This is a genomic window from Nocardia sp. PE-7, assembly GCF_030486425.1.
GTDB classification, from domain to species: Bacteria; Actinomycetota; Actinomycetes; order Mycobacteriales; family Mycobacteriaceae; genus Nocardia; species Nocardia salmonicida_A.
The window spans coordinates 5,904,537-6,019,879 of sequence record NZ_CP129614.1 but is presented as its reverse complement, the minus strand read 5'-3'; the positions used below and the strand labels follow the sequence as shown (position 1 = coordinate 6,019,879).

The following is a 115,343-nucleotide window of genomic DNA, read 5'->3' as shown; positions in this document are numbered from 1 at the left end:
GAACGTCGTCCCCACACGCGTGGGGGGTGAGCCCGCGGGCCTGTATGGCCTGGCGGGCCGGTGATGTTGTCCCCACAGGTACGCGCGTGAGCCCAGGACTGACTGGTCGAAGTCGCGTTCACTCCGTCGTACTTGCAGACAAGGGGGAGTCTTACAATCGCAGGGCATTGGCGACACCAAGCCGTCGTCCCCAGGTTGTGTGGCCGACACGTTTGCTCTACCTGCTCTCGATGAGTGACCGGCCGGTCGTAGCCGTACTCGGTCACTCATCGAGAGCAGCCCGCCTAGTCGCCGATGGCCCGGTCGAGGATGGCGGCGGCTACCCGATGCGGGCGACCTCGTGCCATGTAGTGCTTCTGGGTCATCGAGGGATCAGTGTGGCCGAGGACATCGGCGGTCACACGGGCCGAGAGTCCGGCGTCATCGAGGATCGTTGCTACGGCGTGGCGGAAGCTGTGCGGGGTGATGTCCTCGTCGAATCCGAGGGCTTCCCGGACACGTTGCCACGCATGGCCGACGTTCTGCGGGTCGCGCAATGTCCATACCGCCGACGGGAACACCAGATCCAGATCCTCGGACCCAGACTCCGGCGGTGAGGCCAGGCGCCGCGCAGCCATCGCGGCCTTGCGACGCTTGAGCATCACCACGGCGAAATCTGGCAACGCCATGGTGCCGGTGTGGTTCTTCGGATCGTTGTCGTCGGTGACACGGACCAGTCCGACGCCCGCGAGACGGATTACCTTGCCGGTGGGGCGAAGTGTGCACTCGTCGAAATCGATGTCAGACCACACCAGTCCGAGCATCTGGGAGCGACGTAGGCCGGTCGCGGCGTAGAGGGTGATCACGTCGGCGATGTCGGCGCCCTCGCAGTACGCAGCTACCGTCGGTGGGGTGTATGCCTTGACCGGTTTGCCCCGCTCACGTTCGGCCTTGGCCAGTTTGCGCGGGCACGGGGTGGTGGAGACTCGCACCGAGGACAGGATGAAGCGCAACTGGTCGACGGTCAGATCGCCTGCGCCGCCGGTGCGTCCCTTGGCTTCGACGTTCTCGGCCATCTTGGCCTCTCGAACCGGGTTGACCTCGAGGGGAGTTCGGCTGCACGCGAACCGGAACATTCCCGAGAGCACGTTGCGGGCGGTTCGCATGTTCGACGGTCCTCGGGCGTGGCCGACCTCTTGGAGGAAGGCTTCTACGGTTGAGGTCGTGACTTCGAACAGCCTTCGACCGCCGAAGGCGGTGTCGAAGGTCTTGGCGGCCTCGTCGTAGCGGTCGATGGTCGAGCCGGCGCGGTTGAGGGAGATGAGGTGATCGCGATAGTGCTTCCACAGCTCCCGCACGGTGATCGAATCCGACAGTGCGTCATCGAGATCGACACGGATGTCGGCAGCTGCACTGAGAACGGCGTCGAGGGCACGTTGGCCGGTGCGGTCGGGAAGCGCGCGGCCTTGGGTGTTGAGTTTGATCGGGGAGAAGCGGGTGACGTCTCGGCGCCGACCGGAGCTGTCGCGCACATAGATGCGTGCTTTCCAGTGTCCGGGGGCGATCTCGGTGAGCATCGGTTTGCCGGGAACCCCGAGAGGCCGTGGCGGTCTACCCCGTCTCATCGTCGTGCTCCTGTGGTTTGTCGTCGGGGTTCGTCAGGGCTGTTTCGAGTGCGTCGATGTCCCAACGGAATTCCTTTCCGACTCGGATGGGCTTGGGTAGCCATGTGTGCTTGCCTGGTTGGCGGGCCCACCGGCGCAGCACTTCGGGATGGATGCCGATGTGGGCGGCCGCAGACCTGGTGTTGACCCACCGGCGAAGCGATGGTGGAGGCGGGGTCGAGGCTTCATCGCTCACCGACGTGCCTCCAGTCGCGGTCGACGTGGATCACGGATTCGCAGTGCTGTACGCGCCGCGTCTGAGGAGGGCGGCAATCGCCGAGAGAATCGCGACTATTCGTGCGGTGTCGGCGGAGGCCACCACGCACAGAATTGTCACCAGGTGGCGGGGCAGCGCTCAAGACACGGCAACTGTCAGAGCCGGTGCGGCACCGGAAATGCCACAGCAGATGAGCGAAGAAAGCTCGCGACGGCAGCGCCGAAGAATCCTCGCGCCTCGGGAGCGGGATGGCAGTCGTATGAAATTGCATCGGGCACCTTTCGGCCCGATCAGTGGCTCTTCCCGTATACAGGAAAACACAAATTCAGCGATGTTCGCCACCACTTTTCTGCTGGCACCGAGAAATTGGTGACAATTCATTCACAGGGCGACAAGCTATCGCCCTGTGAATGATCACAAAGCTCCGACCGGCGCGAGCAGATCTGTTGCCGCTGCGTCGGACGGATGTCGTTGGTGGCTAGTCGATTTCGGGGCCGGAGTATTCCTCCGGTGTGGCCGTGAGGAGCTGGACGTGGTGAGCGAGTATGCCGTCGGTCAGCGCCAGCTGGTAGGAGACCGGTCTGTGGTTGGCGTCGTAGGCGTGCAACGGGCACTGCGAGTCACGCCCACGGGTGACGTTCACGCTGGCTGCCCATAGTCGCCGAGCATCGCTGATCGGCGCCAAGGCGGAAACGAGCTCTCTTGCCTGCGCTGAACTCCGGTGCCTGCCCAGGGCTGATTTCAGCATCGCGACCGTCAACGAACCCTCCCCTTCGGGGTCGACGATCACGGCTTTGCTGTGATCGCTGAACATCCATATCGACGTTGAGCCGATGTCTTGGATGCCGGGAAAGGCTGTGGTGAGCAAGGCGTTGTGCGCCAACAGGTTCCCAAAGGGATCGACGAAGGCTGCTGGGATGGCGCGGGCTTGGAGCCGCTCGAGGTTGAGCCTCAGGGACTTCTCGGCCCGGACATAGCTGCGCAAAGCGTCGGGTGGTGCGAGCATGATCGCTGGCCCTGCGAGCTCACGCAGGTGGGAGGCCATCGCCTTGTCCAGGCGCCATCCGCTGATGATCCCTTCGAGAGTGTCAGGGGGCGGCTTGGACTCTCCGCGCTCGAAACGTCCCAGATGGACGGCGCTGAAGTTGACCGCTGCGGCGGCTTGGTTCTGGGTGAGTCCGAGATCGTCTCGAATCCACGCGATGGTGGTGCCGAGGTCTGGGATCGAGACCTGTGGTCGCTTGGGGGCACGTCGGCGTTGGCGTCCCTTGTGGGGCCGTGCAATTCGTTCGTTCAATTGTCTCCCCCCCGGGAGTTTGTGGTGGACGTCACAGATTGCGTGGTTTGAACGCAATATTGCGATTTCGTGACGAGATCCGTTCTACCAGAGGTCTATTCATGCGGCAAGTTAGCCAGCCCTGTCCGCGCCGCGTACGGGCGTGTTCATTGATAGGGCACGGGCGCGCGTATCCGGTGATATTCGGGTCACGTCGGGACGGGTCTCTCGCTGGGCGGTAAAAAACATTCTTTGATAGGTCAACGCAAGTTTGCTGCGCAGACCGTATTTCCTTAACTGATCATTTTTTGATGTATCAAAACTTGATCAGTTAAGGCACTAGCGGCCCATGGACTTTCGTGGCTTGGATGGAGGACGCAAGCCAATCTTTGCATTCGAGAAAGGAAATCCCGTGGATCCCATTGTGATCGTCAGCTACATCAACGCCGGGCTGGCGCTGCTGTCCAACGGCCTGGCACTGGCCGGCAACGTGCTGAACCTGGCCCTGCATCTGCTCTGACGCCCTGTAGGGGCACCGTCCGGTCGGGCGGCAGCCCGTCCGACCGGGCACCCGGGGCCCTCGGCCCGAAATCTTCTGCCGCGCAACGCTCGCGGATCCCGTTCATTTCCACCCTTCATCGAGAAAGGGTCTCCCCGTCATGCCCGTAAATGGCTCGACCACCCACAAAAGCGCTACGCGCCGTCACTCTGGAATCGGTTTGGCTCGCCGTAGCAGCACCCTGCTGCTGGCAGCCGCCATCCCTGTCGCGATCGCGGTATCTACCACGGCCACCGCCCACGCAAGCTCACCAGTCTCCACCGTGGCCGACCAAGGAGGGGTCACCAGCCCAGCGCAACCCGGCACCGAAATACCTACTCCACCACCGCCTCCCGAGCCGGTTCCCGAACCGGACCCAGAGCCGACTCCGCCGGTGTACTACGAACAACCCCAGCAAGTGCGCACCGCACCGACCCGCCCTGCCCCCGAGGTGGACGAACCGGTAGAGCCGGTACGAATCGAAGAACTCCACCTTCCTGTTCCGGTGGAGCCGGTCGCGCCGATTACCCCGCCGGAGAACACGATCCGGATAGGGGAGTGGCAGACACCGAGCCCCGACTGGGTTCCGGTGGAAGTGCGCGACACCATCAACAACACCGCAGCAGGCGCCGAAGCGCAGATTGCAACCGCCCTTGACTCCGTCGGTATCCCAGCTGGGCGCTCCGATCGCGTCAGCGGCGCCGTCCTGGCAGGCACGGGACTGGGCGGCGCGGCCGGTGCGACCGTGCTCGGCGCACCCGCGGCGGCGGTCGGCGCGACGGTGGGCGGGCTGATCGGCGGCACCGTCGGCGGGATCGCCGGTGCCGCACTAGGAATCGTGATCCCTGTCCCCATCATCGGACAAGCCACCAGCGGAGTCGCGGGCACCGCCCTCGGTGCTGCGGCCGGAGCCGCGGCAGGTGCGGCGATCCTCGGCGTACCCGCCGGTGCTGTCGGCGCGGCGGTCGGCGGGACGATCGGCGCCGGGTTCGGCGCGGGCGTCGGTGTCGGTCAATGACCACGAGCGCCGCAGGTCATGTCGCCGCTGTCGTCGCCGCGATGGTGGGGGCGGCGGTACTCACCGCCTCCTCACCTGCGGCCCCTGCGGTCGCGGTGCCGATCAATGGGTGCCCGGCCTTGTTCATCCTCGGTGTCCAGGGCACCGGCCAGTCGTCGCCGACCGCGGATCCGCTCGCTGACACCGGTGTCGTCGGATCGCTGATCGGGCCCGTCGCCAATGCGGTGCCAGCCCTCGTGCAGCGGGCTTATATCGGCTACGACGCCGGATTCGGTGGCATCGTCCCCGGTGGCGGCTCTGACCCGTATGTGTCCTCGGTGTCGGGCGCGCGGGCCAATCTCGACTCCGCTGCACGCCACGTCGCGCAGGTGTGCCCGGACACGATGCTCGCCGGGATCGGCTACAGCCAGGGCGCCCAAGCGATGGCGAGCTTCGCACGTGATGTCGGCGCCGGAAACGGGCCCGTTGCGGCGGAGCGTGTCGCGGGGATCGCGTTGTATGCCAACCCCGATCGCGGCGAGCTCGAACCGGTCTTTCCTGGGAGGCCGGGCCAGATCGTGCCCGACCCCGCACCCGGCACGTCGGGGACGGCGGTTTCGACCGTGCAGGTCCTCGCGGCCCCCGCGGGGGGTGCGGGCATCGCCACCACCGACGACGGATACGGAGCACTGGTCGGGAGGGTCGCCGATATTTGCAGCGACGGCGACCTCGCCTGCTCCGCTCCAGGTCAGGCCGCGGTCCTGCGTTTGGGCGCGCAGGTCTTCGCCCAAGCGGACCTGACCAACCCCCTCGCAGCGCTGAACACGCTCGGTGCTGCGCTCTCCGAGGCGCTCGGTGAGGCCTGGAACACCGTGATCCTCAAGGACTTCCAGGTCGGCGCGGGCAGTATCGACTATGCGCCACAGGCGGATTTGGGGCAGCGGCTAGTCGATGCTGGTGACCCCCGCACGTCGGTCACGGATCCCGGTGCGGCAGCTTCGCGATGGAATGAGATCACCGCGACGGTCATGGCGAATCCGCTAGTGCTGTTGCCGAGATTGCTCGCCCAGCTCGGTGGCGCGTGGGGCCAGCTCGCGGCCGAGAACGCCGAGCTGGTCAACCCCGCGACGTGGCTGCGGTTCGCCGACACGGTCGGGCGCCACAACGGCTATGCCTTGACCGGGCAGTTGAACTCGGGCATCGCCTGGATGATCGCCCTCGCCCACGACATCGCGGGATCCCGCTCATGACCAGCACCGGGGCGGACGAGTTCCGCGCGAACACCACGATCGGGTTCGACACCTCAGGGGAGATCCTGCGCACCCGCGAGGTCATGGTGCCCCACATCGCCGGTCTCCGGCGCGCCTGGCAGGTGATCTACACGACCAAAACCACCTTCGGTATCCCCGTGGCCGCCTCGGGCATCGTGCTGGAACCGGTCGCGGCGACCGGTGGCGCGATCGTGGACACCCCGGTGGTGGTGTACTGCCCCACCTTTCACGGTCTGGGTGGTCGATGCGCTCCCTCTGAGCTGCTGGTCGACGGGAACGAACCCGACACGAGCAGTATCGCCGCCGCGCTTGTGCAGGGATGGACGGTCGCGTTGCCCGATGGCGTCGGGCTGGGCATCGACGGTGCTGGTCCACACCATTTCCTGGCCAAGAAGGCAGGCGCCCGGGCGGTGCTGGATCTGGCTCGCGCGGTCGTGTCCCAGCCTGCCGAGGGGAGGATCGAGGCACCGGTAGCGGTGTGGGGCTACGCAGACGGCGGCCGTGTCGCCGCCGCTGCCGCCGAATACCAGCCCGCCTACGCTCCCGAGCTCGATCTGCGGGCCGTCGCGGCGGGTGCGGTGATCCGCGATCCCGGCGCGTTGATCAACAACCTCGATGGTGGGCCGTGGTCGGGGTTTGCCTTCGCGGGCATGGTCGGCTTGGCGCGGGCCTACTCGCACCTTCCGGTCGATCACCTACTCACCGACGCCGGCATGCGTGCAGTCCAGAGGGCCTCCGAGGCTGACCTGGCCACTTTGCTGGTGGAGTTCTTGCCTCCGCTGGCGGCATGGTGTGAGCGCCCCGACCCCTGGAACGACCCGGTCTGGAACTACATCCTCACCCGCGAAAATCTCGGTAGGAAGACACCGTTGGTGCCGGTGCATCTTTACCACGGGCTGCTCGACGGGCTGGTGCCGATCGAGTCCGGACGCGAACTGTTCGCCGAATACACCTCCCGCGACGTCGCGGTGTCCTGGTCGGAATTCGACGTAACCCACCTCGGCGCAGCCGACCTCGGAGTCCCCGACGTGTTGACCACCTTCAGGGCGGGATTCGCCCGACCACCACGCCATCAAGGCCCCAACCCGACCAACTGACGCGCCTGCCCGCGCCACCCCCTCCGGCGCGGGCAGGCCGAGCCCGCTGTCTCGACACCGAAAGGAAGCCGAATCCGATGAACCACAACACAACTCAGCGCAGAGCCTGCGCGATCGCGGCCGCATGGCTGACAGTGACGGTCATCGGCGCGGCACCAGCCCTGGCCGAGCCCACCACCAGCGCACCTCGCCCGTCGACGACATCGGGCGAACCTGCAACCTCGGCCTGTCCTGCCCTGTACGTGCTGGGCGTGCAGAGCGGTGAGGAGGGCGCCGCCACCACCGTCGAGACCGGCGACACCGGGGTGCTGGGCCAGGCCTTCGGGCGGATGGCCACCAAATCAGGCACGGCGGTCGAGCGGTCCTACATCGTCGTCGGAGACGACGTGAACACGGCGAACTACCCCGCGGCGGTGACCGCAGCGGCCGATCAGATCGAACAACGCGCCGGTGAGGTGATCGACCGGTGTCCATCGACCCAGATCGCGGTCGCCGGCTACGCCCAAGGCGCCGCTGCGGCAGCAGTTTTCGCCGAGAAGTCTGGGGCGGGTCGGTCACGCGTCCCCGCGGAGAAGGTCGCGGGGATCGCGTTGCTGGCCAACCCTTCACGACGAGCCGCAACTGGTTCTCTGCCCGGCACCGACACAGCGGAAGTTCCGTCCGCTCCAATCGGTACGGACGGCACCGCGGTGTCGAAGGTCAAGCTGACCAACATCGGATTGTCTGGCGCCGGGATCGCCGCCAGCCCTACACCGACCAGCTACGGCTCGCTGGTCGGCCGCGTAGCTGATCTGTGTGTGGCCGGTGATGCGACCTGCGATGTCCAGTCGGGCAGCCCGCTACTGACCGCTGTTACCAACATCGCCGGGCAGGCCGAAGGCAAGGACCCGGTTGCCGCGATCGCCACCGTTGCCCAAGCGCTGGCCTCCACCGCGTTCACCACCGCGGTCGGCGTCGTCAACGACGACATCACCGGCACCAGCCTGGACCAGCTCTCCTACACACCGAACCAAACTCTCGGCCAACGCATCGCGGCCGCATCCTCACCGACTGCCACCACAACCACCGAATCCGACGCCCTGTCAGCGCTGTTCAAGATCGGCACGATCGGCTTCAACGCCGTGGTGTCGGTGGCACAGAAGGTCTTCACCGCCACAACCATCGCCGAACTCGCCGCAGTCGGGCTGTCCAACCCTGCCGCCGCGGTCGCGGTGCTCGGCACGAAAGTTGCCGAGGCCGTAGTGGATCTGGTGCCACCCCAGTCGATCAGTACCTGGGTCAACGATGCATTCGAGGCGATCACCTCCACGATCACCGACCCCCAAGACCTGTACACAACCTCAGCGACCGCCCAATACAGCAACTCCACCGGGCGACGCAGCAGCTACAGCACCGTCTCGGTGACGACCAGCGGCGACACCCCACTGGCCGCGACCACCGCGTGGTTCACCGCGATCGCCCATGACCTCGCCTCCACCCAGACGCCGTCGACGAAGCACCCGACGACGTCGAACAGCGCGACGGGTTCCATTCCACACCCGGCCCCCTCGCGCACCACAGCGAAAACCCCTGCCACGCACACCGGTCCGCCTTCGGACACGACCAGCCAACCGGAGGCACACCCCTAGACCCCTTCGGAGTACGACGGGGGCACTCGTCAATCCCCCGACCAGTGGCTCTTTCCAGCGGCGTGCTCCGAAGGGCCCGACCGCAACCCAACCAATCGAGGAGGTGAACAACATGCCCACCGACGACCTGAGCCCCCACCATGGTGCCGCCTGGCTACACAAACCCGACAGCCCAGAACCACATTCAGACGACCCCCACCGAGTCGACCCACACGTCGACAGCCAAGCAGGACAGCACAACCGGGGGCCTGCGCACCGCTTCCGCATCGTCGCGATCAGCGCGGCTGTCTTGAGCGTTGTCACCGGATTGGCTGCGGCTCTCGCGGTGAGCATGTCGGGCGAAAGCCGGGACCGTGCCGCCACCTCCCTGACCACCTCGGCCCCGCCGACGGGCACCTCCACCTCTGTCGTAGTTGCCACAGAGCGGGCCTGTGCAGGGTTGACCGCTCAGACCGTGACGGCCGGTGCCGGTGATACCGCGACCGTCGCGGGCGTGATCGCGGCGTTCGAACACGCCTACTACGTGACCCGCAGTGCTGAACAAGTCCTGCGGTTGACGAGTCCGCAGGCTGGGCTCGCACACGAACCGCTGGCCGCCGCGATCACCGCGCTGCCGATCGGCACCACCCATTGTGTCGGCGTCACCTCGATCGCGGAGAACACCGCCGAGGTCCATCTGGTGGAACTGCATCCAGACGGCCGCCGCTTCGACTACCTGCAGGTGATCAACGTATCCGCCGTCGCCTCCGCCGGATTGGTCATCACCAACATTCAGAAGCGAGGCAGCTGATGCATGCCTTGACCTTGCGCCAGCACCCCCTCGCTGGGATCGGTGGTCGCCGTTTGGATCCGGCCACTGTGAGCGCTCCAGATCGCGTCGCCAGTATCCGGACCGAGCCCCTGCCGACGACCCGAGCGCATCCACCGGTGGTCGCGATTGTCGGCGCGCACGGCGGAGCCGGAACCTCGACGCTCGCTCGGTGGTGGGCGCCAGCGGCGGACTGTGGGCAGTCCTGGCCTGGGTCGGTGCAGACGACGCAGCGGGTCGTCGTGGCGGCGCGGCTGTGTCTGCCGGGGTTGGTCGCGTGTGCAGATCGACTACGTGAATGGCATGTCGGTACCGCTCCTGGCGGCGTCGAGGTCGTCGGTGTCGTGCTCAGTGCTGCCCGGCCGGGGCGAGTACCGGCGCCGGTACGCCGTTATCGCGCCGTGGTCGAGGGCCTGGCCGAACAGGTGTGGGACATCGGCTGGCATGACGAGCTCATCGAACGCGAACTTGCCGAGCTCGCCGAGTTCAGCCCGTTCGACCCAGTCCCGCAACGGCGCGCCCGCCTGACTCAAGCGGTGCCCCTCGATGTTCATCACGTCGGCAGCGAGCTCATCGACGCTCTCGCGCGCGCCGCGAAAAACCCTATCGAACAACAGGATTCGGAGAGATAGCCATGTCCGTTCTATCCGTGGTGGGTGACAGCGTGTCTGTGCTGGCCCAAGAGATCAAGGTCAACCCGACCATCCCGCCGGGCGGAGACAAACTGACCAATCTGGTGGGGTACTTGTCGTGGCTGGTCATCTTGGCCGGGGTCGCAGCGCTGATCTATGCCGGTGGCAAGTTCGGGTGGGAGCGCTGGCACGGCGGCGCGGTCGAATCACCCAAGATCGTGTTCGCGGCCATGGTCGGCGGCATCATCGCGACCTCCGCCGGCGCCATCATGAACGCCGCCGTCACCGGAGGTTCCTGACATGCAGGCACCTCAGTTCAGCCACGAATCCCCCAGCAGCGCAACAGATCCGCGCACCGTGACTATCACCGCGGCCGACGGCACAGCGTTGACGGCGACCCGCTTCGGGAAACCGGACGCCGTTTTGACCGTCGTCTACCTGCCCGCACCGCTGGCCAGCGCAGCGCACTTCTCGCCCATGATCGCGCTGATCGCCAGACATTTCAGCGCAGACATCGCGCAGTTGGTCTACGACCAGCGGGGCCACGGCAACGACCTGCCGCTGCGTCCGGGCCGGGCGGGGATGGCCCAACTGGTCGAGGACCTGAACACGGTGATCTCCCACATCGATGGTCGTGTGGTGTTGGTGGTGCATTCGCTGGCAGCGATTGTGCTGCAGGAGTGGCTCTACCGCCATCGACGAGACGAGACCCGCATCGTGGCGATCGTGGCGATCGCACCGGTCACCGAACTTCCAGACCACGCTGGGACGCTGACGGCACGCTCGACGGGGGCTGCCCGCCGAGACGGCACCCGTCTCATCCACGAACTTTCCGCGGCGCTGGGTGAGCACCGCCTTCGTACCGAGGCCGAGATCGAATCCGCCCGCCGCATCTTGCGTGCGTATCGGCGATGCAGGGCCGACCTGTCAGCAGTCGAAGACCTCCTGCGCGCAACGCCGACCTGGATCGTGGCCGGGCGAGCGGACCCGGTGGCTGTTTACGAGCGGGTCAAGGTGCAGGCCGAGACTGTGTGGGCCGAGATGAGCAGCGTGCGCGACGGCAGGCATGACCTCGCCCGTGCCTTTCCTTGGCTGCCAGCTGCGGCGGTGTCATCCGCGATCCAGGTGGCCCGCGACGCCGACAGGTTCGGGGGCGGCTGGTGATCGCCGAACCGCTGCCCGCGCAGGTGTTGGCGCCGCTGACACAGCTGGTGAATTGGCTGGCCTGGTTCGTGCTGCTGCTGTGCGTGGGACGCGCGACCTTCGTCGGCGGCCAACTCGCCCTCCGGATCTACCGAGAAGAAGCGATCGAAGGCTTCATCGGATCCCTCGCCGCCGCCGCACTCCTCGGCTCGGCCAGTGCCCTGGCAATCGCCATCCTTCCCACCTGAAAACACAGGACATCCCTATGTCACAGAAACTTTCGGCACGCGCCCACCGGACGGTCACCGTGTGGATCGTGCTCGCCATGGCGGCTATCGCCGCCACGGGCTGTGGTGACACCGACTCCGACGAGGACTCGCGCGCACTTGCCACCACCGACGCTGCACAGCTGATCCCGAGTGGGCTGAGCTGGCGGACCTACCAAGGCATCGACCTGCCGATCGCAGTGCAAGGTCCCCGCGTGATCGATGGTGTGGTCGCCACGGACTGTGACCGGTCCCCGGTCGGAGCCGCTCTGGCCGCGATCCACGCGACCGTGCGCATGTCGGTCGCACCGGACGGTCAGTGGGCCTCGGTCGGGCAACGAATGATCGCCCCTGGCCGAGGACGCGACACCTGGGCGACAGCTCGCGCCCAGATCTCGATCACCACCCCGGCCACCGACATGGTGCCCAGGATCCTCGGCTACCTCGTCACGGCCTACGCCGACACCGAAGCGCAGGTCCAGACCTACTCGACCTATCCGGACCGCTCGATCACCCGCAACACCGCCACCGTCATCTGGGCCACCGACGGGTGGCGACTGCGACTGCCCGACACCGTCACCGAAAGCCCGGTCACCGCAGTGGATTCGGTGCCCAACGACATGGTCGCCCTGCCGAAACCGTGAGGACCAACTCTGATGCGTTCGACTCGAACCCTGCTCTTTGTGCTCAGCATCATCGCCGCTGTGGTGATCGTCGTGTTCGTCCTGACCGTCACCGGCGACGACCAGCCTGACACCGCCCAACCCTCAGTGCAGAGCGGACAGCCCACGACGACCGCCACGCCGCCGCCGACACCGTCATCAGCGCGTCCGCCAACAGTCGACATGTTCGGCAACCGTCTCGAAGTCCCAGTTGAGGAAGCCGGTGCGGCGCTGCCGCAGATCGCCGAGGATCGGATCGAAGCGACGCGATCGGATTTCCTGACCGCGGCACCGGCTCGACTGCAGTGGCAGCGAATCTGGGACGGCGCGGCCGTGCCGGTCTCAGGCAGCGACGGCCCCGCACGCATCGACGCCGGTGTGGCGGAAGGATTCGCCCACACACCCCAAGGTGCTGCATTGGCGGCGATGGACGCGATCGGGCGGGTCTACGCCGCACCGGAACCGATCTGGCGAAATGTAGTTCGGGACCGCTTTTACGGTGGCGGCGATACGTTGATCGACCAGTTCGCCCGTTCCCGGGTCAGCGCCCCGGATATGGCTCGCTACGTCACCGTCCCCGAAGGGGTGCGGGTACAGCCCGGCTACCGCGATGACCTAGCCGTGGTTCAGCTCGCGGTCCGTTCCACGAGCGGGTACGCGATCGCGACCTGGCCCATGGTCTGGGTCGAGGGCGATTGGCGCATCCGCACTCCCGACGACATTGAAACTCTCTGGCGCCCAGCCACACCCACCGCCTCAGCCGCTGGATTCGGCCGCTGGAGGCAGTCGTGACCAGCATCCTCGCCGCGCCGGTCGCACCGGGAGATGGTGTCCACGCCCAACTCCCCGATCTCGCCTGTGTCGCGGTGCCCGGGATAAAGGAAGCGTGCCAACTCGCAGATGCGGCAGGGGGCGTGGCTGAGATGGCGAGCGACTCGGTGATCGGCGGCATCGCAGCCGATCTCATCGACAGCCTCGTGACGGCGCTGCGGTTGGTGATGGCCTGGTGGACGACCTTTCCGTCGCCGGAACTAACCACCTCCCAGGGCCAGCCCGCCCCGGTACTCGCCCAGATCCGCGAATACACCAGCGGCCTGCAGGTGGTGCTGTTGACGGCCGGGATCATATTCGCGGCCGCACGTCTGGCATTGGCCAAGCGGGGTGCCGCGGCGGGGGAAGCTCAGGAGAGCTTTCTGATGTTGGCGCGGGCAACGTTCGGCGCGATGACGTTCGGTGTGTTGATCACCGTCGCGACTACGGCTGGCGACGAGTTCGCATCATGGGTTGTCTTCGACGCAGCCCGCGGTGACCTCGATACCGCCGTCGGTCGCATCGCCGATCCGCGGATCACGGGCAACCTCGGCTCCGGAATCCTGCTCGTTCTCAGCGTGCTCGGCTTGATCAGCTTGTTGGTTCAGCTGGTCATGCTGGTGGTTCGACAGGCCCTGCTGGTTGTGGTTGTCGCGGTGATTCCGATGGCGGCAGCAGCGTCGGGGACCGGCCCCGGTTCGCAAGCCTACAAGCGCCTGGTGGCGTGGTCGCTGGCGTTCGTGCTGTGGAAGCCGGTCGGAGCGTTGGTCTATGCGATCGCGTTCACCGTCACCGGCAGTGGTGACGAACCAGATCCCCAGATGATCTTGCTGGGGGTGATCTTGATGGTGATGAGCGTGATCGTGCTACCAGCGCTGATCCGCTTGATCGCACCAGCGGTATCCACGCTCGGCGGCGGAGGCGGAGCGGCATCAGCGCTGGCCGGCGCTGGCGCGGGTATCGCCATGTCGGCTGTCGGCAGCGGCGGATCGCAGGCCAGAAAGATGTCTGAGGCTCAAAACTCTGGTCCATCGGCCGGATCATCGAGCCGGGCAGGCTCACCGCCTTCTGGGCCGAGTGGTGCTGGTGGGGCGCGGCCGATGGCAGCGAGTTCGGGATCGCCGTCTGGCGGGACAGGCTCGGCGCCGGGTGGCGGCGGGTCTGTGTCAGCAGGTCCGGTTGGGGGTGGTTCGCGTGCTGGCGGGGCTTCTGCCGCGGGTGCCGGTGGTTCGGGCAATGCGGCCGCTGCCGGTGCGATGGGCGCGGGCCCTGCGGGGGCGGCGATGTTAGGCGCCCAACTCGCAGGCGGCGCGCTGCGAGGCACTGCTTCGGCCGCTCAAAGCTCTATTCCGGAGTCGTCGCCACAGATGGATCCCGATGCACTCGGTCCCGGGGAGGTTCGGCGATGAGCACACGGATGTATGGGCGCTGGGAGCAGCCTCGCTCAGCCGGGTTCTTCGGTCTGACTTGGGGCGTGTCGCTGCTCGGTCTCGGCTTGATCATCACGGTGATGGTGTCGTTCATGATCACCCGCTCGCTGGAATTCGCAGGCGCTGTCCTGCTCGGTGCGGCAGTGGTGTTCGTCCCGCTGGCGGTGACGCGCAACGGGCGCACCGGTTGGGAACTGTTGCTGCTTCGGGTTCAGTTCGCCCGCGCTCGATCTCGCGGCGAGCTGACCTACCGGTCCGGGCGGTTCTCCCGGCTACCGGGTTTGGCGAAACTGCCTGGGTTGCTGGCTGATTCACGCCTGACCGAGTACGAGACGCCGGGTGGGAAGCGGTTCGCGATGCTGCATATCCGGCGTAGCGATCACTACACGGTGATCGTGCGGGTGATCCCGCGCGGCAAGGAACTCGTTGACCAGGCCCAAATCGATTCCTGGGTTGATGGATTCGGTCAGTTCCTGGCCTCGCAAAGCCGTGGTGGTGAAGTCGTCGCGGTGACTGCGGTGTTGGACAACACCGTCGAGACCCGGTTGAAGCAAACCCGCGAAGTCGCCCGGCTGATCCGCCCGAACGCCCCTGACTTCGCCAAGGCGGTGATGAAGGAAGCCGCCGCTGACAGTGGCGGGGTCGGGGTGCGGATCGAAGCTCGTATCGCGATTACCTACCGGGCGATCGGCAAGGGCCGTATTCGCCGTGACCAGGCCGAGCAGGCCCGCGAGATCGGGCAACGCCTGCAATCGGTGCTGTCGCAGCTCGCTCGCGCCGGCCTGCCCGCCACACCCCTGCACGCGTGGGAAGTGCTGGGTCTGGTGCGCAGTCGATTCGACCTCGCTTCGCAGCGCGATGTCGAGGCGGCCGGGGCGCAGATCGTGGAGTCGCAGTCGTGGGATTCGGTCGGACCGCTCGCCCATCATGATCGGTGGGATCACTACGTCCACGACGGTGCCCGCTCGATCACGTGGGAGATGGACGGTGCACCACGCGGGGCGGTGATGGAAACCGTCCTCGAAGAGCTGTTGCGTCCGCGCCCGGACATGCCTCGCAAACGGGTCGCGATCGTCTACCGCCTGCATTCAGCCGCTGAAGCGACGTCGTTGGTGGACTCGGACTTCCGCGACGCGGTCGCCGCCGAACAAACCGAACGAGGGATCTCATCGGCGGCGGCGCGGATCCGGGTCGGGAACACCTCGGCCGCGCGGGAGGAGCAAGCGCGCGGGGCGGGGTTGACCCGGTTCGGGGTGTTGGTGACGGTGACCGATCACCTCGACGCCGACCTGCCCGGAATCGAGGCCTCGGTCAAAGGAATGGCGGCGGCGTCGCGGTTGACGGTGCGCCGCTGCTACGGCTACCAGGCCGCGGGGTTCGCTGCCTCGCTCGGGATCGGGCTGATCTTGCCCGAACACGCTTCCATCTCCGATCGGGTGTCGGGATGAACGCGCGCGCCGGGAGCTTCCGTCGCCGAGGCAAACCCGCGAAAACCGAGATCGTCGAGGGCATCAGGGTCCTGACTACCCTCCATCGTGGTCAGGTCGAGATGACGGCCCTGACCAGGGGTGGCCTGCGCGGTTGGCGGGCTCGAATGCTGCTCTCGAGCGATGACCATCGACGTGCGACCGCAGCGCGCCGCCGCGACGGCACCGCCGGTGACGGGTTCGACCTCACCGCCCCGGCGTTCACCGATCGCGGCTATGCCGGTGCGGGCGGTGGTCGTGCGTCGGTGGTGCCGCGTACCCCGGAGTGGCGTGCGACGACCGTGCAGGTGGCTGGGTTGTGGCCGTTCTGCGTCGGTGCGAGCGCCCCGACCGCGGGGGTGCCGGTGGGCAGTCACTACATCACCGGCGCCCCGGTGCATTTCGACCCGATGTCGTGGTTTCTGCGGGGATTCATCACCGCCCCGATCGCGTTCGTGTTGGCGCTCAACGGCTTCGGCAAGTCCTCGCTGATCCGACGCATCGTCGCGGGTGCGGTCGCGGCGGGGGAGACCGTGCTGTGCATGGGCGACACCAAAGGCGAATACCGCGACCTGGTCGAGCGCCTCGGTGGGCAGGTCGTCGATGTCGGCTACGGCCACGGAACCATCAACCCCCTCGATGTCGGCGCCCTGGGCGCCACCATCGACCGGCTCCCCGATGCCGATCAGCGCCGCCAGGTTATGGCGCGGGTCGAAGCGGGCCAGATCAACATCGTCGCCGGGCTGATCGAGCTCGTGCGCGGAGCCCGGGTCGAGGACTACGAGGAAGTGCTACTCGCCGCCGGTCTGCGCGAGCTCTACAGCCCGGCAGGTGGTTTCAGCCACCAGAACCCGCCACTGCTGGAGAACCTGCTCGCGGTGATCTCCGCCGGTGGCGAGCGGCTACGCGCGTTCGCCGAAGAAGACGACGAAATCTCCTACCGGGCCGCGACGAAAACCTTGCGTCGGTCGATGCGCGCCCTGGTCGAAGGACCGTTCGGGGCGATCTTCAACGGACCCACCTCGACCCGGCTGGATCTGTCGAGTCCCGCGATCTGCATCGACATCTCCCGTATCCCCGAAGGCGACACCAAACTGCTGGCAGCCGTTCTGATGACCTGTTGGTCGGACGGGTTCGGCGCGGTCGCCGCCGCCCACGCCCTCGCCGACGCGGGCCTGGCCCCGGCACGGACGTTCGAAGTCGTCATGGACGAGATCTGGCGTGTGCTCGGCGTCGGTGAATTCATGGTCGACCGCGTCGACGCGCTGACCCGACTCAACCGGCCCTTGGCCACCGGGCTGATCATGTGTTCCCACACCATCAAAGACCTCGCCGCCTTCGACTCCCCAGCCGCACAAGCCAAAGCGCTCGGATTCTTCGAACGCGCCCGCGCGAAGATCATCGGCCCGGTCGGGCCCGAAGAAGCCAACCGCATCGCCGCGGTGGCCGGGATGACCGACACCGAGAAATTGTTGGTCACCTCCTGGGCGGCGCCGCGCCCACCCAGCGACGACGACCTCGACACCTCCCGACGCGAAATACCGCCGGGCACAGGGTGCTACCTACTCAAGACCGGTGAAGCCGAAGAGCCCGGCATCCCGTTCCGGATGGTGTTCACCCCCACCGAACGCGACTCCGATATCCACAACACCAACCGCCGCTTCGACAACATCGGCCACACCTCCGGTGGGTCGGTGAATCAGCGATGAGCACCGTCGAACCCGGTCGTCAGCGAAACCACATCCCGAGCTCGCACACCCACGAGACCCACAGTCACCCGGTGGTGTCGCGATGAGTAGTGCCGCTCGGGTAACGGTCGCGGTCGTGGGCGCGGTCCTGATGCTGCTTGGGCTGCTGCTGTTCGCGGGCGTTGTCGAGGAGGGGGGCTGCGCGCCGTCGGCGGTGCCGAGCGGGGCGGCCTCGGCGACCGGTGACGCGAGGACGATGCCGATGGCCGAGGGCAGCTACACCCTGACCTCGGGTTTCGGAATGCGTTGGGGCACAAACCATCAGGGCCAAGACTTCGCCGCCGCGTCCAAGACTCCCATCTACGCGGTCGCCGACGGACTCGTCGTGCGGGTGGGAGCTGCCAGCGGGTTCGGGATCTGGGTGGTCATCGACCACAACATCGACGGCGAAACCGTGTCCTCGGTCTACGGTCACATGTTCGCCGACGACGTCCGTGTCGAACAAGGCCAGAACGTGCGTATCGGTCAACTGATCGCCGGCGTCGGCTACAACGGTCAAACCGTCCCCCCAGGCCCCGACGGGGCGCACCTGCATCTCGAAATCTGGACCGAAGGAGGACGATTCGGCGGCGGTACGGCCATCGACCCGATGCCGTGGCTGCTCCATGGAAATGCAGACCAGTCGACCAGTGTCGCGACATCGAGCGCGGTGTCGCCGCCGACGACATCAGTCAGCGATGCTCCCGTAGCTGGCGCCGGTGCGGCGGCAGGCTCCGAGCTGCCCGAAATGCCTGCGTCGATCGGCTTGGAGCGTGGGTTGCAGGTCGACTCGATCCGTCTGGCACGCACGATCGTTCAACGGTTCCCTCAGGTGCAGAAGATCTATGGGCAGCGTGAGGATGATCTGCCCGATCACCCCAGTGGCCGGGCGATCGACATCATGATCCCTGACCCGACATCCGGGGACGGCAAAGCCCTCGGTGACCAGATCGCCGGCTTCGTTCTCACCAACTCCGTTGCACTGCGGATCGACTATTTGATCTGGCGCCAGACCTACCGTGCGGCCAGCGGCGAGTCCAACCTGATGGAAGACCGGGGCGGGGCCACCGCCAATCACATGGACCATGTCCACGTGACCACCCCGGGCGGGGGATACCCAGACGGCTCACCGATCGGCTCCGTCGCGACCAACCCACCCGGCACCAGCACAGCATCGACGTGCGGATCCAGTGGCGGAGAGGCCGATCTCGCGCCAAACACCGTCCCCGCCGACTTGGAACCGTGGTATCGGCTGGGTGGCACCGTATGCCCGCAAATCAGCGCGTCGCTGCTCGCTGCCCAGGGCAAACAAGAATCCGGGTACCGGCGCGGGCTGACATCGTCGGCTGGTGCGCAAGGTCTGGCGCAGTTTCTGCCCGGCACCGCGACCGCTCTCGCCTCCGACGGGCAGCCATATGTGATCGACGCCGACAGCAGCGGCGTCGCCAGCGTGTGGGACGACGGCGACGCGATCATCGGCCAAGCCCGCTACCTGTGCGACATCGCCGACCACGTCGATGCCTGGATCGAGCAGGGCAAAGTCATCGCCCCCAACGGTGCCGTCGAGCTCTACCTCGCCGGCTACAACGCGGGCGAATACGCCGTGCTGCGCTCGGGTGGATTCCCCAAGGGTTCAACGGATTACGAAGTTCAGACCCGCCCGTATGTGGCCAGCATTCTCGCGATGGCCACCCAGATGTCGACGACGATGAGCTGAGGACACCATGGTGAACCGTCTACCTCTGTGGGCTGTGACCCTCGGTGTCGCGGCCGTCCTGATCGTGCTCGCCACGGTGCTGGTGGTCGGCGCGCAGGACAGCGCGCCCGTGCCCGGTACGCACACACCGGGTACCGCCCACGTGGAGGGGCCGGATCCCGCGGCTGCCGACGCCCGGACCGCCACCCACATGGGTTTGGCGGCCATGTTCTCCTGGCAACCACGCACCGACCCCGGCCCCGGCACCGGGTTGACCCGCGCCGCACCGTGGCTGACCGGCGAACTGGCTGCCGCAGCGAACAGTGGTGTCGCGAGCGGATTGGCACCGCTGCCGGAATGGGCGCGATGGCGCGACAGCAACGACATCGTCACCGCCTTGGTCGACGCCGAGCAGACGAAAACCGACATCGCCGGGGCGACGGTCGCGGCGTCGGTGACTCAGCAGGTACTCCACCGGGACGGCTCCACCACCCTCTACCGGCGGATGCACGTCACCGCCACGGTGACAGAGACGTCGCAGGGGTGGCGGATGTCGAGCTATCGCATCAACTCGGTGACCGGCCATGGCTGACACCACCCAACCACTCGAGCCCGCCAGCCCGGTGCTGGCCGCGTCGCCGGAGAACAACCCCGGCAGTAGTACACCTCCGATGCTCGTGCATCGACGGATGGCGGCGGCGATCCAGAACGTCACCGTCGATCTGATGCTGCTGGCGCGGGAACCACACAGCCGAATCCAGACTTTCCGGGATCTCTCGATCGCTGGGCGGGTCCTCAACGAACAGGCTGCGGCGATCGGGGTGCCCGCCAACTGGATCGACTTTGCACGACAAGCTGGTCAGGAAGGTCGAAAAGCGACCGGGACTTCCTCGTTGCCTCCTCGCCGTCCGGTCTCGCGGTCGCTGCTGATCGCTCAGCTACACCACCAGGCCGACGCACTGTGGACCATGGCCGCCGTGGGCCCGGTCCGGCGCGACCGCGGCCCGGTGAGCGCACCGGCAGCGCAGAAGCTGGGTGAGCATCTGCGGTTGCAGTGGTTGCGAGTGGCGATGGTCGCCACCGCCATCAACGTCACCGAAGCCGAAACCCGTGGCTGGTGGGCCACCGATCCGACCCACTGGCACTCACGCCAGGCCCAGATTCAGCAACAGTCGGCACCCGATCAGGGGCGCCAATGGCGTGAGCTCACCCACTTTGCGAGCGTGCGCGAAGCACGGGTCCGGGTCGCGGCGATGCGGATGGTCGGCATCGAGCTCACAGCCAGTGCCCCCCATCAACTACCACCTGCCCCGCACGTGCTCGAGGCAACCGCCGAGAACGCCTGGCACACCGCATCTCTGGAATCCGAAGGCGTGGGAGGTGCACGCATCGGCGCCGCGATCGCCGCCACCGGTATCGACGACGCCCACAGCATCGCAGACGGCGACACCCACGACCTGCCGCCTCCGACCAGGTCAGCGCAACACCACGTCGAACCGAATTTCTGACCCGATTGCTTCGAGGAGAGCTCCATGACAACCCATCCCACTACCCCTGGCCCGTCAGCGCCGATCACACCCGAAGACATGGTCCGCGACCGGTTGACCGACCTGTGGACCTTTGCGACTACAGAGGAATTCGACAGCCTCGCCACCGAATACGGGTTCACGACCGAAGAAATGTCGCTGCGCTACGTCGTGGCATTGTTGGATGTCGCAGGTATCGACTACCAGGGTCTGCGACAGACCGAAATCCTGTGGGCAAACTCAGGTGCCAACCTCGTGCGCAAGGCCGCGACGGGCCCGGCACTGACAGTGTGGTCGGCGGCGACCCTGCAGGCGTTCACCGTCTGCGCCCCGTCCGGTCGCATGATCTGGCACGAACGCTTCGGCACCGCCATGGTCGATGGTGTCGACGCGGCGACGGTGTCGGCAGAGAAGGCGATCGAGTTGGCCGCTCACGCTTTGCGTGAGTGGGGCGCCGAAGCCGGTGTCTTGCGGTTGAACCTGGCCCGCAGTCGCGGCCTGGACTTCGAACGGCTGCGCCGCATCGCCGCCACCGAGGGCCTGGTCCTCGATATCGCGACCGTCGCGGTCCGCAACCCGGCCGCCGAACAATGCATCGCGCCCGAACGGGTCGTTTGGCGGACGGTCGACCTGCGCGAGCTCTGGCAGAGCGCGTCATGAAACCCGCTGTGTTCGCGACTACCGCCGCAGTGGTCTTGGCGGTAACGGCGGCGAGTGGGTGCTCGACCGCGGATACGCCGGTGGTCGAACCGGTCTGCAGCGCGGAGGCCTTTCCGCCACCACACTCCGAGGTCTGGCCCTGCTCGGCATCGGATGTTCTGCGGGCCGCGGTGACCACGTTGTATCAACTGGACCCGGTGGTCGGGCTGGATGCGCGGTCGATGTTCGAGGCCACACGACCGCTGATGCGGGCCGCGTACTCGACCGACACTCGCGTGGGGACATCGCTCTGGTCGCCGATCACCGTCGCCTCGTGGCAGGACTGGGTCGAGCACCACGTGCCATTGCGGACCGAGGTTCGTCTCACCGGTGACGACCACCCGCCCGATACCGCGACCTCGTCGAGCCGGGTCCTGACAGTCACCCTGACCCCGGCCGAGCGCACACCGATCGCGTTCTCGGTGTACGCGAGATCGACGCGCCAAGGCCCGGAACGCGCGTGGCTGCTCGCCGAAATGCTGGTGCTGTGATGAACGGCGATCCGGTCGAAGAAGGTGGCCAAGCTGTCCGTCAAGGATTCCTGCAAGCGCTGCAGACCGCCCACACCACCAACGCACTGTTCCGCAGCAGAGGAGGGGAATCGCGCTCACGCGCCGAATCCGAGCAGCGATCCGCGATCGAAGCGGCCAAGAACCAACGGTCGTGGATCGAGCACCAGGCCAGGCTCGGAAATCTGGGGTCGGAGCGAGCGCTGAGCATGGCCAAGATCGACGAGGTCCGCGCACGCATCGCCAACGCAGCACAGATCACCGAGGTCGACCTCCGCCACAAAGAAGGCCAAATCACCCGCGCCGAAACAGATCTCGCACGACGCGAACACGATGGTGCGCTCTCTCGAAGACAGAGCAAGGAGCTACATACCGAACGCATCGCCGGCTACACCAACCGAGAAACCCGCGACGTGGAGCTGCACAAACTCGATGTCGAGCTCAAGAAACTGATGATCGACATCCGGCGTCGTGCCGCCGGATTCACCGACACCTTGCATCACTCGGATGCACGAACCGGGGCAGGACAGGCAGCGGCGGCCCAATTCGCCGCCGCAGACGCCACCCGCGACCTTTCCTCGGACGCCGAAGCCGCCGCCCAAGCCTACGAAGAACGGTTCATCGACGACACCGGCCTGGACCTCGAAGGCGTCTTGTCCGACAACGGTGCGGATCTGTCCGATCGCGGGCCTGAAGGCTTCGCTGACATGGCCGGGCTTGCTGCGGATCTCACGATCACCACGCACTTGAACGACGAATTCAACTACCTCGCAGATCATCTCGACCGCACCGCCGACCCGGCCGCTGACCCGATCATCGACGCGGAGATCGTCGAGGCCGGTGAATGGATCGAGGCTGCCGTATCGGCCGCAGCGGTCCACGACATCGACCCCACCGCCCCCGACCCTGACTTGACCAGCGGGGGAGCAGAACCCTCGCTCGCACGCGTGACGGGTAAGGAGATCGAGGTATGGCGCGATTCCGATGTGGGACGGGGCCGGTGAGATGTTTGACCCGAACCCGATCCAGGCCAAGCTACTCACGGCCGTGCAGAACCTGGCCAGCGACAGCCAGCGCCTGATCGATCAATCCCGCACGAGGAACAACGAGCGCCTGTCACCGATGGCGTTGGCTCATCTCGATATCGGGCGCCGTACCCGGGAAAACCTGGAAGCGATCGCGACCGCTGTCGGGGTGCCGAAATCGGTGATCGACTACACCCGAGCTTCCGGTGAACGTGGACACCGCTGGCAACCTGGCCAGCCCCTACTGAGTACCGAAGCCATCGACCGCGACACCCTGCTTCGCGGACACCTGCGGGCAGTCGCTGAATTGCAGACGATGGCTGGAGTCGGGGCCGCGTTCTCCCGACAGGGAACTCTGCCGCGCGAGGGATTCGCCGCGTTCCGGCGGGTGATGGGTCTGAACTGGCAACGCGTCGGCGCCGTCGGCCACGCCCTGGGCCTGACCACCGTTGAACAACAACGTGCGTGGCAACCGACCACCAACCCCTGGACCGACCACGTCACCCAGACCATGGCAACGCTGGACCGGACAGCGCTGATGGCGCGGTGGCGGGCCGTCGTCGAGACCAACTTCGCCACGGTGTCGATGCCGGTAATGGTGCTCCAAGCCGCCGGAATCACCCCCGACGATATCAACCGCCAACTCCCCGTCCTGCCCGACCGGATGGTCGAGCTTGCCGCAGCCGCCCTCGAACCTCTTGTAGTGCGTGAGATGGGTGGTGCTGGCATCGACGCCGCGATCGAGGCCACCGGCGCCGACTCCCAGACCGAATTCGAGCCCACCGATCACCGGCCTGCTTCGCACCCGGATCGATACCGCGGGCCCGACATAGGCCCGGGACCGTGACCCTTCCGATGTCACAGCCATCGCCCGTCACAGCCCGCCATCACAGAAAGCCCAGTGGTTCAACAGGATTGGAGAAACCCGGTGAGTCATCCGCTCTCAGGTGCCGAGGATCTGCCGTCGTGGCAGCTTCGGCTGCTCGAACGAATTCAGAACTCGAGCTATGAGCACTACCGCACGCTGTTTCACGGTTACCCGCAATACTCGAGCGCCGCCAGTGGCCCGAGCATCCAGCTCGAAAATTGGCGGACCAACCTGCGGGCACTCGAAGCCGAGCGCGGCGAGATCGAGCTCCACGCCCACGGACTCGACATCCCACAACGAATGATCGACTACGCCAACGAGACCGGAGCCCGGGGAGCACGCTGGGGCGATACCCCCGAAACCGCGCTGTTGCCGATGTCCCCGCCCGGGGCGAGCACCACGCGCCTGCACCTGCTCGACCAGATCGCCGACGATGTGTGGCGCCTGGAACACACGGCCCTGGTCCGCGCGGAGTACCTGCATCGCGTCCACACCGGTGGGTTGGCCGACAACGAGCCAGGAGAACGCCAACTCCACGACAACATGGCCGCGCTGTGGCGCCATGCCGCCGGCACCGCGGCGCTGATCGACCTCGACCCGGGTGAGGCCCACCAGTTGTGGGGCCGTGGACCCGACTCATGGCAACAGTTAGCGGAGCTGACCGCAGCCTCCTACACCGATACCGAGCTGCAGCAACGGTTCGCCGAAATGTCGTGGAAAGGAATCGAAGCCGAAGCCTCGCGCAGCTTTGACAACCTGGCGGCCAGTGCCTCCACAGATCTCGCACCGCCGACCCCGTGGGAGGTCGCCGAGCGCGCCGAACAGGCGCTAGCCGCAGCCAGCTTCGCTGACGAACTGGCCCCACGCCTTGGTCATGGCATCGGCACGGCGGTAGAAGCGACCAGCGCCGGGCTCGGCACCGACTGGGAGCCCGACCCCGATCCACAACAACACCCGCCCGGACGCGGACAGGGAGTGGGCGTCGATCAGGGGGCGGGGTCATGACCAGCGGGCGCGATCTGCACCAGGAGCCCGCACAGTGGAGCGACTGGATGCACAGGATCCAGAACCTCGCCGCTGATGTGAGCCGATTTCACGAATCGGGAACGATGTTGATCGGCGAGGCCGACCCCGCGGATCCCCCACGGCAGGTGCGGCAGCAGGCTGACCGGCTCGACGCCGCCCTCGACGACGCCGAGCAGCAGGCACGGGCCGCAGGCTTGGATCTCACGTGGATCCATGACGCGCGCACGGTGGGCTCGCAGCAAGGCGCGAGCCCGCACCCCAGCGCGGTGCGGCGGGTTCCCCTGCGCGAGCTGGGAATCGAGCGGTTCTTCCTCGACCTGCTCGACCTGGATCTGTGGCAACTCGAGCGGATGGCAGCCCTCGACTCCGCAGTCCACCTTCGAGTCGCGGCCCGCCACGGCGGTATCGCGGTCGAGTCCGCGCGCACATCCGCCCTGCTCGAGCACATGCACGTGCGGTTTTCGCGGGCCTCATCCCTAGTGGTCGGCGCGCAGATCACCTCAGAGGAAGGCGAACGGATGTGGGGCGCCGGCGCTGATGCCATGCGGCGCATGCACGCCACCGCTACCGACCAGATGAGCGACGCGCAACTACTCGAACAGTGGCAGGAGTATGCCGATGCCGACGCGAGACTGCGGATGCCCCTCTACCGGCGCCAGGACCCTGACACCGGAAAGTTCGTGGAGGACAGTCTCACTGACCTGCCGAGCCCACAACGGATGATCTCGCGAGCCGTCCTGATACGCGAAACCCGTCCACCCGAGGGCACCGAACACCCTGCCACGGAACAGGCACTCGGTGCGGCGATCGGTCAACGGCCCCAAGACGCGGATGCGATCGATGCCGGAGTGGAAGCTGCCAGCACCGACACCCACGCCGACTGGGCGCCGGATCCACGAACCGACCCTGATCCGACCATCCCCGGCTACCAGCCGGGCCACGAACTGGGGGAATGGCGATGACCAGCGCACACGAACCCTCCATGAGTCAGCGCCACGGCGAGCTCCTGCGTCGGGTCCAGAACACGGCTGCCCAGCTGCGCGAGGTGACCGACGCCGGACCCGCCATGTTCGACGACGGCATCTCCGCAGACAGCCAACTGGTGTGGACCGAGCGACTCGAAACACTCCGCATCGAAAGCGAGCATGCCGAGTTCGAGGCGATGCTGGAAGGTGTCGATCCGGGCTGGGTCCTCGATGCCCGCGAACTCGGCAAGCGCGGCGCGAGCTCACCCTCGCCTCACGTGGTGCGCTCCCACCCCGCACGCGCTAACGAAGCGCAGGAGTTCTACCTCGACATGCTCGAGGTCGACCTGTGGAATCTGGAACGCATGGCCGGCCTGGAAGCAGCACGGGTGAACCGGATCGCTACTGGGCGATGGGGTTTCGACCACGACCCGATCGCGGTGGCCCAGTTCGCCGACAACATGGCTGCCCTGCACAACCGGGTGGCGGTGCTCGCGGCCGCGGCGCAACTGACACCGGCCGAAGGTGACAGTCTGTGGGGTTCGAGCGTGGAAGGGATCCGCCGCGTGCACGCGGTCACCTTTGCCGCCTACGACGAGCAAGCCCTGGCCCAGGAGTGGAACGGCTATGCCCGCGCGGATCCGGCGTTGGCGGTGCCACCGTATGTTCCGCGAGATCCCGAGACCGGCACGCCCACCGATCCCGCCACGGTGGGCCCGCCGACACCGCGTCAGATGCTCGCCGACGCGACGAGTGCGTTGCGGGTCCAGTTCGTCGACACCGCCATCCGCGGCTCCGAATCAACCGATCTCGCCGCCGAGAGCACTGCGATCACCGCCGTGGTCGACGCGGCCCTGGGCGAGGACCGGGAGTGGATCTGGGAGCCCGACCACGACCCGGCAGCTGGGCGCGGCCGAGAGATCAGCACCGACCGCGGACCAGAACTGTAGGGCCGCAACCGCAAATCTGTGCCTTGTCGGCGCATCGGCTAGGGGGATCTGGACCGAGGCGACCGAACCTGAACCGCTGGGACTTCACACACCCGACAAGGGTGTGACGTTTTCTCGATCCGAGGAAGCACGATGCCCATCCATACCCGTGAAAACCCACCTTCTGCCTCGAACCCCGCACCGCTGTACCGCAATTACTCCCACGGGAGCTTGCGATGAGCTGGGAGACCCGAGGAACGAGCTTCACCGACCCCGGCTACTACCGCGAAGCCGCAGACCACGTCGAAGCCGAACTACGCGCCGACTTCGCCACCTACCACCAACTACGCGAGATCGCCGCCTACGGAGAAACCCCGGCCCAGGTCGTTGAACTCAATGCGCGCGCCTACGCCATCGCTCGCCCATGGCAACAGGGTGGCACGCCCGAGCATCAGCAGCTGTGGCAACAACTCGACATCGCAGTGCGCGCCTGGACTGCCGACCCTGAAGCGGCCCGCGTCGAATTCGGCCGACTTCAGCAATCGTTCATCGAGGGCGGCTCGGGTATCGACCCGAACACCGTCCGCACCCAACGACAAGCCGCGGAACTGACCGGGCACCTCGAGCCGGTCAACGACCACTCGGCCCAAGACGGAGCCCGGTGGCGGCCCCGCCATTTGAGCGTGGTTCCCGACCTCGGTGGTGAGGGGGCGCGCTCGGGTAGTGCGGTTGATCGCGCGCTGGGTGGACGATCCGGCGAGGAACTAAGCCTGGCCGAGATCGAGGCGATCATCAACAGCGCTGACGAGCTGCTGTCCGCCGAGGAAGCTCTCGGTGATCTCGACACCGGCGAGGAAGAGATCACCGCGCTGTTGCCCGCCGAGCAACGCAACGCACCCCTCGCGGACAACGTCGCCGCGACCCTCGACCAGGTCCCGGCCCAGATCGCTGCGGTGCGCCGACTCCAAGACCTGACCGCTCAACACATCCGGCTGGCCGCCGAATTCGATGGAACACCCGAGGGTGGGCAGGTCCTGATCGGTCAGATGGAGCGGCTGATGGACGGTGCGCGCGAGGCCAACCGCGCCGCTCTATCCGCAGGCGCTGACCCCGACGAGATCACCGGCGCCTACCAAGCGGGGCTGTCGGGGCAGTTCTGGTCACAACAGCCCGGGGCGCCTCGGCTGGCTCAGCTCGACCACGTTCTGTCCGAACGCGGCAGCGCGCTGGCCGAAATGGATGGGTTGCGTGCCCAGCTCGGCCTTGCACCCGACCAGCCTCCGGCGCTCGCGCTGGCCGCAGGTGCAGAGACCACTTACCGCCTGAGCTCGACGGCCAGCTCCGCCTCGCCGGAGCCGGGTGGGGCGGTGATCTCCGGCGCGGTCGAGGCTGCCCTGCCCCATGCCGACTTCGCCGCCGAGTGGACGACCCCTGAACTCACCGGCGTCATCGACGCACCCCCGCGCGAACACGTCGTCGACCCCCAACTTTGAAAGGTCCAGGTAATCATGTTCTCTCCCCGTGAAACCCGCCGTCGCACCAAATCCGGGATGGGTGAGGAAGCCAGCATGCTCCTCATTCTGTTGGCGCTGCTCGCTGTCGTGTTCGTGCTCTGGGCGGCGTTGAAACTGGGCAGCTGGTGGGCCGGGCAGCCGATGTCGTGGAACCCGTTCATCGCCTTGCTGTCGGTCGTTGCCGCAGACAAGCGGTGGCCGTGGCAGTCGACGCCGGTCGCCGTGGTGCTGCTGTGCGCGATCGTCGCCCTGGCGGTGCGCGGGGTTCAGATGTTCAACACCGGCCGCGAGGTCGATGTTGCCGCGCGAACGATGCAACGGCCAGGCAAGATCCGCATCGCGCGCGTCGCCGACAACCTCGCCGACAACCAACGATTGCTCGCCGACGCGCCACCAGCAGTCCAAGCGAATCCGGGACCGCTATTGGGGCGCACGGTCATCGGCGACATCGCCCTGCACGTACCCGCCGAACTCGGTGTCACAGTGACGGCCGGTCAGCGCACCGGCAAGACCGTCGCGTGGGCGATCCCGGCAGTGCTCTCAGCATGGGGGCCGTGCCTGGCCACCTCGAACAAACCGGACCTATACCGGCACACCGTGTACGGGCGCGAGCAAGTCGGCCGAGTGTGGGTGTGTGACCTGCAAGCAGTGACCGGGCAAATCGTGTGCGGGTTCTGGGTGAATCTGTTCAACCAAGTTACCGGGTTACCCGCGGCACGAAAGCTGGCCGGGTTCTTCGTGTCCGGTTCGGCCGGTTCGGCCAATGAGATCACTAACGCGAAAACCGATGCCTATTTCGACGGCGGCGCGCAAGAGTTGTTCGCGCTGTGTGTCTTCGCCGCCGCGTGCGCGGGCGGGGACCTCCACCATGTCGCGGAATGGCTCGGCCGCGATCAGGATCCGACCCCGGCATTGATTTTGCGCCACTACGGCCATGATCGGCCCGCCGCCCGAATCCTGGAATGCCAAGGCCTCTACGCCAGACAACGTGACGGCCTCTACGACATGGCGCGAAGGTTTCTTAACGTGCTCTCCGATTCCGGGTACGCCCAGATGGTCACGCCCCCGGTTCGGAAACTGTTCCAGGTCAGCGAAACCACCGCCAAGCCCACGACCACGGCACCGAGCAGGGGCGGGAAAGTGTCCTCGATTCGCAACGGCGTGGTGATCGAGTCCACCGAACAGGCGCGGACCCACCTGTTGCCGGAATTCGATCCCGTCTCGTTCGTCACCTCCAACGACACCCTGTACCCGCTGTCGATGACCGGACCTGATGGTGCCACGCCCTTGACCGCCGCACTGGTCGGCCAAGTCCTCGAAGCCGCTCTCACCGCGGCCCGAGCCCGCCCGGACGGGCGACTGGCGACACCACTGCTGTGTGTGCTCGACGAAGCCGCCAACTGCGCCCGAATCAGCGAACTGCCCTCCTACTACACCTATTCGGCAGGCTGCGGGATCATCCTGATGACCATCCTCCAGGTCCTCGAACAAGGCGAAAACCTTTGGGGTGCCAATGGTTTGAAGACCATGATGGCCCAGTCGATCGAGGTCTACGGCGGCTCCATCGCCTCCCGGGACTATTTGGAGCATTGGTCGGCGATGGCCGGGCAACACGACGTCTCCGACCGCTCCCGCACCTACACACCCGGCGGGATCCAACGCAGCCTGTCCTGGCGCGCGGAACCCATTCTCGATGTCGCAATGCTCGCCGCCCTGCCGAAAGACCGTGCCCTGGTCCGGCTTCCCGGCCACGGCCCGGTCGTGGTCCGCAAAATTCCCTGGTTCGACAGCGAGTACGCGCCGCTGGTGCGCAAGTCGATGCAACGGTTGGAAGGTGGGCGGGTCTCACTGGTCAAGTCGAGCCCTTCGACAGCAGGGGGCCAGTCGTGACGGGCCCCAACGCTGCACCGACTGCCACTGCGCAGACACCGATGCCGCCGCAATTCGGTCATTTCACCGATTTCGCGCAGGCGTGGATGTTGCCCACGATCAGCGTCCGGTTGGCGGAAGCGAACCGAGAGAACACCTTCACCTGGTGCACGCGGTGGTGGTCGCATCGCCCGGTCGCGGTGCGGGTCGCCCATCTGCACACCGCGTTTGAGGCGATGCGCCGCTCCAAGGCCGGATCGAGCCTGAGCACCTTCCTGCTGAGCCACTTCGACCCCCACGTCAACCTCATCCTCGACGCCGCGAACGGCCCCCTGCACCGGTGCACTCGCACCCACCACCAGGCCACACCATCGTTGCCCTTCGACCCAGTCCCGGCGGGTTGGTTCGGCACCAAGCCCCCCGTTGCCGACGACGACAAACCACCGAAGAAGTTCGACCATTACAGCGCGTTCGCCGAACGATGGCTGTTGCCGGTGACGTCAGTCAAGATCGCCGCCAACAACCGCGAGGGCCAGTACACGTGGTGTCGGCAGTGGTGGCGCCACCAAAGCGTCGCCATCCGCTTCGCCGGCCTACACGCGTGCTTCGAGGCCGCGGTCAACGCCGACGACAAAATGGCGATGTCAGCCTTGTTCGTCCGCCACATCGACCCACAGTTGCGCTACATCCTCGACGCCGCCAACGGCCCCCTGCACCGGTGCACACCCGACCAACACATCGATAGCCCTGGGCTCACAAGCGAGCGGGTTCCGGCGAATTGGTTCGGCGCCCCCGGATCGGCCATCCCGATCGAAGTTCTCGGCTTCGCTCCGGACTTCCGGGCCTTGGCTGAGGGCGGTGAGCCGCAGTGAGCATGGCGAACGCGACCGCAGTCCAGAAACGGGTCCTCAAAGCACTGCAGAATCAAGCCGCTGACTCACAGAAGCTGCTGACCACCCAGCGCGCCAGCGGTATTGAGCCAACCCAAGACGGGACGCGGAATTTCCACGCGCGGGCGACGGTGCACACCGAACTCGCCGCAGCGGCCCTCGCGGGTGGGGTGCCGGCCGAGTGGGTCGATCAGGCGCGCGAACGGGGCACCAAGGCAATCCGCTGGAACACCAACCTGTTCCTACGCCGTGCCGCCCCGATCGACCGCGACGCGTTGGTCGACAACCTCCGCGCCGATATCGACCGACTAGCCCGGTTCACCGGCATCCACGCCGCCTACACCCACGGCACCGGGCGACACGACGACACCACCGCGACCGTGGAGCAGACCCTCACCACGCTCTGGCGCCGATCCGCTCAGATCGGTGTCCTACTCGGCGTCGACACCGACCAAGCCCGACAGCACTGGCCCCACCAGCAATGGATGAAGCAAGCCTCGACATCGGCGGCCGGGCAGACCCAAGCCCAACTCACCCAACACTGGCACGCGATCGCGAACACCGACATGACCAGCTACACCGCCCAATCGATCGCCTTGACCGGAGCGGGGATCACACCGAACCCGACGACCGCCCCACCCGAGCCGATCGCCATACTCCACGCCCTTACCGAACGCGATGTCGGTGCGGGTGGCCTGTTCTCCGACGCGCCAGGCGCACACATCGGTGTCGCTGTCGAGGCCACACGATCGCCGTCGGCTCACACCGACTATGACGCCGACATCACCCCGCCGGTGTTCAGCGACCCGGAAATCAACTATCCCGGGATCGATCCATGAGCAGCCCCTCGGCTGGTCCGCGTCTGGTCTCCGACCTGCCCGCCGCACAGGCCGAGTCGCTCACGCTGATCCATGACCTGGCTCGCCGCGCCGGTGTCGTCCGTGGACGCCAGCAGCATGCCCCCGAACTCGTTCGCCTCGACCATGACCGCAGCATCGCCGAGATCACCGCCGCCAGCAGGGGAGTGCCCGCGGTGTGGATCAACCAGGCTCGCGAATACGGCACCGCGAACAGGGTGTGGCGACCGACGACGGTGTTGCGCGATCCACCCAAAAATAACGTGATCCGTCGTGGGTTCGGCCGAGTCGTCGCCGACACGAACCGGCTCGTCGACATGGCCACGGTCTCGGTCCTGCGCCACCAACATCTGCAACGCGCCTGGATCGAGTCAGAACCAGAACCTGCGGTGGCGCACCAGCTTCGACGGAATATGGACGCGATCCGCACGCGCATCATCCACACCGCCGCCGCGATCGGAATGAGCCCCGCCCAACGCAGCCGCGCTGTGACAGTGACCGATGCCCACCTCGCTGATCGTCTCGCCACCCACAGCCGTCTCGCCGTCGATGATATGAGCGCGCTCTGGCGTGACCTCGCCACCCCGGCGGTCGCGGCGAGTGTTCGTTCGTCGCTGGCCAGCCTGCGCCGGACCACCACCCCGCCGACCGCTGCGGAACCGGGGCTGGTGATGCCGCCGACGACACAAGAACTGCTCACCCGCGCTCACCAGCAACTCATCGACCCCACCACAGCAGATGATCCCTCGACCACCGGGCACCGGATCGAAAACGCCGTCCACCTCGCGCTACCGGCCACGGCAACAGAACCCGACAACGAAGCCGCCGAGCACCACCGACCGACCAGCCAACCAACAGAGCGCTCCCTCACGCCGGGCACTGAACTGTGACGACACCCCGGCTCGGGCCCAGCATCCGAAGTAGGCCATCGCTGATCCCCACGTGGCCGGTACCGCGCCCCACGCCTGGCCGCCGGACCCCGTCGAAGACGCCGCGTGGACCGCCGACAAGGGACACAGAGCAATGCAGTCGATAAGGACCACTCTGCTCCCGCACAAGAGCTGGGTCGCACCTTTTCCGCAGGCGCGCACTTTCCCAGATATCGGATCGGTTGTCTCCGCACCAGCATGCGGAGCCACCCAAACCAGACCTCAGTGCCGCGGTCGCCACCGCCCACAGAGCAGATACCCACAGAGCAGATACAGACACTTGGAGAACCTTGCGATGACCACCATTGATGGACTGCCAATTCTCGCCCACCCCCACGGGCCCCGCCCACCGATCCCCTCCGACCCGACCGTCGAAGCGTTGCGAACAGCGATTCTCGGTACCGAAATCTCCCTGCATCACCAAGTGCGCGCCGTGATCGCCGGACTTGGTGACCGACCCAGCACAGGTCTGACCTACCCGACCGAAGCCAACCTGGCCCCGGAGCTGCTCCGCGCAACGATCGCAGCACTAGGCGGGTCGGCCGTCGCGATCGCCAACGATCCCCGGCTGCACGGGATCGTGTGTGAATGGGCGGCGGTCTACGCTCCACATTTGCTGCCGGTCTTGACCGGCCATTTCGACTTGTCGATCGGGGCGATCACCGCGCTAGGCAACGGCTCTGCCTACCAGCGTGAACTGCTCACCGAACTCGATACGGGCGAGTCGGTGGGAGTGCTGTTGTTGACCGAGCTCGGTGGGACCAACGGTGCCGACCAGCAGACCACCGCCACTTGGGACAGCGCCCGGGGTGGGTTCTGGCTCGACTCGCCTGACCCGGCGAGCTGGAAGTTCATGCCCAACATCGCCGACACCACCACCCCCAAGATCGGTGTGATCACCGCACGCGTCATCGTCGACGGTCGAGACGAAGGTGTTCTGCCGCTCCTGACCAGGGTGCGCACCCAACACGGTCTCGAGGCAGGGCTGAGTGTGCTTGCGTTGCCTGACAAGGGTTGGGCGCCAATGGATCACGCGCTCATCCTGTTCGACCAGTTGTTCGTACCCGCTGATGGGTTGCTCGGTGGGACATGGGCTCAGATAGGCGCTGACGGGTTCGAGTCGACGGTGCCGGTGCCGGTGCGCGCACGGTTCCACCGGGCGATCGCGACATTGGGGCAGGGTCGACTGGATTTGGCAGGCGCGGCCGCCGCCGGTGCGCGAGCTGGGTTGGCCGTGACGGTCAACTACGCGCTACAGCGCCGCCCTGGTGGACGAACGCTGATGGCTGATCGGGGCACGGTCCGCCGCGACTTGGTCTCCGCGCTCGCGGCGACCTACGCCACCAGCGTGCTCGGGCGCCGCGTGCAAGACATCGCAGCGACCGCACCGACCGGAGATCCGGTCGTGGGTGTGTGGTCGATGCTGGTCAAACCGCTGCTGGCCTACACCGCGCACGAGGTGCTCTTGACCTGTCGGCAACGTAGCGGTGCGCAAGGGTCGTTGCGTACCAACTGGATTCAGGACTGGATCGGCAACACCGAGGGAACAATCACCGCCGAGGGTGAGTCGCAGCTGCTGTGGAAACAAGCCGGACAACTCACCTTCCGTGATTTCGCTGCCTTGGCGCTGCCTCGCACGCCCCGGATTTTGCCTTGGTACGTGCGGATGCTGGGCGATCGGGAAAAGGGCATAGCAGCCGGGTGGCGCCGTGATGACATCGCCGTCGCGGGGATCACGATCGATCGCGACGCCGCCGCCGTCGAACTCGCCGCGGCGACCAGTGAACGACTCGCGGCGACCGCGTTGTGGCAGGCATCGACGACGGCCGAAGACGATATAGCCCGTGGCCTACTCGAATCCGCTACCGCTGTTTACGCGCTGGAACGAATCCTGTGCCGTGGTACCTGGTTCGCCGCGAATGGTCGGATGCCACCCCGAGTAGCACAACGCGTTCACCGCGATCTGCACCACCACCGTGAGCACCTGGGAGCACACCTGAGCGAGTTGGCCGCCGGGTTCGACATCGCCCTGGACGTCTTCGACGCGCCGATGGCCGCCCCCGACTACCTACGGTGGTGGCAAGAATGGGCAGGTTGGCCGAGCGCACCATCCAGCGCCGACATCCGCTCGGGCAGTGACCAGGCACGCCCATGACCGAACCCATGATCAAGCACAGTGTGGTCGTGGTCGGAGCGGGATTCGGTGGGCTCACCATGGCTGCGCAACTGAAACAGGCTGGCGTGGAGAACTTTCTGATACTGGAGTCCGGGCCTGATGTCGGCGGCGTGTGGCGGGAGAACACCTATCCGGGCTGCTCCTGCGACGTGCCCGCGCACCTGTACAGCTTCGCCTTCGACCCCTACCGAGACGCCCATGTGCGGTATCCGGACCAGCAGGCGATCTTGACCTACATGCGGGAGGTCACCGACCGCAACGGTTTGCGTGCGCATCTGCGCTGCGATACCGCCGTGACGGCCGCCGACTACAGCGACACCGACCGCACCTGGACCCTGACCACGACCACCGGGGAGCGGATCCGCACCGACGCGGTCGTGTGGGCGCTCGGCCAACTGCATCGACCCGCGATTCCTCGGCTACGGGGAGCGCGGACCTTCGGTGGCCGTGCGTTCCACTCCGCACGGTGGGATCACACCGCGGATCTGAGCGGGCAGATCGCCGTCGTCGGCACCGGTTCCTCGGCGGCGCAGATGATTCCCGAGCTGGCCCGCGTCGCGGCCGGTGTCACCGTGTATCAGCGGTCCCCGTCCTGGGTGCTGCCCAAGCCCGCCGCGTCGTTCGGTCCGCTGTCGCGGTGGGCGCTGACGCATGTGCCCGGTCTGCACGACCTGTATCGGGCCGGGATCTACTACGCCGCTGATCTGGTTCTCGCGCCGATCATGCGCGCGGGGTGGTCGGCAGGACCGGCCGAACTCGTTGCGCGGGCCCACCTTCGGTGGCAGGTGCGCGATCGTGAACTGCGCGCGAAGCTCACACCGAACTACCGGATCGGGGAGAAACGGATCCTGCTCGACAGCGGATATTATCCGGCGCTGACCCAGCCACACGTCGAACTGGTCACCGATCGTATCGACCGGCTCGGCCCGGACAGGATACGCACTGTCGACGGCACCGAGCGCCGCGCCGATGTCATCGTGTGGGCTACCGGATTCCGTGCGCCGGAGTTCCTGGCCGGGGTGCGAATCCGTGGCCGTGGCGGAGTGGACCTGCACGACCGGTGGCGGCGCCGAGGACGACCGACCGCGTTCTACGGACTCGCGGTGCCCGGCTTTCCGAATCTCTACATGATCGCTGGGCCGCACTCGTTCACTCCGTCGAACAGCAACCCCTCGGTCAAGCAACACCAGGCCCGCTACATCACGCGCTGTCTGGCCCTCAGCGCGGACCGGGGTGCACCGGTGGAGGTGACCGAGCGGGCAATGGCGCGCTACCTCGACCGCCTGGATCATGCTCTCGCCCGGACGATCTGGTGTGATGGTGCGGCGACGGCATGGTGGAAGCGCGCGGACGGCACGATCACCAATGCCTGGCCAGGAACCGTCAGCGAGTTTGAGCACGAGATCGTCGGCAGCGATCCAGCCGAGTCGTTCGCGAAGGTAGCCGCGATCACCGGAGCTCGCGTCGGGTGACAACCAAATGCCCGTGGTAGCCACCGCGAAGACAGCTCCGAGGTCGCGTGGGCGGTGAGCACCGCGCCCAGATCGGCGTGACAGCGCTCATCGTGTCGGAGGCCCATGGTTTGCTGGTGGCCGCCCCGGACTGGCCTGAGAGGAACCGGAAACAATTATGACGCGCGTGGAGTGGACCCTGCTGTCTGGCGAACAGGTCGAAACGGTTGCCTCGATGCTGCTCTGCAGCGAGGTCCCCACGGCGCAGAGACTTCGCCCTGGGCAAGGCGACGGCGGCATCGACGTGTTCGTTCCAGGCCCCGCAGGAGTCCTGCGGTCTCGCACCGTCTACCAGGTGAAGAACTTCGCGACGAACCTGACGAACGGCCAGAAACGGCAGATCAAGCGATCGTTCGCCCGAGTTCTGCGGACCAGCGAAGCCGAGGGCTGGTCGATCGACGAGTGGCACCTGGTATGCCCACTCCTGCCCACCCCAGCCAACCTGGCATGGTTCGCCGAGCTCACCGCCGATGCCGGATTCCCGTGCTACTGGATGGATCTGGACCGGCTGAACCTACTTGCCAGCTCATATCCGAACGTTGTCGACTGGTATCTGCACGACGGTCGGCAACGGCTGTCGGACGCGGTCGATTCGCTCGCGGCGATCTTGGCTGGTCGGCAGAATCGTCAGTCCGGTGCGCCGCTGACGCCATTCGACGTGCGATCGGATCTGGTGGGGATCTACCAAGCGATCAACGCGCACGATCCGCACTACCGGTACGCCGTCGAAATCAGCCACCGGGCGCCATCGCACGAGTCTGCTGGCGATCCCGGGCTGACGGCCGTGTCGGCGGTGATGGTCGACGGGGAGGTCTGGGTGATCACCAAGATCTACGCGCGAACGTTGGCCGCTCTCGAAGAGCGCCCGATCCCGATCAACCTTCGGCTGACAGCTCCAGCGGACCAGCCCGGGTTGCGCGAGGACCTGCAAAGGTTCATCGACTACGGGGCACCGTTGACGATGCCGCGCGGAGCTGCGAGCGGAACATTCGATCTCCCCGCCGGGCTCGGCGGAGAGTTTCGAAATGGTGCCGTCCGCATCTTGCCGATCACGATCGATGAGGCTGCTGTCACGACCGACCGAGGTCTCATGCTCTCGGTGCTGGATGCCGACACCGACAGCGTGCTGGCCGAACTGAAGGTTCAGCGCACCGAACGCTCAGAAGGAGTCGTTGGCGTCCGCACAGTGTGGCGCGACTCCTCTGGGCTCGTTTCGGTGGAGACCGTGGGGCGGCGTGCCGACGACGGTCTCAGCGTCGGAGTCGACATCTCGATGGCCATCGAGATAGCCGGCCGAGCACCCGAAGACATCGTCGATGCACTGCGATTCATCTCCTGCCTTCACCACCCCAATCGCGTCGCCCTCTCGAATGTCTATGGGCCGCGCGCCTTCGACACCACAACGACGATGACCGGCGATCCTGATCCCGAACTGCAAGCGATGGCCCGATCCGCGGCGGCCCTTGTCACCGTCCAAGAGCATGTCCATCAACGCCTACTGATGCCAGCGCAGCTCACCCACGAGCAAGCGATAGCCCTCGTCCAGGCTGCCAATCTGTTGAGCGGGCAACTCGTTCATTGCACATGGGACCAACTCCCGATCGCCCTCGACGAGCCGTCCACCTTCGCTGTCGACGACGAGTTCGACTTCTGCCTGATCCGCGATATGGAGATCGAACTCGACACCGAGACCATCACCGTCGGCCGATCCGCATGCTTCATGCGCGGCCGGATCGTCGAAGCCGACGACGACCACATCAAGGTCACACCGACCAGTCCACGCGCGGTTCTCGCACGGTACGTGGGTGAAGATTCCGACGGACACGTCCGCTACCGGAGCATCCAGACCGACCAGCCGCTCGGGCAGCCGCTCTCGGGCAGCCTGCCATAACCCGCTACTTCAGCTCGCGCATCGACTGCGGCCTCGCCGATTTCGGACCGAAGCCGGGAACCAGACACACGACAATCGGAAGGATCTTTCATGGCGTGGAATTCCGCAGGAGACACCGTGTTCGGGCCGATCGCTGAGATTCTGCTCGAAAGTGAACCATCCCCCGAGTTCATCACCCCTATCCTGACCGTCGTCATTCGCGAGCTCTTCCGAAACGACTGGGGCTATGACGGTGCGCTCAGCTCTCTCGCCGAGTTCGCGAAGTACCCCGCGGTCGTCGCGGCTTTCAGAGCCAATGACGTCCCCGACCCCGAAGACCCCGAGTACGCGGTCATCGTTGCCGACCTCGAGCGTGCTGCAACTCCGACAGGGGCAGCGGGCTGAGCTCCAGGGGTCTACCGGTCTGCGAGCTGTTGGACGATCCACGCCCGCATCCGTTCCCGGCCCCCGGCGAGCTCGTCGTCGGTGAGGTGGCGGCGCGCGAGGTCCGCCGATCGTTGCCAAGACAGCACGTACTTGGACGAGCGGTCGCGGCGAGGCGAGCCGCTGCTGCCCCGACGATGCCTAGCGGCGGCTATGTACGCGCAGCCGGAGACCTGCAGGCTTGAGGGTAAGCGTTTCGCGGACATCGAGGTCATAGCCGGGGTCGGATTCCAGGTCGAACTGGTGCAGAAGCGCCGCGAGGGTGACCGCTATTTCGTGGTACGCGAACTGGCGCCCGATGCAGGCACGGGGGCCGGTACCGAAAGGTTTGTAGACACGGGGCGGTAGGCCGCGAAGGTTGTCCGGCAGGAACCGGTCGGGGTTGAACTGATCGGCATCGGGGCCCCAGGCAGGGTCTCGGTGGGCGGCGAGCAGTAGCACCAGTACCCAGTCCTTCTTGGCGAATCGGTAGCGGCCGCCTAGCGTGGTGTCCTGCTTGGCCCGGCGGAAGTATCCGGGCCCGGTCGGCCACAGCCGCAGGGTTTCGTCGATGACGCGGCGCAGACTACGCAGCTTGGCCACGTCGTCGAAGCGGATGTCCGGGAATTCCGCTGTGGGCCAACGCTCATCGAGCTCGGCGCGGACGCTCGCGGCGATGTCGGGACGGGTCGAGAGGTAGTGCAGAGCGAAAGCGATGGTGTTGGCGGAGGTCTCACTGCCCGCGATGAGGAAGGTGAGGATCTGGTTTCGGATGTTGACCGTGTCGAGACGCTCCCCGGTTTCTGGATCGACACTGTCGAGCATGAGATCGAGGATGTCGCGGTACTCGCGATGCGGATCGCTTTTGCGGGCTTCGATGATGTCGTCGACGACAGCGTGCGCATGCGTCAGGTCAGCCTTGTGTCGATCACGGTCGCCGCGGCGGAAGATCTTGTCGAACAAGGGAAGTACATCGGTGCGGCGGTTGGCGTAGGCGAGCTCACGCACCATCGCTTCGACGAAAGAACCGCTGTTCGAATCGGCCAGCGAACCGAACGAGTGCGAGAACCCTGCGCGCGCGATGATTTCGAACGTCAGCTTGTTCGTCGTCGCCGGCACGTCGATCCATTCCGGTGTCGTCGACCAGAGGTCGGTCAATTCGCGGACGGTGCCGGTGATCGCGCCGTGATAGTTGGCCATCGCCGGTTTGGTGAAGGCGGGGGCGAGAATGGTGTGTGCCTTGGCCCAATTCGGCTCCGAGTTGTACGCGGTGAACAACCCGTCGCCCGCCAGCGGTCGCAGTTTGATCAGCGCGTGCCCGACATGCTTTTCCCACCGCGACTCGTCGTTGACTTCCTCCACGGCCTCGACTCCGGTGACGATGATCGCGGGGTAACCGAACAGCTTCTGTTCGAAGACCGGCCCCAACTCCCGTGCCTGGTCGGCCAGCCGTTGGCACGGCTTCGCGAAATCGGTGGTAAGAACGTCGCCGAGCAGCGGCAGCCGATATCGGGAATGCGGTAGCTTCGCGGATAGACCCGTAGCGGTGGTCGTCTCGATCATGTTGTGTCCCTAAGTCTTCTGGGTCGGTGATTCGGCTGGTCGGTGCGAAGCGGACCGGTCGGCGGCGACGAACCGATGGGCAGGCGACCACCACTTGGCCAGTCGCAACAACTCCGAGACTTCGTCTGCGAGGTTCGCTGAGGTCGAGGTAGGTAGTGGCGTTGCCGTCTCGGCGCGCGGTGCGATCCCCTCGCGGCGGTCGTGGGCGGCCCTCGCCAACTGCAGTGCGAGGGTGGCTGTGTCCCATTCGGATCTGGGAATGTGCTCTCGCGCAGTGAAGGTCGCGAACACGTCGGGTTCTACGTCGTGAGCGAAGGAACGCAGCCCGAGCATGGCGTCTCGTATTTCGACTGTCGCACGGTGTAGCTGCAAGGTAGTGATCCGTCGCTCCGATGGGCCCGGCCCAAGCGGAAGTCGACTGTCGGGGAACAGTGACACCATCGCTTGCCATAGTGGGCGTAGCTGGCGCCATTGCCTGCTTGTCGTGTCGTAGCCGAGCCATCGCGTCGCTGACCGTAGCGGCGGTGCGGCTGACACGGCCACTATGGCGGCGGCGATCCAGAAGAAGTTCCGCGGATGGGTTTGCATCCGGTACTCGACGGAATCGAGAAGGTGTAGTTCCTGTAGGACCGCGAGCACCAGCGCGATAGCGGTGGTGACTCCGATGGTTGCTCCGGCTGCCGCGATGCCCGCAAGAACAAGCTTCTCGCTGCGAATAACGCCGGGCTGCCGGTATTCGGTGCGGCACCGGCTGACCATCACATAGGCCAGGTAGGTCGGCAGCACCGAGAAACCCACCCACACCAGTACCCCGTCCCAACCGCCGGTTATTTCGACGGGCATGTGGGCGCGTCGTGCTCGTGTACCGGCGATGAGCATGAGGGCCGACAACGCGACAGCGACGAACGCATACCGAAGACATTGTCGCCGTGCATGTTCGACATTCCAGCCCGACAGCATGCCGACGACGCAGAGGAACGGTGCGATGGAGCAGACGATCGTGCACAGCGTCAATTGCTGAATCGCGGTCACACTCAGGGGGGTGTGCTCGGCGATCGCGTGCTGTATTGCGCGTTCACGCAGCAGTTGGGTCGCGAGAATGATGGTGAGGGTCGTGTTCAGATACCGTTCGGACGTGCTGCTGGCGAACCAGCGCCAACGCGCGCCCACCACCAACGTCATCGCGACGATGATCGGCCACGCGATCGTTGCCGATACCGCCGAAGTCATTGCTGCCTGAAAAGAACATTGCGCAGACCCTGGCTAGGGCGGTCGGCTGTTGCCGCGACCATGACCAAGGTGGCGAAGGTCTCCGCTTCGCGCTCGAGGCGGTCACCGTAGTCCGAGCGCCCCAGTACGGCCCGCACTGTCGCCGGGTCGAGGTCTGGAAAAGCCGAGTGGAGCAACGGATCAGGGGCTCGTGCGCCCTCGCTAGTGTCGGCCGCGCGGTCGTGATCGAGCAGCATGTGACCGAGCTCGTGGCAGACGATCTGATCGATGTGATACTCCGAGGTCCCGGCCTCGTAGATGATCACATCTTCGCTGTCGCGCATCAGCCAGATGCCGCACGCGCTGTCGGGCGTCACCGGAAGCTCTAGGTCGGCAGTCGAGATCAGGGTGATGGGTCGACCGCGCAGCGCGGCGACGTTGTCGACAAACTTCGTTCGGTTCCACGGCCGGGGAATCGGGAGCTGAGTAACCAGCTTGTCGATCCGCTTCGTCGAATTCTTCATGACCCCGTAGTCCCCACCGATACGTCCACCCCAGATCAGCGATCCTGCGACTCGATCGGAGGCAGATTCTCGATCTCGCGCGCACGATCAACGATAGCGGCGATGCTGTCCAACGTGCGAGGCGTGAGACCCGATGCCCGCAACGCCAGGCCGCGGACGCCGGAGTCCTTCATCGCTTGCAGCAAATTCAGCTGAGCCTCGGTCGACTCGTCGGACTCGGCATCGAGCAGATACGACGCCGACACTCCGAAGAACTGCGCGATCGCGCGCAGATGCTGCACCGTCGGATTGGACTTCATTCCCGACCGAAGTTGCCACAGATATGCGGGGCTGATCGACACCCCGGTCGCCTCTGTGATCGCGGCCGCGGCAGCGGCATTGGACAGCGGCGGCACCGAGGGTTTGCGCATCACCTCGAACAACCGATTGATCTTTGCGGCCAAATCGGTTGGGCTCTCGGGGTTTTCGTGCTGTTGCTCGTCCACTGTTCCCCCTCCTGCGAAATACGGCCGTTTACACCACAGTACAATAGACGGCCATTGACATGTACCAGTGTGCATGACACAGTCGGTTCGTGTACATCAGTACACGCCAATTGGTCCTAGTGTGTACTGGCGTGGAGGGGGGTCAGTACACGCTGGACTAGGTCGGCGAATGTCGACGGCAACACTCCGGTCGATGAAGCCCGGAGTGTTGCGGTCTAGAAGGGTCGGCCATGGCATGGCGGGCGTCGCACGTCGGCGCCGATGCGATGATCGCGGTTGGCGGACGCGAAAGCATTTTCAGCAACCCGAAGTAGGGCGCGTAGCCTTCTGCGGCTCGGCTTCGGATTGGAGTGAGCCCATCGGTGACGTTATCGCACGCTGAATGACGATGCCGCCGGGCGAAGGGGGGAGTGAGCCCGACGGCATCGATATCAACGGCGCCGACCGACCCTTGAGGGCGCGGCATGCCGCCGAATCGGGTGACAATCCTTGGGGGGGAATAAGGTTGCCGACCCGCACTTCATCCTAACCAGCAAGTTCCCACACCGTCCATCGTGGTGATTCCGCGATGCTGTTGAAAATGGCGCCAAAGGGCAGTGCAGCGCAACGGACCTGTCCGCGACGGCGAACCGGCATAGACCGCCCAAGAGTGTGAGACCCCAGTGCTCGTGTGGAATCGCTGATGGGCCGCACTGTGGAGAGGCTGGCCGTACACCGGATTAACTAGTCCCCGCGCCGCGCAGACGGCGGCGTGGCCCACAGATCAGGGATGGCTGAGCCCGTAGTTTCCAGGTCGCGAGCGCACAACGGTATCGCGCGGACCCCCGCAGCGTGGTCACCCCGGCCACAAGCCTTCTACGGTGCCCTGTTCACCGACCAGATGCGGAATTGCCGTCGTGAAGGTAGGCGGTGTGTCCAGTGGTGCGGGCGTGCAGTGCAGCCTGGAGCCGCTGCCAAATGTAGGCGCGAAGACGTTGGCGGGCTTGGTCTGGTGTGAAGAAGCCGAAGTCCTCGAGTTCGTCGTCGGCGATGTGAAGCGTCGAAATCGTTGCGGGAGTCAGGGTCCCGGCGTCGAAGATGAGCATGAGGGAGTCGTCCCAGGGGCCGTGGGGTGCTACCCAGTCGATGCAAAGCAACGACAGTGGTGTGGCGGGAAGATCCAGGCCGAGTTCTTCGGCGAGTTCGCGCCGCACGGTGGCATCGGGTGGTTCGTTGGCGTCCGACATCCCGCCAGGAAGGTCCCAGTCCGGCTTGTAGTTGGGGTTGACCAGCAGGATTCGACCGTCGGAGTCGTGGATGAGGGCATCGGCGCCGACTCGCTTGCGTGGTTGTTTGGCATTGCCTTCGGCGAGGTGAGCGCGCCAGGCATCGGGATCGCGCTGGTAGAGCGGGTCGGCGCGGTTCATGTGATCGCCGCCGTTCGATGCATCGAGGCCCTTTCGTGGATCACCGCGGTGAGTCGGTCTACGAATTGTCCCACCATGCGGTTGGTGAGGTAGGGCCGCAGTTGGTGGTCAAGGCCGTGAAGTTGGAGTGTGAGCTGGTGGGAGTTCATGGTGGAGATGCTGTCGAGGACTTTCGTCGCGACGACGCACGCGTGGTTGCACGGCGCGCTCGACTCGACTGTGGCCGGTAGCGAACTCGGTTGGCGTGCCACTATTTCCATCCCTGACGGCATCGGGCAGACGTACACCGAACTGACCAAATCAACATCGCCCCTCGCCGGGTGATTCACGCATGTGGCGGCACCGTCTCCGCCGAGACTGACGACGGCATCTGCTCCTACTGGATCTGACCCGGACGCCATACTGGCTGCCCCATCGCTCACGTTGGTGTGCTCGTCCTGTCGATCCGCAACCCGGCGGCGCGGCGTCTGACCGATCGGACACCACCCTCGCTGGCACCGTATGACGCGTTGAGCACCCGCATGTTCGCCACCGAGGAGTCGTCGGACGTCGGCTCAACCACCCGGATGCGGACATGAAAGAACCCCCAACCCGGAGGTTGGGGGTTCGGGCGGCGAAGGACTCAGTAACAGATGAACAGAACTCGGGCGACGCGGCGCGCACTCGCACGGACCCGTCGCCGCAGCCGGATGTAGCCGCGTCGTGCGCGCCGGACACCGGCGCGGACACCGGCGGCGGTAGCGGCGTGAGCGCGGTGAACGGCGGCCGCGCCCCGGTGCAGGAGTCGGCGTAGCCAGCCGACGGCCGCGGTGACCGCGGCGCGAACCCGCGGGTTGTTCGCCAGGTCCCAGGCCAGTTCGAGCAGTTCGGTGATCAGCGAGACGCTGTCGAGGTCGATGCCGAAGACGATCGCGAGCACCTCGACGGCGGCGCCGAGGACCTCGACGACGGTTTCGATGATGTCGCGGTGTTTGTCCACGAATTCGTAGGCGCGGCGGAAACTGCTGACGATGCGGGCCCGCACGGAGTCGGTGAATTCGATGGGGGAGTCGGAACTGGGGATTTGTTTTTTCTGCATGAGCACCACGCTCCACAGAATTGGCCGACCGTGTTTTCGCTATTCATGACCGAGCAGTGGCCCTTCATGGATTCAACATGGACGAGCGGGAATAAACCTGCTCAACCATGTTCAATGCATGTATTCGGCCGCTGATTAATGTTTACGATCCAGCTCGCGTTGGTCAAAGAATGGTTTTGCCTGAAATTCGTAACATGGATAACGGTCGTCATTCATGGACGGCGACCGGCTCTTTGTCCGGGTCTGCCAGCACGTCGGTGAAGACGCCACCGGCGTCCAGTTCCGGCCCCAGCAGATCTGTGATCTGATTCATCGTCGCGACCAGCTGCGCCAGAGCCCGGCACTGCCCCTTCTTGCCGTGCATCCGGACTCCGTTCTTCCGTGGCCGCTCGATCCCGAACGTCTTGAGGAGGTCATCGAGGACTAAGCGCGCGGCCCGCTGGGTACCGTCGTTCCAGGAATTTCGGAAGCTCTCGTCTTCGAGCGCAGCGGCGAGTTCGGGTGTGGGCGAGTTGGTGTCGGGGTCGGAGATCACCCACTCCAGAACGTTGCGCGTGGATCCGGGCACATCGTTGTAGCGCTTTCCGTTGTAGCGGTCGGTCCACTCCTTGATTCGGGCGCGGACGGCGGCGATATTGTCCGCGGTCACCACCAGCCCCCAGCTCCGCAGGCGATCCAGTTCCGTCTGCAGCTTCATCGCGGTTCGAGATGACCTGCGCCGCAACGTCGAATCATCGGGTTCGTAGATCGCGAAAAGATCGAGCCCGGTTACCGGTTTGCCGCTCCGTAGCACGTGGTGACCGCAAATTGTGTCGGAATTGATCGCCGAACGAACAACGTTGTCCGCGAAAGCGGTTGCGTCGGCGATGAATTGGACCATGCCGACCTCGTGCCAGGCGGCGTGACCGCTGCCGAGTCCGACCAGCGCCGAGACTCCCCATAGATACGACTTGCGGAACTCCCTGATCAGCTCGAGCGCGGAGTCGAGGACTGCGGGGTCGACGTCGGCGGGCGGGATCACCGGTGCGAGCAACACGATCATGCCCTTGTACCGGAACAGCGTGAGCGGTTTGACGTCCGCGAGCTCGACGACGTCGATGTAGACCCCGTGCTCTTTGCACTGACGATCGATTTCGGCCAGGAGTAGCTTCGAATCCGTCTCGCGTTCGACGACCACGATCCAGGGGCCGCTTTCGTAGTGCCGCGAGAGGTCCACCGCTGTCATACCCGGAATTGTAGGTCATCACGAGAAGTCAAGCGATTGCCGTCAGTGGCTCCGGCTGCGAGCCGAACGTCCAGTCCGTTTCGGCCCGGAGCCATTCATGAATAATGCCGCTGATCCATGAATCCCGCCCGTCCATGTTTCGGATCCCTTATCCATGAATTGCTATTTTGCTGGGCGAGGAAATAGCTCTACGATCAATGGCGTGACCACGATGATCCGCACTCGCTACGGCTACCTGAGCCCTGTGCTCCTGGTGGCCGTCGAACTGTGCGTTACGGGAACCGTAATGGAATCCGTGGCAACACTCGACGGGGCGTATCGAACGCTGGACACGCACCTGCGAGATCCGCGGTCGGACGGGGGATCGGTCATGTGGGAATCCTCGCCATCACGACCGGGATTCGTTCAGTCCGTGGTCGGCGCGGGAAAATCCTACGCTGACAAGCCCTATCCCGAGACCGTTGCCGACAGATGGGATGCGGTTCGGAGCGAACTGTTCGAAATCTCCGAGGTCGAGATCACTCCGGTGCCTGATCCCGCGGTGGTGGCGATGATGGTCGAAGACGCCGATGCTCGTCGGGTCACCGACGCGATCTTCGCCGCGGTCGGGATGTTCCTGATCTCGGAGGCCAACGCACTGGAAGAGCGCATCCCGTTCGACGATGACGAGACGTTCGAGGATGTGGAGGCCGCAGTCGCGCGGGTTCTGTGGCGAGCCACAACGCTGCGCCGGCACGTCATGGACCGCACCTGGCCGCAGTTGTACTCGGCTGATCCTCACGCCGCGCTGCCAACTTCACCGATAACGGAAACCGAAGCCGATTCACCTCACGAACTGGAAGAATCGGACACCGAGCCCGGTGCCTCACCATCAACGGTGAGGCACCACCCGCCGATCGTCGACCGACCGGTCGACGATGCCCACCGCCGCGCAGAGCCCGACCCTTTCGGGCGCCTTCACCGCGATCAGGTTCTGCGGGTTTTCCGCAGAGCGTCGTGCAATGTTCCTGCCTACCGAGACTTTCTGTCCCTGCACGGCCTGACCACCGATCGGGTCCGCACGCTCGACGACTTCACCAAGGTGCCACCGACAACGCACGAGGACCTGGTGTCGTGGGGCTGCGTCGGCAGAACCTTGTGGTCGGCCTCTGCCGGTTCCCATGGTCCGCCGTTATATTGGCCGCGCGAAGAGACGGCGGTGGCCGCCGACATCGACTACCACGATCGCGTCCTCGGTCTCTGGCACTCGCAGTCACAGCGTCGCCGGAGCTTGGTCCTCGCCGACTTCGCGATCGGTGGATGGTTGGGCTCGACATGCACCACGCAGACGTTGCGAGGGCTGGAAAGGCGCGGACACAAACTGTCGGTCGTGGCACCCGGATGCGACCCCGGGGCGGTCGCACGTGAGATCAGCGCACGCGGCCGCGATTTCGACCAGATTGTCCTGACAGGCTATCCGCCGTTTGTACAGGAGGTGCTTGAGCGCGCTGGTCGGGCGACATTCGACCTGGACCTGCAAATCCTACTCGCGGGCGAGAACATCACCGAAACATGGCGCGATCGCATCACCGCGCTGGTCGAATCCCGCGGCGGTCGAGCGAATCCGATCCTGCTCTACGGCACCGAAGACACCGGAATCCTTGGCCACGAAACGCCCTCGACTATCGCAATCCGCCGCCTGGCCCGCGACAATCTGGTGCTGGCCGAAGCACTATTCGGCGGACACCCCACCGCATTGCCGACCCTGGTCGAATACGACCCGCAACGGATCTACGCAGAGCTCGACACCGACCGCCTGCTGATCACCACCGACAGCCCAGTCCCGTTGATCCGATATCGGATCAACGATCCTGCGAGAATCCTCAACGCCGACCAACTCACCGCGACTCTGCACGACCACGGCTACGAAGTTCCTGTTCGCACCACCACCCCCGGCGCGGGATTCCTCGTCATCGACAGCAAGAACGCGACCGAGAATGTCGTTGCACCAGCCGGACCGAAGACCGCGCGAATACGACTGGTCGGCAAGGACGCTGACGCGGAGCTGAACGACCTGATGTCGTGGCTGCGTCACGAGGACGGACTGCGTGGTCGGGTCCAGATCGAGAAGCGAACTGATCGGATGAGCACGGCCTCGCAAGTAGTAGCCGTTGTCCTCGCGACCAGTCTTACTGGCGTAGCCGGTACTACCGCAGCGGTACTGGCGACCGCGCTGAGTTTGTGGCTCGATAGCCGTCGACCACGGGTGACTGTCGAGATCACCCGCACCGACGGCCGTTCGGCCACGATTTCCGAAGGCGAAATCCCCGCCGTCGAGGAGACCCGGCAACTATTACTCGAGCCAGCGAGCAGCTGAGATATCTCGTCAACATGGTGCCGGATCGCTGCACGCGGAGACCCTGAGAATTGAACACCGAACCCTCACCAGCGCCCTACCGATCATCGCGGCGCTCACTCTCGACGCGGGGCTCACCGCCGCGCCCGCCGCAGGGTTCCGACGGCAGGACTGTTCGCTGTTTGACAGTTCTCGGGTAGCTGCCTGTTGCATTGGCAGGCCGCGAGCTATCCGTGGGGTTGAGAGGCCGTGCGACCCCGCAAAAGTGGATGCTTGGTAGCGAAACCGCTTGTGGCGGTTCGCGCGTACGGTTAGGTTCCGAATTCGATCGCCTGAGGAGCATTGCGATGAGCCAGCCTGGCGTGCCCGCAATCATTGAGCTGGAAGACGTTCTGATCCCCGAGACGAGCGATTTCTATGTCAACGACCGCCGACACATCGTGGTCGCACTTGCACTGTTCACAGAGACAGTCACGCTGTATACGGTCATGGTGGTAGGCGAAATCCCCTCTGGTCCGATGTCCGACCACGTCAAGTTCAGCCTTCGCGATGAACGGGGCGTCGAGTACCCGATGGTGGGTGGGGGCCAGTCCGGCGGTGGCGGGGGTGAATCTCACGACGCGCGCAGCAAGTTTCGGCGACCGGATGACCACCGGCCCACGGCTCTGACCGTGTCCTGGACGCTTCTCAAGCCAGGGTTACCAAGCAACCGGCGACCTCTTTACGGTGGACGTGCCCTCACGCGGCTGATGCGTCGGAACATCATTGGCAGAAGCGGCAACAGAACTGCACCACGTGGATCGATTGTGGGGCACGAGATCTGTGGTGCCAGCCCTGCCATCTTCGCTATCCATCACGTCGGCGGACGGTCTTTCCTCTGTTGCACCATGTCACCGGTCACCGAGCACCCCTCGGGTGGAGCTGGCCGATAGCGGCGTAGGCGCTCAGGTCCCATGCCGCGCGATGGCGTGGTGCGGCGGGCGACAGTCTCCGTATTCCGTCGCCATTTTCGCCCTCGCCGTTCCCATTCCCGTTGTCGTCGTCGCGGCTGAGGGCTGGTACCCACCGGTGCGGGGCGATCAGACCGGGCGCGAGGAGCTGGTACTCGGCGAGCATGGCCGTGACCTCGTCTCGTCCGCGTGGGCGATACGGGATGCCCGCGCGGCGCAGGGTTTCGGCGGCGGCCTGGACGTGCTGGGGGTAGAACTCGTCGGTGACGTGGGTGAACACGAGCCAAGTCCCGACCGGGAACCGGGCGGTCAACGCCGCGAGCACGGCAGGGGCGTCACTAATCCATTCTGCGGTGCCCGACACGCACACCGCCAACGGTGCCGTCATGTCCATCACGGCGGCGACATCGCCCACGATCGCGTCGGTGTCGGTGATGTCGGTATCGCTGAAGAACCGGGTAGGTGGTTCGTGCAGCAGCGCACGCCCATGCGCGGCCACGACGGTGTCGGAGTCGACATACAACGTCTTCGCGCTGCTGTTCGCTCGTTCGGCGATGTCGTGGATATTCGGGAAGTGGGGAATGCCGCACCCGAGTTCGACGAACTGAGACACCTCGTGATGGTCGGACAGGTACTCGACCGCGCGTCGGGTGAATCGACGGGATTCGGCGACCGCGGGCCGGATCGTGCTGCTCGCCAAGGCGTCGGCTAGCACCTTGTCAGGGTCGTAGTGGTCCTTCCCGCCGAGGAACGCGCTGTGCAGGCGTGCGGGGGTCGGCTGGTCGGGGTCGATCAGATTTCGTGGACGGGTGGTCACGGTGGGGGCTCCTGCCGCGTTCGGTGCTCGTTCATCTCGGTGTCTGTTGGTGTCGGAGGAGTGGGGTGGTGGTTGTTGGGTCGGTCATGGTGCCGCGTTGATCGCGGTGATCGTGGCTGTGCCGTCGGGTTCGGTCGCGGTGGTGATGATCAAGGCCGCCAACAGCTCTGGGGTTTTGTTCGGCCATTGCTCACGGATCTGGACCTGCCACCGGCCCGGTGCGGTCGGCACGACTGTGGCGCAGTAGCGGGTTCCGACGGGCACAGAGTCGATGCCGTCCTGAATGTGCTGCGCGGGTGGGACGTTCGCATCGGCGGTGACGTATTCGCGTGCTTTGGTGGCTGATCGTTGGACGTAGTAGGCGTATTGGAAGGCGAAGATCACGCTGACCGCGCTGGTGGTGTCGCCGGGGTCGGCGCCCGAAGACAGAGCGGTGCTGCGTTTGTGGGGGCAGTCGGCGATCGCGTGTGGAGCGGTGGTCGTTGTCGGGACCGCGTGGACCATCCCGGTCAACGGTGCGGGCAAAGGCGTGTTCGGAGCTGTGTTGGATTGGTCGTCGGTGTCGGGCAGCGACTCGAGCACGACCAGCACAACGATGATCACGACCGCGAAGACCGCGCCGAGGGTGGCGATGACTCGTCCTGCGCCGCCCTGGTCGGGGCGTGCGGGTGCGTAGTTTCGTCCGACCTGCCGAAACCCGGGCGGCGCCTTCGGTTCGTCGGGGTCGGCGTCGGTGGGGTCCATCCAGTCCGACCAGGCGCTGGAGCGGTCGTAGTCGTCGTCGAAGTCGTCGTCCTCGTCGAACCCGTGGTCGGTGTCGCTACGGAGATCGTCAGGTCCGGTCGGAGGGTCGGGTCGGCGCAGATCGAGTGGGCTGTCGGTCATGTCCCGACAGCTCCGATGACGGGAACCACCACCGCGACAACGTCACCGGCGATTGCTGATGGTGAGGTCGTGCCGGCTTGTGGACGCGGTTTGTGCTCACCGTCAGTCCCGGCGGCTTGACCGGCAGTAGGCGGCACCACAGCGCCGGTGCTCGAATTCTGGCCAGGGGACACAGCGGTGCCAGGTGCGGGGGAGGGCTGGGGTTTCTGGTCGCCGTCACTGGTGGGCGCGTCGGGTTTCGGCGTGATCGGCGCGGCGCCGGTGTTCGATCCTGTACCGGTACTGGCACCGTTCGCGCCGGTGGCGGGCTTGTCGGAACCACCGAAGTTGAACAGCGGCGCCCCGCCCCCGGTGCCGCCGTTACTGGGCACGTTCGAACCGGCCCCGGCTCCGTTCGCCGTGGGCGCGGTGCCTGTGCTGTCACCGGTATTGCCGGTGAGTGTGGCGGTGATCGTTTCACCGGCTTCGTCGCCGAGGACATCGATGGCGTGGGTCGCGACCCCGGCGGCTTCGGTGATCAGCGTGGTCAGCACTTCGGCCCCGGAGGTGATCAATTGGGTGCCGAGGGTCGTCGCGGCGTCGATGCCCGCGGTGGCTAGGGTTTGCTGCATCGCGATGACCGGATCGCTCGATGTCGAGCTACTGCCGGTGTCGTCGATGACGGTGTCGGTGTCGTCGTCGCTGGTCAGGGATGGGTCGCCGGTAGCGGGTCCGCCACCGGTCCCGAGGCTGGATTTCGGTGTCGTGTAGTCGGTTTCGCGCAGCTTGCTGGTGTAGGTGTCGTAGTCGGCTTGCGCGCTGTCGACAGCGGAGAGGGAGTTGCTGTACATCTGTCGGGCCAGCTCGATGACGGTGGTGACGCCTTGCTCGTTCGGTGAAGCTTTCAGAATCCGGCGGGCTCGGGTTTCGAAGTCGTCGAGTTCGGCATCGATCGCCGCGGCGGCGGTGGTGTTGGTGCCGACCGCGGCGTCGATCAGCGTGGCGAACTCCCCAGTTTGGTCGCTACCCTCGACCAGTCTGGTGCGAGAGGCGCGGATCGCGGGGATCGCGGAGTTAGCAGCTGTGGAGCTCCAGCTCGATTCGAGATCGGTTGCCTGCAGGCGGTAGGGCGCCTCGGTCGAGTCGAGTTGGCTGATCGCGTTGTTGAGCAGGCCCAGTGCCTCAGCCGGGTCACCGGTGCCGTCCACACTGGTACGCAGCTCGCGGATCGGTGCCGACAGGTAGGCGATGATCGCATCGGGATCTGGCGCCACCTGGCTGCTGGTCGAGGTTTTCACACGCCCGGCCATCACAGTTGCCCGATATTGTCGAGGCCATCGCCGATGCGCTGATCGAGCCCGCTGATCTGGGCGCGGTAAGTCGCGACGTGGTCGGCTTGATCGGTCACCGTGTGCGCGCAGCCGCCGAGATGGTTGGCGTGGTTGGTCATCGCGGTGATCAGCAAAGCCCGAAAGTCTTCGCCGATCAGCCCCAACCCGGGCACCGCGTCGACCGCTGCGGTGGTGGTGTTCGTGGCGTGGGATACCTCGGCGGCGATGTATGTGCCGGTGGTGGCGAATTGGTGTGCGGTGGCGGGATCGAAGTCCAGTGTCATGTGGTGGCCCCCTGGCAGTGGTACGGGTGTAGTAGGTAGGACGGGTGACGGTGTGTGAAGGTCAGCGTGCGGTCAGCTCGACACGGCGCGGCCGAGCCTGATGGAGCGGCTGAGCTTGATGAGAGATGAGGGCTGTCGACGACCGTGCGGGCGGTTCGATCTGGTCGAGCAGGGCCACGATGTCGAGGTCGGTCGGCTCGATGAGTTTCAGGTGGCGTGCACCCTGGGCGGCGGCGGCGAACGCTTCGACGAGGACCGTGCGTTCGGCCAGCTGTTCGGGTGGGGTGCCGGGTGCGAACCCGTGTGCGATCACCGCGTTCAACAGCTCTGTGCCGGCCTCGGGGATGTCGTAGGCGAGATCGATCATCGTCATGATTTCCGACTCGAACCCCGTCCGGAACTTCCAGAGCCCGGCCAGATCGGAGAGCACTTGCGATCCGTAATAGCAGCGCAGATCCGGCACCGGATTGTGCGCTGCCAGCGCGCGGGCGTGGCGCCAGCATTGATCGATGCGGGCAGAGAGAAGTCGGCGTGCTTGCTGGTGGAGTCCGTGGTGGATGACGATGTCGCATCCGAGTTCCACCCCGACCGCGCGCGAACCCCTGGTCACGGTGCGGACGCGGGGATGCACGGTGAGGTAGACCAGGGCGAGGCAGGTGGGGTTGAACGCGAGCCCGACAACGGTGTCGGGGCCGTGTCGGACCATCGCTGCGGTGGGGGCGCTGATGTTGCTGTAGTGCAGCAGCGGGCGAGTAGTCGTCATGGTTGGCTGCTTCGGGGGACGGCGCCCAGCTCGATGCGCTGCGGGCGGGGGACCGGCGGCAAACCGTCGCAACGGCGCCGAGGCTGGCGACGACCTTTGGCCAGGCCCCGCATCAGCTTGTCGAACTGTCGGCCGGATTCGAGGAACGCCGGACCGAGCGGGCACTGGCCCAGGTGCGGCGGCCATTTGTCGAAGAGCACGGTGAACATGGCGATGCGACCGACCAGTTCCCCTGCGGTGACGAGCTCGGGGGAGTCGTCGTCGATCAGGACCGCCGTGTCGTGTCGGTTCCCGATATGCCAGCTGATCTCGTCATCGATCACCCGGGCGATGGTGCGACTGAGATCGGTGGCGGCTTTGGGGATCTCGTAGTGCTGCCATTCACTGATGGTCGTGGGGTCCACGTCTGTGAGGTAGATCGTCCACATCGTGACGAAGACGTGGGTGGCGTGCTCGAGCGAGGTCGTCGACTTCTGCGCGCCGTTCCACACCGCGAGCAACCGGTTGGTGTCGGGCAACGGTGCGATTGTTCTGTTCATCGGTCTCCGATCGATCGGTGAGGACTGCTGGTTACGGGCAGTGCGCGGCCAGACAGCGGAGGGGTTGGGGGAGTTAGCGAGTGGGGTCGGTGATGCCGGGCTGGCGAGCAACGACCGAGCTGGTCGGGGGTCGGGTCGCGTCGGCGCTGACGCCGGGCTGGCTTGGCCCGACCACGGTCACCGGAACCGTCGCGGTTGGTCGCGGCAGCTCGGTGGGCGGTGCCGCGATGTGTTGGGGTGCTCCCACCACCTCGACCGGCAAGGGGCTCGGTCCTGATGAGGTGGTGGGAGCAGGAAGGTCCACGCTGAACGGCGCGGACGAGGTCGAGACGAGCACCGAGCGTGTGAGGGTAGTCGGCGATGGTGGTGAACCTTCACCGGTGCGCGCCGGTAACAGGGGTGCGGCGGCGGCGTCGTGGGCGGCGGCGGCAAGCCACGCTCCCGCCCACGCGGCAGGGGAGGGCCCGCCACCGACGGCATGGGAGTAGGCGTCGTGCCGCATTCCGGTTTCCCAGATCCGCACCCACGTGGTCAGGTCGAGCAGGTCGCGGTTGTCGGCAACCTCGCGCCGCACGACATCGAATGCCGTCGAGACCAGTCGATCTCCGGTCGTCGGCGCCACCAGGTCGCCGACCGCACTGGTGAACTTCTCGCCCACCATGACGACAGCGGCGGCCGGATTGGACAGTGCGACAGCCGCCAGCTGGGTGAGGGCTGCGGGGTTGAGCACCGACGCGACAACAGCGTTGACCGCGTCGAACCCGATAGTTCCGACACGTCTCACGGCGGCGAGGGCGGCGTTGACATCCAACCCGGCCCGCGGGTCCGAGGCATCCGCGAGGCGCTGCGATATCGACTTCTGTGGTGAAATGCCCAGCGCGGATGAGTCACCAGAGATGGACTCGTCTATGACGGTGACCGCTGCGTTGAGCGAGGTGTAGGCGAGGGCTTGCCCGATCGAGATCAGCGAGCCGATCGGGTCTCCGGTCGAGATCAGCGACTGCGAAGCCACCCCCGCGGCGGCACGCAAGATCGCCGACCCCTCGGGGGTGTCGCAGGCCAGATCACCGGAAACGCAGACACTGGCCACTCGGCCGGTCAGTGCACCGAAATCTTCGGCGATGTCACGCTGCGGGCCGATCCCACCACCCGCAACCCCTGATCGGACCGGCGCTGCGGGCAGTGCTGCCAGGTGTTTTCCACTGGTTCCCGGTGCCGGAGCCGGTGCGGAGGAATCGGTGCCAGGGAACAATCCCGTGCCGGGGCTTCGGGTCGGGTCGGCTATCAAGATCACCGCCGCGACCAGACTGGGATCGACGACCCCGTGGCCCGCACCGATCTGCTGGGCCACGATCGAGGCGACATGCGAGCCCTGCGAATAGCTCACCAACCCCACCCTGGTTCGCGGACACACCGAATGAAGCTGCGCCATCATCGATTCCGTGCGCAGCACGCCGGTGGTGACCGATTCGGCGTACGGAACGATCGAGGTACCGACCGCGCCACCGAAGCCCGCCGGATAGGGCACATAGGCGCGATCGACCAGACCAGGGTCGGGTGCGGCGGCCATCATCGGCCGCATCACCAGCGACAACATCCCGGTGTCGGTGCTCGGCGCGGCATCCGGTGAGGACTCACCGGTGCCCTGAACGCCGAACACATACAGCGCTGGACATTTCGTGAGCGACAGCGACGTCGAAGGGGCCGGTGTCGTTGTCGGTGACGCCGAGGCCACGCACACCTCAGGTGCGCCCGAGACGAAGACCGCGACGCAAGCGACGATCGCCGCGGTCCTTCGGGTGAGTGTCATCGCTTCTCCTGCAAGGGAATCAAGTCGGGGCGGGTGTTCCACCAGATGCTCAACGGGACCCGCCGACGTCCGGCGAGGAGATCGTCGGTGAGCGCGTCGAGCCCGCGCACCAGTTCGTCGAGCGGGCCCCACACCGCAGACAACCGGTCGATGTCGACGGGGCGGCCCGGCGACGCGGCGTGGTCGGCCATCCTGACCAGCACCATCGAGACCGTTTCGGTGTGCAGCACCGCCGACTCGACCGGGATCGGCAGGACCTGATCGACGTAGGTGTCGATGCGCCGCATCTGCCCGATCTGCGCCTTGCTGGCTTCGTCGTCGGCGGCGCGGGTGGCCAGACGGACCAGCTCGGCCGCGGCGGCGAGGAGAGGATGGGTCAGCTGGTGGCTGCTGGCCCGTCCGAACATCGCTTGCAGCACGACCCGCCCTGCTGGCAGCGACAGTGACGGATCGTTTGCGCTGGTCATCGACGGGGCTCCTTGCGAACAGCGCACACTCGCGACCTTGCGGCGTCGGTGTGGTGGTGAATCAGATCGGGGGCAGGACAACTCGCGACCACGCCTCGAGCCGGTTGGCTCGGCGGTGGACGACGGTGACGGCTAGTCGGTGTGGGTGGCTAGTGCTCGGGTGAGCAGGACACGCGCGTCGTCGCCGTAGACGGCTTGGTTCTGGAGCAGGGCGAAGGTGCGCTCAGCGAGTGCGATGTCGTCGGGGCGGGTGGCGATGACTTCACCGGTGACGGTTTCGATCTCGACCGCAGAGCTGTCGTGGATGACGAAAGCCGGGGTGGCGGCTACGAATTCGGCGTTGAGCGGAACGATCCCGATGCGAAGGTTGGGGCGGGAGTCGAGATCATCGATCAACGCCTTGATCTGCGCGCGCATCACCGCACCGCTACCGACCGTGCGATGCAAGGCCCACTCGCCGATGAGGAACTCGAACGTGTGGGGTTCGCGGTCGAGGATCAGTTGGCGTTGCATCCGGGCCGCGACGACCTCGTCGAGATCGTTCGGAACGACCAGGACTCCGATGCAGGCTGCCAGGACCGCCCGTGCGTAGTCCTCGGTCTGGGCGAGCCCGATGACCAGCTCCGGGTTCCATGCGCGCTGGCGGGCGACACCGCTCTCGATGTCGATCAGGCTGCGCTGCAGCGGAGCCAGCCCGGTCTCGGTCCGGGCGTACCAACTCACATAGGTCATGTCAGTTCCGTATCTGTGTGGTGGTGGGGACGCCTGTCGGCGTCGGCGAATCAGGAAGTCGGTTCGGCGGGGCGTGGTGGTGGGTCACGCGGCGTGCAGCGAAGCGCGCGCGGCTTCGAGGGTGAAGCTGATCAGCAACTCGAAATCGGCGAGACAGTCCGGGCGGGGTTCATCGAGCCACACACGGGTCTCGTCTCCCGGGGTGGGCAGTGGGATCGGGGAACCGGGAGCGGTCCGGATGGCCTGCACCGTCGAGGTAGGCGGAAACAAGCTGATCGCACGGGTATCGCCAGCCTTGGGCGCGGTGGTCAAGAAGGTGCGGGTGCGGGTGGCGACGTTGTCCACGATCGGCGTGACCACCCTGCTGTGACGCAGCGTGTCCAGGACCAGGTCCGCCAACCCCGAACACACCTGGATCCCGTGAACGGTTCTGGCGGGCAGGATGATCTGGTCGTGTCCGTCGAGTTCGACGCGCCAACCAAGGCTCCGGTAGGCGGTGCAGCGATCGGCAGGGGTCTCGGTCAGGGGTGTAGCCACAATTCCTCGCAGGGCATTCGGTTGATCGGGAGAAATCCATCCCTGATCTCGGCGGCGGTGATGGACGGGTGGGGATGGGAAAGCCAGTCACGCAGAAAGTTCCGCACCGCGCTGCGGCAGCCACGGAAGTCGACCACCAGCCCGGCACTGATCACCCGCAGGTGGGTGTCGGGTTCGTCAGGGCGAGGCGATCGCGGCAGCGGCATCGCAACCTCCGGCGTCCTACCGGCACGCCAAGATCGCCGTGACGACGACCTCGGCGGTAGGCCGATACGGATCCAGTGGTTCGAACGGCAGCCAGCGTCGCCCGGGATCACGTGGTGAGGGCAGTAGCACCTCGTCACCGTCGGGCATCAGCACGGCCTCGACGGCCGATAGTGCCGCAAAGGTACTCGAGCTACGCAGGTATGACGGTGGCGGCCCGGTCATCATTGTCGCCATGGGACGGCGGGAGCTGGTGTCGAGGATGACTGGTCCCGGCCACGCCATCTCCGCAACTACTCGCTGACACAGCGCAGACGGCAACACGATCGCGCCGATGGTGCCGGTCCGCACGACGATCTGCCCGGTGGCTTCCCGGGCGAACGCATCGAATCCACATACCTGCCGGTAGACGGTCGCCTGACGAATAACCTTGTCGGTCAATAGGACTCGGCCGTGGGTCATCGTGATTCGCCCCGTTCTACACAGGCGCGCACCGCACGCAGAACCGTTGTGGTCCCCGGGCGCTGCGGGCTATGTGGTGGCAGCTCCCATAGACGGACCGGGTCGGCGTTTCTCGCGGTTGGCGTCGGAAGTCCGATCTGCACGCCGGAAGCCATGACCACCACGTTGTGGTCCCACAACGAGGCGGCCTCGGCGGCGGGGATATCGAGTCGGAATTCGGATCTGGTGAGGAAGGTCCACGACCCTGATTTGGGGTGGGACACGATCGGTCCACATTCTTCGTCTCGTCTGTCCAACTCCGCGCGTATTCGTCGTCCGAGCGGGGCAGGGACCATGACCGCCTGTACATGACCCGCGACGACGACGATCTGGTCGGTAAGGGGATCGAGGACGGCCGGAATCTGGCAGACCTCTCGGTAGTAGGTGCAACGCGATGCCGCGGTGACGCCCACGAAATCCAACACAGTGTCGCCGGAAGTCGTTGTGCACGGAGGGTGGTCCATGGGAGCTGTGGATGGTGTCCGCGCCGGAAACGCGTTCATTCGTTGCCTCCACGGACGTAGCCGGTTCTCACTGTCGAGCGCGCAATGATGGCCAGGAGTCGATGTCGGGTGGCCGGTCCGGTGGTGATGGCTGTCAAAGCCTTGTCTACTGCCGCGGAACGGCGGGTCCTCGCTCGCCACCGAAGCCGACCTGTGGGTTCGGATTTGAGTTCGGTGACGCAGGCTTCCAGCTCATCCGGACGATGGCGGGCCGCCCATCGCAGGATGGCTTGTAGCTCATGGCTTCTTCTGTTCCACACCGCCTCGACCCCCAACTGGTATGCGCGTGTTTGGTTTCGTTCAGACAACCAGCGGCAGGTGGTGCCGACTAGAGATTTGGTGTCCACAGCGCATCCACATCCGCGGCTGGTGTTGTGGTGGCCGTCGGGAATTCAGTGCCCGTTGCTGGATCCGGTTGCTGATCGGAGGGGCCGGTGTCGATCAGCCGCACGTCGGCTGCCTGGGGACCACGGTTGCCTTTGGTGATCTCGAACTGCACGGGCGCACCGTCGGCGAGGCTTCGGTAGCCTTGGCCGATGATGCCGGAGTAGTGGACGAAGACATCAGGGCCGTCTGCGCGGGAAATGAACCCGAACCCCTTTTCGGCGCTGAACCACTTCACAATTCCGTTGGTGGACATCTGATACGGCCTCCTTGATCCTGTTCGGTCTCCCCGTCGCCGGTCTTCCGATGTGAGGAGCTACGCAAATTCCGGGTTGCTGGCGGCGAATTGACCTGCCGTCAGGCTTTAGCGCTGGTAGTCATCGTGGGCGTTGGTCGGCTCCGGCTGTAGTGCTCGGGTGAATAGGTTTGATTCACTGCGAGATCGGTCGAGGATTAGGGTGGACAGATGGCGTCATCGCCTGGGTTCCGAGGCTGCGTCGGTGCCGACGGCCCGCCGTCGGCACCGACGCGCATTCGCTGTGCGTCGACTGCGCGCACGCGTCATACGCCTCACGGTTGCCCGCCGCGCAGTGGTGGACCGGTGAGTTGCGAGATGCTCTGCGCAGCAGGGATATCGGATCGATCCTCGCGGCGTACCGACATCACCCCGCGCACGGGCACCGCCCGCTACCGCAATCGGAGTTGGCGCGCTGGCTGGGCATCTCGCAGCCGCGACTGTGCCGGCTCGAAAACCACCGTGCCCAACTCGATGACACGGTCTTGGCGACGATCGCCCACATCCTCGGAATCCCAGAAGAGCTTCTCTGGTTCGACCTCCAGTCGAAAACGCCTCCGGCACAGGGCATCGCGCCGGTGCGGCTCCCTAGTGGCCAAACGGTCCCAGCATCGAACGCAGTGACGGAGGACCCGCTCGCCGAAACGCACCTCGCGACGCTGACCCACTACGCTAATCTCGACATGCTCGCAGGTCCGCACGATCTGCTCGATGTCGTCGAAAGCCAGTTCACAACAATAGATTCCGCGATGCGAACTAGTCTGGGGCGACGTCACGGGAAGCTGCTCTACACTTCCGCCCGGTTCGCCGAATTCCTGGGCTGGCTGCACCAAGACGCCGGAAACCTCAACACCGCGATGAGATGGTCGAACGAAGCCCAGAACCGTGCGGAGCAGAGCGGCGACGTCCAACTGCGGGCTTACGTCCTGATGCGCAAATCCAACATCGCAGCTGACTCCGACAACACCAGCTTGGCAGTCGATCTGGTGGACGAAGCGCTCACCAGAACCGTCGGGCTGACCGTGCGGCAACGCTCGGTCCTGTTGCGGCAAAAAGGTCACGCCTACGCACAACGAACCGCGATCACGGGCGACCGACGAGACCGCCGAACATGTGTCGATGCACTGGCGGAGGCCGCCGCGCTCGCTTCCGACGACAACACGGAGCCCAACGACTTGGCGCAATACTGTTCATCGGGCTATATCGCGATGGAAGCCGCACACTGCTGGGTCCAACTCGGCCGCCCCGAGAAGGCCCTGGCCACCCTCGAATCAGGCCTCGCGGATTGGACACCCGGCAACCACCGCGACCTCGGGATGGGCTTTGCCCGGCTCGCGACCGCCTACGCTGGCGTCAGCCAACCCGACCAAGCCCTCGACGTCGCCAGGCATGCGCTGACAATCCATTCCGACACCGGCTCGCACCGGACGATCCAGCAGTTGAAGCAAGTAGGCGTCGCGCTCGCGGCCCGAGGACATCGCAGCCACATCCTCGACTTCGCCGCTATGCTGCGCGCACACATGGCGACAGCCCAGGTCGCCTCAGTAACTCACGATGAGGAGTTCGAGTGGAGCTGATCACGACTGCCACTTCGACCGACGTCGCACGTCTCGACAGTACGGTCGCGGTCCTGCCCGTCGGCAGCTTCGAACAACACGGCGATCACCTCCCGTTGATCACCGACACAGCCATTGCCTGCCTGATCGCCGAACGAATCGCCGCCACATATCAACTCGTGCTGCTGCCGCCGATCACCTTTTCCTGCAGCCACGAACACGAGACCTTCCCCGGCACTGTCAGCATCAGCGCATCCACCCTGACGGTGATGATCGACGACATCAGAACTTCCCTAAAGAGAAGCGAAATCACCACCCTGGTCATCGTCAACGGCCACGGCGGCAATTATGTCCTGTCCAACATCGCCGCCGAAGCCAACGTCAGCGGCCGTAACGTCGCGCTCTACCCCGGTCGCGTGGACTGGGAAGCTGCTCGAACGCAAGCGGCGATGGTGAGCGACATTCACGACGACATGCATGGCGGCGAGCTCGAAACATCAATCTTGTTGCACGCCCGCCCGGAACTGGTGCGTGACTCCTATCGCGACGCCGATCACCTCGCAACAGATCGACGGCACTTCCTCCTGACTGGAATGGCCGAATACACCCCCACAGGCATCATTGGTCTCCCCTCGGCCGCCACCGCCGCCAAAGGCGAAGCCGCGCTCGCGAGCCTCACCGATTCGTTTGCGAGCTACCTTGAAGCGACCAAACGATAGCTACTTGATCTCGTGAAGCTGCCGGGTTCTCGCCGAAAACTGAGCTGCGGACATCTTGAAAAACTGTGCTGTACAACTGATTCCTAGCGGTCGAGAGCACCAGTGTGTCGCTAGGACGCAGGTTCACTGCACGGAGCGTTATCCACAACGTGTCCACAGAATGGCATGATTCGACAGCATGGACAGTCACGCCGCTATCGTCGGTGCGCAGCTCCGAGCCGCCCGCGAGGCCGCAGGCGTTTCGTTGGCTGCGTTGGCGGCCGAAATTCACCGGGGGAAGTCCGCGCTGGCCTACTACGAGACCGGTGAGCGCACACCGCCGCCGGATGTCATAGCGTGTTACGAGAAGCGATTCGGTGGCCTTCAAGATCCAGTCGCTACCCTCGCCGACCTTGGAAAGGCTGACGTGGAAAGACGCGCGTTCCTGCGTGGCGGGTACTCGACAGCACTGGGCGCCTCGGTATTGCTGCCTGGATGGCTGGACACCTCCGCACCAGTATCAAGAGCGCAGAGCGCGATCCGGCACGTCGGATCTTCCGATGTCACCGACGTCCGCAACGTCATGACGCTGTTCTCCCAGATCGAACAGCGCATGGGGGGTGGCCACGGGCGACGCGCTGTTGTCCAGTACCTCAGCAGTGAGGTCGTTGACTACCTCAACGGCACCTACACCGACGAAGTCGTGCGCCGAGATATGTTCTCGGCAGCGGCCGAGATGGCGTACTTGGCAGGTTGGATGGCCTTCGACAACGACGAGCATTCCGCGGCTCAGCGCTATTTCGCGACGGCGACCAAACTCGCCGCCGAGGCGGAGGATGCGCCGTTGACCGGCCACATCTTGCGTGCGATGGCGCACCAGGCGATCGACCTCGGACACGCCGCAGAGGGGCTCGAATTGGCCGAGGCTTCCGTCGCTGGCTCCCGGTACAGCACTGCTACCCCCCGCGAGCGAGCATTGCTCAAGATTGTTCACGCGAAAGCCCTCAGCGCTGTCGGCCGACGTTCAGAGGCCGCGAAGGCTGTGATCGTCGCCGAACAGGACCTTGCCTCGGCATCGAGCTCAATCGCTGAACCCTCGCGGGTGTTCTTCTTCACCGAGGCCAGCCTGGCCCACGAAACTGCGTGTGTTCTCCGTGACTCCGGCGACCTGCACGGCGCTGCTGAACAATTCGACCGCAGTGTGCGCAAACGGAAAGCACAGGCATTTGCACGAACTCATGCGGTCACCCTCGGCTACCTAGGGGCGGTGCAAGCGAGACAGGGCGACCTCGAAGTAGCTTGCGCAACATGGAAGTCCGCGCTGGTGTCGATGGGTCAGGTTCAATCTGGTCGCACACGCGCCGTGGCACACGGTATCCGGGCGGCCGTCGCGCCGCATCGTGGTTCGGCGGTGGAGGGGCTGGCCGAGATCGATAACCGAGCCTCTGAATACCTGCAAGCACAAGGGAAATAGGAACGCAGCAATGACGGATGAGAAGTTCGAAGTGGTGCCGATCGCGCACGTGGTCGGTGGGCGCCGTGAACCCACGGACGATCAGTGGGGTGACACAGAGACGATCATCAGGATCGATGACCCTCGTTTCAGTGAAGATTCCGTCAAGGGGCTCGACCAATTTTCCCATGTTGAGGTCGTGTTCCGGTTCCATCTGACCGATCAATCCGATCTCCACTTAGGTGCCCGCAGCGCGCGCGACAACCCTGAGTGGCCCGAGGTCGGGATCTTCGGGCACCGCAACATGCGTCGCGTCAACTGGCTCGGAGTCTCCCGCGCCCGACTGCTTCGCATCGACGGTCTCGACCTCCACGTCGCTGAACTAGACGCCGTCGACGGCACTCCCGTGTTCGATATCAAGCCGTGGTTCGCCGAGTTCGGGCCTCGCGGCGACGTCGAGCAGGCGCCCTGGTCGACCGAGATGCTTAAGAACTACTTCTAACCGTGCGATCTGCCCCCGACACGGCCAGCCACGCTGAGGAGCCTCTGCTAGAGGACAATTGCCAGAAAGGCGCAGCCACATGGGTGATCAGGACGGCATCGACTTCAGTGGTGCAAGCACCGGAGACGACTATTGCGTTCTCCCTGACGGTCGGGTGCCGTTATGGGTGATGCTGACCGTGGGCGATGACGCTCACTGCGTGACGCCATGGCACACGCACCAGGCCCCGCTGATCCTGTCAGCCGCGGTGATCGGCCGCGACTGCACCATCCCGGCCAGCGAAGCCATCGGCCGCGAGTTCACCGCCGCCGGCGGCCGGGGCGAACCATTGCACGACTTCCGGCTCGTGCACGATCCACGACTGTAGGGTCCGAACGCGCGGGGCTCCCCGGTAGGCGATGTTCCATCTGGCGGGCTACCTGAGCGAGCTGCGGCTACACGACCACGACGCACCACAGCCGCTGATTCGACTCGATGACGTTGCTGCATGCGTTGGGGATGGCGATCCATCTCGAAGGGTCAGCAGAAGGAGTATGAAGCGATTGCGAGATGGCTCGTACCCAGGTGAATGCGTACTACGGCGCGACTGACGTGAATTCATAGGTCTTCCATTATTGCCAGCCCCGGCGGGGTGGCTCCGCAGGTAAAGGTAGGTTTTCCTGGTGACTATTCGTGTTCGCTTCGCCCCGAGTCCGACGGGGATGTTCCATGTCGGTGGTGCTCGTTCCGCCCTGTTCAACTGGGCGGTCGCTCGCCAGGGCGCTGGGCAGTTCGTGCTGCGTATCGAGGACACCGACACGGCGCGGAACAAGCCTGAGTGGGTGCAGGGCATTCTCAGCGCGCTGTCAGCGATCGGGATCAACAGCTCTGATCCGGCTTTCGAGGGACCGTACTTCCAGTCGGCGAACGCGGGCCTGCATCGCGACGCAGCCGCGCAGCTGTTCGAGGCTGGACGTGCTTACTACTGTGACTGCACCCGTGAACAGGTGACCGAGCGGACCGGCAAGCCTGACGCTGGCTACGACGGCTACTGCCGCGAGCGGGGTCTGAGTTACGCGCCAGGCCGGGCGCTGCGGTTCCGCACTCCCGATGACGGCGAGACTGTGGTCGCTGACCGGATCCGGGGCGCGACCGCGTTCCCCAACCGTGCCATCGAGGACTTCGTGATCGCCCGCGGGGACGGCACTCCGCTATTCCTGCTGGCAAACGTCGTCGACGATGTCGATGAGAGGATCACTGAGGTCATCCGCGGCGAGGAGCATCTGTCCAACACGCCCAAACAGCAACTGCTGTGGGAGGCGTTGGGGCACACGCCGCCGGTGTGGGCGCACCTGCCGGTGATCGTCAACGAGCAGCGCAAGAAGCTGTCCAAGCGCCGCGACAAGGTCGCGTTGGAGGACTATCTGTCCGAGGGCTATCTGCCTGCGGCGATGGTCAACTATCTGATGTTGTTGGGCTGGGGACCGCGCGACGATGGCCCAGAGATTCGTGCCTTCGGCGAGCTCATGGCGCAGTTCTCGATCGACGATGTCACGAAGGCGAGCGCGTTCTTCGATGTTGCAAAGCTGAAAGCCTTCAATGGTGAGTACATTCGCGCGCTGAGCATTGCGGAGTTCATCGAGGTGTGTGGCCCGTGGCTGCGTGCCCCGCATGCGGTGTGGGCCGAGGATGCATTCGACGCGAAGGTTTTCGCTGCGGTGGCACCGTTGGCTCAGTCGCGGATCGCTGTGCTGAGCGAGATCACGAGCTATGTGGATTTCCTGTTTCTCGACGAGCCGGTGCTCGACGAGGCGGCATGGTCCAAGGCGATGAAGCCCGGCGCAGCAGCGATGTTGCGCTCCGCCGTAACGCAGTTGACCGAGGCGGAGTGGAACGCCGAGTCGATTCGAGCGGCGATCGAGGCCGCGGCGGCCGAGCAGGGCCTCAAGCTGGGCAAGGCGCAGGCACCGGTGCGAGTCGCGGTCACCGGACGAACTATCGGTCTGCCGCTGTTCGAGTCGCTCGAGGTGCTGGGCCGAGACCGAACCCTGGCACGGATCGAGGCGGCTACCGCCAAGCTGGGGTGACCATCGCGCCGAACTCGGCGCCGGAAATGGTGGGCATCGATCACAGCGAAGACTGCGGCCGGTGCCCACCGTCATGTCAGGGGTCAGCGGGCGCTGTCGGTGAGCATCGGTGGGGTGGTGGCGAACCATTCCGGTCGAGTGCGTTCGAGCTGGGCGGCTAGCTGTAGCACCAGCCCATCGCTGTGAGGTCGCCCGTAGAACAGGATGCCCGTCGGCATGCCGTCGAGAAGACCTGTGGGGACAGAGATCGATGGGAGCCCGGACTCGTTGCCCAGCACGGTATATCGCATGCCGTGCAGCAGAGTGTCGAGCCAGGTCGCGAACGGCGCGGTGGACAGCAGCGAGTACGGGCCACCCGCGTCGGGCGCCGGGTCGGGGAAGACCGGGCAGGCCAGGACGTCGAAGCGGTCGAAGAAACGCGCCAGCGATGCCATCAGCCGGGGGTTGGCCGCCAGCGCGGTCCCGAGATCGGCGATGGTCAGGTGCTCACCGGCGTCGAGGAGGTTGGCGTTCTGCGGGGTGAGCAGGCTTCGTATCTGCTCCACCGGCCAGCCGCGCTGCGCCGCGACAGCTCGCCAGAACCAGCTGGTGGCAAGCCAGTTCGTCTCGACGGCGTCCCAGAATGGTTCCCACTCGCAGATCTGGTCATCGCCCACCATCTCGACCTGGTGGCCCAGTGCGTCGGCCAGCACCGAAGCCACCCCGACGATCTGGCGGGCGACCGGTTCGCAGCATCGGCCGGGGCGTCCCCATTGACCGGTGGACACAGCGATTCTGAGCTGTCGGGGCGGACGGCGGATCTGTTGGGCGAACGAGGTCGGCGGTGTCGGGGCGGCGATGAAGTGCGACATCGGGTAACCGCTGATCATGATGTCGAGGGCGGCGGCCTGGTCGCGCACGGTGCGGGTGAGCACGCCTTCCTGGATGCGATGGTTGGTCAGCTCGCTGGTCCCGAGCGGGGGTGGCAGGAGACCTCTGCTGGGTTTGTGTCCCACCAAGCCGGTGAACGCGGCGGGCACCCTAGTGGAACCTGCCGCGTCACCGGCCCGCGCGATGGGCACGGCACCGGCGGCGACCATCGCGGCGCTGCCGCCCGAGGATCCGCCGGGGGTTTTCGCCAGGTCCCAGGGATTTCGCGTCGCGATGACCGATCCGCAGTAGTCGGTGGTGGTGTCGAAGGTCTTGCCGCTCTCCGGCAATCTCGTGCGCCCCAAGAGAACGAACCCGCCCTGGCGCAGGTTCGCGGTCACCGGGCAGTCCGCAGTCGGGCGCTGCCCCACCGATACGCGGGAACCCCACTCGCGCAGTCGGTCCCGCATACCGGACCCGGAGTCCTTGATCAGCATCGGCACCCCAGCGAACTGCCCGGGTGAGGGTGGCAGTTCCCGTGTCGGGTCTTCGACTACGTCGTCGAAGACCTCGAGGACAGCATGCAGTCGTGGATCGGCCCGTTCGATCGCGGTGGCTGCTTGCGTGGCCACCTCGGCGGCCGTGGTCTGGCCGGTCCTGATGTGCTCGGCCAGCGCGGTCGCGTCGAGGCGTTGCCATTCCGGCCAGCTGAAAGGCAAGACCATGGTGGGGAATCCGTTCGCGAGGTGGTTGTTGTCAGCGTAGGTCGATCAGGCGGTGTTCGGTTTCGGGTGCGGCGGGCATCGACCACAGCGGGCACACCGGCACGGTCTTGCGGTCGCAGTCGCTGCTGGTCAGCGTCTTGCCGAGGTGGTCGTAGGCCGCGCACCCGCCGCCACACAGTGATCCCTGTGGGCAGCCGCGGCAGTTGCTCGACACCCGGTTGACCAAGGTCAACTCGGTGCCGCTGGCAGCGCGGGGCACGACCTGACCGTCGATGATCGTGCCGTAGTGCAGGTCGGTGTCGAAAAACATGCTGCAGATGTAGACGCGGCCGTCGGGGAAGATCGCGAGCCGCTCCAAGTTGCGGGCGGTGCATCCGCCGTAGCCGGCCTGGCGCAGGGCAGGCAGTTGCTCGGCGGGGGAGAACGACGGCGGGTAGAACACCCGCACCTGCTTGCCTGCGGCCTTGTCACGGATCTGGCCGCACAGCGCCATCCAATCGGCCGGGGCGAGCTGGAAGTGCGGTTTGTCCCGGCCGAGCCCGGTCGGGGTGAAGTAGTGAAAGGACAGCATCTCGAGCCCGATGTCGTCGGCGAAGTCGATCGCGTCGAAGACATCGTGCTGGTTGGCGGTGGTGACGGTGAAGATCGCGCGGGTCTGGAACCCGGCGGCGACCGCGCGTTTCATCGAGGCGACCAGCGGCCGCCAGGTGTTGGGGCCGCGCATCGCTTCGTGGGTCGCCAAGGTGGCGCCGTCCATGGAGAAGCTGAACGCGTCGATCCGGTCGTCGAGCACGGGCCAGGTGCGGTTGGGGATCAGACCGTTGGTGGTGAGCACGGCTTTGAAGCCTTGCCGTTTGCAGACGTCGAGGATCTCGTCGAACTGGGGGTGGGTCGTCGGCTCGCCGCCCAACAGGTACACCTTGTACTGGCCGCCGGTGATGCGCACCGCCTCGAGCACCTGCTCGACGTAGGCGGGGGTCATCTTCCGTTCGAGGTCTAGGCGATCGCCCATGTAGCAGTGCTTGCACCGCAGCGGGCACTTCTCGGTGATGTAGAGGAACAAAAACGGCTCGCGCATCGCGGTCGCCGCGGTCGCGAATGGTGCTGAGTGGGCAAGGATGTCGGTCACGGTAGGTCCGTCCTATCGCAGGGCGTGCAGGGAGTCGTCGTCGCGCGGGCCCCACGCCGAGACCGTCCACAAGATGCACAGTGGAGTGGTGTCGCGGTCGCAGGAGTACCAGTCGCGGTAGGCGGGGATCTGGGAGTAGGCCGGGCATCCACCGCCGCAGGTGTCGACCTTGTCGCAGCCCGAGCACACCGGATCCGCTGTCAGATAGGCGTTGAATTCGTTGTTGGGATCCGGGTTGAGCACCAGCTTCCCGGCCTCGAACCGGGCGAAGTGGCGGCCGTCGTCCATGAAGACGGGGCAGGCGAACACGGTCCCGTCGGGGTAGACGTGCGGGCGGTCCAGGGTCCGCGCCGGGCAGCCGGGATAGCCGCGTTCGAACCAGTTCGCCTGCTGGTCGGCGGGCACGAAGGTGGGCGGGTAGTACACCGCCAGACGGGGTTCGGGCTGGTGCGCTTCGAGTTCATCGCAGAACTCCATCCACTCGGGCGGGGTGAGCGGGGTCAGCATCCGCCCGCCGTTGCCCGTTTTGCCCAAGTTGTGATAGCTCAGCGTGTGGGCGCCGAGCTCGGCCACGAACGGGATCAGGTCGAAGGCGTTGTCGCGGTTGGCTTTCGAGATCGTCGTCATCACCCGCACCTGATATCCGCGTTCGCGTGCGGCCGTGATGTTGGCGGTGACCTTGGCGAAGTTGTGGGGGTTGCCGCGGATCTTGCGGTGCACCACCGGATCCGCCGACTCCAGCGAGAAGTTGAAGCTGTCGAGGGTGCCGGGTGGGATGGCGTCGAACACTTCGTCGCTGAATTCGCCGTTGGAGCTGATGGTGACCTTGTAGCCGCGCTCGCGGGCGGCGCGCACGATGTCACCGAGTTGTGGGTGCATGGTCGGTTCGCCGCCGAGCAGGTAGAGCTTGTCGTGGCCGCCGGTGAGCTTGAAGTAGTCCATGACCTCGATCGCGTGCTCGACGCTCATGGTGTTGGCGGCGTTGAGTCGGTCGTTGCCCACATAGCAGTGTCGGCACCGAAGCTGACATGCGGTTGTGGGGTACAGAAAGACGAATCGTTCGCGCGGCTGGGCGTAGATCGGGCGGCGAAGAGTGGGCAGCCCCAACGGCATCGAGGTCATCGCGCACCTCCCGCGACGACGGCGGTCGGGACCGACAGGCACTGCGCGGAGAGCAGCTCGGCCAGGTCGCCGTCGGCGACCGGGCGCGGGCACGCGTGCGGCTGCCCGACGGCGACCGTCACCGGTGGCTGCCGGTTGAACGCACCGGCGCGCACGGCGAGGTCGGGCCCGAACCAGCGGTGCAGACTCACCCCGACCGGGGTGTCGACCCAGTCGTCTGTGTCAGCGCGCCGCGACCATGCCTCGGCGAGCGCGGCCGCGCGCGACCCCGCGGGCAGGCTCAGCTCGTTCTTGTGTGGCTGGATCCTCGGCATCGGCCAACGCTGGAAGTAATCCACGGCGCGGGCGGTGAGTTCGTCGACGACCATCCCCGGGTCGTGGACGAAGATCTTGGGCTCTTCGAGCATTTTGAACACCACATCTCCCTTGCGGAATACCGACATCGGGCAGTCGGCGAGGTAGCAGGCCGACTGCTGAATCGCCGGCACAGCGGCCACACAGCTCTCGGTGAAGTCCAGTAGGCCTCGGAGGGCGGTCAGGTCGAAGACCTCGCCGACGTGGTCGAACTTGAGTCCGGCCGCGCGGTGCAGGTCCCGGAATTGCTCCGCGAAGCGGCATTCGGCGTCGTGATCCGGTTCGGCCAGGATCACCACGGTGTCGACGTCGCTGGTGGGCTTGGCGGTGCCGCGGGCGTAGGAGCCGCCAACCCAGGCGGCGAGCAGGTTGTCCCCGAAGCTCATCTGCGCGAGCCTCACGGTTTGCTTGGGCGTCTGGTTCATCCGGCGAGTCCTTTCACGAGGTCGTATTGGTGGAGGATGTGCTCGGCTGCGGCCAGCCCACCGACGGCGGCCTGGACGATGCCTTGGGCCAGTCCGGAGCAGTCGCCCACCGCGTACAGCCGTGGCGCGGTGGTCTCCAGGTCAGGGGTGAGAACCATTTCGTCCCAGGTGTTTTCCAGTTCGAGGCCGATCACGCCGATGCGGTGCCCGTACTCGGCGATCTGGGCGCCGGTGAAGAAGTCGGCCAGCTCGGTGAAGGTTGCGACCAACGCGGCGTGGACGTCGACAGGCAGGATCGCGGCGAGGTTAGCCATCTCGTAGTCGGCCACCGACGGCGCCACCCCGGACCGGCGGGTGAACTCGGCCAGGCTGTCGCAGGCGACCCGGCGGGCCACGAAGTCCGGAAACCATTGCAGGACAGGCTTTCCCGGGCGATCGGTGCGCAGCTTCCGGTACGGCGTCATCAGCTCCGTGTCGACGCGGTCGAGATCCCACGGCTGGCCGGTCTCGTCGCGGAGCTGGGCCAGCAGCGCGAAGTTCGCTACCGTCTGGTCGTCGTGGCCGGTTTCGGCGATGACGTGCCCGTCGAGCAAGGTGTAGCCGTCGGCGGGGTAGTCGGTGAACTTGATCCGCCCGCCCCCGCCGTCGCGGCCCGCGCAGTAGCAGAACGTCTTGATCTTCACCCCGGCGTGGGTCAGGGTCGTCTTGTAGTCCTCGTGGACCAGCGCGCCGCCGCGCAGCAGCTCCGCGGGGCCTTCGAACCGCACGCCGACCGAGGGTGTCGGGGGCGTGAATCCCAGCCCGAGGTCCCGGATCTGGCGGTGCCACCACGATCGACCACGGCGCCCGACCGCGACGACCACCGAGTCCGCGTGTACGAGTTCCTTGTGGCGTCGCCCGCGCAGGGTCGCCTGCCAGCCCCCGCCGACTGCCGGGCGCAGGGCGCTCACCTCGGTCCGCAGCGCGACCTGCACTCCTGCGGCGGTCAGTCGCTGCTCTGCGCGGTCGATGACGCCGCGCACCTGCTCGGAGGTCAGCGAGACGACGGGGTAGTCCTTGACCGGGAACGGCGAACCGGTTGCGGCGACTCCGCTGAATGTGGGCAGCGGCGAACCGCACAGGGCATCGAGTGCTTCCGATTCCAACCGCGGCGCGCGGAGGGGACCGAGCAGTTCGGCCAGCCGTCGTCCAGACGGGAACCGCGAGAGTTTCACCCCGTCGCCGTAATGGATGCACCCACCGAACCCGGAGATCACATTGCACGACGCGCGACAGCCGGTGCAGGCCATCATCAGATCGACCGGGCAGGTCCGCACGGTGTGCCCGCGACCGGCGTCGACGGCCAGCACCCGTGCGCCGCCGGTGGCGAGCCGGTCTGCGGCGCTGATTCCGGCCGGTCCGCAACCGATAACCAGGACATCGACGTCGATGCTCATCTAGTCCTCCCCGTAGATTTCGGCGATATCCCGTCGCACCAGCTCGACACGGTCGGCGACCTCTGCGTTCTGCTGGTCGATCAACGAGGCGAATCGTGGCCCGTACATGTGCTGGTAGCCCTCGGTGCAGCTCCTGCGCAGCGGGACCGAGGACAGATCCACCGCCCCAACACAGCTACGGTCATCGACCAGCGCGCCGATCTTGAGTCGGTAGGTCTCGTCGAGGTTGGTCGTGGCGATCACCGCGTCCCACCGTGTGGATCCGAGCAGCGCGTAGGCGCCCGCCGGGGTGCACACCGAGGTAGACGCTGCCATCTCGCCGAGCCGTCGACGGGCCCGCTTGGGCGAGCGCGTGACCACCATGACGTTGCGGTAGAGCTCGCGGCCGTGGGCGGCGATCGCGCGGGCCAGCATGCCGCCGCCGATGACCACCAGTGAATCCGGGCGGGCGGGTTGGCGGTCGGTCAGGATCCGGAGCGCGGCCTCCGGGTAGTCCAGGGCCGCGTCGAGGTTGTGGCGGCGACGCAGTTCGGTCGCCACCATCACCGCGTCGCCGACAACCCTGGTGAACGGGGTCTCCTCGGCGGTCGCGCCGGCGAGCGCGACCTGCTGCAGGACGAACCGTTCGCCGAGCACTTGGGACCTGACACCGGCGGCGATCTCGGTCAGGCGTCGCGCCACGGAGTTTCGCCCGATCACCTCGCCGGAGGGGTCGGGCAGCACCGCTGGCCGGTCGAGGGTGTATGCCTCTACCCGCTGGCAGGTGTGCAGAATGAATCCCGTTGTGTTGGTGGCGAGTTCGTCGGCGAGGTGTTCGTGGGCGGCGCCGATCGCCTGCGCTGGCCACACCGTGGTATCCACAAACGCGCACCGCATCTGTTGGGCTGTGTCCATCACGTCAGAGCCGCCGGGATGTGCTGTGGTATCCAGTATCTGGCCCATGGCGTTCCTCCTGGTCACAGGCGATGTCGTCGTCTGTCGAGAGTCCGACGAGCGCAACGATGTTCGATGCGATGTACGAGAAGTGTTCGCGCTCAACCAGTCCAGTCGCAGCGCCGCCGCGGTCCGATCTCGTCCACTCTGGTCTTATCTCGTCCACTGGACTCGCGTTGTCGATAGGATCGTTCGCTAGCTCGACAGCGCTGCGTACCTGCAAATGGGGGGAAGTCATGGGGACCGTGCTCAAGATGTTGCTCGCCGAGCGGCATCTGTCGAGTCATACGGACTTCTGCGGCGAGTACAGGCGTTGCGCCGGAGCCGATGCCAGTACACGCGGGAATCCGCCGTCGAAAGCCCAGTTCTACAACTGGCTTTCAGGGGAAGTGAAAAGCCTCCCGTACAACCATCACCGCCGGGTTCTGGCCCGAATGTTCCCTGGCTGGTCGATTCACGCTCTGTTCTCGATGGCCGACGGACCGGCCACCGGCTCGCAGGCAGCCGACCGTACAGTCGATCACGATCTAGAAGCGTTCCTTGGCGCCGAAATGGTTCATCGCGGTGCAACGTTGGCTGTTCCGACGTTCGAGTTGGCCACTCGTTCGGTCGAGGCCCTCGAGGCCGCAGGGATTGCGCGCCAACACATTTTCAGCAAACGAGCGAGTGTGTTCAACGCCGCCCACCGCATCGACGTGTCGACCGCGCTCGCGGAAAACGATGTTCGCGGGATGTTGTACGTGATGTCGATGATTGAGGCGCACAACGGGATCGCCGCCGAAATTCAAAGCGATCGCGAGGTTGTGCTGGCCTGCGACCGGCCGTACCTGAGCTTCGGCCTGTCCAGCAACGACTGCACGCACATGTATCTTGAGAGCAGTGAGGACCCGATCTTCACCATCCGAGACAGCGTCGCCCGAGACGGTCCGTACCTGGAACACCTCGAACTCGTCGACGGTCAGAGCTATAGCTCCTCCGACAGCCGCAACATCGGCATCATCGCGCGTGTGCGTCCGTCACCGGACCTACACCCGGATCGGTTCTGGTTCTTCTGCGCTGGGCTGGGCTCGCGGGGCACGACCGGCGCCAGCTGGTACCTGGCGAAACATTGGAACACCCTGCAACAGCGCGCCGCCGAGCACGAGTTCGTGGCCGTCGTCAGCGTCCGCGCCTACTCCGATCAGACCGCCAACCTTGAACACCTCCTTATCCGCTGACCCGAAGGAGTCCCGGTGACCTCGGCCTTGTTCGTCGGCCTGTCCACCCTCGACATCGCCTATGCCGTGGACCGCTATCCCGGCGAGGACACCAAAACTCAAGCCACCGATCAATTCATCGGCGCAGGTGGGCCCGCCGCGAACGCCGCGGTCGCGTACGCGATCGTGACGGGCGGCCATCGGCCGACGTTGATCACCGCACTCGGCGGGCACCCTCTCGCCGATCTTGTCCGTCATGATTTATGCGCCCATCACGTCGAGGTCGTCGACGCGACACCCGGTCACCTCGCCCAGCCGCCGGTGTCGTCGATCGTGGTTGCCCTCGATGCCCAGTCCCGAACAATCGTCGGTCTCGACGCTGCGCGAATCCATGCACTGTTCACCGCGGAGCTCGCCCAACATATCGACCACGCCTCGGTGGTCCTCGTCGACGGCCATCACCCTGATCTGGCCTTGGGAATCACTCGGTGCGCCAACGAGGCCGGGGTGCCGGTAGTACTCGATGCGGGCCGGTGGAAGCCGATCCACGACGATCTTCTCCCGCTCGTCGATACCGTCATCTGCTCGTCGGCGTTCGCCCCTCCGGGCTTCGACGGAGATACCAACACCCTGTTGGAGTACCTGCGCTCGGTCGGCCCGAAGCGGGTAGCTGTGACCCGTGGTCGAGAGCCGATCCTCTATGCAACCGACGGACAGCACGGCGCGATCGACATCGCGGCGGTCAGCTACGCCGACACCCTCGGTGCCGGTGACATTCTGCACGGTGCGTTCTGTGCCTACTACGAACCCGGCCGCGACTTCGTCGATGCGCTCACCCGCGCCTCCGCCGTGGCGACGCTGTCGTGCCGTACCTTCGGCACCCGCAGCTGGGCAGGCAGTCTCAGCGAACTTCGCTGACGAAATAGTTGCCGGAGGTTTCGCTTAGCACCACGTCGGCGCGGCCGCGAGTACCCACGATCAAATGGGCATTGGGCATGTCGCTGTCGGCGATCTTGGCCTTGGCCTGCTCAGCGGTCTTCCCGCCTAGAAGATGTCGGTCGGTGAGCCTTTGCTCGATGATCGAGCCGTCGGCATCGAGGAACCACACCTCATCGAGCTGGCTGCGGACCTCTGCCCATCCGGGCTGGTCGAGCAGGAGATAGTTGCCCTCGACGACCGCGAGCCGCTGGGCAATGAAGGCGATCTTGTCCGGCACCGGATCGTGCAACTCACGGTCATAGATCGGCCAGGGCACCGGCTCTCCCAGTGGTGCTTCGCGCAGTAGTTTCAGGCGCGCGACGAACCCTGAGACGTCGAAGGTGTCCGGTTGGCCCTTGCGGTGACGTGCGCCCACCGCGTCGAGCTCGGCTGAGGTCTTGTGAAACCCGTCCATCGGCGCGATTTCGGCCGCGATCGCGTGCTCGCGGGTGATGGCGGCCGCCAGGTGCTGCGACAGCGTCGACTTCCCGGCAGCCGGAGGTCCGGCGATGCCCAGCACGTATCGGTGGGTGGTCGGAACGCGGGAAGAAACCCACGCTGCGAGCTCAGTGACGGAAACTTCGCTACCTGGCCGCATCCCGGAATCCTTTGCACGTGAGTTGGTTCGGTGTCCCCAACCGTACCAACGTCGCACAGTGAATCACAGGTTCGCGTGCGGCTGCAGATGACACCGCGGTGGTGCGTTGTGATCGGCGGCCTTCAGCGCACCGGCACCGGCACCGACCTGGCACGCGTGTTTGCGCACGCACAGCGTGGGACCGGCCAGCAAGTCGCCACCGAGCGGTTTCTGGGTGGTTCAGACGCCCGATTCTTCGGCCCCGCAGGTACTCCGGCCGTCGTATTCGGACCCGGAAGCCTGCGCCACGCCCACTCACCGAACGAGTTCGTTCCGATCTCGGAACTCGACCTCGCTACCCGGCAAGTGGGCGTGGTGCTAGAGCAGATTTTTCAGATCAGTTCCCTGCCACCCATGTAGGGCTGAAGGACCGTCGGCACCGCAATTTTGCCGTCGGCGGTCTGGAAGTTCTCCAACAGTGCCGCGAGCAGTCGCGGCGTGGCCACGGCCGTGTTGTTGAGCGTGGCGGCGAACTGCACCTTGCCCTCGGCGTCGCGGTAGCGCAGATTCGCGCGGCGACCCTGCCAGGTCCCCAGAGTCGAGCACGAGTGCGTTTCGCGGTATTGGCCAAGGCTCGGCAACCAGGTGTTGATGTCGTTCATCCTGACCTTGCCCAAACCCATGTCGCCGGTCGCGCACTCGACGACCTCATAAGCAAGCCCCAGTTCCTGGAGAACAGTCTCGGCACTCGCCAGCAGCGCTGCGTGCCAGCGCGCCGATTCCTCGGGGTCAGCCTCGCAGATCACGAACTGCTCGACCTTCTCGAACTGGTGCACCCGCAGCAGGCCTCGCACGTCGCGGCCCGCGGAACCCGCTTCCCGGCGGAAGCACGGCGACATCCCCGCATACTTCAACGGCAGGTCACCCACGTCGAGGATCTCGTCGGAATGAAGGCCCACCAAGGCCACCTCCGCAGTCCCAGCCAGGAACGTGTCATCGGCTGGCAGCTCATAGGTTTCGGCGCGATGGCCTGGGAACATCCCCGTCCCGACAAGTGCCTGCTCACGAACAAGCGCCGGAACACTGATCGGGACGAAGTCCTGCCGCACAAGCAGATCCAGGGCATAGGAGTGCACCGCGCGCTCGAGCAGCATCAGATCACCACGCAGCGCATAGGCGCGCTCACCAGCGACCTTGCGCGCCCGCGCGAACTCTACCCAGCCCCGGGACTCGGCCAGATCGACATGATCACGCGGCTCGAAATCGAATTCAGGTGGCGTGCCCCAAGTCCGGACGACCGTGTTGGCTGATTCGTCGGCACCGATCGGAGCACCCGACCACGGGATCTGTGGCAGACGCAGGAGGATCTCGCTCTGATCGGCCAGATTCACCTCGAGGTCGGCCTTCAGCTTCGAGATCTCGTCGCCGAGTTTGGTGCTCTCCGCTCGCAGTTGGTCTTTGCCTGCGGCGTCGGCCTTGCCGAACTCTTTGGAGATCGCGTTGCGCCGGGCCTGAGCGTTGTCTAGATCATGTTGGAGGGAACGCCCGGACTCATCGAGAGAGAGGAGTGCGTCGACATCGACAGCGACTCCCTTCGAACTGGCGGCTTCCTTCACCGCGTCGGGGTTCTCGCGGACAAATCGCTTATCCAACATGCCGGGAATCCATCCTCGGGTCGACAGTGTGACAGCGCATAATATGCCTTGCCGGAGGGCCGTTGGTCGACAGAGGATGCCCTGTTGCGCGGTCACCTCAACACTCAAAACGAGGGAAACTGGGTCGAACCGAGTAGGTCGCGGCAGGTGCTGACAGACCCCGGATTGGTGTCGGAGGCCGCGACTATCCTCGCGCGCCATGGACCCATCTACCGCTGCCGTCGCCGAGTTGATCGCCGCGATGGCCCCGTTCGACGATCTCGAGCAGCGACACATCGAACAGACCCTGGACTGGCTCGCCGGAACCGCTGATGTTTACCGTCGTATTCCGCCTGCGACGCCCTCGCCGCACCTGGTGGCCTATGTGGTCCTGGTCGACCCCGCCGAGCGTGGCCTTTACCTCGGTCGGCACCGCAAGTCCGGTCTTCACCTCCCGATGGGCGGGCATCTGGATCCCTTCGAGCATCCGTTTGCCGCAGCGCGCCGAGAAGCCCGTGAGGAACTGGGCATCGACGCGAGCTTCGATGTCGTCGGCCAACGGCCACTTTTTCTGACCGTGACTTCGACCATCGGCCCTACCACCGGGCACGTGGACGTTTCGCTGTGGTTCGTCGCCCGTGGCGATCGGGCCGGTCGTCTGGATCTCGACCCGGGCGAGTTCGACGGTGGTCGGTGGTGGGATCTCGACCCCCACGGCCTACCCGATACGGACCCGCACCTCGGCCGGTTCATCCGCAAGCTCGACACCGTCCTGCAGCCGACGACCGTCCGATGAAGCCACTGGTCGTGATCCGTGGAAACTCGGCCTCGGGCAAATCGACCACCGCGATCGCTGTCCAGCGCCGATTCGAACAAGGGCAATGCGCTGTGATATCCCAGGATCTGGTGCGGCGGAACATGCTCCGGGAACCGGACGAGGCGGGCGCGTTCAACATCGAGCTGATCGAGGAGATCGCCCGTTCATGTTTGGGGCGGGGGATGGTGGTGATCATCGAGGGAATCCTTCACACCCAGCGGTACGGGAGCATGCTCGAACGGCTAACACATTCGGTGGAAAGGTCGTTGTTCTACAGTTTCGATCTCACCTTCGCTCAGACCCTGACCCGTCACGCGGGACGCCCACAGGCGGCGACGATTCCACCGGAGCAGATGGCTTCGTGGTATCACGGCTGGCAGCCGCTGCCGTTCGTTGAAGAAGTCCGCATCGGTGCGAGCTGGACTCTCGATGTCGCGACAGATCGGATCTATCGCGACATTGAACACAGCCGTGGCCAAGCGTGACGAACGGTGTGTTAGCGGCGCGGCAATAAGTGGGAGATGTCGGTGCGATCCAGTGAGGGCTCTCTGGCCCGGTCTCGTCAGTTTCGGTCCGTTTCGTCGGTGCCTCAGTTTCAAGTGGCCCTCAAAACGGCTCGAAAATTACAACGCTAGCGATGCCTGTCGGGTGGCGAAGTAGGAATCCGGTGTATTGCCCGTCACATTGGATTTCAGGTGAAACTGTCCGGTCTCGCGCCGTAGCGTTGTGGAATGACAAACAATACGAACAGGCACGAGGCATGGCCCTGCGACGCTTGCAATTTCGAGACCACCATCGAGTGGGATGAAGAACTTGAGCAAGATGTCGGTCTGCCTGCGTTCACAGCACCCGTAGACGGCCGAGCGATCAACATCTGCGACGAGTGTGCAGATGGTCGGGGACCTCATGAGTTGACCGAGTTGGCCCAGGTCATCGCCGAAAGCCCGGGCAAGTGAAGAGGCATGGGACGCAAGGTCGCTGAACCCATGTGATCGGGCGGTGTCTCTACTCCGGCTCAGCGCGCCATGGTGCTAGCTTTGCGCAGTTAAGCTTCCCCGCCGATTTCAGGTGGCGACTGGGTTGGCCAGTTGCTCGTTCTTCTTTGGCATGCGCTCGAATATCTCGCGTGTCGCGGTGGCGAGCATGGTCGGGTCGTGGCCGCCGAACTGCAATACCCGGACGGTTCCGCGCATCAATGTCTCTGATGCCGCCTCGAACGTCTCGGTGATGAACGTTGGATCAGGTGTCGACATGGTGCGGTAGAAGCCCGGCTCGTACTCGGCTTTGGCGAGCAGATCGAATCCTTCGATGCCGAACCAGTTCTGGCCATGCGTCGCGCCGCTAGCTGCATTCCACAGGTAGGTCCAACGGCCGACATCGGCTCCGGTGATCGTTGCGGCATTGCGGATCATTTCCTTGTAGCCCGGCGGGTTGGGCTTGCGCGGTGCATCGAACGGCAGGCGGTCGGCGCTGTCAGCGAGGTTCGCAATCCGCAGGTCGACCACCTCGGTGTCGGCTCCGTCAGCCACAAGCGCATCCCGGTGATAGTTGAAGTCGCGGTGCATCAGCCGGACGAATCGCTGCACGCATTCCTCGAAGGTCCCGGTTGGCACGTCGAGCAGCCACACCGCGTGGGCAGCGGCTTCCCAGCCTGACCGGCCGAGCATCAGGTATTGCCGGAACCGGACTTTGTTCACCGTGTCGGCGTCGAATTCGTACGGTGCAACCAGATCTGCCCAGAATCCGAGGTGCTCGGCCGCGGCGAGCAAGTAGGACCTGGCCCACGCGGAGACCTTCTCGCGAGGGTAGATCGCGTCGGCTTGGTGCAGGGCGCTTCCCGCTACGGGATCGACAGTGCGAGCGAGAACTAGTTCGCAGGCGCGGATCTGATAAGTGAATGCGGCCCACCGCCGCAGCTGGTCCTCCGGAAGGAGAATTGAATTTTCGCTGTCGGTTTGCGACCCCATGCTCACGGCCGCAATCCTAGTGCGAGCAGAAGCGCGCCCGTTCGAGATCGTGAGCAGGACTTGCAAGTCGGCGACCACGCGACCGGGGAACTCACAGTGGGGCATCCGCGGGCTTTGCTTGCTCGCGGCGTTGAGCTGGGTGCATCGGACGCGATCACAGCTGTCCTGTTGCTGCGGCTTGGGGGCACGCCCGTACCCGAGACCAGTGCTGGGTCGCGATTCGACCTACGGCGGGTCGGTGTCCTGCTGTTGGTCGGTGTTGGCGGGGAGGGCGGAAGGGCTTTTGATTGCCGCGATCAGGTCGCGGACGGCGTCCACGATCGGCAGGCAGGCACGCAACAGGTCGGTCAGGGCACCGGGGATCTGAGCGGCGTTCTGCAGCATGAGCACGATCAGGGCGATGAGGGCGATAATTTCGACGGCGGTCATGCTGGTAAGCGTTGTTCGGGAGGGGAATTCGGTGCATCCGGTGCGACGAAGTCCCGACCGGCCACAAGTCGGTGGCTCTTGGCCAGCACGGTCTGCCGAACGGCACTGAACGTCGACCGGGCATATGGAAGGGAACGTTGTGGCCGATCCGGACGACATCCACACTCGCGAGGACCTGCAGCGGGCGCTGGGTGAGCTCTACGCCCGCGCACACATCAGCTATGTGAAGCTGACCGAGCAATCGGGAGTCACCGCCTCCGGCAACACGATCCACGGCTGGGTTCACGGCACGACCTTCCCTCAGTGGGCGAATCTGTCCCCGGTCCTACGGGCCTGGGACATCGCCGACGACGAGTTGGGCGCGTGGAAGGACGCGCACAAGCGCGCCGACGCCGATGCCCGGAACCGGCCGGGGCTACCGCTGGACGAGGTACGAGACCCGTTCGCGCTGGAAGTCCACGAACCGATAACCGCCACCGATTTCGGCGTAGGTGCCGCCGTGGAGGTGCTGCCGCCCTACGTGCGCCGCGCTCACGACGACCGGCTCGCCGAAGTGGTCGATGACGCCCTGGCGGGAAACAGCGGGATCGCGGCGTTGCTCGGCGATTCCTCCACCGGCAAGACCCGCGCACTGTGGCAGGCGCTGGAACCGCTGCGCGCCAGCCGCGGGTGGCGGTTGTGGCACCCTTCGCCGTATCATCCGGAGAATCTGAGAGAGCAGTTGGACAAGGTCGGGCCGCACACGGTGGTGTGGCTGAACGAAACCCAGCGCTACTTCCTGCCCGCGAGCGAGCTGGACCGCGGGCGCCTCGCCGAGCAGCTGCGCACGATGCTGACCAACAAACGGCGAGCGCCGATCCTGATCCTGGGCAGCTTGTGGCACGAGCACTACAAGACCCTGTGCACTGATGCGGGATCGGCGACCCATAAACTGCTTGAGTTGGCCACGATTCCCGTGCCCGAGAAATTCACCGGCGCGGACTTGGCTGCCATGCGCGCCATTGCCGGTGAGGATCTGCGTCTGGCGATGGCGCTCGCGCGGGCCGAGAACGGCAAGATCACCCAGTATCTGGCAGGCGGCCCGGCGCTGATTCACTTCTACCGCAAGCACGCGAGTGTGCCGGGGCAAGCGGTGATCGAGGCGGCGATGGACGCGGTGCGCCTGGGCCATCCCAATGTTTTGCCGTTCACTCTGCTGCGCGACATCGGGGCCGAATACACCGACGACATCACCTGGGATTCTCTGGACGAAGACACCTGGTTCCAAGCTGCTCTCGACGAGATCCGCCAGCAGTCCAAAGGGGCGCGCGGACCCGTCACCCCCATCAAGGAACGACCGTCAGCTGCTCATACCGCTCGCCGACGTGCACGGCGCGCCAGCGGCGATTCGGGGCCGCCGGTGTACCAGTTGGCTGACTACCTCGACCAGCACGGCCGGCGTACCCGTGCCCAGCTGACCCCACCGCTTGGATTCTGGGATGCCGTTGCTGCCCACGCTGACCCCGATCACCAGAACACACTCGGCGATGCGGCATGGGACCGAGGGCTCTATCGTGAAGCCGCTCAACTATGGAAGAACGCTATTGGCCACGGCCACGCTGCTCTCAAACTTGTCACCCGGCTGTCCACCCTGTTCCCTGATGATTACGACCACGTCGACTGGGTCGCTGCCCACGTCCCTCTCGACGATCTGCACAAAATGGGCTGGCTGATCGGACAGTTGTGGGAGGTCGGCGCACGCACCCAGGTGCAGGCACTGGTAGACCGTGTTGTCGCCCACGCCCCCCTTGACCGCATATCCGGAGTGGCTGCGCTGATCGGACCGTTGTGGCAGGTCGGTGCACACACCCAAATGCAGGAACTGGTAGATCGCGCCGCCCCCAAAGTCGGCCTCGACAACATATTCGGAGTGGCTGCGCTGATCGGGCAGTTGCGGAGTGTCGGCGCACACACCCAGATGCAGGCATTGGTAGATCGCGCTGTCGCTTACGCCCCTCTCGACAATATATCCGGAGTGGCTGCGCTGATCGGACAGTTGCAGGAGGTCGGCGCACACACCCAGATACAGGCACTGGTAGATCGCGCCGCCGCCGATGTCCACCTCGACGATCTACCCGAGGTGGCCTGGCTGATCGGACAGTTGCGAAGGGTCGGCGCACACACCCAGATACAGGCGCTCATGGAACGCGTCGTCGCGCACTCCCCCCTCCACAGCATATCCGGAGTGGCTGCGCTGATCAGAGAGTTGCAGGAGGTCGGCGCACACACCCAAATGCAGGCACTGGTAGATCGCGCCGCCGCCGATGTCCACCTCGACGATCTACCCGAGGTGGCCTGGCTGATCGAACAGTTGCGGAGGGTCGGCGCACACACCCAGATGCAGGCACTGGTTGATCGCGCTGTCGCTTACGCCCCTCTCGACAACATATCCGGAGTGGCTGCGCTGATCGGACAGTTGCAGGAGGTCGGCGCACACAGCCAGATGCAGGAACTCATGGACCGTGCCGCCGCCGACGCCCCCCTTGACGATCTACCCGCAGTAGTCGGGCTGATCGAACAGTTGCGGAGGGTCGGCGCACACACCCAGATACAGGCACTGGTAGATCGCGCTGTCGCCTGCACCCCTCTCGACAACATATCCGGAGTGGCTGCGCTGATCGGACAGTTGCAGGAGGTCGGCGCACACAGCCAGATGCAGGAACTCATGGACCGTGCCGCCGCCGACGCCCCCCTCGACGATCTACCCGCAGTAGCCGGGCTGATCGATCAGTTGCGGAGGGTCGGCGCACACACCCAGATACAGGCACTGGTAGATCGCGCTGTCGCCCACGCCCCCCTCGACAACATATCCGCAGTGGGCTGGCTGATCGCGCGATTCCAGGAGGTCGGCGCACACATACAGATACGGGCACTGGTAGATCGCGCTGTCGCCAATACCCCCCTCGACAACCCCTCCACAGTGGCCTGGCTGATCGGCCAGTTGTGGGAGGTCGGCGCACACACCCAGGGGCAGGCACTGGTAGATCGCGCTGTCGCCTGCACCCCTCTCGACAACATATCCGGAGTGGCTGCGCTGATCGGACAGTTGCAGGAGGTCGGCGCACATACCCAAATGCAGGCACTGGTGGAACGCGTTGTCGCCCACGCCCCCCTCGACGGCCCCTCCGGGGTGGCCTGGCTGATCGGACCGTTGCAGGAGGTCGGCGCACTTACCCAAATGCAGGCACTGGTAGACCGCGCCGCCGCCCACACCCCCCTCGACATATCCGTAGTAGCTCGGGTGATCGGCCGATTGCGGGAGGTCGGCGCACACACCCAAATACACGCTCTGAGCGAGTGCCTACCGGCGGCGGGCGGGATGGAGGTGTTTCTTGACGTTCGACCCGATCAGAAGAAGAGGTTCCGTTTCGGTCGGGAGCCGACCGACGATCTCATTCCGGCCGAACCATGGTTGTGGACCGACCTCAAGTAGCAGGTCCGGCCTCCGGCCCACCAGTGGTCGGCAGGCCGGAGGACATCATTGCGCGTCGTTTCGCTCGACATCTGCTCGCCCGACACTGATCCCATTGTCCCCCAACCCCCGACCCCCAACCTGCGGGTTGGGGGTTCTTTCATGTCCGCATCCCGACGTCGGTGCCGACGCGCGGCGAGCCCTCGACCGCGAGTTGTCGGCCTTGGCCGGGAATTCGGTAGGGCGTTTTGCCGCCGCAGTCAGGTCTCGGACGGCGTCTACGACCGGTAGGCAGGCGCGCAGCAGGTCGGCCAGGGCGCCGGGGATGCGGGTGGCGGTCTGCAGGATCAGCAGGATCAGGGCGATGAGGGCGATGATCTCGGTGGTGTTCATGGTGGTAATCGTTGTTCCGGAAGGGAATTCGGTGCATCCAGCGCGGCGAAATCCCTACCGGCCCCAGGACGGAGGCCCTGGATGGGCACAGTCCGCCGAACGTCACCGAACACCGACCGAGGAAATGGAAGGGAACCGCGGTGGCTGACCCAAACGATATCCATACGCGTGAGGACCTGCGGCGGGCGCTGGGAGAGCTCTATACCAGCGCCGATATCAGCTACAACGACCTAGCTGGACGCTCAGGAGTCTCAGCCACTCAGAGCACGATCCATGCCTGGGTGAACGGCGACAGTTTCCCACAGTGGGCGAACCTGTTCCCGGTCCTGCGTGTCTGGGGCATCACCGACGACGAGCTGGATGCGTGGAAGGACGCGCACAAGCGCGCCGACGCCGATGCCCGAATCCGGCCGGGGCTACCGCTGGACGAGGTGCGCGATGCATTCGTGCTGGAGGTGCACGAACCGATCACCGTGACCGATGCCACCATGAAGTCGTTGCCGCCGTATGTGCGCCGAACTCACGATGATCGGCTCGCAGAGGTGGTGGAGCGCGCCCTAGCAGGCAGCAGCGGAATCGCGGTGCTGCTCGGCGATTCTTCCACCGGCAAGACCCGAGCACTGTGGGAGGCACTGGAACCGCTGCGCGCCCGACGCGGGTGGCGATTGTGGCACCCCTCGCCGTATCACCCGGAGACCTTGAGAGAGCAGCTGGACAAAGTCGGGCCGCGCACGGTGTTGTGGCTCAACGAAACCCAGCGCTACTTCCTGCCCGCAGGCGAGCTGGACCGCGGGCGCCTCGCCGAACAGCTGCAGACGATGCTGGCCAGCCGCCGGGCACCGATTCTGGTCTTAGGGAGCTTGTGGCACGAGCACTACGACACCCTATGCACTGACCCGGGATCCGCGACCCGCAAACTGCTTGAGCCGGCAGCGATTACAGTGCCCGAGGAGTTCACTGGCGCCGATCTGGTCGCCATGCGCGCCTTTGCTGGTGAGGACCCTCGACTGGGGATGGCGGTCGAGCGGGCCGAGAGCGGCAAGGTCACTCAGTACCTGGCAGGCGGCCCGGAGCTGGTCCACTTCTACGATAAGCACGCGAGTGTGCCGGGGCGGGCGGTGATCGAGGCGGCGATGGACGCGGTGCGCTTGGGTCACCCCAACGTCTTGCCGTTCACCCTGTTGCGCGACGCAGCGGCCAGCTATATCGACGACATCACCTGGGATTCGCTGGACGACAACTGGTTCGAAGCCGCGTTGTACGAGGTCAGTCGGAAATGCAAAGGGGCACGCGGCCCCGTCACCCCCATCAAAGAACGGCCGTCGGCGGCTCACACCCGTCGTCGGCGCGCAGGGCGTGCGAGCGTCGATTCGGGGCAGCCGGTGTACCAGTTGGCCGACTACCTTGAACAGTACGGCCGCCGTGTCCGCGCCCGATCAACTCCGCCCCTCGGGTTCTGGGAAACCGCCACCGAACACGCTGCCCCCGACCACCAGGACATACTCGCGAATGCCGCATGGGACCGGGGGCTCTATCGCGAAGCCGCGCAACTGTGGAAAAACGCGACCCGCCGCGGGCATGTCAAAGCGGCTGTCGCCCTGATTACCGAGCTGACCGACGTGTTCCCCGATGATGCCCACGATGCCGTCTCTGTAATCGCTCACATCCTCCTCGACGACCCGCGCGCAGTGGCCTGGCTGATCGAGCAGTTGCGGAAACTCGGCGCCCACACTCAGGTCGATGCGCTTGTGGGTCGAGATCCCGCTGCACATGTCGACCTCGATGACCTAGGCGGGGTCTCCATGCTGATCAAGCAGTTGCGCGAGGTCGGCGCGCACGCCCAGGTACGGGTGCTCGCAGACCGCGCCGCCGCTCAATGCCCCCTCGATGACCCGGGGTTCATGACAATGCTGTTGGGCTGGTTGTGGGAGGTGGGGGCACACACCCAGATGCAGACGCTTGTGGATCGAGGTCCCGCTGCACATGTCGACCTCGATGACCTAGGCGGGGTCTCCATGCTGATCAAGCAGTTGCGCGAGGTCGGCGCGCACGCTCAGGTACGGGTGCTCGCGGACCGCGCCGCCGCTCACGTCCCCCTCGATGACCCGGGGGAAGTGGCAGTGCTGTTGGGCTCGTTGTGGGAGGTCGGGGCACACACCCAGATGCAGACGCTTGTGGATCGAGGTCCCGCCGCACACGTCGACCTCTATGACCCAGATGAAGTCGCTTTGCTGATTGAGCAGTTGCGCGAGGTCGGCGCGCACGCTCAGGTACAGGCGCTGGTGGATCGAGATCCGGCCGCACACATCGACCGCGGCAGCCCGGCGGAAGTTTCCCTGTTGGTCGAGCAGTTGAGGGAGGTCGGCGCGCACGCTCAGGTGCAGGCGCTGGCAGACCGTGCCGCCGCTCTCGTCCTCCTCGGCGACCCGAGGTCCGTGGCAGTAGAGATCGACAACCTATTGGAGGTCGGCGAGCATGCTTTGATACAGGCGCTGGTGGATCGAAATCCCGCCGCATGTGTCGACCTCGACGACCTGTTCGGAGTGGGCTGGCTCATCGAGCAGTTCCAGGAGATCGGCGCGCCCGCTCAGGTGCAGGTGCTCGCAGACCGCGCCGCCGCTCACGTCCTCCTCGATGACCCGCTCGGGGTGGCGTGGCTGATCGGGCGCTTGTGGGAGGTCGGCGCGCACACCCAGGTACAGGCACTCGTTGAGCGAGATCCCGCCGCGCAGGTCGACATTGGCGGCCGTATACCGACCGGGGTGGCCGAGCTAATCGGCGAACTGTGCGGGGTCGGCGCGCACGCTCAGGTACAGGCATTAGCAGACCGCGCTGCCCAGCACGTCCTCCTAAACGACCCGTCCAGGGTGGCCCGGCTAATCGGCCAACTGCGGGAGGTCGGCGCGCACGCTCAGGTACAGGCACTCGTGGAGCGAGATCCCGCCGCACAGGTCGACCTCGATCAGCCGCTGCCAGGGATTCTCCTGCTGATCGGACAGCTGCGGGAGCTCGGCGCACACACCCAGATCCAAGTGCTGGCCGAGCGTCTGCCAGCAGCGGGCGGGTTTGCTTTGTTCCTGAAAACTCGTCCCGATCTGGAGCAGAAGTTCCGCTTTGGTCGGGCACCAGCCGACGAACTCACTCCGGCCGAGCCGTGGTCGTGGATCGATCTCGAGTAGCAGATCCCGGTACCCGTCCCACCTGTGGTGTCCGGGCGGTGCTCGATGGCGTTGTTGATCGGCGATCACCGCGAGCCACTGCGGCGTGGCCTCGTGACCTTGCGCGTTGGGAACCGAGCATGGCGAGCCGCCGATCGGCAGCTGTCTCGCTTCCCTGTACCGATCGTGGCACTACACGGATTCGGGAATCGGCTTGCGACTACCACAAGCGGCGCCCTCACGTGCTTCGACTCCACCACCGGACGAAAGGTGCCTAACGCAGGCGCTGGAGGTGATCCCTCCCTGTTTTGGTATTACAGACCGAGGTCGGTTCGATGACTTGGTCTGCTGCTGTCTGGTTCGGGGTACTCGGTGAAGGTGAAATCCTCAGCTGCTGAGGCGATTTCGATTCGCGCGTGCTCCTCGATCCGCCGTCTCGCGGGCGTCAAAGTTTGTCGCCGCAGGTGTTCTGCGCGGTGATTGGCTAGCTCGGATCCGAGCGCTTCCCGTAATACGGTTGCGGTTTCTTCGCGGACTGTGCTGGCCTCATCAGCGGCACGTGCCTGATCGGCCTGACGTCGGCTTTCGTCCTCGGCGGCGGTGCGCGCTGCTCGGGTGAGTAGTTCGTTGGCGTGACGGTTCGCCGCCCGCGCGGTGTTTCGGATCTGCTGGTGCTCTCCGCTGCGTTCGCGGTGTTCGTGGACCAGCGTGTTGATGCGCTCCTGCAAAGCCTTTCGCTGACGTCGCTGCGTCACTGGGAGGGCGTTGAGTTCTTCGCGCGCGGTCTCGAGTGCGTCGGAGGTGGTGTGGAGGTGGCGGATGGCAGTGTCGAGTTCGTGGGCGTGTTGTCGTGCGGTCATTTGTGCGTCATCGGCGGCGTGCCTGTGTTCGGCTACGGTCGGGTCGGGCTCGGTGTCGAAGTCGTCGTGTCGGGTGGGGGCGAAGAATTCGGCCTCGGTGGCGATGTTGCTGAGCCGTTGGGCGAGTCCGCCGATCGCGTCGGCGAGGTCACGATCGGACAAACACTGCAAGGGCGTGAGGACCGGGAGTGGTTGTTCGGTGAGCGGATTGCCGGTCAACCACTGTTGGATGACAGCGCGCCCGGCCTGGTCGAGTATCCGCCAGTCGCGGCGCAGCATCGCCAACACCGCTGGCGCAGGGTGTGTTTCGGCGATGTGGGCGCATCGCGCGGCGAGGTGCTCGGCTGGGTTGTGGTCGGGGATACCTGGCCGTTCGTTGTCTCGGCAGTCGTGGCACAGACCGTCGTCGGAGCGTCGTGGAGGTACGGGGGAGCTGGCGTTGCGAGGACGTTCGGTGCTGCAGTCGACGCACGGTAGGCCAACGATGGCGGGCATCGCGGCCAAGTCGTAGTCGATCGGGTAACCAGTACCTGCCGGTCGGAGCCGCTCCGCCGTAGGCGTCATATCGTGGCTGTCGGGAGCTCCCGCGTCGTCGAGGTAGGTGTCGAAGGCGTCGTTGCCGGCGGCCTGAACCGGGTCGAAAATTGCCCGGGTGACCGTGGAGTCGACGTGCTCGCGGTGCTCGTAGACGGGTCGGGATCGGTCATGGTCGGGTTTGGTGTCGCGGCGGAAAATATTCGGATCGGTCGAGGGTGTGCACGCGTGGATCAACCCACGGTGTTGCGGGAATTGTTGCTCGGCCCAGCGCAGTCGAGCCAGGGCGACGGGGAAGCTGTACTGGTAGAGGGTTTCCGAGACTGCGGTGAGCACCGCGTGTTCGTCGTCGGACAGCTCGGTGCTGAAGGTTCGGTATGCGGTGACAGCGTCAGCGACTCGCCCTGTCTCGAACAGTCGGGCGATGCCTTCGATACCGGTGAGGAGGTCTTCCTCGAGGGGGTCTCTGATATCGGTGACGACAGGAGCGTCGTCGGGTTCATTTGTGGCCGGCGCGGCTGTAGCAGAGCTGGCCGAGGGCTCCCTCTCGGCGTCTGGGGCGGTCGGTCCAGGCGCTGACGGTTCTGTGTCCTGGGTGGGTGGTTGCGGTGTCGGGGTGTGGTGGTGCAGCGCGTCGATGCGCCAGGCCAGTGCGGCGGCGAGTTGGTCGGCGCGCAGCGGTGTAGCGTCGTCGGGTTGCGCGCCTTGGAGAAGTTCGTAGGCAGTGACGAGTAGATCGCGAGGCAACCAGGTACTGGTGGCCCGTTCGACGGCGGCGACGACACGAGGCCAGGCCGGTTCGGTAGTGACTTGTTCGGTCATGTCGGTGCCCAGAACGGCTTCGAGGTCGGGTAGCCAGTCGGGTCGGAGTAGGTCGGTGCCGGTGGTGTCGAGGGCGGAAGGTTCCAGTTCCAGGCGCGCCCACAATGCTGCGGCGGGCATCTCGTCGGGCAACGGCCGCTGTGCGGCCGCGTCGGTCAGCAGGACGGTGATGTCGAGTCCGGAACGTGCGGCGAGGTCGATCTTGTCAGCCACGACCGGCCACAACGCATCGGTGCTGATACGAGAATCGAGGTCATCGACAACGTCGGCCCACCGATTGCGCGGCAGAGCCGGGTCACCGTAGGCGTCGATGACGCGTTGTTGCAGACGTTTCTGGTGCAGGCGTTCGAGGTCGGTGTAGCGGGCAGGGCCGGTGGGCCGGGTATCGGTGTCGGGGACGTGGAGTCCGGTCCGCCACACCGAGAGCTCGCCCAGCAATGAGGGATCGGTGCCCAGCAGTGGGCGTGCCCACGCGGGTGCGGTGGCCGGTGTCCACCCTGCCGTGGCATCACGGATCTGTTCGGCAAGGGCAGACACGATCCGTTCGCGTGCCCGAACAGGTTCAGCGAGAGCTTCATCGGCGACACCGGTGGGGAGTCCTGGCGTCCAGGGCAGAGGTCCGCTGCCGGTGGAATGCGCTCCAGAGGGATCCAGGCGCCAGTCCAGCACCGCGGCCGGATCGTCGGCGGTGTCGAGCTCGCGGGCAGTAGCCGCAGCGCGAAGTGCGGCTACTGGATCGGCGCCGGTGAGTGCGATCAGGGCCAGGTGTTGACGGAGCACCGGGTAAGCGGGACTCTCGGTCAAGTCGGGATGGATGGTGTCGGCGGCACGGTCGAGGTCTACGAGGCGGTCGGTGCCGAGGGCGTGTTCAGCGGCCAGGCCGAGGGTGTCGAGGTAGATATCGACCGCCCGCCCGATCCGCAAAGCCGGGTCGAGGGCCTCACGAAGCTCGGAGTGCGCTGACTTCTGTGCCCCGTCGCGAGCCAACACTCGCTGCAGAACTTCGACTGCGGTGCGCGGGTAGACGGCAGGTTCGGTGTAGATCGAGCCTTCGGCGCCGTCGAGCGCGGTCGCGATGTAGGCGTGGTTGGCGTGGATTCCGCGGGTCATCGCGACGTAGAACTGTTGGCGGGATTCGCGCCCGGACAGCGCGACATGGCAGGCGTCGGCGGTGATTCCTTGCGCGGAATCGATCGTCGCGGCGTATCCGAGGTGCACGTGGACGCGCACATACTCGACCGGAAGTCGTACGGTTTTGGCGCTGTCGGTGCCGCCGCGTCGATGCGAAACGGTCAGTGAACCGTCCTCGTGGACGTCGGTGATGGTCCACGAGTAGCCGTTGCGAACCCAGTCCGTCTGGCCGAAACGCAGCTTCGGGTTGTTGCGTCGGGTGCGCACGGTGTCACCGACGGAGCCGGAAAGACCGTCCACGAGGGCCACTTCGGTATCGGGTTTCGTGCCGGTTCGGGTGAGTCTGTCGGCGCGGGCGCGTGCGTTGAGCGCGCTCACGACCTTGTGTGTGGGCGCCAACATGACCGCGTCGCGACCGGCGACGTTGTCAGCGGCCCATGCTGTGTAGGTGTCGTCGTAGACCGATCCGGTGTGCCCGGCGTGGATGCGGTCGTTGTCCAGATACCAGGCCAGCGCGGCCGGGTCGCCCTCGCGCAGCCCGATCGACGCCGATGCTTCGCCGGTGGATGCGAACCGGACGACGTGCGACAGCGTCAACGTCTGTTCGGGGGAGGCGGCGTTCATGTCGGCGTCGGCGCCACCGGCGTCGATCGCGGGCAGTTGCCGGTCGTCGCCGATGCAGCGCACTGTCGCGCCGCGTCGGGAGAGGAACTGCAGCAGTTGGAGCCGTTTGGTGTTGCCGAGTTTGACGTGCTCGTCGACGATCACCAGCGTTCGGTCGTCGATGTCGAGGACCCATTGCGGCAACGACGGCGGATGATCCCGCACGATCGTGGGCGAATCCGTGCGGGGGGAGTGGCGGTCGATGACGTCGAGCAGCTTGTCGACGGTCTCGGCGCGGGTGCTGATCGACTCCCCGAGCACAGCGGCCGCCGCAGCGGTGGGCGCCATGCCGAGGACGGTGCCGCCGCTGGAATGCCATGCGCTGGTGAGGACTTGCATGGCAGTGGTCTTGCCGGTTCCGGCAGGTGCGTTGGCGGTATGCACGCGCAACCCGGAGGTGGCGAAGGAGGAGATGACACCGATCTGGCCGGCATTGAGCGGCCGATCAGGATGCGCTGTGTTGTAGTCCGTGACCGCGCTGGTCAGTAGTGCGGAGTCCAGGGTGCGGGCGCCGGGCTCGATCGACAGCTCGATGAGTGCGGCTTCGACGTCGAGAGTGGCTTCGGTGGTGTAGATCTGGGAGTTCGGTCGAACGTGAACGGGGCTGCCGTCGCGGTGGCGCAACCAGGCGGGCACCGCCCGCAGCCCGGGCTCTTCGGTGAGGTCGGGATCACCGCGCGCGACCGCAGACCGTGGCGAGAGCGCGGCGACGACGACTTTGTCGGGAACCCAGTCCCAGTCGGCCGGGCTGATCTGGCCGCGCAGTTGGCGTTCGATCTCGGCCCGCAGATTGAACGGCCGCCATGTCGAGCGTCGCTGCGACGCTGCGGCCAGCGCGCGCTCGGCGGTCGCGGCGATGAAGACGGCGTCCGGGTCCGGGCGAGGTATCCGCGGCACCGCCACCACGCGTATCGCTACCGCTTCAACCGGCTCACGGCCACCGAGCAACGTGGTGGCCTGGGCCGACCAGGTCTCACTTTGCTGGGTGTGCGATTCCGGAAGGTGTTTGGCCGGACGGGTATCCAACGTCGCCCGGTCGGCGAGACCGTAGACCTCCTCCGGGGTCGGTTCGCGGCCGAAGGTTGTCTGGAAATCGGCGGTGAGTTGGTCCAGGCGCGCGTTGATCGCGGTGCCTCGCTGCGACCAGGCGTGGATCAGTTCCAGCGGGACGCCGATGACCTCACGGACGGGGACTTGGTGGATGTTGCGGTCGGGGCGGGTTTCGAACTGCAGGTTGAGAGCGAGTTCGAGATGGTGCTCGAGGCGGGAGTCGTAGATCTCCGAGACCGTGACAGCGGCTTCGTGGAACAGCCGGGAGTCGATCGTGCGCCATTTCCCGTCCAGGGTGCGGACCTTGTTGGCGATCAGGACGTGGGTGTGTAGGTCGGGATCGCCTGCGCGGCTGTCGCGATGGGTGAAACAGGCCGCGACGATCCCCTCGACTTCGACGTGGCGGACCCCGTTACGGCCGAGCCGGGTGAACAAGCCGTTGCGCTCCAACCACGTCAACGCATCACCGATCGCGCGTTGGTGGGCGGCCTCGATTCGGGCTGCCATGTCCGGTGGGGCCAACGCCCACAGCACCGACACACTCTTCACCGGGGAGAAGGCGATCTCGAGACCTGCCAGCGCGGCCTGGTTCGCGCGCGAGTTTTTGGCGACCCATCCCGACAACTCTCGTGCGTTCAGGGGTGGGCGACCGTACTCGTCAGTGAACATTCCGGTCGCGAGTCGTGTACGAATGCGCGCACGTTCATCATCGGGAATTGCGGCAGTGGGCTCGAGATTTCGTTCTGAATTGTGCGCACGGTAGGCCTCGGAACAGCGCTTCCGATACTCCGAACGGACCTTGTAGATGGCGAATTTGTTGCCTAATTTGGTTGCCTTCTCAGCCGTGCGGGTGGCGTCGCGGTCGTTGGCGCCGAGCGCAATCTGGCGTTGGAAGACCTCGGTCTTGATCTGCTCGGCGTTCGGGTGAAGGCCCTGCCCGAACAGCGACTTCATCTGTTCCTCGGTCACTTCCGTACCAGCGGCGATGCCGAGCGAGGTTAGTCCGGTGCCATGCCAACGTCCGGGTGCTTCGCCGTGGTCGGAGTAGTACTGCGACAGCGATGACCGCCCGCGAGCTGTCCTGTCGTTGGCGGCGGTTTTGCGCAGATAATATTGGTAGCCGTTTCCTGCGGCGACTCGATGAATGGTCGCGACCATGCCTCCATGAAGCATCGCGAATTCCCTTGCCGCAAGGGGCAATTTATTCGCTTGGTCTACGCTGGACGACGATGGACAACTATCGACACGGGCGTTATCGGATCGGTATCCGAGATGCCAGATGTCTGCATGTTAAAAGGGGCGGAGAGAAGCGAGGAGAGGTGTGTGGGAGCGTGAAAGAGGGTGCGGGAGTAGTGGCGAGAGGCGCGGCGTAGGGCAGGCATGGGCTGGATGCAGCGGTGGTGAGTATGGCGGGCTACTGCGGGGTGCTTCGGGTGGGGATCAACGGGTGGAACGCGGTTGATCCCCACCCGTCGGCGGGCTCAGTCCGGCGCTGCGATCGGTTCCCAGCCGATCGGCGCGCAGGCGTAGTGGCGTCCGCTGAGCGCGACGACGTCGCCGACCGAGAGCGAGCGGCGTCCGCCGCTGTACCAGCGGGTGGTGAGGTGTTCGTCGCCGGGTTCGGGGTGGTCGTTGAGTGCATCGAAGATCCGGCCGAGCACGACGTCGTCGGGACCGCTGGTGTCTCGGGCGAAGACTCGCTCGAGCAAGGCGGTGTCGGCGAGGCGGGGTGTGAGGTCGAGATCGAACCGGTCGGCGAGGGTGAGTGCGGTGCCGGGGGTGTAGCCGGTGATGAGCGCGAGTGGGTCGTTGGCGAGATAGACGGTGACGAGGACCGATCGGCGTCGGCGCAGGGCGCGGGCAGCGACGACGCCCAGTCGTGTGAGGTAGCGGCGGGCTCGGTGGAACACGAATACCTCCGGTGAGAGTGGAATGGGTTGGGACACCAACTCGCTGTCCGGTGACGGTGCGGCCGGGTGGCGGCGCTGGGTCAGACGAACCAGGCGCGGAACTGGATTTCGGTGTATCCGGTGGGCGCGGTGTCAGCGACGCTGATGCGTTGGCGCGCCCAGGATCCGATCAGGCCGTGTTCGTCTTCGAGGTAGCCCTCACCGCCTTCGACGGTGAGCGCGGCCAAGGGATGGGCCTCGTCCTCGGTCGTGGAGTCGTCGAGGAGGTACACGCGGCGGTCGTGGTTGATCAGGTACGGGCCGCTCGCGCGATCGGGGACCGGCGTCTGAGGGAGCGCGTGGGAGAGCTGACGGAGGTTAGCCGGTGGCTGGGTGCCAGGTTCTGGGTCGGCGGACGCGCCGACCCAGACGATGCGCGTCGGTGTCGTGAGGATTCGTGCGACGTCGGAGACGAACCAGTCGTCTTGTCGGGTGGCGTGCTCGGCGAGTTTGTAGAAGATCTCTGGATCGAGGTGGCCGGTGACTGTGTCGGAGTCCTCGGCGAGGAAGACAGGTTTGAAGGGTTGGCCCATCGCGGTTCACCTTTCGGATCGGGTGTAGGTGCAGTGGTGAGAGCTGGGGGTCAGCCGGGTGGTGGGACGTGCAGCCACCCGAGCGCGGTACAGGCGTAGTGACGTGAGCCCAGCGCGATGACGTCTCCGACCATCAGGCGTCGGCGCGCGGGGCTGTAGCCACGGCGGGTTCTGTGGTCGTAGGTGTCGGGGAGTCCGTCTCGTGCAGCGTTGGCGTGCTCGGTCACCGCTCGGTCGTCGAAGCTGGGTTCGAAGGCGTCGTGGAGGATCTCGACGTCGGTGTTGCGCGCTGAGACGTTGACGAGGAAACGGTCGGTGAGGACCAGGGTCATGCCGGGCGGGTACCCGCGCAGCATGGCGTGCGGTTCGGTGGCCAGATGCACGGTTACGCAGAGCTGCCGCAGCACGGAACCACTGGGTTGTTGCTGGAACCGGCGGCGGGCGCGTGGGAGATGGGCGCGGCCGAACACGAGAAGCCTCCATCGGGTGAGCGGTTGGGGCACCCGGTCGCGCGGTGCCCCAACCGACTACGGAGAAAACGGGTCGGGCGAGGACGAGATCAGGCGGCGGTGTTGTCCTGCGCCGCCGGCACGTACAGGCCGAGGTAGACCCGGCACTGGGTGCAGAATCCGTCGTCGTGGACGGGCAGGTACTGGGTGCAGCCCTCGCACCGCCCCGCACGTTGGCCGGGGGGAAGTTCCCGCGCTTGCCTGCGCGGCGCGGGCCGCACCGGCGCGGACTCGTCTTCGAGGTCGGCGAGGGTGGGCGCGCCGGGAAGTTCCGGATGCGTGGCGAGGAATCCGTCGACGACACGGATCAGCCACTCGGGTGCCCGTCGACGTACCTCGTCGAGGAGCGCGCATGCCGCGTCGGGGTAGTGCTCGGCGAGGTAGGTGCAGTACGCGGTGGCGAGTTCGGACAGTTCGAACCCGGACTTGAGTGCGGGCAGACCGGTGCGGTTGTCGCTGCGGCAGTAGTCACACAGCCCGTCGTCGGAGCGCAGCACTCCGTCACGGGTGTGGATGGGGCGTTGGTCGGTGGCGGCGCGTTCGACAAAGCACGACACGCACCGCCATCCCGCGACGGGGTTCATGGCGGTGCGGAAGTCATCGAGCCCGTTGCCCTGAAACAGGTAGGAGTCACGACGGTCCGAGCGCGAGCCCAGTCCGGTGCGTCGTTCGGCCCACAGCAACGAGTGCTCGTGCGACTTCACGGGAGCACCGGCCACGGCGCGGTCGAGGTCGTGTTGGTCGGCGACGAAGGCACAGTACTGGTGATCCCAGATCGCGTCGGAGACCTCGGTGGGCAGGGGTGCACGCTCGCCAGGGCGGCGAGGCGTCCAGCCCGGGGTGGTCCCGGTGAATCGGACACCACGAGCGAGCAGTTCGGCCATGCGTTGGCGCAACCTGGCTTGGGTGTCGACTTCGGTGTCGACGAACAACGACTCGGCGACGTAGTCGGCGACTTCGAACGGCTCCGCCTCGGCGGGCCGTCGTTTGCCCCGCGCGCCGACACGGGCACGGATCTGCTCGGGCCGCAACCTGGAGGCATCGACGGCCCGGGAAGCGGGCAACGTCAGTCGGGGCAACGGGTTGCGCCACAGGCGGATCGATTGGCGTGGCATTTCGGCGGCGAGGAGTTGGACGTGGAGCTTGGCGAACTCGTCGGCCGCGGTGGTCTCGGGATCAGGGTTGGCTTTGGCCCGGGCTTCCAGGATTTGGGCGAGGTCGTGGTCGGCGTGGGAGTGCAGGACCGGGTCGGTGTCGGGGACCAACCGCACCAACCGTGCCCGCTCGAGGTCATCACCGGCAGCCCACCGCGCGCGCAAGCGCCGCAACGCTGCCTCACGCGGGTAGAGGGTGAAGACTTCGACCATGTAGTCGAGCACGTCCCAGTCGGCGTCGGTCGCCAGGTCAAGCGCGCCGCGGAACGCACGCTTGGCGGCGCGACGGTCACGCTCGAAGGTGAGCCCGATCGCGGAGATCGCATCGAGGAACGCCGCGGTGCCCGGCTCCGGCACCGGCTCGACAGCGGGATCGGGAGTGACGGTGGCGAACTCGGCCGGTGTGACGAGTGTCGGACCGATGAAGGTGCTCGGGTCGAACTCGGGCTCGACGACGCTAGTGCCGATGGCGCCTATAGACACAGGGGTGTGAGGGGCTACGAGGGTGGACACAGCAGATCTCCTGACTAGGACGAGAGATTCGACGGCACCCGGGCGCGCTGGAACTGCCACGCTTTTCGCACAAAAGAGGGTGCCGGGCTGGGGTGGGCCCAGCCGAGGGCTACCGACCAGGACCGTGGGCGACACGACGGCGGGAACGCGCCTGGGCGTGCGGAAACGAATTCCCCGCGCTGACAGCAAGACCAGTGGGTGGGGCTGGTGGTGGCGCGGGGAATTCGTTTGTGCCGGGCGCGGGCCCGACGGCGTGGCGCACGCGGTCCTGGTAGCCCTCGATCGGCTGGGCCCACCCCAGACCGTCACCCGGACACACCACCTCCCGACAACCTCACGACCGTCGGCCGCCGACCTATCCGGATGCGGTCAGGAGACCGGCGCGCTCAGAACGGTGGTTCGCCGAAACCTGCACCGGCACCAGCGAGTACAGGCGTTTCCCACGACTCACGCCCGTCACCACGATCGGTGGCGTCACCGGCCCATGGAGCCGAGGGCCCGCTCGCCGTGGGGGTCTCGCTGCTCGTATGGGTGGTGGGTACCGTGGCGTCGCGCTGGCCGAACCCACCGCCGCCAGTCCGGCCGGTGGTGCGGGTAACTTGGGCGCGGGCGAAACGCAAGCTGGGCCCGAGCTCGTCGACCTCGAGCTCATAGATGGTGCGCTTGTCGCCGTCGCGGGTTTCGTAGCTGCGCTGCTTGAGCCGTCCCATCACCAGGACTCGCGCGCCCCTGGACAGCGACTCCGCGGCATTCTCGGCGGCCTCGCGCCAGATGTTGCAACGCAGGAACAACGGGTCACCGTCGCGCCATTGGCCGGTGTTGCGGTCGAAGACCCGTGGCGTGGAAGCGACGGTGAAGTGGGCCACCGCCACACCCGAGGGCGTGAAAGTGAGCTCGATCTCGGAGGACAAGTTGCTTATCTGCACTATTGAGCGCGGAGAGCGGTGTTGCCCTGCTTCCTGGATCAGAGTGGTGTCACGCGGAGCGAGTTCCAGGTGCCGTCGAGGATGGTGTCGTCAGGCCAGTAAGCGCGGTCTGGCCGACCATCCCGACTCTGGCCCGGCTCTCGATCGAGGATTGTGATGTGGAACGCGGGGCGACGAGTGGTCACGTGCTCGCGGAAGGGGTTGGGGGAGCGGTGGCTTCCTTGGGTTTGGGGCCGGGGCGGCGGCCTCGCGCGGCGCGGGCGCGGATCTCTTCGGCGGCTGCCCGGTATGCAGGGGTTGCGTGTGCGAAGTAGTCGAAGAGGACCTCGCGTTGCTCGGCTGTGTAGCGGTCCAAAACCTCGGCGATCAGTCGGCGAGCGGGACCGACCACGTCCTCGATGTCGGGGAAGGTCTCGGCTGAGGCTTCGACGATGACCCGCCGGCGGTCGGCTGGATCCGCGGTACGGCGTAGGTAGCCCGCTTTCTCGAGGCGGTCGATGAGCCGGGTCGTCGCACCGGTGGTCAGGCCTACGCGGGCGGCCAGGTCGCCCGAGCTCATCTGCCCGGCCAAGGTGATCAGGCTCACCGCGTACCACTCGATGGGTGCGAGTCCGGCGGCTTCCGCGCCGGCCATGCCGTGCAGGCCCACTGCGTCGAGGTACTCACGGAAGATCTGGTGCTGATCTCGAGGTGCCTTGGTTGCCATCGGTGCAGATGCCCCCTATCGTGATAGTTGCAATAATGCAGATATTGTTGAAGCGCAGATTCTGCTTCATCTTAACGATAAGGAGGACGGCATGACCACTCAGGACGACAAGGCGGCCATCACCGCGGTGATGGCGGAGATGAACACCGCGTGGGCCCGCAACGATGCCGACGCCTACGGGGCACTGTTCACCCAAGACGCCACGTACGTCACGTTTGTCGGGACCTGCTACAGGGGCAGGGCCGACATCGTGGAGTGCCACCGCACTTTGTTCGGGAAGTTCTTGAAGAACACCAACCTCGCCGGGGAGATCATCGACATCCGGTTCTACGGCCCGGACACCGCGATCGTCACCGGCCGCGGCGACACCTACAAGGGAGCGACCGCGCCCAAGTCCTCGAAGCTGTCGAAAGTGCAGACGTGCACGTTCGTGCGCGAGGCGGACGGGCAGTGGCGGGTGGCGGCGTTCCACAACACCCAGCGCAAGCCGCTGATGGAAGCCATCTCCTTCAAGGCCGCCCCCGGCACCATCCCCGCCGCCCAGAAGTGACCCATCCATCCCCGCACAGCACACCGCTCTCCACACACCGAAGGACTCGAGCATGACCACCGACCAGAAACCCGCACCCCAGCAAGAAGCGAAAGACCCGGACTCCAGGAAATCTCCCGCAAGCCCCCGCCGACGATGGGTGCGCACGCTCGGCATCGGCCTGCTCGCGATCGCGGTCGCGGGCAGCGGCGGATATCTGTGGCTCGACGCCTCCTCCGACGTGCACAACGCCGGTCAGAACGAGTGTGTGAATGTCACCCCGACCGGCCAGGCTTCCCCCGGCGACCGCGACGCGGTGTGCGGTGTACTGGAGTCGTTGATCGACGCCTGGGACCGCAACGACGCCGTCGCCTACGGCTCGCAGTTCACCGAGGACGCCACCTACGCCACCTACGTCGGCAGCTACTACGAGGGCCGCGCCGACATCGTCAACTCCCACAAGGCCCTCTTCGGGGGATTCCTCGAGGGCAGCAAACTGGCCAACTCCTACCTCGGCATCCGCTTCCTGTCACCCGACACCGCCGTCGTCACCGGCCGCGGCGACGACTACACCGGAGACGCACCGGACGAGCTGTCCAAGGTTCAGACGTACACGCTCATACGCGAGGCAGACGACCGGTGGCGGGTCGCGGCTTTCCAGAACACCCAGCGAAAGTCCGTCATGGAGCGCATTTCGTTCATCCTCTCTCCGGACACCCGGCCGGAGGCCGAGAAGTGACTGCGCCGCCGACCCGTCGCACGGCCCTGGTGACCGGCGCGAGCGAGGGGATCGGCCGCGCGCTGGCCCACGCGCTCGCCGCAACCGGGTATGCAGTCACCGGCGTCGCGCGCAACGAGGACCGCTTGCACGCGGTCATCGAGAGTCTGGGCCACGGCCATTCGGCGCTCGTCGCGGACCTGGAGACAGAGGACGGCCTGGGGCGCGTGGTCCGCGCCGTGCAGCAGAACTCGTTCGACGTCCTGGTCAACAATGCGGGCACCGCGACCGCTGGGCCGTTCACCGAGGTCCCGATGGAGCGCGCGGCGGCCATGTTGGACCTCAATTGCCACGCGTTGGTCGCCCTCGCTCACACCTTCCTGACCGGGGCGCGTCCAGGTGACGCACTGATCAACGTCTCGTCCACCCTCGCGTTCGCCCCCATGGCGAACCTGAGCGTGTACTGCGCCACCAAGGCCTTTGTCACCTCGCTCTCGGAATCCTTGTGGCAGGAGCACAAAGCCCGCGGCGTCTACGTCATGGGCTTGTGCCCTGGGATGACTGCCACACAATCGCAGCCGCACGACGGTGCCGATGTACCCGCTAGCCTCGTGCAGACTCCCGGACAAGTCGCCGTCAGAGCCTTGTCGGCACTACACCGGCGTAGACAGCCCACTGTCATCTCCGGCAGGGTGAACACTCTGTTTGCCACGGCTGCCAGGGCCTTACCGCGCCGGACGGCCCTGGGCCTGCTCGGAACCGGACGAGAGTCTCCCGCCCCTCGAGGCATACGCCCATGAGCAATGCGTTACGACCGGGCCCGCATCAACCTCGACCGCCACCCCAACTACATCCTCGCCGCCTACATGGCCGCGGGCACAGGCGGACACAACACACGCACCTGCCGCACAGCGCGCGGTTCGAAACGGCCACAGTGGATTGTAAGTCCGATCGTGACGTCGATTATCGGGTTTCGCGGCGAAACAAGCCTTGGGGAACTGAGACGCTTCGATCAGCTGACCCACGCCCAGAAACCATGACATGAGTGATTGTGGGGAGGATCAGAACTGCGCTTGGTCCTCGGGAGTCTCAGGGCCCCCGTCAGCGAGGACCGTTTCGCGGAGCGGCGCCGCGGTTCGCGGATCTCCGCCGCCGAAGCTAGCCCGTCCGTTCTGGGCATCGGCGTTGGCCCTGGTGATTTTCGCGGTGGCGAACATCAGTGATGCACCGATGTCGTCGATGTCGAGCTCGACGACGGAACGCTTTTCGCCCTCACGGGTTTCGTAGTTCCGCTGTTTGAGGCGACCGGTGACTAGCACCCGCGCGCCTCGGGCAAGGCTCTCTGCGGCGTGTTCGCCGAGCTTGCGCCAGGCGTTGCAGCGCACGAACAAGGCGTCGCCGTCTTTCCATTCGTTGGTGTTGCGGTCGAAGACCCGTGGGGTCGAGGCGATGGTGAAGTTTGCGACCGCGACGCCGGCTGGGGTGAACCGGAGTTCCGGCGCCGCGATCAAGTTGCCCGAGATTGCGAGGGTGGGATCTGTAGCCATAGGGGTTCGTCTCCTGAGGGTGGATGTAAGTTGCAGGTCGGGCTTTGGCAAGTGGTCGGCTTCAGGGCTGGGTCGTTGGGATGACGAGAGCTGGGCTCGCGTGGGCGAGCAAGTCGAGAAGACTGTCGCGTTTGGCTTCGACGTGGGTCAGCGTGGTTTGAAGCTGGTCGATGTCGCCGAGCCATTGTTGAGTGCGTGCGGTTTCGATGCGATGAGAGATGTCGGCTTTGATCTCGTCCAGGCGTGGCAGTTGTGCGGGGTCGATCTGTTGGAACGGGCAACGCAGGCAGGCGTGCTCATGGACGCACGGTGTTCCGTAGGGGCGGACGCAGCTGCCCAGCTCGATACGTCGTTTGCCGAAATGTCCCGCGAAATCAGCGAGTTCGGCGGCCGTGGGGGCCCGGTACTCCTCGCCGGGGCGGTGGGCTCGTCGGTTCTGGATGAATTGTTGGTAGCGGGCGAACACCTCCTGCGGATAGATCGCGGTGTAGCCCATCGTGGTGTTGAGGTCCTGGTGGCCGAGCAGTTGTGCGGCGATGTGGACGGGCAGCCCGTTGTTGACTGCGTCGGTGGTAAACAGGCGTCGGAAGTCGTGCGGAGTGATGTTTGCCGAGAGCCCGGCGCGTTCGACGGCGCGTGTGAGGTATTCACGTAGCGTGCCCGAGTTGAATGTTCGGGGTCGTCCTGCCAGTCGATATTGGAGAAGGTAGGGCATCGGCTGACTCCAGCAGCGTTCGTGTTCGTCGTGGCGGCTGACCAACGCGATCGCGCCGTCATCGCCGCTGACGCGGGCGATGATCTTGGCCAGGACGGAGGCAAGCTCGGGTCCGGCCGGGATGACTCGTTCGGTGTCGGTTTTAGACGGTGCGATCTGCAGCAGCGGCACGATGGTGCCGTTGGGTTGGCGGTAGGGCTGGATCGAGTGGTGCGTCAGTTCGAGCAGCTCTTCGATGCGGATGCCGCTGTGGCGCAGCACCTCGACCATCGCCCATGACCAGAATGATTCGTGTTCAACGGTTTCGGGGTGAATGACCGAACCGCCCTCGGTCTGCAGTCGGGGACGAGCACTGGTGCCGGCTGCGGTGCTCGGTCGTCGATAGGTGGCGCCGTTGAACTCGAATTGCCCACCCGGCGCGGTCGCGCGGGCTCGGGCCAGCAACTGGGATGCGGTGTCGTGGTGGAGGCGGACGCTGCGAACCAGCGTGGGCAGCAGCGGGGCGAGTTCCCGAATGCGGGCATGGACCCGGGCCATTTCCGTGCGACGTTCCCGCGGAAGCACTCGTGCGTCTTGGCGAGTTACAGGCGAGGGTTCGGCCCACCGCGCCCACCGCTGCGGCTCGTCGTTCGCCCAGTGATTGATGTCGAGGTAGAAGCAACGCACTGCCAACAACACCTCGCCCGGTCTCCTGCGGGGAGTGCCGTTGGGCAGCGTCATCAACCTCTGCTTCCAAGCCTCGATCTGGGCTCGGCTCAGGCGATGGGTGTCGATGCCGGGATGGTGGGCTTCGATATCTCTCCAAAACAATCGGCAAAGCCGCTGCGCGAGTAGATAGAACGAGACGTAGTCCATGTCCGGCCGTCGCTCGCTGAGGTATTCGGCCAGCAACGTGCGCATCGAAGGGCTGGCGATCTCGTAGTGCGCGACGGTCTCGGCCGCTGTGAGCTGCTTGCCCGTGAGCAACGCCCGGAATTCAACGGGCCCGTCACTGAACAGCCCGACCGCTCGACCACAGTGGTAAGCCGTGGCACACGAGACTCCGCTGCTCTGGCCCCGTGCTTTGGTTGCCGCGGCGCGGTAGTCCAGCAGATCATCACAGGTCAGTTCGTGCAGCGGTTTGCCGGTGCGGATCGACATGCGGCAGAAGTCGATCAACGTGGCGCCGGTCTTGGTGGGGGTGCGGCCCAATGCCTTGGACGCGGCCGCGATTCGGGAGAACAGTGCGGTGTCGTGTTCTTCGCGCCATGTCGACCAGAGCCGTTTACTCGAAACAGCCAATAGGAACGGATAGCTCGGGCGAATGGCACCGCAACACACCATCGCGGTGAGGGCGAGGCCGTATCGGGCGCGCTGGTGATGATTCGAGGTGAGCACATCGAGCCAGCCGGCACCGTCAGCATCCGCGCCGGTCGCTACCCACCGGGCCTGGTAGGTGTCGCCGGAGAAATGGTCGAGCCAGTCGAACCAGGCGTTCAAGGCCGGTGTGTAGTGCGTGACCGGATCCAGGCGCGCCAAGCTCGGCGGCAGCCTGACGGCAAGGATCCCCATGACACGATCGAACATGCGGTTGCGGTGAGCCGCTGTGATCCGACGTTCGTAGAAGGGATGCGACGCGGGAACTCGTGCGGGTTGGCCATCTACTGCTCTTGCAGCGGGGACGAGGGCAGCTTCGGCTGCGCAGGTGTCGGTGGTGGTGGGGTCGGTCACATCAACCCTGGGAACAGCACTGCCATCGCGGCCGGATCGTAGGAAGGATCACGACTCGGCTCAGTCGGTGCGGGGCGGGTGTAGTGCTCGCGCATTTTACGAACCAGATCATCGATGCGTGCCCGCGCGTAGATCTGAGTGCTGGCCAGCGAGCGGTGTCGCATCAATCGCTGGACGTCGGTGATGAGCAGATTTGGGTCGTCCATCAGCCGCATCGCGTAGGTGTGACGGAGGTCGTGAAACGTCACGTTCGCGCCCAGTTGCTCGTTGGCGCGGTTGAGCACCTGACGCAACGCTGAATAGGTCAGTGGCCGTGTCGGGCGCCGATTCGTCCACCACAGCCCCGTCTGACCGGCGGGGCGTCGAAGCTCTGTCTCGGACAGGTAGGCAGCCAACCACAAGAAGGCATCTGGCGGTGCGGGGATCCATTCCAGCTCCCGGTGGCCTTTGCCTTCGAGTGCGATCAGCTGTCGGCCGATATCGAGATCTTCCAACCGCATTCGCAACAACTCACTCGCGCGCGGACCAGATCCCACCGCGATCGAGACGATGGCGCGATCTCGATTGCTCGGAAGCGCGGTGAAGAAGTCGTCGAACACCGAATCCGGCAACGCGCGCGGTGGCTTAGATCGGGCGCGCTGACGGTAAGGCGCCCGCCCACGGGATGGGGCTGGTTCGATCGGGCTGCGATGTGATCCATATCGATCGATGCTGCTCGCTCGCTGCTGCGGAACAGGATTGACTACCGGACCGAGCCCGGTCAGCAGGTGGTAGTCGTAGAACATCTTCACAGCCGACAGTGAGTGATTGATCGTCGTCGCCGAATAGCCTTCCGGCAGAGAACATTTCCCGGTCACTGGGTTCACCGAACCGGCTACGCTGCCGTCGTGGCGGCGCGGGCGCCGTTGTGGATTCTTCGCGACTCGCAGCCACAGGACGAAGTCGCGAACATCATGTCGTGCGGCCTGATTCCATGGCACCTGGACCGCTGCAAGGAATCGTAACCAGCGCAGCAAGCTCAGTAGGTAGGACCGGCAGGTAGCGGGCGAGTAGTCACACGCGCTGAGGTGCCGTACGAACTGGCGTGCGTGCTCATCCACTCGGCCGTCGACATCGACCAGGCAAGCGGGCTCGATTGGATCGTCGGTGGTGATCACTGTACCGATCTGTGGCACCACCAGCGAGCCGACATCACGGGTCTCGTCCCAAGTCCAGCGTTCAGCAGACATGACCGAAGAACCTGCCACATCGATCGGGTCGGCCAATAACCCGACCCCCCAACATGTTTCAGCAGGTCAGCCATAGTTGGTGCGGTCAACAGTACCTACCAAGGGCAGTGTCGGCTCGCTGGGCATAGTCGGACCTTTCTGATCGTGAGGACACATCGAGGACGTCAGGCAGTCGGCCAGGCGTCGGAGACCGACAGGTGATGAGTGAAGGCGGACCCACAGGTGGATACCGGCACAGGGCGTTGCTATTTGACGAGGTCGTTGTAGAGGTTGTTGATTGTGTCGGGGGCATGGGGCAGGTGCGCGCGGACACCGGCGGGTATCGGGGCCCTACGTTTGTTGCTCCCGGCGAAGTAGTGGGGTGCGAGCACGAGCTGGCTGCTCGGTCGGTGACACCAGACCGGGACGAGGCTGCCGGTGAACCTGCTGCTCGAGGCATCAGGTGGCCGCCGCATTTCCTCAGGGCTGGCCAACACCACCGACTGATCCCAATACGACAAGACCAACGCGACAGGCTCGTGGAAGGTGCGGGTCCACTGGTGGAAATCGATTTCGGGGAACGGGGTGACCACCGCGCCTTGCGGTGCGTCGCAGTCGTGAGTGAGCACGTGACCGACGATCACCAGGTCACGTTGAGTCCCGGTGATGCGGGTCGTGAAGTCCTCAGGGTTGTTCGGCATCGGGCTCCTGTGGGTGTACGGGCGCGATGGTCGGGCCGTGGTGGTCGGTCAGGTCGTAGGCGTCGGGCAGGTGTCGCAGGAGTTCACCGAGGGTGAGTGAGATCAGGTGGGGCTCGTGGCACACACGGTGACCAGCGACCGAGGTGGCACCGTCGAGTTCGATCGTTTGCGCTGCGAGCCAGTCGATGTCGCCGGTCTCGGTACGCGGCACACTGACCGGTAACCACGTCTCGACGTGGCTGGCGATGGACTGCCATGCGCGGTGGGTGAGGATCCGTGTGTACTTCGCGCAGGCGAAGGTGCCGCGGGGGCCTGCGACGTGCAGGCAGTAGTCGTACACGGCCAGGTTGGAGGGGCCGTCGATCCAACGAATCGACACCGACCTGTCGCCGATCGGCATGACGGTGAACGCGGCGTCGGGCCAGCGGCGATGCAGTGCCGCGGCGAGCAGTTGGGTGTTGGCGTCGGCGTCATCGGGTTGGACCGGCAGGATCCGATACCAGGTATAGAAACTCGGCCCCTGGACTCGGGCCCGCTCCCAGAATCGGCATATCCCCACAGTCGGATCGGTGTCGCTGTGATCGGTGAGGATCTGCTCCAGCGTCGCGTGGACCTCCTCGACCGACAAGCCGTCGGCGACGATGGTGCGCGCGGACTCGTCCAGGACGCGGAATCGGTCATTGATGTGTAGTCGTGGCATCAGCTGGTCCTGTTCGATACCGCCGGTGTCCGGCATCGGCTCGGATGTGGCGAAGGTTGTGACGAACGCGCGGATCTGAGAGCCGCCAATCAGGTGATGTCGAGGCAGAGGTCGGCCGCGACCACCACTCCGGCCTCGGCCAGGCTCCGGATCTCTTCGGGGGGCAGGTGCTCGTCGAGCGCGATCGCCAGCAGTTCCGCCATGGCGTGGGTCGGCTCAGCGTCGAGTGCGGTCGCGATCGCGATCCCAGCGAGCACGGTGTTCGCGCGGTGGTAGGCGCTGTAGGCGAACATGGTGGCGGCCTCGGCGCGGTCGAGACCGTCGGTCGCCGACGCGATCTGGCGCCACAGTGCCTCTGCCGCGCTGTGGTACTGGCTGCGGGCGAGGCCGTACATGATGTCGCGGATGGTCCGGTCGCGCAGCAGCGCGACAACCATGGCGAGATCCTGCGCGCTGGGCCGCTCTTCTTCCGCTGTGCTGATCTGAGACAGGACCCACAGAATGCGGTCACGTCGGAGCTCGCGCACGCGATCGGGGGTGCGCGCGGCGGCGAGGTCGTCGCGGTAGCGGGCAACGGCACCACCGCGATAGGGCAAAACCTGCTGGGCGAGGACCGGGTCTGAGTCGAGCAGGTCGGCGAGTTCGTGACGTGCGGCGTAGATCTGGTGGCCGCAGACGACCCGAGCGAACGCGACGGTGGAGGCGCGAGGATCACCCACGCTGCCATCGCGGCCGTGTCTCAACAGGTCCCGGTACTCGACACCCGTCGCGATCTGCGCGACCCACCAAGCGTGACTGGACTCGATCCCTGCTCGAGCGAGGTGGCCCAGCAGATGTTCTGCGTTGGTCGACCAGGTCGGGCGATCGTCGATGACGACGACCATCGTGGAACTAGTTTTCTGGCACTGACGTACCGATTCCAACATGCGCGCCAGACCACGGGCTTCGGCAGGGCCGGCGGCGGAGTCGATGTCGAACCGGGTCACGGCACCGATCACCTGGACGCCTTCGTTCTCAGGGTGGGAACCGAGCAACGCCACCACCAGTGACCGGGTGGGACAGAATCCGAGCATCGCCGGAATCGAGGAGATCAACTCCCCAGGATCGGCGACCCGGCCCAAAGCGATGTCGCCCTCCGCCGGATCGGGATCGCGGACGGGCTCATCGAACTCGGGGGCGTGGACTTCATCGTTGGCTTCCATGACAGGTCCCTTTCGGACTCGCGCACGATATTGCGGACGAATCCGCGTGAAGTTCTCGCCCGGCCTACGTGGTCAGCGCCGACAGGACTGACCTTGCTGTGAAACGGGCGTGTCTGCGCCGGGCTACGAAGCCACGCAGAGTTATTGGTCTGGACCGGCTAGAGCCGCGCCGACAGGGTGATCGCTCATCGGATCTACACATCCACCGCGCGATCGGCCCGAGGCACCGCCACAGTGGCGACAATGGCAGCATGCTGCCCGATGACGACTACGCGAGCTTGGTACCGAATCCGCCGACCAGTTTCGGGTTGACCGAGCTCCGAGATGCCTACGTCGATGCGGTCGCCGACGAAGAGAATCCGCGCCCGATGGCCGAGGAGCGTCGTGCCTACTTCGACGGTCTGAGTGGACTGTTCGACTTCGATCTGCCGACCTCGCGCAAGGCCGCCGGTTGGAATCGGGAACGGTATGTGCACGGCCTGGTCCTCAATGCCGCGAAGTCGTTGCTACGCACCGGGAGCCCGTGGGACGGCTACCTCGAAGCCGGGGCACTGCTCGAGGCGCTCGATGATCTCGGTATCGGTCAAGCACACCGGACGATGGCGGTGGAACTGCGCACGACGGTGGAAGCGTCGCGGTCCAAGCATCGGGCGCTGCTGGACCTGTTGCTGACCGGGTTGCTGGGCGAGCGCGCGCAGCTGGTGTTCACGCAGGCCCATCTCGACGCCGCCGGTATCGAGCGTGCGGTGCCTATCCGCTATCTGCCTGACTGACCACGATCGGATCGGATCGGGCATACCGGGTTTCAGAACGCCTCGGCCACCGATTGCCGGGTCGACGTGGCACGAAGCGGCTCCGCTTCGCTGGGGCCACGTCGACCGGCCATCACTCGATCGCTGCGCAGCCAACGACCGAGCAGCAGTGATTCGCAGTCGGTGTCACGTTGGATCGGCGCGGTCGGACACTCGTCGTCAGTGGTGCCTGCGGAATGAAAGTTGCTAAGCCTCAACATCTTCCGCTACCAGCTGACAAAGGAATTGGCGGCAGGCGCGGGCACAACAATGTCGCTACGGTCAATGATGCCCCGGTCCAATCCCCTCCGGACCGGGGCACAACACGCCCACCGTCTGCTGCAAGCCACCCAAATCAGGCGGCGAGGGCTTCGACCATTTCGTCCCCGACCGGCGCGGCGGCCGGGTTGTCGAGATCGATGTCGTTGTAGTCGATCTCGCCGGTGATAGCGCGTTCGACATCGACAAGCGCGAAGCCTTTCCTCGCGCCGAGGTCGGCGAGAAAGTTCAGATACCGGCCTGCCCCGGACGGGGGCCTGCGCCAGGAGTCCTTGTCGATCTGCGACTCGAGGGCACCGAGGACCAGTGCGAGCACGATTACCCACGCGCGCCCAGTCGCCGCTGCGGCGATCTTCTCGGTGAGTTCGCCGGTGCTGGTGACGCCCAACAGTTTGTGTGTCGTGGTGGAGGCGCCCCAGCTCGAGAGCAACCCGGGTTCCCGGTTCAGCGACGTAGCGACGAACATTGCGGTCCCGGGTGGGGCTGTCCGCGCGGTGAGCAGTTCGGTCAGGAACTCGATGCGGCGGATCTTGGCGGCCGAGCCCTGCTTGTTCAACTCGATCACCCGCCGGCGCGCCGCCCGCGCTGTCTCCCGGTCAGCCTGCTCGGTTTCGGTCGCGTCGACGGGATCGTCGGCACGGTCGACAACGGGCTCGGGGACAGGGACCTGGAGTCCGCTGGCAGGCAGGTGTTCGGCGAGCAGGTAGTAGGCGGGAACCCATCGCTGTCGGGTCACCAGCCCGTGAGCGCTGCGCAACCCCTCGCCCGGTTCTATACCGGGTTCGGTGGCGTCCCAGTCGACGGTGTCGGGATCGACGAGCTCCCCGGTGTCCTCGGCAATGAGATCAGCGTCGCTGTCGTCGACAACAACATAGACCGCCCACCGATAGGCATCGGCGTAGATCTCGGTCTCGGTCACCGTCTCACCCTCACCGGTGACAAGGTCGGTGGCAGGGATCAGGTTGGTGGGTTCGGTGGCGAGGTCGGGGTCCTCGGTCAGGACGCCGAACCCGATCTCGGCGTAGGGAAGTGCCGCGGCCAGCCGGGCATGGGTCATGGCTCGATCTTGCTCGATCAAGGTGGCGCGATATCTGAAGTTGATGCGGGGGAAACTGAGCTGGGCCACGGCGTCGGTGTCGCCGAGCGCCTCGTAGTGCGCGATCGTCTCGAGCTGAGCCAGCGAGTACTGGGAATCGTCGAGCAGCCCGCGTGCGGTGGCGGATCGACCGATCACCCCTGCGGTGCGGATCTTGGCGTGCTCGGTCTGCAATCCCTCGGCGATGCGGGTCACGCTGGCACCGAGGTCGAGCATCAACGCGACGCCGCCGGCGCGGTCGGCATCGGTGATCGGGATGCGCCGGTCGTTGAGATTGAGCTGACGCAGCGCCCGGGTGATCCGGCGTTCATTGATCTCGATGCTGGTGTCGACGTCGGTGATCCACACCGGCACCGTGCCCACACCTTCTGTGATGGCGATCAGGGTGCGGACCTGACCGTCGAGGACATGCAAGCTGCCGTCGGTCTCGCGTTCGACGAGTACCGGTGCCTGCACCCCGAACGCCTGGATCGAGGCGGCCTGCTTCGGGTGTTCGGCGGGGTCGAACTCCTGGCGGATGTTCTCCCCGATCACCAGCTCACGAGGATCACGGAAACCGGCCTCGGCATTGAGCGGCGGCACCACCTCCAGCGCGGCGTTCGGCGAAGTAGTGGCGTCGGCGTCGGGGTTGTCCTCAGCGTCGCGTGGGTTGGGTTCGATCTGCTCGGTCTCGGTGAGCTCGTGGGTGCCGGGTTCGGCCAGGGTGGCGGGCATAGGAATTCCTTTCCGGAATACGAAACCAGCACGCCCACGGAGCGGGTGGGCGCACTGGTCAGGTGGGTGTGGGACAGAGTCAGGCGGTGCGGCGACGGGTGGCACGAGCGACGTTGACCGGCCGTAGACGCAGAACACCGTCGTTGTCGGCGGTGTAGGTCCAGTGCCGTCCCCTCCACCGGGGATAGTCCGCGCGCCATCCAGCGATCGCCGTCTCGTCGGTCAGCGCGCTGATCGGGCCAGCGGTACCCAAATGCTCGCGTTTGACGAACTCCGCGCGCTCGATCGAGTCGACGACACCCGGCACACAGGTGGTGGTTGCTGGGTCGGTCGGGGATGCGATTTCGGTGGTGGCTGTGGACATGACGGACCTCCTGAGCCTTGAGGAAATTTTGGTTTCGAACCGGTGGGGTTGTCCTGCGGCGTCGCGACATCCGAGTGCGATAAACGGGGCTTATGCTGAATGTTTGCTGACGGTGTTAATGGGACTGATCAGGTGATGGCGAGGGCTGGATGACCCGATTGCCGCACTACGCCGCGATGCTGGCCACGGCGGGCCAATTGCCCGCCGACGATGACCGCTGGCGTGTTAACTGAACTAGCGTCGTAGTTATTGCAGGTCAACGCCGTTCGCTGATAGCTTCTGCCGCCATGCGCGATGACGAGCGGCCCAGAGACCTCGACGTGTTGGTGCTGCCTATGGTCGGCCGGTTGGAGCGGACGGATTCGGCGTGGGAGCCGTATCGCCTATTGGGTGCGGATGGTGAAGTGGTGTCTTCTGCCACACGATTCTTCGCGGAGTTGCAGGCATCGGATCGCTCGGTGTCGACAATCCGCTCCTATGGGCTGGATCTGTTGCGATGGTGGCGTTTCCTGACTGTGCTGGGGGTGGAATGGGACCGCGCGATGCCAGCGGATGGCCGCGATTTTGCGCGGTGGATGAAGATCGCCGACAAGCCCGTACGTCCACATTGGCGGCATCGCGGTGACGAAGCGGGGGCGGCCGGTCGGGGTGAGAAGGGCACGGAGACAACAGAGTTAGCGGTCCTGAATCCGGTCACCGGTAAACCTGGCCAGGGTGTGAAATTCTCGGCGGCCACGCGTGCTCACGCGGAGACGGTGTTGCGTTCGTTCTACGAGTTTCAGTTGGGCATCGGGTGCGGGCCGCTGGTCAATCCATTCCCGCTGGATCGGGTGCGCCGTGCTGGGCGCGTGCACGCGCACCACGATCCGTCCGATAGGTTCGGGAACGAACGCGTGGGCCGTTACCGTCCCACGGTGCCCAAGCGGATTCCGCGGAGGATTCCGGACGAGCAATTCAACGGCGTGTTCGCGGGGTTGCGGTCGACCCGGGATCGTGCGTTGTTGGCGTTCTGGGTGTCTACGGGTGTGCGTGCAGAGGAACTGTTGTCGTCCGGGCAAGACAGCCCGGATGTTGGTCAGCAGGTGATCGCGGTGACGCGCAAAGGTTCTGGTGCGGTCCAGCGAGTTCCGGCCTCGCCGGATGCGTTCGTGTGGTTGCGGATCTATCAGGAAGAGCTGTGGCGTCGCGGCGCGCCGCGGGGGCGGGGGTTTCCGCTGTGGTTCACATTGCGGCAACCGTGGCGGCGGCTGTCGTACCCGGCGGCGCGAGCAATGTTCACGCGGGCACAGGCGTTGCTCGGGTCGAATTGGACCCTGCACGATCTGCGTCACACAGCGGCGTACCGGATGGCCAGCGACCCGGAGCTGCCGTTGTTCGACGTGCAGGCGATCCTCGGCCACGTCTCCTTGACCACGACCCAGCTGTACCTCACGCCGAGCGAGGATGAGGTGATCGAGCACGCCCTGGCCCACTACGCCCGCCGCGCCAACACGCGTGCGGCAGCAGTGCCCGCGACTCCGGCGCCCGGCTACAACCCTGCCGCGCTCGATGTGCTGTTCGGGCGGCCGTGATGACTACCGTCAGGGGTCGCGGGGTCTCGAAGCTGCCCGCCAGCGCCGACCCGCACAGAGCCGTGGCGCCTCGCCATACCGGGCCGGTCGCTGAGCGCCTACTCACACGCTTCCCAGCCCGTCGAACCGCACCGCCGCGAAATACACACAGTGCAGGACAGGTGCTGGCGACGCTGAGCGGTCCGAGCTTTCTGCTGGCCGGCCAGGAATCGACGCAAGCGCTCGGTGTGCAGGGCGCGAGATGGCTGTTGGACTGGCTGGTCACGTTTTCGGGGACCACGTGGCAGCAGCGCTGGGATGCTAGCGGCGCGGCGCGCTGGGGATCGGAGTGGAGCACCCCGGTCCGGCGTTGGCTGCTCGCGCGGGGCATTGAGTGCGAACCAGTGATGATGTTGGATTGCGGGTTGGCGGGATTGTTCAGTGCCGACGTGGTGCGCCCGGGTTTGGAGTTCTTGTTGTCCCAGCGCCGTACGGCGTTTTGGCGGGAGTGGGCGGGCCCGTGTCGTGACCGTCGCGGGTTCGCGCGGTTGCAGGCAGGTACCGATGCGGCGATGTGGGATTCGATGCAGGGCCGCACTGCACGTTGGTATATCACCGCGCTGATACTGGTCAAAGGCGGTGGTATCTCGAAGATCACGGTCGGCGATTGCGTCCAGCTACGTATCGCCGAAAGGATCGTGTGCACACCAGGCAACAGCCGCCATGGCTTCTACATGGTGCTACGTGACATCGGTTGCTTTCCTGCCGATTCGCCACCGAGCCTGCATTGGGTAACTCGCCGCAAGGGCCAAGTCAGTGTGGAGGACATGGTCGACCGTTACCGCGTCGCCAACCCGGCTGTACGGGCGGTGTTCATCGACTATCTCTCCGAACGCCAACCCGCACTAGACTATTCGACGATCGAAGATCTCGCGCGCACGCTGGTGGGGCACTTCTGGGCGGACCTCGAAAAACATCATCCCGGCATCGACTCGTTCCGCCTCGACCGCGAGATGGCGACGGCATGGAAACGGCGTCTCCAGACCAGGCCCGTGCGCCGTCGACAACCCGATGGCTCGTTCGCCGAAATCCAGGTCCCTCGGGTCCAGTACATCAACCTGCTCACCGCGGTGCGCGCGTTCTATCTCGACCTGGCGTCGTGGTCGGCCGCGGATCCCGCGCGGTGGGCGTACTGGGTGGCTCCGTGTCCGATCACCCCGGCTGAAACCAGTAGCAAAAAGCTGGAACGCCGCCGAAAAGCGCGTATGGATCAACGCACACGCGAACGGCTTCCGATGCTGCCGACCCTGGTCCGTATCGCCGAGCAGCGTGCCTCCGACGCGAAGACTTTCGTCGCGGCGGCCTTGGCGGCGGCGCCGGGCGGCCGGTTCAGTGCAGGCGGACAGGTGTATGTCCGGTCCAAGCCGTGGACGCGTGCAGGGGCCAACGACATCCCAATCGTCTACGACGAAGCCGGTCGCAGAATCAAGCTCCGCGAGTTGGAGAACCGAGCGTTCTGGGCGTGGGCCAGTGTGGAAGTTTTGCGTCACACCGGTGTCCGGATAGAAGAACTGCTCGAGATCAGCCACCACAGCATCACGCAGTACACGCTGCCTAGTACCGGTGAGATCATCCCGTTGTTGCAGATCGCGCCATCGAAATCCGACGAGGAACGGGTTTTGGTCGTCGGCCCGGAACTGGCCGATGTGCTTTCGGCGATCGTGTGCAGAGTGCGAGGAACGGATGGACGGGTGCCGCTGGTGCCGTTCTACGACATCGCCGAGCGCGTCTGGAGCGAGCCCGCGCCACTGTTGTTCCAGTGGAACAACGGAGCGCAAGTCCGTCCCGTATCGGCCGGGATGATCCGCACGGCGCTGACCGAGCTACTGGAAGCGACCGGTGTCAAAGACGCTGCGGGGGCGCCGTTGTACTTCCAACCGCACGACCTGCGCCGGATCTTCACGACCGAAGCGATCATGAACGGAATGCCCCCGCACATCGCGCAACTGCTGTTGGGGCACAAGGACATCAACACCACCATGGGCTACAAGGCGATCTATCCGCAGGAAGCGATCGAAGGACATCGTGGCTTCATCGCCCGTCGCCGCGCGCTGCGCCCCGGTGAGGAGTACCGCACTCCGACCGATGCCGAGTGGGACGAATTTCTCGGCCACTTCGAGCGCCGCAAACTCGCCTTGGGCGATTGCGGGCGCGCTTACGGCACAAGTTGCCAGCACGAGCACAGCTGTGTCCGGTGCCCGGTACTGCGGGTCGACCCCGCCCAGCGCCACCGGCTCGCCGAAATCCGCGACAACCTCACCGTTCGTATCGCCGAAGCGCAGCAGGCGGGTTGGGTCGGCGAAGCCGATGGGTTGGCTGTGAGTTTGGCCGCCGCCGAGGACAAGCTCTCCCAGATCGACGCGCGCATCGCGCGCGCCGGTACCGTGTGTCTGAGCCTGCCGAGCTTCCCCGACATCGCCGCTCGGTCAGCCGTGATACCCGTCCGCCCGGATTGAACGGCCGGCCAGCCACCGCCCGGTTTGTGGTAGCGACCTCTGCGGTCGACGCCCGCGCTTTCCGAAGCTCAGTTATTCGGGGTTCCGGTAGAGCCTGTCCATCTGC

At 65.6% G+C, this 115,343-nt stretch carries 102 protein-coding genes, 1 pseudogene and 1 CRISPR repeat array (1 of these 104 only partly in view); of the genes and pseudogenes, 55 read left to right on the top strand and 48 right to left on the bottom strand.

Annotated elements, in window-relative coordinates; all coding sequences use genetic code 11:
- Positions 1-93: direct repeats of the CRISPR family, unit length 28 nt; it reaches 545 nt to the left of the window's first position.
- A 191-nt stretch (positions 94-284) separates the two neighbouring features.
- A complete protein-coding gene (locus tag QX204_RS28315; protein WP_301903569.1) occupies positions 285-1,604 on the bottom strand; it encodes a tyrosine-type recombinase/integrase in 1,320 nt (439 codons plus the stop codon).
- 734 nt (positions 1,605-2,338) lie between these two features.
- Entirely contained in the window at positions 2,339-3,157 is an 819-nt protein-coding gene (locus tag QX204_RS28310) for a helix-turn-helix domain-containing protein (protein WP_301903568.1), read from the bottom strand.
- A gap of 935 nt (positions 3,158-4,092) precedes the next feature.
- On the opposite strand from QX204_RS28310, the gene QX204_RS28305 reads away from it, so the two are divergent.
- The 33 genes from QX204_RS28305 (at position 4,093) to QX204_RS28145 (ending at position 38,875) form a co-directional block, all read left to right on the top strand.
- Positions 4,093-4,692, top strand: a complete 600-nt coding sequence (locus QX204_RS28305; protein WP_301903567.1) for a hypothetical protein — start codon at positions 4,093-4,095, stop codon at positions 4,690-4,692.
- On the top strand, positions 4,689-5,921 hold the full coding sequence (locus tag QX204_RS28300) for a cutinase family protein (protein ID WP_301903566.1): 1,233 nt from the start codon (positions 4,689-4,691) through the stop codon (positions 5,919-5,921). The genes QX204_RS28305 and QX204_RS28300 overlap by 4 nt, the downstream gene beginning before the upstream one ends.
- Positions 5,918-7,039 (top strand): lipase family protein, encoded by a 1,122-nt coding sequence (locus tag QX204_RS28295; RefSeq protein ID WP_301903565.1) that lies wholly within the window; start codon positions 5,918-5,920, stop codon positions 7,037-7,039. The genes QX204_RS28300 and QX204_RS28295 overlap by 4 nt, the downstream gene beginning before the upstream one ends.
- 77 nt (positions 7,040-7,116) lie before the next feature.
- Entirely contained in the window at positions 7,117-8,667 is a 1,551-nt protein-coding gene (locus QX204_RS28290) for a cutinase family protein (RefSeq protein WP_301903564.1), read from the top strand.
- A 112-nt stretch (positions 8,668-8,779) separates the two neighbouring features.
- Positions 8,780-9,457, top strand: a complete 678-nt coding sequence (locus tag QX204_RS28285; protein WP_301903563.1) for a DUF8176 domain-containing protein — start codon at positions 8,780-8,782, stop codon at positions 9,455-9,457.
- Between the two features lie 260 nt (positions 9,458-9,717).
- On the top strand, positions 9,718-10,107 hold the full coding sequence (locus tag QX204_RS28280) for a hypothetical protein (RefSeq protein ID WP_301903562.1): 390 nt from the start codon (positions 9,718-9,720) through the stop codon (positions 10,105-10,107).
- 2 nt (positions 10,108-10,109) lie between these two features.
- Positions 10,110-10,406, top strand: a complete 297-nt coding sequence (locus QX204_RS28275) for a hypothetical protein (RefSeq protein ID WP_062990422.1) — start codon at positions 10,110-10,112, stop codon at positions 10,404-10,406.
- Between the two features lies 1 nt (position 10,407).
- On the top strand, positions 10,408-11,271 hold the full coding sequence (locus QX204_RS28270) for an alpha/beta fold hydrolase (protein WP_301903561.1): 864 nt from the start codon (positions 10,408-10,410) through the stop codon (positions 11,269-11,271).
- On the top strand, positions 11,268-11,498 hold the full coding sequence (locus tag QX204_RS28265; protein ID WP_301903560.1) for a hypothetical protein: 231 nt from the start codon (positions 11,268-11,270) through the stop codon (positions 11,496-11,498). The genes QX204_RS28270 and QX204_RS28265 overlap by 4 nt, the downstream gene beginning before the upstream one ends.
- Before the next feature lie 17 nt (positions 11,499-11,515).
- Complete coding sequence (locus QX204_RS28260) at positions 11,516-12,160, top strand: DUF8175 domain-containg protein (protein ID WP_301903559.1); 645 nt, start codon at positions 11,516-11,518, stop codon at positions 12,158-12,160.
- Between the two features lie 12 nt (positions 12,161-12,172).
- Entirely contained in the window at positions 12,173-12,970 is a 798-nt protein-coding gene (locus tag QX204_RS28255; RefSeq protein WP_301903558.1) for a DUF8175 domain-containg protein, read from the top strand.
- The gene (locus QX204_RS28250) at positions 12,967-14,397 is read left to right on the top strand and encodes a hypothetical protein (RefSeq protein ID WP_301903557.1); all 1,431 of its coding nucleotides are present in this window, start codon (positions 12,967-12,969) and stop codon (positions 14,395-14,397) included. The genes QX204_RS28255 and QX204_RS28250 overlap by 4 nt, the downstream gene beginning before the upstream one ends.
- The gene (locus QX204_RS28245; RefSeq protein WP_301903556.1) at positions 14,394-15,866 is read left to right on the top strand and encodes an SCO6880 family protein; all 1,473 of its coding nucleotides are present in this window, start codon (positions 14,394-14,396) and stop codon (positions 15,864-15,866) included. Before QX204_RS28250 ends, QX204_RS28245 begins: the two co-directional genes overlap by 4 nt.
- A complete protein-coding gene (locus tag QX204_RS28240) occupies positions 15,863-17,593 on the top strand; it encodes a putative type IV secretion/conjugal transfer ATPase (protein ID WP_301903555.1) in 1,731 nt (576 codons plus the stop codon). The genes QX204_RS28245 and QX204_RS28240 overlap by 4 nt, the downstream gene beginning before the upstream one ends.
- A gap of 82 nt (positions 17,594-17,675) precedes the next feature.
- Complete coding sequence (locus QX204_RS28235) at positions 17,676-19,328, top strand: VldE C-terminal domain-containing protein (protein ID WP_358186002.1); 1,653 nt, start codon at positions 17,676-17,678, stop codon at positions 19,326-19,328.
- Between the two features lie 10 nt (positions 19,329-19,338).
- Positions 19,339-19,899, top strand: a complete 561-nt coding sequence (locus QX204_RS28230) for a hypothetical protein (protein WP_301903554.1) — start codon at positions 19,339-19,341, stop codon at positions 19,897-19,899.
- Complete coding sequence (locus QX204_RS28225; protein WP_301903553.1) at positions 19,892-20,815, top strand: hypothetical protein; 924 nt, start codon at positions 19,892-19,894, stop codon at positions 20,813-20,815. The genes QX204_RS28230 and QX204_RS28225 overlap by 8 nt, the downstream gene beginning before the upstream one ends.
- 24 nt (positions 20,816-20,839) lie before the next feature.
- Positions 20,840-21,493 (top strand): hypothetical protein, encoded by a 654-nt coding sequence (locus QX204_RS28220; protein ID WP_301903552.1) that lies wholly within the window; start codon positions 20,840-20,842, stop codon positions 21,491-21,493.
- On the top strand, positions 21,490-22,023 hold the full coding sequence (locus QX204_RS28215; RefSeq protein ID WP_301903551.1) for a hypothetical protein: 534 nt from the start codon (positions 21,490-21,492) through the stop codon (positions 22,021-22,023). The genes QX204_RS28220 and QX204_RS28215 overlap by 4 nt, the downstream gene beginning before the upstream one ends.
- Positions 22,023-23,045 carry a hypothetical protein gene (locus tag QX204_RS28210; protein WP_301903550.1) on the top strand — a complete coding sequence of 341 codons (1,023 nt, stop codon included), beginning with the start codon at positions 22,023-22,025 and terminating at the stop codon, positions 23,043-23,045. The genes QX204_RS28215 and QX204_RS28210 overlap by 1 nt, the downstream gene beginning before the upstream one ends.
- Before the next feature lies 1 nt (position 23,046).
- Positions 23,047-23,913 carry a hypothetical protein gene (locus QX204_RS28205; RefSeq protein WP_301903549.1) on the top strand — a complete coding sequence of 289 codons (867 nt, stop codon included), beginning with the start codon at positions 23,047-23,049 and terminating at the stop codon, positions 23,911-23,913.
- 81 nt (positions 23,914-23,994) lie between these two features.
- Entirely contained in the window at positions 23,995-24,939 is a 945-nt protein-coding gene (locus QX204_RS28200) for a hypothetical protein (protein WP_301903548.1), read from the top strand.
- The gene (locus QX204_RS28195) at positions 24,936-25,922 is read left to right on the top strand and encodes a hypothetical protein (RefSeq protein WP_301903547.1); all 987 of its coding nucleotides are present in this window, start codon (positions 24,936-24,938) and stop codon (positions 25,920-25,922) included. The genes QX204_RS28200 and QX204_RS28195 overlap by 4 nt, the downstream gene beginning before the upstream one ends.
- A complete protein-coding gene (locus QX204_RS28190; protein WP_301903546.1) occupies positions 25,919-26,875 on the top strand; it encodes a hypothetical protein in 957 nt (318 codons plus the stop codon). The genes QX204_RS28195 and QX204_RS28190 overlap by 4 nt, the downstream gene beginning before the upstream one ends.
- A gap of 215 nt (positions 26,876-27,090) precedes the next feature.
- Positions 27,091-28,347: a hypothetical protein gene (locus tag QX204_RS28185; protein WP_301903545.1), complete on the top strand. Its 1,257-nt coding sequence runs from the start codon at positions 27,091-27,093 to the stop codon at positions 28,345-28,347.
- 15 nt (positions 28,348-28,362) lie between these two features.
- Positions 28,363-30,258 carry a type IV secretory system conjugative DNA transfer family protein gene (locus QX204_RS28180; protein ID WP_301903544.1) on the top strand — a complete coding sequence of 632 codons (1,896 nt, stop codon included), beginning with the start codon at positions 28,363-28,365 and terminating at the stop codon, positions 30,256-30,258.
- A gap of 41 nt (positions 30,259-30,299) precedes the next feature.
- The gene (locus QX204_RS28175; protein ID WP_301903543.1) at positions 30,300-31,109 is read left to right on the top strand and encodes a DUF4913 domain-containing protein; all 810 of its coding nucleotides are present in this window, start codon (positions 30,300-30,302) and stop codon (positions 31,107-31,109) included.
- Positions 31,106-31,966: a hypothetical protein gene (locus QX204_RS28170; protein ID WP_301903542.1), complete on the top strand. Its 861-nt coding sequence runs from the start codon at positions 31,106-31,108 to the stop codon at positions 31,964-31,966. The genes QX204_RS28175 and QX204_RS28170 overlap by 4 nt, the downstream gene beginning before the upstream one ends.
- Positions 31,963-32,874, top strand: coding sequence for a hypothetical protein (locus QX204_RS28165; RefSeq protein ID WP_301903541.1), 912 nt, complete (start codon positions 31,963-31,965; stop codon positions 32,872-32,874). The genes QX204_RS28170 and QX204_RS28165 overlap by 4 nt, the downstream gene beginning before the upstream one ends.
- 334 nt (positions 32,875-33,208) lie before the next feature.
- Positions 33,209-35,068, top strand: coding sequence for an acyl-CoA dehydrogenase family protein (locus QX204_RS28160; protein WP_301903540.1), 1,860 nt, complete (start codon positions 33,209-33,211; stop codon positions 35,066-35,068).
- Positions 35,065-36,561, top strand: coding sequence for a flavin-containing monooxygenase (locus QX204_RS28155; RefSeq protein ID WP_301903539.1), 1,497 nt, complete (start codon positions 35,065-35,067; stop codon positions 36,559-36,561). Before QX204_RS28160 ends, QX204_RS28155 begins: the two co-directional genes overlap by 4 nt.
- A gap of 157 nt (positions 36,562-36,718) precedes the next feature.
- Positions 36,719-38,491, top strand: coding sequence for a hypothetical protein (locus QX204_RS28150; protein ID WP_301903538.1), 1,773 nt, complete (start codon positions 36,719-36,721; stop codon positions 38,489-38,491).
- Between the two features lie 117 nt (positions 38,492-38,608).
- Positions 38,609-38,875 (top strand): hypothetical protein, encoded by a 267-nt coding sequence (locus tag QX204_RS28145; protein ID WP_301903537.1) that lies wholly within the window; start codon positions 38,609-38,611, stop codon positions 38,873-38,875.
- Between the two features lie 180 nt (positions 38,876-39,055).
- Here the strand turns inward: QX204_RS28145 and QX204_RS28140 are convergent, their stop codons facing one another.
- The 5 genes from QX204_RS28140 to QX204_RS28120 all read right to left on the bottom strand — a co-directional run bounded on the left by QX204_RS28140 (position 39,056) and on the right by QX204_RS28120 (position 44,080).
- The gene (locus QX204_RS28140; RefSeq protein WP_301903536.1) at positions 39,056-40,456 is read right to left on the bottom strand and encodes a cytochrome P450; all 1,401 of its coding nucleotides are present in this window, start codon (positions 40,454-40,456) and stop codon (positions 39,056-39,058) included.
- 9 nt (positions 40,457-40,465) lie between these two features.
- Positions 40,466-41,686 (bottom strand): MAB_1171c family putative transporter, encoded by a 1,221-nt coding sequence (locus QX204_RS28135; protein WP_301903535.1) that lies wholly within the window; start codon positions 41,684-41,686, stop codon positions 40,466-40,468.
- On the bottom strand, positions 41,683-42,189 hold the full coding sequence (locus QX204_RS28130; protein ID WP_301903534.1) for a gluzincin family metallopeptidase: 507 nt from the start codon (positions 42,187-42,189) through the stop codon (positions 41,683-41,685). The genes QX204_RS28135 and QX204_RS28130 overlap by 4 nt, the downstream gene beginning before the upstream one ends.
- Before the next feature lie 35 nt (positions 42,190-42,224).
- Positions 42,225-42,599 carry a helix-turn-helix domain-containing protein gene (locus QX204_RS28125; RefSeq protein ID WP_245915102.1) on the bottom strand — a complete coding sequence of 125 codons (375 nt, stop codon included), beginning with the start codon at positions 42,597-42,599 and terminating at the stop codon, positions 42,225-42,227.
- A 944-nt stretch (positions 42,600-43,543) separates the two neighbouring features.
- Positions 43,544-44,080 (bottom strand): NUDIX domain-containing protein, encoded by a 537-nt coding sequence (locus tag QX204_RS28120; RefSeq protein ID WP_301903533.1) that lies wholly within the window; start codon positions 44,078-44,080, stop codon positions 43,544-43,546.
- 129 nt (positions 44,081-44,209) lie between these two features.
- Here QX204_RS28120 and QX204_RS28115 point away from each other — a divergent pair, with 129 nt between their 5' ends.
- Entirely contained in the window at positions 44,210-44,404 is a 195-nt protein-coding gene (locus tag QX204_RS28115) for a hypothetical protein (RefSeq protein WP_301903532.1), read from the top strand.
- A 298-nt stretch (positions 44,405-44,702) separates the two neighbouring features.
- Here the strand turns inward: QX204_RS28115 and QX204_RS28110 are convergent, their stop codons facing one another.
- Together QX204_RS28110 and QX204_RS28105 are read right to left on the bottom strand one after the other, a co-directional pair.
- A complete protein-coding gene (locus tag QX204_RS28110; RefSeq protein ID WP_301903531.1) occupies positions 44,703-45,158 on the bottom strand; it encodes a hypothetical protein in 456 nt (151 codons plus the stop codon).
- Between the two features lie 208 nt (positions 45,159-45,366).
- Positions 45,367-46,383 (bottom strand): hypothetical protein, encoded by a 1,017-nt coding sequence (locus tag QX204_RS28105; RefSeq protein WP_301903530.1) that lies wholly within the window; start codon positions 46,381-46,383, stop codon positions 45,367-45,369.
- 211 nt (positions 46,384-46,594) lie between these two features.
- Here QX204_RS28105 and QX204_RS28100 point away from each other — a divergent pair, with 211 nt between their 5' ends.
- Complete coding sequence (locus QX204_RS28100; protein ID WP_301908132.1) at positions 46,595-48,739, top strand: effector-associated constant component EACC1; 2,145 nt, start codon at positions 46,595-46,597, stop codon at positions 48,737-48,739.
- Positions 48,740-49,615: 876 nt separating this feature from the next.
- On the opposite strand, the gene QX204_RS28095 is transcribed toward QX204_RS28100, so the two are convergent.
- The 13 genes and pseudogenes from QX204_RS28095 to QX204_RS28035 form a co-directional block, all read right to left on the bottom strand.
- Positions 49,616-50,485, bottom strand: a complete 870-nt coding sequence (locus tag QX204_RS28095) for an SAM-dependent methyltransferase (RefSeq protein ID WP_301903529.1) — start codon at positions 50,483-50,485, stop codon at positions 49,616-49,618.
- A gap of 84 nt (positions 50,486-50,569) precedes the next feature.
- Positions 50,570-51,370, bottom strand: a complete 801-nt coding sequence (locus tag QX204_RS28090) for a DUF8176 domain-containing protein (RefSeq protein ID WP_301903528.1) — start codon at positions 51,368-51,370, stop codon at positions 50,570-50,572.
- Positions 51,367-52,659 carry a hypothetical protein gene (locus tag QX204_RS28085; RefSeq protein WP_301903527.1) on the bottom strand — a complete coding sequence of 431 codons (1,293 nt, stop codon included), beginning with the start codon at positions 52,657-52,659 and terminating at the stop codon, positions 51,367-51,369. The genes QX204_RS28090 and QX204_RS28085 overlap by 4 nt, the downstream gene beginning before the upstream one ends.
- Positions 52,659-52,964 carry a hypothetical protein gene (locus QX204_RS28080; RefSeq protein WP_062990341.1) on the bottom strand — a complete coding sequence of 102 codons (306 nt, stop codon included), beginning with the start codon at positions 52,962-52,964 and terminating at the stop codon, positions 52,659-52,661. Before QX204_RS28080 ends, QX204_RS28085 begins: the two co-directional genes overlap by 1 nt.
- Before the next feature lie 61 nt (positions 52,965-53,025).
- Positions 53,026-53,727, bottom strand: a complete 702-nt coding sequence (locus QX204_RS28075) for a hypothetical protein (protein WP_301903526.1) — start codon at positions 53,725-53,727, stop codon at positions 53,026-53,028.
- Positions 53,724-54,266, bottom strand: coding sequence for a hypothetical protein (locus QX204_RS28070; RefSeq protein WP_301903525.1), 543 nt, complete (start codon positions 54,264-54,266; stop codon positions 53,724-53,726). The genes QX204_RS28075 and QX204_RS28070 overlap by 4 nt, the downstream gene beginning before the upstream one ends.
- A 73-nt stretch (positions 54,267-54,339) precedes the next feature.
- Complete coding sequence (locus tag QX204_RS28065) at positions 54,340-56,076, bottom strand: cutinase family protein (RefSeq protein ID WP_301903524.1); 1,737 nt, start codon at positions 56,074-56,076, stop codon at positions 54,340-54,342.
- Positions 56,073-56,543 (bottom strand): hypothetical protein, encoded by a 471-nt coding sequence (locus QX204_RS28060; protein WP_301903523.1) that lies wholly within the window; start codon positions 56,541-56,543, stop codon positions 56,073-56,075. The genes QX204_RS28065 and QX204_RS28060 overlap by 4 nt, the downstream gene beginning before the upstream one ends.
- Positions 56,544-56,675: 132 nt before the next feature.
- Positions 56,676-57,275: a DUF5753 domain-containing protein gene (locus QX204_RS28055; protein WP_301903522.1), complete on the bottom strand. Its 600-nt coding sequence runs from the start codon at positions 57,273-57,275 to the stop codon at positions 56,676-56,678.
- Between the two features lie 84 nt (positions 57,276-57,359).
- Positions 57,360-57,812, bottom strand: coding sequence for a hypothetical protein (locus QX204_RS28050; RefSeq protein WP_301903521.1), 453 nt, complete (start codon positions 57,810-57,812; stop codon positions 57,360-57,362).
- Positions 57,797-58,018 (bottom strand): hypothetical protein, encoded by a 222-nt coding sequence (locus QX204_RS28045; protein WP_301903520.1) that lies wholly within the window; start codon positions 58,016-58,018, stop codon positions 57,797-57,799. Before QX204_RS28045 ends, QX204_RS28050 begins: the two co-directional genes overlap by 16 nt.
- Before the next feature lie 16 nt (positions 58,019-58,034).
- Positions 58,035-58,457 (bottom strand): hypothetical protein, encoded by a 423-nt coding sequence (locus QX204_RS28040; RefSeq protein WP_301903519.1) that lies wholly within the window; start codon positions 58,455-58,457, stop codon positions 58,035-58,037.
- A 1,002-nt stretch (positions 58,458-59,459) separates the two neighbouring features.
- Positions 59,460-59,660, bottom strand: a pseudogene (locus QX204_RS28035) (cold shock domain-containing protein); the annotation flags it as partial.
- Positions 59,661-59,980: 320 nt separating this feature from the next.
- Here QX204_RS28035 and QX204_RS28030 point away from each other — a divergent pair.
- The 6 genes from QX204_RS28030 to gltX all read left to right on the top strand — a co-directional run bounded on the left by QX204_RS28030 (position 59,981) and on the right by gltX (position 65,974).
- The gene (locus tag QX204_RS28030) at positions 59,981-61,276 is read left to right on the top strand and encodes a helix-turn-helix domain-containing protein (RefSeq protein WP_301903518.1); all 1,296 of its coding nucleotides are present in this window, start codon (positions 59,981-59,983) and stop codon (positions 61,274-61,276) included.
- Positions 61,267-61,974, top strand: a complete 708-nt coding sequence (locus QX204_RS28025; RefSeq protein ID WP_301903517.1) for a creatininase family protein — start codon at positions 61,267-61,269, stop codon at positions 61,972-61,974. Before QX204_RS28030 ends, QX204_RS28025 begins: the two co-directional genes overlap by 10 nt.
- Positions 61,975-62,152: 178 nt before the next feature.
- A complete protein-coding gene (locus QX204_RS28020; protein ID WP_301903516.1) occupies positions 62,153-63,427 on the top strand; it encodes a helix-turn-helix domain-containing protein in 1,275 nt (424 codons plus the stop codon).
- Positions 63,428-63,437: 10 nt separating this feature from the next.
- Positions 63,438-63,908 carry an SAM-dependent methyltransferase gene (locus QX204_RS28015; RefSeq protein ID WP_062990315.1) on the top strand — a complete coding sequence of 157 codons (471 nt, stop codon included), beginning with the start codon at positions 63,438-63,440 and terminating at the stop codon, positions 63,906-63,908.
- Between the two features lie 79 nt (positions 63,909-63,987).
- On the top strand, positions 63,988-64,275 hold the full coding sequence (locus QX204_RS28010) for a hypothetical protein (protein ID WP_301903515.1): 288 nt from the start codon (positions 63,988-63,990) through the stop codon (positions 64,273-64,275).
- Between the two features lie 295 nt (positions 64,276-64,570).
- Entirely contained in the window at positions 64,571-65,974 is a 1,404-nt protein-coding gene (gene gltX, locus QX204_RS28005; RefSeq protein ID WP_301903514.1) for a glutamate--tRNA ligase, read from the top strand.
- Between the two features lie 83 nt (positions 65,975-66,057).
- Here gltX and QX204_RS28000 read toward each other — a convergent pair whose 3' ends face one another.
- Genes QX204_RS28000 through QX204_RS27975 form a run of 6 tightly spaced genes read right to left on the bottom strand, consistent with a single transcriptional unit; the run spans position 66,058 to position 72,875 of the window.
- A complete protein-coding gene (locus tag QX204_RS28000) occupies positions 66,058-67,548 on the bottom strand; it encodes an amidase (RefSeq protein WP_301903513.1) in 1,491 nt (496 codons plus the stop codon).
- A 31-nt stretch (positions 67,549-67,579) separates the two neighbouring features.
- Entirely contained in the window at positions 67,580-68,677 is a 1,098-nt protein-coding gene (locus QX204_RS27995) for a radical SAM/SPASM domain-containing protein (RefSeq protein WP_301903512.1), read from the bottom strand.
- A gap of 12 nt (positions 68,678-68,689) precedes the next feature.
- A complete protein-coding gene (locus QX204_RS27990; protein ID WP_301903511.1) occupies positions 68,690-69,799 on the bottom strand; it encodes a radical SAM/SPASM domain-containing protein in 1,110 nt (369 codons plus the stop codon).
- Positions 69,796-70,578 carry a nucleotidyltransferase domain-containing protein gene (locus QX204_RS27985; protein ID WP_301903510.1) on the bottom strand — a complete coding sequence of 261 codons (783 nt, stop codon included), beginning with the start codon at positions 70,576-70,578 and terminating at the stop codon, positions 69,796-69,798. The genes QX204_RS27990 and QX204_RS27985 overlap by 4 nt, the downstream gene beginning before the upstream one ends.
- Entirely contained in the window at positions 70,575-72,014 is a 1,440-nt protein-coding gene (locus QX204_RS27980) for an FAD-dependent oxidoreductase (RefSeq protein WP_301903509.1), read from the bottom strand. The genes QX204_RS27985 and QX204_RS27980 overlap by 4 nt, the downstream gene beginning before the upstream one ends.
- Positions 72,015-72,875: a Rossmann-fold NAD(P)-binding domain-containing protein gene (locus QX204_RS27975; RefSeq protein WP_301903508.1), complete on the bottom strand. Its 861-nt coding sequence runs from the start codon at positions 72,873-72,875 to the stop codon at positions 72,015-72,017.
- Positions 72,876-73,183: 308 nt separating this feature from the next.
- On the opposite strand from QX204_RS27975, the gene QX204_RS27970 reads away from it, so the two are divergent.
- Positions 73,184-74,164 carry a hypothetical protein gene (locus QX204_RS27970; protein ID WP_301903507.1) on the top strand — a complete coding sequence of 327 codons (981 nt, stop codon included), beginning with the start codon at positions 73,184-73,186 and terminating at the stop codon, positions 74,162-74,164.
- Positions 74,165-74,179: 15 nt separating this feature from the next.
- Positions 74,180-75,061, top strand: a complete 882-nt coding sequence (locus tag QX204_RS27965; protein WP_301903506.1) for a PfkB family carbohydrate kinase — start codon at positions 74,180-74,182, stop codon at positions 75,059-75,061.
- Here the strand turns inward: QX204_RS27965 and QX204_RS27960 are convergent.
- Positions 75,045-75,719, bottom strand: a complete 675-nt coding sequence (locus tag QX204_RS27960) for a nucleoside/nucleotide kinase family protein (protein WP_301903505.1) — start codon at positions 75,717-75,719, stop codon at positions 75,045-75,047. The genes QX204_RS27965 and QX204_RS27960 overlap by 17 nt on opposite strands.
- Positions 75,720-75,806: 87 nt before the next feature.
- Here QX204_RS27960 and QX204_RS34485 point away from each other — a divergent pair, with 87 nt between their 5' ends.
- Positions 75,807-76,118 carry a M20/M25/M40 family metallo-hydrolase gene (locus QX204_RS34485; RefSeq protein WP_367620208.1) on the top strand — a complete coding sequence of 104 codons (312 nt, stop codon included), beginning with the start codon at positions 75,807-75,809 and terminating at the stop codon, positions 76,116-76,118.
- On the opposite strand, the gene serS is transcribed toward QX204_RS34485, so the two are convergent.
- A complete protein-coding gene (serS, locus tag QX204_RS27955; RefSeq protein WP_301903504.1) occupies positions 76,091-77,353 on the bottom strand; it encodes a serine--tRNA ligase in 1,263 nt (420 codons plus the stop codon). The two genes, QX204_RS34485 and serS, sit on opposite strands and share 28 nt — an antisense overlap.
- 199 nt (positions 77,354-77,552) lie before the next feature.
- Here serS and QX204_RS27950 point away from each other — a divergent pair, with 199 nt between their 5' ends.
- From QX204_RS27950 to QX204_RS27940, 3 genes are all read left to right on the top strand, one after another.
- Positions 77,553-78,128: an NUDIX domain-containing protein gene (locus QX204_RS27950; RefSeq protein WP_301903503.1), complete on the top strand. Its 576-nt coding sequence runs from the start codon at positions 77,553-77,555 to the stop codon at positions 78,126-78,128.
- Complete coding sequence (locus QX204_RS27945; protein ID WP_301903502.1) at positions 78,125-78,634, top strand: P-loop NTPase family protein; 510 nt, start codon at positions 78,125-78,127, stop codon at positions 78,632-78,634. Before QX204_RS27950 ends, QX204_RS27945 begins: the two co-directional genes overlap by 4 nt.
- A 246-nt stretch (positions 78,635-78,880) precedes the next feature.
- Positions 78,881-79,105 (top strand): hypothetical protein, encoded by a 225-nt coding sequence (locus QX204_RS27940; RefSeq protein ID WP_301903501.1) that lies wholly within the window; start codon positions 78,881-78,883, stop codon positions 79,103-79,105.
- 108 nt (positions 79,106-79,213) lie between these two features.
- Here QX204_RS27940 and QX204_RS27935 read toward each other — a convergent pair whose 3' ends face one another.
- Positions 79,214-80,122 carry a hypothetical protein gene (locus tag QX204_RS27935; protein WP_301903500.1) on the bottom strand — a complete coding sequence of 303 codons (909 nt, stop codon included), beginning with the start codon at positions 80,120-80,122 and terminating at the stop codon, positions 79,214-79,216.
- Positions 80,123-80,341: 219 nt separating this feature from the next.
- Positions 80,342-80,545 carry a hypothetical protein gene (locus tag QX204_RS27930; protein ID WP_301903498.1) on the bottom strand — a complete coding sequence of 68 codons (204 nt, stop codon included), beginning with the start codon at positions 80,543-80,545 and terminating at the stop codon, positions 80,342-80,344.
- A 139-nt stretch (positions 80,546-80,684) separates the two neighbouring features.
- Here QX204_RS27930 and QX204_RS27925 point away from each other — a divergent pair, with 139 nt between their 5' ends.
- Positions 80,685-84,017, top strand: coding sequence for a P-loop NTPase family protein (locus QX204_RS27925; RefSeq protein ID WP_301903497.1), 3,333 nt, complete (start codon positions 80,685-80,687; stop codon positions 84,015-84,017).
- A gap of 45 nt (positions 84,018-84,062) precedes the next feature.
- On the opposite strand, the gene QX204_RS27920 is transcribed toward QX204_RS27925, so the two are convergent.
- Positions 84,063-84,389: a hypothetical protein gene (locus QX204_RS27920; protein WP_301903496.1), complete on the bottom strand. Its 327-nt coding sequence runs from the start codon at positions 84,387-84,389 to the stop codon at positions 84,063-84,065.
- Positions 84,390-84,529: 140 nt separating this feature from the next.
- Here QX204_RS27920 and QX204_RS27915 point away from each other — a divergent pair, with 140 nt between their 5' ends.
- On the top strand, positions 84,530-87,568 hold the full coding sequence (locus QX204_RS27915) for a helix-turn-helix domain-containing protein (protein WP_301903495.1): 3,039 nt from the start codon (positions 84,530-84,532) through the stop codon (positions 87,566-87,568).
- A 293-nt stretch (positions 87,569-87,861) separates the two neighbouring features.
- Here QX204_RS27915 and mobF read toward each other — a convergent pair whose 3' ends face one another.
- The 7 genes from mobF to QX204_RS27880 all read right to left on the bottom strand — a co-directional run bounded on the left by mobF (position 87,862) and on the right by QX204_RS27880 (position 98,897).
- Complete coding sequence (mobF, locus tag QX204_RS27910) at positions 87,862-93,765, bottom strand: MobF family relaxase (RefSeq protein WP_301903494.1); 5,904 nt, start codon at positions 93,763-93,765, stop codon at positions 87,862-87,864.
- Between the two features lie 323 nt (positions 93,766-94,088).
- Positions 94,089-94,517: a hypothetical protein gene (locus QX204_RS27905; protein ID WP_301903493.1), complete on the bottom strand. Its 429-nt coding sequence runs from the start codon at positions 94,515-94,517 to the stop codon at positions 94,089-94,091.
- A gap of 80 nt (positions 94,518-94,597) precedes the next feature.
- Positions 94,598-95,089, bottom strand: coding sequence for a hypothetical protein (locus tag QX204_RS27900; protein WP_301903492.1), 492 nt, complete (start codon positions 95,087-95,089; stop codon positions 94,598-94,600).
- A 50-nt stretch (positions 95,090-95,139) separates the two neighbouring features.
- Positions 95,140-95,559, bottom strand: a complete 420-nt coding sequence (locus QX204_RS27895) for a hypothetical protein (protein WP_301903491.1) — start codon at positions 95,557-95,559, stop codon at positions 95,140-95,142.
- An 89-nt stretch (positions 95,560-95,648) separates the two neighbouring features.
- Positions 95,649-97,235 (bottom strand): hypothetical protein, encoded by a 1,587-nt coding sequence (locus tag QX204_RS27890; RefSeq protein ID WP_301903489.1) that lies wholly within the window; start codon positions 97,233-97,235, stop codon positions 95,649-95,651.
- A 416-nt stretch (positions 97,236-97,651) separates the two neighbouring features.
- Complete coding sequence (ssb, locus tag QX204_RS27885) at positions 97,652-98,194, bottom strand: single-stranded DNA-binding protein (protein WP_301908131.1); 543 nt, start codon at positions 98,192-98,194, stop codon at positions 97,652-97,654.
- 178 nt (positions 98,195-98,372) lie between these two features.
- The gene (locus QX204_RS27880) at positions 98,373-98,897 is read right to left on the bottom strand and encodes a MarR family winged helix-turn-helix transcriptional regulator (protein ID WP_301903488.1); all 525 of its coding nucleotides are present in this window, start codon (positions 98,895-98,897) and stop codon (positions 98,373-98,375) included.
- A 91-nt stretch (positions 98,898-98,988) separates the two neighbouring features.
- On the opposite strand from QX204_RS27880, the gene QX204_RS27875 reads away from it, so the two are divergent.
- From QX204_RS27875 to QX204_RS27865, 3 genes are read left to right on the top strand one after another with little or no spacing between them, the layout of a single operon-like run.
- Entirely contained in the window at positions 98,989-99,447 is a 459-nt protein-coding gene (locus QX204_RS27875; RefSeq protein WP_301903487.1) for an SgcJ/EcaC family oxidoreductase, read from the top strand.
- 52 nt (positions 99,448-99,499) lie between these two features.
- Positions 99,500-100,165 (top strand): SgcJ/EcaC family oxidoreductase, encoded by a 666-nt coding sequence (locus QX204_RS27870; protein WP_301903486.1) that lies wholly within the window; start codon positions 99,500-99,502, stop codon positions 100,163-100,165.
- Entirely contained in the window at positions 100,162-100,944 is a 783-nt protein-coding gene (locus QX204_RS27865; RefSeq protein WP_301903485.1) for an SDR family NAD(P)-dependent oxidoreductase, read from the top strand. Before QX204_RS27870 ends, QX204_RS27865 begins: the two co-directional genes overlap by 4 nt.
- Before the next feature lie 261 nt (positions 100,945-101,205).
- On the opposite strand, the gene QX204_RS27860 is transcribed toward QX204_RS27865, so the two are convergent.
- The 6 genes from QX204_RS27860 to QX204_RS27835 form a co-directional block, all read right to left on the bottom strand.
- A complete protein-coding gene (locus QX204_RS27860; protein WP_301903484.1) occupies positions 101,206-101,691 on the bottom strand; it encodes a single-stranded DNA-binding protein in 486 nt (161 codons plus the stop codon).
- Between the two features lie 61 nt (positions 101,692-101,752).
- Positions 101,753-103,957, bottom strand: coding sequence for a tyrosine-type recombinase/integrase (locus tag QX204_RS27855; RefSeq protein WP_301903483.1), 2,205 nt, complete (start codon positions 103,955-103,957; stop codon positions 101,753-101,755).
- A 155-nt stretch (positions 103,958-104,112) separates the two neighbouring features.
- Positions 104,113-105,381, bottom strand: a complete 1,269-nt coding sequence (locus tag QX204_RS27850) for a tyrosine-type recombinase/integrase (RefSeq protein ID WP_301903482.1) — start codon at positions 105,379-105,381, stop codon at positions 104,113-104,115.
- A 209-nt stretch (positions 105,382-105,590) separates the two neighbouring features.
- The gene (locus QX204_RS27845) at positions 105,591-106,025 is read right to left on the bottom strand and encodes a hypothetical protein (protein WP_301903481.1); all 435 of its coding nucleotides are present in this window, start codon (positions 106,023-106,025) and stop codon (positions 105,591-105,593) included.
- A complete protein-coding gene (locus QX204_RS27840; protein WP_301903480.1) occupies positions 106,009-106,761 on the bottom strand; it encodes a hypothetical protein in 753 nt (250 codons plus the stop codon). The genes QX204_RS27845 and QX204_RS27840 overlap by 17 nt, the downstream gene beginning before the upstream one ends.
- A gap of 53 nt (positions 106,762-106,814) precedes the next feature.
- Positions 106,815-107,927: a DUF4192 domain-containing protein gene (locus QX204_RS27835; RefSeq protein ID WP_301903479.1), complete on the bottom strand. Its 1,113-nt coding sequence runs from the start codon at positions 107,925-107,927 to the stop codon at positions 106,815-106,817.
- A 251-nt stretch (positions 107,928-108,178) separates the two neighbouring features.
- On the opposite strand from QX204_RS27835, the gene QX204_RS27830 reads away from it, so the two are divergent.
- On the top strand, positions 108,179-108,700 hold the full coding sequence (locus tag QX204_RS27830) for a hypothetical protein (RefSeq protein ID WP_301903478.1): 522 nt from the start codon (positions 108,179-108,181) through the stop codon (positions 108,698-108,700).
- Positions 108,701-109,073: 373 nt separating this feature from the next.
- On the opposite strand, the gene QX204_RS27825 is transcribed toward QX204_RS27830, so the two are convergent.
- Both QX204_RS27825 and QX204_RS27820 read right to left on the bottom strand, forming a co-directional pair.
- Positions 109,074-110,807, bottom strand: a complete 1,734-nt coding sequence (locus QX204_RS27825; protein WP_301903476.1) for a ParB/RepB/Spo0J family partition protein — start codon at positions 110,805-110,807, stop codon at positions 109,074-109,076.
- 79 nt (positions 110,808-110,886) lie between these two features.
- On the bottom strand, positions 110,887-111,171 hold the full coding sequence (locus QX204_RS27820; protein ID WP_301903475.1) for a hypothetical protein: 285 nt from the start codon (positions 111,169-111,171) through the stop codon (positions 110,887-110,889).
- A 287-nt stretch (positions 111,172-111,458) separates the two neighbouring features.
- On the opposite strand from QX204_RS27820, the gene QX204_RS27815 reads away from it, so the two are divergent.
- Together QX204_RS27815 and QX204_RS27810 are read left to right on the top strand one after the other, a co-directional pair.
- On the top strand, positions 111,459-112,742 hold the full coding sequence (locus QX204_RS27815) for a tyrosine-type recombinase/integrase (RefSeq protein WP_218721763.1): 1,284 nt from the start codon (positions 111,459-111,461) through the stop codon (positions 112,740-112,742).
- 161 nt (positions 112,743-112,903) lie between these two features.
- Entirely contained in the window at positions 112,904-115,237 is a 2,334-nt protein-coding gene (locus tag QX204_RS27810) for a tyrosine-type recombinase/integrase (protein WP_301903474.1), read from the top strand.
- The last annotated feature ends 106 nt before the right edge of the window (positions 115,238-115,343 follow it).

What these genes read in the sequence shown, in the direction of transcription:
- QX204_RS28315 (WP_301903569.1), bottom strand. Translation starts at nt 1,604, where the DNA reads ATGAGACGGGGTAGACCGCCACGGCCTCTCGGGGTTCCCGGCAAACCG.
- QX204_RS28300 (WP_301903566.1), top strand. Translation starts at nt 4,689, where the DNA reads ATGACCACGAGCGCCGCAGGTCATGTCGCCGCTGTCGTCGCCGCGATG.
- QX204_RS28295 (WP_301903565.1), top strand. Translation starts at nt 5,918, where the DNA reads ATGACCAGCACCGGGGCGGACGAGTTCCGCGCGAACACCACGATCGGG.
- QX204_RS28290 (WP_301903564.1), top strand. Translation starts at nt 7,117, where the DNA reads ATGAACCACAACACAACTCAGCGCAGAGCCTGCGCGATCGCGGCCGCA.
- QX204_RS28285 (WP_301903563.1), top strand. Translation starts at nt 8,780, where the DNA reads ATGCCCACCGACGACCTGAGCCCCCACCATGGTGCCGCCTGGCTACAC.
- QX204_RS28275 (WP_062990422.1), top strand. Translation starts at nt 10,110, where the DNA reads ATGTCCGTTCTATCCGTGGTGGGTGACAGCGTGTCTGTGCTGGCCCAA.
- QX204_RS28270 (WP_301903561.1), top strand. Translation starts at nt 10,408, where the DNA reads ATGCAGGCACCTCAGTTCAGCCACGAATCCCCCAGCAGCGCAACAGAT.
- QX204_RS28260 (WP_301903559.1), top strand. Translation starts at nt 11,516, where the DNA reads ATGTCACAGAAACTTTCGGCACGCGCCCACCGGACGGTCACCGTGTGG.
- QX204_RS28255 (WP_301903558.1), top strand. Translation starts at nt 12,173, where the DNA reads ATGCGTTCGACTCGAACCCTGCTCTTTGTGCTCAGCATCATCGCCGCT.
- QX204_RS28245 (WP_301903556.1), top strand. Translation starts at nt 14,394, where the DNA reads ATGAGCACACGGATGTATGGGCGCTGGGAGCAGCCTCGCTCAGCCGGG.
- QX204_RS28240 (WP_301903555.1), top strand. Translation starts at nt 15,863, where the DNA reads ATGAACGCGCGCGCCGGGAGCTTCCGTCGCCGAGGCAAACCCGCGAAA.
- QX204_RS28235 (WP_358186002.1), top strand. Translation starts at nt 17,676, where the DNA reads ATGAGTAGTGCCGCTCGGGTAACGGTCGCGGTCGTGGGCGCGGTCCTG.
- QX204_RS28225 (WP_301903553.1), top strand. Translation starts at nt 19,892, where the DNA reads ATGGCTGACACCACCCAACCACTCGAGCCCGCCAGCCCGGTGCTGGCC.
- QX204_RS28220 (WP_301903552.1), top strand. Translation starts at nt 20,840, where the DNA reads ATGACAACCCATCCCACTACCCCTGGCCCGTCAGCGCCGATCACACCC.
- QX204_RS28215 (WP_301903551.1), top strand. Translation starts at nt 21,490, where the DNA reads ATGAAACCCGCTGTGTTCGCGACTACCGCCGCAGTGGTCTTGGCGGTA.
- QX204_RS28210 (WP_301903550.1), top strand. Translation starts at nt 22,023, where the DNA reads ATGAACGGCGATCCGGTCGAAGAAGGTGGCCAAGCTGTCCGTCAAGGA.
- QX204_RS28205 (WP_301903549.1), top strand. Translation starts at nt 23,047, where the DNA reads ATGTTTGACCCGAACCCGATCCAGGCCAAGCTACTCACGGCCGTGCAG.
- QX204_RS28195 (WP_301903547.1), top strand. Translation starts at nt 24,936, where the DNA reads ATGACCAGCGGGCGCGATCTGCACCAGGAGCCCGCACAGTGGAGCGAC.
- QX204_RS28190 (WP_301903546.1), top strand. Translation starts at nt 25,919, where the DNA reads ATGACCAGCGCACACGAACCCTCCATGAGTCAGCGCCACGGCGAGCTC.
- QX204_RS28185 (WP_301903545.1), top strand. Translation starts at nt 27,091, where the DNA reads ATGAGCTGGGAGACCCGAGGAACGAGCTTCACCGACCCCGGCTACTAC.
- QX204_RS28180 (WP_301903544.1), top strand. Translation starts at nt 28,363, where the DNA reads ATGTTCTCTCCCCGTGAAACCCGCCGTCGCACCAAATCCGGGATGGGT.
- QX204_RS28175 (WP_301903543.1), top strand. Translation starts at nt 30,300, where the DNA reads ATGCCGCCGCAATTCGGTCATTTCACCGATTTCGCGCAGGCGTGGATG.
- QX204_RS28165 (WP_301903541.1), top strand. Translation starts at nt 31,963, where the DNA reads ATGAGCAGCCCCTCGGCTGGTCCGCGTCTGGTCTCCGACCTGCCCGCC.
- QX204_RS28160 (WP_301903540.1), top strand. Translation starts at nt 33,209, where the DNA reads ATGACCACCATTGATGGACTGCCAATTCTCGCCCACCCCCACGGGCCC.
- QX204_RS28155 (WP_301903539.1), top strand. Translation starts at nt 35,065, where the DNA reads ATGACCGAACCCATGATCAAGCACAGTGTGGTCGTGGTCGGAGCGGGA.
- QX204_RS28150 (WP_301903538.1), top strand. Translation starts at nt 36,719, where the DNA reads ATGACGCGCGTGGAGTGGACCCTGCTGTCTGGCGAACAGGTCGAAACG.
- QX204_RS28140 (WP_301903536.1), bottom strand. Translation starts at nt 40,456, where the DNA reads ATGATCGAGACGACCACCGCTACGGGTCTATCCGCGAAGCTACCGCAT.
- QX204_RS28135 (WP_301903535.1), bottom strand. Translation starts at nt 41,686, where the DNA reads ATGACTTCGGCGGTATCGGCAACGATCGCGTGGCCGATCATCGTCGCG.
- QX204_RS28130 (WP_301903534.1), bottom strand. Translation starts at nt 42,189, where the DNA reads ATGAAGAATTCGACGAAGCGGATCGACAAGCTGGTTACTCAGCTCCCG.
- QX204_RS28125 (WP_245915102.1), bottom strand. Translation starts at nt 42,599, where the DNA reads ATGCGCAAACCCTCGGTGCCGCCGCTGTCCAATGCCGCTGCCGCGGCC.
- QX204_RS28120 (WP_301903533.1), bottom strand. Translation starts at nt 44,080, where the DNA reads ATGAACCGCGCCGACCCGCTCTACCAGCGCGATCCCGATGCCTGGCGC.
- QX204_RS28110 (WP_301903531.1), bottom strand. Translation starts at nt 45,158, where the DNA reads ATGCAGAAAAAACAAATCCCCAGTTCCGACTCCCCCATCGAATTCACC.
- QX204_RS28105 (WP_301903530.1), bottom strand. Translation starts at nt 46,383, where the DNA reads ATGACAGCGGTGGACCTCTCGCGGCACTACGAAAGCGGCCCCTGGATC.
- QX204_RS28100 (WP_301908132.1), top strand. Translation starts at nt 46,595, where the DNA reads ATGATCCGCACTCGCTACGGCTACCTGAGCCCTGTGCTCCTGGTGGCC.
- QX204_RS28090 (WP_301903528.1), bottom strand. Translation starts at nt 51,370, where the DNA reads ATGACCGACAGCCCACTCGATCTGCGCCGACCCGACCCTCCGACCGGA.
- QX204_RS28085 (WP_301903527.1), bottom strand. Translation starts at nt 52,659, where the DNA reads ATGGCCGGGCGTGTGAAAACCTCGACCAGCAGCCAGGTGGCGCCAGAT.
- QX204_RS28080 (WP_062990341.1), bottom strand. Translation starts at nt 52,964, where the DNA reads ATGACACTGGACTTCGATCCCGCCACCGCACACCAATTCGCCACCACC.
- QX204_RS28075 (WP_301903526.1), bottom strand. Translation starts at nt 53,727, where the DNA reads ATGACGACTACTCGCCCGCTGCTGCACTACAGCAACATCAGCGCCCCC.
- QX204_RS28070 (WP_301903525.1), bottom strand. Translation starts at nt 54,266, where the DNA reads ATGAACAGAACAATCGCACCGTTGCCCGACACCAACCGGTTGCTCGCG.
- QX204_RS28065 (WP_301903524.1), bottom strand. Translation starts at nt 56,076, where the DNA reads ATGACACTCACCCGAAGGACCGCGGCGATCGTCGCTTGCGTCGCGGTC.
- QX204_RS28060 (WP_301903523.1), bottom strand. Translation starts at nt 56,543, where the DNA reads ATGACCAGCGCAAACGATCCGTCACTGTCGCTGCCAGCAGGGCGGGTC.
- QX204_RS28055 (WP_301903522.1), bottom strand. Translation starts at nt 57,275, where the DNA reads ATGACCTATGTGAGTTGGTACGCCCGGACCGAGACCGGGCTGGCTCCG.
- QX204_RS28045 (WP_301903520.1), bottom strand. Translation starts at nt 58,018, where the DNA reads ATGCCGCTGCCGCGATCGCCTCGCCCTGACGAACCCGACACCCACCTG.
- QX204_RS28020 (WP_301903516.1), top strand. Translation starts at nt 62,153, where the DNA reads ATGGACAGTCACGCCGCTATCGTCGGTGCGCAGCTCCGAGCCGCCCGC.
- QX204_RS28015 (WP_062990315.1), top strand. Translation starts at nt 63,438, where the DNA reads ATGACGGATGAGAAGTTCGAAGTGGTGCCGATCGCGCACGTGGTCGGT.
- QX204_RS28010 (WP_301903515.1), top strand. Translation starts at nt 63,988, where the DNA reads ATGGGTGATCAGGACGGCATCGACTTCAGTGGTGCAAGCACCGGAGAC.
- QX204_RS28000 (WP_301903513.1), bottom strand. Translation starts at nt 67,548, where the DNA reads ATGGTCTTGCCTTTCAGCTGGCCGGAATGGCAACGCCTCGACGCGACC.
- QX204_RS27990 (WP_301903511.1), bottom strand. Translation starts at nt 69,799, where the DNA reads ATGACCTCGATGCCGTTGGGGCTGCCCACTCTTCGCCGCCCGATCTAC.
- QX204_RS27985 (WP_301903510.1), bottom strand. Translation starts at nt 70,578, where the DNA reads ATGAACCAGACGCCCAAGCAAACCGTGAGGCTCGCGCAGATGAGCTTC.
- QX204_RS27980 (WP_301903509.1), bottom strand. Translation starts at nt 72,014, where the DNA reads ATGAGCATCGACGTCGATGTCCTGGTTATCGGTTGCGGACCGGCCGGA.
- QX204_RS27970 (WP_301903507.1), top strand. Translation starts at nt 73,184, where the DNA reads ATGGGGACCGTGCTCAAGATGTTGCTCGCCGAGCGGCATCTGTCGAGT.
- QX204_RS27960 (WP_301903505.1), bottom strand. Translation starts at nt 75,719, where the DNA reads ATGCGGCCAGGTAGCGAAGTTTCCGTCACTGAGCTCGCAGCGTGGGTT.
- QX204_RS34485 (WP_367620208.1), top strand. Translation starts at nt 75,807, where the DNA reads ATGACACCGCGGTGGTGCGTTGTGATCGGCGGCCTTCAGCGCACCGGC.
- serS (WP_301903504.1), bottom strand. Translation starts at nt 77,353, where the DNA reads ATGTTGGATAAGCGATTTGTCCGCGAGAACCCCGACGCGGTGAAGGAA.
- QX204_RS27950 (WP_301903503.1), top strand. Translation starts at nt 77,553, where the DNA reads ATGGACCCATCTACCGCTGCCGTCGCCGAGTTGATCGCCGCGATGGCC.
- QX204_RS27945 (WP_301903502.1), top strand. Translation starts at nt 78,125, where the DNA reads ATGAAGCCACTGGTCGTGATCCGTGGAAACTCGGCCTCGGGCAAATCG.
- QX204_RS27940 (WP_301903501.1), top strand. Translation starts at nt 78,881, where the DNA reads ATGACAAACAATACGAACAGGCACGAGGCATGGCCCTGCGACGCTTGC.
- QX204_RS27930 (WP_301903498.1), bottom strand. Translation starts at nt 80,545, where the DNA reads ATGACCGCCGTCGAAATTATCGCCCTCATCGCCCTGATCGTGCTCATG.
- QX204_RS27920 (WP_301903496.1), bottom strand. Translation starts at nt 84,389, where the DNA reads ATGAACACCACCGAGATCATCGCCCTCATCGCCCTGATCCTGCTGATC.
- mobF (WP_301903494.1), bottom strand. Translation starts at nt 93,765, where the DNA reads ATGGTCGCGACCATTCATCGAGTCGCCGCAGGAAACGGCTACCAATAT.
- QX204_RS27900 (WP_301903492.1), bottom strand. Translation starts at nt 95,089, where the DNA reads ATGGGCCAACCCTTCAAACCTGTCTTCCTCGCCGAGGACTCCGACACA.
- QX204_RS27880 (WP_301903488.1), bottom strand. Translation starts at nt 98,897, where the DNA reads ATGGCAACCAAGGCACCTCGAGATCAGCACCAGATCTTCCGTGAGTAC.
- QX204_RS27875 (WP_301903487.1), top strand. Translation starts at nt 98,989, where the DNA reads ATGACCACTCAGGACGACAAGGCGGCCATCACCGCGGTGATGGCGGAG.
- QX204_RS27870 (WP_301903486.1), top strand. Translation starts at nt 99,500, where the DNA reads ATGACCACCGACCAGAAACCCGCACCCCAGCAAGAAGCGAAAGACCCG.
- QX204_RS27860 (WP_301903484.1), bottom strand. Translation starts at nt 101,691, where the DNA reads ATGGCTACAGATCCCACCCTCGCAATCTCGGGCAACTTGATCGCGGCG.
- QX204_RS27855 (WP_301903483.1), bottom strand. Translation starts at nt 103,957, where the DNA reads ATGGGGATCCTTGCCGTCAGGCTGCCGCCGAGCTTGGCGCGCCTGGAT.
- QX204_RS27845 (WP_301903481.1), bottom strand. Translation starts at nt 106,025, where the DNA reads ATGCCGAACAACCCTGAGGACTTCACGACCCGCATCACCGGGACTCAA.
- QX204_RS27840 (WP_301903480.1), bottom strand. Translation starts at nt 106,761, where the DNA reads ATGCCGGACACCGGCGGTATCGAACAGGACCAGCTGATGCCACGACTA.
- QX204_RS27835 (WP_301903479.1), bottom strand. Translation starts at nt 107,927, where the DNA reads ATGGAAGCCAACGATGAAGTCCACGCCCCCGAGTTCGATGAGCCCGTC.
- QX204_RS27830 (WP_301903478.1), top strand. Translation starts at nt 108,179, where the DNA reads ATGCTGCCCGATGACGACTACGCGAGCTTGGTACCGAATCCGCCGACC.
- QX204_RS27825 (WP_301903476.1), bottom strand. Translation starts at nt 110,807, where the DNA reads ATGCCCGCCACCCTGGCCGAACCCGGCACCCACGAGCTCACCGAGACC.
- QX204_RS27820 (WP_301903475.1), bottom strand. Translation starts at nt 111,171, where the DNA reads ATGTCCACAGCCACCACCGAAATCGCATCCCCGACCGACCCAGCAACC.
- QX204_RS27815 (WP_218721763.1), top strand. Translation starts at nt 111,459, where the DNA reads ATGCGCGATGACGAGCGGCCCAGAGACCTCGACGTGTTGGTGCTGCCT.